This window comes from Novosphingobium sp. (assembly GCF_041905565.1).
GTDB lineage: Bacteria > Pseudomonadota > Alphaproteobacteria > Sphingomonadales > Sphingomonadaceae > Novosphingobium.
In genome coordinates, this window is record NZ_JAYRKX010000001.1 from 111308 (window position 1) to 223508 (window position 112201).

General features: G+C 67.0%; 103 protein-coding genes and 2 tRNA genes (2 of these 105 cut by a window edge). 55 read left to right on the forward strand and 50 right to left on the reverse strand.

Annotated elements, in window-relative coordinates; genetic code table 11:
* The 5 genes from dnaN to ACE3N9_RS00570 all read right to left on the reverse strand — a co-directional run.
* Positions 1-767, reverse strand: the 5' portion of a protein-coding gene (dnaN, locus tag ACE3N9_RS00550) for a DNA polymerase III subunit beta (RefSeq protein WP_374279798.1). The gene continues 352 nt to the left of window position 1, outside the view; 767 of the gene's 1119 nt are visible here — the first part of the coding sequence; the start codon lies at positions 765-767; its stop codon lies off the left edge, out of view.
* 156 nt (positions 768-923) lie between these two features.
* Positions 924-1463 (reverse strand): hypothetical protein, encoded by a 540-nt coding sequence (locus tag ACE3N9_RS00555; protein WP_374279800.1) that lies wholly within the window; start codon positions 1461-1463, stop codon positions 924-926.
* A gap of 88 nt (positions 1464-1551) precedes the next feature.
* Positions 1552-2304 (reverse strand): 3-oxoacyl-[acyl-carrier-protein] reductase, encoded by a 753-nt coding sequence (gene fabG, locus ACE3N9_RS00560; RefSeq protein ID WP_374280318.1) that lies wholly within the window; start codon positions 2302-2304, stop codon positions 1552-1554.
* Between the two features lie 15 nt (positions 2305-2319).
* Positions 2320-3255, reverse strand: coding sequence for an ACP S-malonyltransferase (gene fabD, locus ACE3N9_RS00565; protein WP_374279802.1), 936 nt, complete (start codon positions 3253-3255; stop codon positions 2320-2322).
* A gap of 27 nt (positions 3256-3282) precedes the next feature.
* The gene (locus ACE3N9_RS00570; protein ID WP_374279804.1) at positions 3283-4107 is read right to left on the reverse strand and encodes an LD-carboxypeptidase; all 825 of its coding nucleotides are present in this window, start codon (positions 4105-4107) and stop codon (positions 3283-3285) included.
* A gap of 53 nt (positions 4108-4160) precedes the next feature.
* Between ACE3N9_RS00570 and murC the strand changes: the two genes are divergently transcribed.
* Together murC and ACE3N9_RS00580 are read left to right on the forward strand one after the other, a co-directional pair.
* The gene (murC, locus tag ACE3N9_RS00575; protein ID WP_374279806.1) at positions 4161-5567 is read left to right on the forward strand and encodes a UDP-N-acetylmuramate--L-alanine ligase; all 1407 of its coding nucleotides are present in this window, start codon (positions 4161-4163) and stop codon (positions 5565-5567) included.
* A 123-nt stretch (positions 5568-5690) separates the two neighbouring features.
* Positions 5691-7772 (forward strand): PQQ-dependent dehydrogenase, methanol/ethanol family, encoded by a 2082-nt coding sequence (locus tag ACE3N9_RS00580; RefSeq protein WP_374279808.1) that lies wholly within the window; start codon positions 5691-5693, stop codon positions 7770-7772.
* Positions 7773-7794: 22 nt separating this feature from the next.
* Here the strand turns inward: ACE3N9_RS00580 and ACE3N9_RS00585 are convergent, their stop codons facing one another.
* Together ACE3N9_RS00585 and ACE3N9_RS00590 are read right to left on the reverse strand one after the other, a co-directional pair.
* Complete coding sequence (locus tag ACE3N9_RS00585) at positions 7795-8322, reverse strand: N-acetyltransferase family protein (protein ID WP_374279810.1); 528 nt, start codon at positions 8320-8322, stop codon at positions 7795-7797.
* A gap of 94 nt (positions 8323-8416) precedes the next feature.
* Positions 8417-9343 carry a DUF808 domain-containing protein gene (locus ACE3N9_RS00590; protein WP_374279812.1) on the reverse strand — a complete coding sequence of 309 codons (927 nt, stop codon included), beginning with the start codon at positions 9341-9343 and terminating at the stop codon, positions 8417-8419.
* Positions 9344-9541: 198 nt separating this feature from the next.
* Between ACE3N9_RS00590 and rpsF the strand changes: the two genes are divergently transcribed.
* From rpsF to ACE3N9_RS00610, 4 genes are all read left to right on the forward strand, one after another.
* On the forward strand, positions 9542-9904 hold the full coding sequence (gene rpsF / locus ACE3N9_RS00595) for a 30S ribosomal protein S6 (protein WP_374279814.1): 363 nt from the start codon (positions 9542-9544) through the stop codon (positions 9902-9904).
* A gap of 3 nt (positions 9905-9907) precedes the next feature.
* Positions 9908-10132 (forward strand): 30S ribosomal protein S18, encoded by a 225-nt coding sequence (gene rpsR / locus ACE3N9_RS00600; protein ID WP_088309634.1) that lies wholly within the window; start codon positions 9908-9910, stop codon positions 10130-10132.
* Positions 10133-10146: 14 nt separating this feature from the next.
* Positions 10147-10743: a 50S ribosomal protein L9 gene (gene rplI / locus ACE3N9_RS00605; protein ID WP_374279817.1), complete on the forward strand. Its 597-nt coding sequence runs from the start codon at positions 10147-10149 to the stop codon at positions 10741-10743.
* 141 nt (positions 10744-10884) lie between these two features.
* Positions 10885-12318 carry an AMP nucleosidase gene (locus ACE3N9_RS00610; RefSeq protein WP_374279819.1) on the forward strand — a complete coding sequence of 478 codons (1434 nt, stop codon included), beginning with the start codon at positions 10885-10887 and terminating at the stop codon, positions 12316-12318.
* A gap of 46 nt (positions 12319-12364) precedes the next feature.
* Here the strand turns inward: ACE3N9_RS00610 and ACE3N9_RS00615 are convergent, their stop codons facing one another.
* The 6 genes from ACE3N9_RS00615 to trmD all read right to left on the reverse strand — a co-directional run bounded on the left by ACE3N9_RS00615 (position 12365) and on the right by trmD (position 19677).
* A complete protein-coding gene (locus tag ACE3N9_RS00615) occupies positions 12365-14173 on the reverse strand; it encodes a M2 family metallopeptidase (RefSeq protein ID WP_374279821.1) in 1809 nt (602 codons plus the stop codon).
* 95 nt (positions 14174-14268) lie between these two features.
* A complete protein-coding gene (locus tag ACE3N9_RS00620) occupies positions 14269-15021 on the reverse strand; it encodes an alpha/beta fold hydrolase (protein WP_374279823.1) in 753 nt (250 codons plus the stop codon).
* A gap of 8 nt (positions 15022-15029) precedes the next feature.
* The gene (locus ACE3N9_RS00625) at positions 15030-16055 is read right to left on the reverse strand and encodes an aspartate-semialdehyde dehydrogenase (RefSeq protein ID WP_374279825.1); all 1026 of its coding nucleotides are present in this window, start codon (positions 16053-16055) and stop codon (positions 15030-15032) included.
* A gap of 156 nt (positions 16056-16211) precedes the next feature.
* The gene (locus ACE3N9_RS00630; RefSeq protein ID WP_374279827.1) at positions 16212-18476 is read right to left on the reverse strand and encodes a DPP IV N-terminal domain-containing protein; all 2265 of its coding nucleotides are present in this window, start codon (positions 18474-18476) and stop codon (positions 16212-16214) included.
* An 89-nt stretch (positions 18477-18565) separates the two neighbouring features.
* Positions 18566-18934, reverse strand: a complete 369-nt coding sequence (gene rplS / locus ACE3N9_RS00635; RefSeq protein ID WP_374279829.1) for a 50S ribosomal protein L19 — start codon at positions 18932-18934, stop codon at positions 18566-18568.
* Between the two features lie 5 nt (positions 18935-18939).
* Positions 18940-19677 (reverse strand): tRNA (guanosine(37)-N1)-methyltransferase TrmD, encoded by a 738-nt coding sequence (gene trmD / locus ACE3N9_RS00640; protein ID WP_374280320.1) that lies wholly within the window; start codon positions 19675-19677, stop codon positions 18940-18942.
* 77 nt (positions 19678-19754) lie between these two features.
* Between trmD and ACE3N9_RS00645 the strand changes: the two genes are divergently transcribed.
* Positions 19755-20609, forward strand: coding sequence for a hypothetical protein (locus ACE3N9_RS00645; protein ID WP_374279831.1), 855 nt, complete (start codon positions 19755-19757; stop codon positions 20607-20609).
* A gap of 155 nt (positions 20610-20764) precedes the next feature.
* Here ACE3N9_RS00645 and ACE3N9_RS00650 read toward each other — a convergent pair whose 3' ends face one another.
* From ACE3N9_RS00650 to ACE3N9_RS00675, 6 genes are all read right to left on the reverse strand, one after another.
* Positions 20765-21091 carry a hypothetical protein gene (locus ACE3N9_RS00650; protein WP_374279833.1) on the reverse strand — a complete coding sequence of 109 codons (327 nt, stop codon included), beginning with the start codon at positions 21089-21091 and terminating at the stop codon, positions 20765-20767.
* A 17-nt stretch (positions 21092-21108) separates the two neighbouring features.
* Positions 21109-21597, reverse strand: coding sequence for a ribosome maturation factor RimM (gene rimM, locus ACE3N9_RS00655; RefSeq protein ID WP_374280322.1), 489 nt, complete (start codon positions 21595-21597; stop codon positions 21109-21111).
* Positions 21598-21624: 27 nt separating this feature from the next.
* Positions 21625-22077 (reverse strand): 30S ribosomal protein S16, encoded by a 453-nt coding sequence (gene rpsP, locus ACE3N9_RS00660; protein ID WP_374279835.1) that lies wholly within the window; start codon positions 22075-22077, stop codon positions 21625-21627.
* Between the two features lie 36 nt (positions 22078-22113).
* On the reverse strand, positions 22114-23562 hold the full coding sequence (gene ffh / locus ACE3N9_RS00665) for a signal recognition particle protein (RefSeq protein ID WP_374279837.1): 1449 nt from the start codon (positions 23560-23562) through the stop codon (positions 22114-22116).
* 86 nt (positions 23563-23648) lie between these two features.
* Positions 23649-23724 (reverse strand) — tRNA-Ala (locus tag ACE3N9_RS00670).
* A 109-nt stretch (positions 23725-23833) separates the two neighbouring features.
* A complete protein-coding gene (locus ACE3N9_RS00675; protein WP_374279839.1) occupies positions 23834-24154 on the reverse strand; it encodes an FYDLN acid domain-containing protein in 321 nt (106 codons plus the stop codon).
* 185 nt (positions 24155-24339) lie between these two features.
* Here ACE3N9_RS00675 and aroA point away from each other — a divergent pair, with 185 nt between their 5' ends.
* The 7 genes from aroA to ACE3N9_RS00710 all read left to right on the forward strand — a co-directional run bounded on the left by aroA (position 24340) and on the right by ACE3N9_RS00710 (position 30740).
* Positions 24340-25656: a 3-phosphoshikimate 1-carboxyvinyltransferase gene (gene aroA / locus ACE3N9_RS00680; RefSeq protein WP_374279841.1), complete on the forward strand. Its 1317-nt coding sequence runs from the start codon at positions 24340-24342 to the stop codon at positions 25654-25656.
* On the forward strand, positions 25653-25907 hold the full coding sequence (locus ACE3N9_RS00685; RefSeq protein ID WP_374279843.1) for a permease: 255 nt from the start codon (positions 25653-25655) through the stop codon (positions 25905-25907). Before aroA ends, ACE3N9_RS00685 begins: the two co-directional genes overlap by 4 nt.
* A complete protein-coding gene (locus ACE3N9_RS00690) occupies positions 25904-26533 on the forward strand; it encodes a d(CMP) kinase (protein WP_374279845.1) in 630 nt (209 codons plus the stop codon). The genes ACE3N9_RS00685 and ACE3N9_RS00690 overlap by 4 nt, the downstream gene beginning before the upstream one ends.
* 40 nt (positions 26534-26573) lie before the next feature.
* Positions 26574-26954, forward strand: a complete 381-nt coding sequence (locus ACE3N9_RS00695; RefSeq protein ID WP_374279847.1) for a cytochrome c — start codon at positions 26574-26576, stop codon at positions 26952-26954.
* A gap of 228 nt (positions 26955-27182) precedes the next feature.
* Entirely contained in the window at positions 27183-28886 is a 1704-nt protein-coding gene (gene rpsA / locus ACE3N9_RS00700) for a 30S ribosomal protein S1 (protein WP_374279849.1), read from the forward strand.
* A gap of 101 nt (positions 28887-28987) precedes the next feature.
* Positions 28988-29761, forward strand: a complete 774-nt coding sequence (gloB, locus tag ACE3N9_RS00705) for a hydroxyacylglutathione hydrolase (protein ID WP_374279851.1) — start codon at positions 28988-28990, stop codon at positions 29759-29761.
* 4 nt (positions 29762-29765) lie between these two features.
* Positions 29766-30740, forward strand: a complete 975-nt coding sequence (locus tag ACE3N9_RS00710; protein ID WP_374279853.1) for an NADPH:quinone oxidoreductase family protein — start codon at positions 29766-29768, stop codon at positions 30738-30740.
* Positions 30741-30874: 134 nt separating this feature from the next.
* Here the strand turns inward: ACE3N9_RS00710 and ACE3N9_RS00715 are convergent, their stop codons facing one another.
* Entirely contained in the window at positions 30875-32335 is a 1461-nt protein-coding gene (locus tag ACE3N9_RS00715; protein ID WP_374279855.1) for a glycoside hydrolase family 125 protein, read from the reverse strand.
* A 123-nt stretch (positions 32336-32458) separates the two neighbouring features.
* On the opposite strand from ACE3N9_RS00715, the gene purB reads away from it, so the two are divergent.
* From purB to ACE3N9_RS00740, 5 genes are all read left to right on the forward strand, one after another.
* Positions 32459-33772, forward strand: coding sequence for an adenylosuccinate lyase (gene purB, locus ACE3N9_RS00720; protein ID WP_374279857.1), 1314 nt, complete (start codon positions 32459-32461; stop codon positions 33770-33772).
* A gap of 88 nt (positions 33773-33860) precedes the next feature.
* Positions 33861-34178, forward strand: a complete 318-nt coding sequence (locus ACE3N9_RS00725; protein ID WP_374279859.1) for a DUF1049 domain-containing protein — start codon at positions 33861-33863, stop codon at positions 34176-34178.
* A complete protein-coding gene (pyrF, locus tag ACE3N9_RS00730) occupies positions 34175-34864 on the forward strand; it encodes an orotidine-5'-phosphate decarboxylase (RefSeq protein ID WP_374279861.1) in 690 nt (229 codons plus the stop codon). The genes ACE3N9_RS00725 and pyrF overlap by 4 nt, the downstream gene beginning before the upstream one ends.
* 61 nt (positions 34865-34925) lie before the next feature.
* Positions 34926-35672 (forward strand): SIMPL domain-containing protein, encoded by a 747-nt coding sequence (locus tag ACE3N9_RS00735; protein ID WP_374279863.1) that lies wholly within the window; start codon positions 34926-34928, stop codon positions 35670-35672.
* A gap of 26 nt (positions 35673-35698) precedes the next feature.
* Positions 35699-36340 (forward strand): phosphoribosylanthranilate isomerase, encoded by a 642-nt coding sequence (locus tag ACE3N9_RS00740; RefSeq protein ID WP_374279865.1) that lies wholly within the window; start codon positions 35699-35701, stop codon positions 36338-36340.
* Between the two features lie 55 nt (positions 36341-36395).
* On the opposite strand, the gene ACE3N9_RS00745 is transcribed toward ACE3N9_RS00740, so the two are convergent.
* Positions 36396-36860: an outer membrane beta-barrel protein gene (locus ACE3N9_RS00745; protein ID WP_374279867.1), complete on the reverse strand. Its 465-nt coding sequence runs from the start codon at positions 36858-36860 to the stop codon at positions 36396-36398.
* Positions 36861-37091: 231 nt separating this feature from the next.
* Between ACE3N9_RS00745 and trpB the strand changes: the two genes are divergently transcribed.
* From trpB to ACE3N9_RS00765, 4 genes are read left to right on the forward strand one after another with little or no spacing between them, the layout of a single operon-like run.
* Positions 37092-38312, forward strand: coding sequence for a tryptophan synthase subunit beta (trpB, locus tag ACE3N9_RS00750; protein ID WP_374279869.1), 1221 nt, complete (start codon positions 37092-37094; stop codon positions 38310-38312).
* A complete protein-coding gene (gene trpA, locus ACE3N9_RS00755; protein ID WP_374279872.1) occupies positions 38309-39103 on the forward strand; it encodes a tryptophan synthase subunit alpha in 795 nt (264 codons plus the stop codon). Before trpB ends, trpA begins: the two co-directional genes overlap by 4 nt.
* On the forward strand, positions 39100-39948 hold the full coding sequence (gene accD / locus ACE3N9_RS00760; protein ID WP_374279874.1) for an acetyl-CoA carboxylase, carboxyltransferase subunit beta: 849 nt from the start codon (positions 39100-39102) through the stop codon (positions 39946-39948). Before trpA ends, accD begins: the two co-directional genes overlap by 4 nt.
* Positions 39949-39954: 6 nt before the next feature.
* The gene (locus tag ACE3N9_RS00765) at positions 39955-41262 is read left to right on the forward strand and encodes a folylpolyglutamate synthase/dihydrofolate synthase family protein (protein ID WP_374279876.1); all 1308 of its coding nucleotides are present in this window, start codon (positions 39955-39957) and stop codon (positions 41260-41262) included.
* Here the strand turns inward: ACE3N9_RS00765 and ACE3N9_RS00770 are convergent.
* Positions 41259-42638: an MFS transporter gene (locus ACE3N9_RS00770; RefSeq protein WP_374279878.1), complete on the reverse strand. Its 1380-nt coding sequence runs from the start codon at positions 42636-42638 to the stop codon at positions 41259-41261. The two genes, ACE3N9_RS00765 and ACE3N9_RS00770, sit on opposite strands and share 4 nt — an antisense overlap.
* A 75-nt stretch (positions 42639-42713) precedes the next feature.
* Between ACE3N9_RS00770 and ACE3N9_RS00775 the strand changes: the two genes are divergently transcribed.
* Genes ACE3N9_RS00775 through rsmD form a run of 3 tightly spaced genes read left to right on the forward strand, consistent with a single transcriptional unit; the run spans position 42714 to position 45560 of the window.
* Positions 42714-43874: an aromatic ring-hydroxylating dioxygenase subunit alpha gene (locus ACE3N9_RS00775; RefSeq protein WP_374279880.1), complete on the forward strand. Its 1161-nt coding sequence runs from the start codon at positions 42714-42716 to the stop codon at positions 43872-43874.
* Positions 43875-43905: 31 nt separating this feature from the next.
* A complete protein-coding gene (locus ACE3N9_RS00780; protein ID WP_374279882.1) occupies positions 43906-44988 on the forward strand; it encodes a pseudouridine synthase in 1083 nt (360 codons plus the stop codon).
* A complete protein-coding gene (gene rsmD / locus ACE3N9_RS00785) occupies positions 44985-45560 on the forward strand; it encodes a 16S rRNA (guanine(966)-N(2))-methyltransferase RsmD (protein ID WP_374279884.1) in 576 nt (191 codons plus the stop codon). Before ACE3N9_RS00780 ends, rsmD begins: the two co-directional genes overlap by 4 nt.
* On the opposite strand, the gene ACE3N9_RS00790 is transcribed toward rsmD, so the two are convergent.
* Complete coding sequence (locus tag ACE3N9_RS00790) at positions 45511-46776, reverse strand: MFS transporter (protein ID WP_374279886.1); 1266 nt, start codon at positions 46774-46776, stop codon at positions 45511-45513. The genes rsmD and ACE3N9_RS00790 overlap by 50 nt on opposite strands.
* A gap of 117 nt (positions 46777-46893) precedes the next feature.
* Between ACE3N9_RS00790 and ACE3N9_RS00795 the strand changes: the two genes are divergently transcribed.
* Both ACE3N9_RS00795 and ACE3N9_RS00800 read left to right on the forward strand, forming a co-directional pair.
* Positions 46894-49167, forward strand: a complete 2274-nt coding sequence (locus ACE3N9_RS00795; RefSeq protein ID WP_374280324.1) for an ATP-dependent helicase — start codon at positions 46894-46896, stop codon at positions 49165-49167.
* Between the two features lie 232 nt (positions 49168-49399).
* Entirely contained in the window at positions 49400-52960 is a 3561-nt protein-coding gene (locus tag ACE3N9_RS00800; protein WP_374279888.1) for an autotransporter domain-containing protein, read from the forward strand.
* A gap of 178 nt (positions 52961-53138) precedes the next feature.
* Here the strand turns inward: ACE3N9_RS00800 and ACE3N9_RS00805 are convergent, their stop codons facing one another.
* Complete coding sequence (locus ACE3N9_RS00805) at positions 53139-54554, reverse strand: DEAD/DEAH box helicase (protein WP_374279890.1); 1416 nt, start codon at positions 54552-54554, stop codon at positions 53139-53141.
* A gap of 128 nt (positions 54555-54682) precedes the next feature.
* Positions 54683-55084 carry a hypothetical protein gene (locus ACE3N9_RS00810; protein ID WP_374279891.1) on the reverse strand — a complete coding sequence of 134 codons (402 nt, stop codon included), beginning with the start codon at positions 55082-55084 and terminating at the stop codon, positions 54683-54685.
* 287 nt (positions 55085-55371) lie between these two features.
* On the opposite strand from ACE3N9_RS00810, the gene ACE3N9_RS00815 reads away from it, so the two are divergent.
* Positions 55372-56823, forward strand: a complete 1452-nt coding sequence (locus ACE3N9_RS00815) for an FAD-binding oxidoreductase (RefSeq protein WP_374279893.1) — start codon at positions 55372-55374, stop codon at positions 56821-56823.
* Between the two features lie 47 nt (positions 56824-56870).
* Complete coding sequence (locus ACE3N9_RS00820; RefSeq protein ID WP_374280326.1) at positions 56871-57668, forward strand: SapC family protein; 798 nt, start codon at positions 56871-56873, stop codon at positions 57666-57668.
* 217 nt (positions 57669-57885) lie between these two features.
* Here the strand turns inward: ACE3N9_RS00820 and ACE3N9_RS00825 are convergent, their stop codons facing one another.
* Positions 57886-58842: an N-formylglutamate amidohydrolase gene (locus ACE3N9_RS00825; RefSeq protein WP_374279895.1), complete on the reverse strand. Its 957-nt coding sequence runs from the start codon at positions 58840-58842 to the stop codon at positions 57886-57888.
* A 147-nt stretch (positions 58843-58989) separates the two neighbouring features.
* Here ACE3N9_RS00825 and cpdR point away from each other — a divergent pair, with 147 nt between their 5' ends.
* Both cpdR and ACE3N9_RS00835 read left to right on the forward strand, forming a co-directional pair.
* Positions 58990-59364 carry a cell cycle two-component system response regulator CpdR gene (cpdR, locus tag ACE3N9_RS00830; RefSeq protein WP_374279897.1) on the forward strand — a complete coding sequence of 125 codons (375 nt, stop codon included), beginning with the start codon at positions 58990-58992 and terminating at the stop codon, positions 59362-59364.
* A gap of 84 nt (positions 59365-59448) precedes the next feature.
* Positions 59449-59523: transfer RNA gene (locus ACE3N9_RS00835), tRNA-Val, on the forward strand.
* 65 nt (positions 59524-59588) lie between these two features.
* Here ACE3N9_RS00835 and ACE3N9_RS00840 read toward each other — a convergent pair.
* Positions 59589-60356: a crotonase/enoyl-CoA hydratase family protein gene (locus ACE3N9_RS00840; protein ID WP_374279899.1), complete on the reverse strand. Its 768-nt coding sequence runs from the start codon at positions 60354-60356 to the stop codon at positions 59589-59591.
* A 150-nt stretch (positions 60357-60506) separates the two neighbouring features.
* On the opposite strand from ACE3N9_RS00840, the gene ACE3N9_RS00845 reads away from it, so the two are divergent.
* From ACE3N9_RS00845 to ACE3N9_RS00855, 3 genes are all read left to right on the forward strand, one after another.
* Positions 60507-61730, forward strand: coding sequence for an NADP-dependent isocitrate dehydrogenase (locus ACE3N9_RS00845; protein ID WP_374279901.1), 1224 nt, complete (start codon positions 60507-60509; stop codon positions 61728-61730).
* Positions 61731-61834: 104 nt separating this feature from the next.
* A complete protein-coding gene (locus ACE3N9_RS00850; RefSeq protein WP_374279903.1) occupies positions 61835-63616 on the forward strand; it encodes a cation:proton antiporter in 1782 nt (593 codons plus the stop codon).
* An 87-nt stretch (positions 63617-63703) separates the two neighbouring features.
* Entirely contained in the window at positions 63704-64558 is an 855-nt protein-coding gene (locus ACE3N9_RS00855) for a carbonic anhydrase (protein WP_374279905.1), read from the forward strand.
* A 9-nt stretch (positions 64559-64567) separates the two neighbouring features.
* Here ACE3N9_RS00855 and alaS read toward each other — a convergent pair whose 3' ends face one another.
* Positions 64568-67219, reverse strand: coding sequence for an alanine--tRNA ligase (gene alaS, locus ACE3N9_RS00860; RefSeq protein ID WP_374279907.1), 2652 nt, complete (start codon positions 67217-67219; stop codon positions 64568-64570).
* A gap of 69 nt (positions 67220-67288) precedes the next feature.
* On the reverse strand, positions 67289-68107 hold the full coding sequence (locus ACE3N9_RS00865) for a trans-aconitate 2-methyltransferase (protein ID WP_374279909.1): 819 nt from the start codon (positions 68105-68107) through the stop codon (positions 67289-67291).
* A gap of 160 nt (positions 68108-68267) precedes the next feature.
* Here ACE3N9_RS00865 and ACE3N9_RS00870 point away from each other — a divergent pair, with 160 nt between their 5' ends.
* Positions 68268-70331, forward strand: coding sequence for an elongation factor G (locus tag ACE3N9_RS00870; protein ID WP_374279911.1), 2064 nt, complete (start codon positions 68268-68270; stop codon positions 70329-70331).
* Here ACE3N9_RS00870 and ACE3N9_RS00875 read toward each other — a convergent pair.
* Together ACE3N9_RS00875 and recA are read right to left on the reverse strand one after the other, a co-directional pair.
* Entirely contained in the window at positions 70328-71146 is an 819-nt protein-coding gene (locus ACE3N9_RS00875; RefSeq protein WP_374279913.1) for an agmatinase family protein, read from the reverse strand. The two genes, ACE3N9_RS00870 and ACE3N9_RS00875, sit on opposite strands and share 4 nt — an antisense overlap.
* Before the next feature lie 179 nt (positions 71147-71325).
* Positions 71326-72393: a recombinase RecA gene (gene recA, locus ACE3N9_RS00880; protein WP_374279915.1), complete on the reverse strand. Its 1068-nt coding sequence runs from the start codon at positions 72391-72393 to the stop codon at positions 71326-71328.
* A gap of 201 nt (positions 72394-72594) precedes the next feature.
* Between recA and ACE3N9_RS00885 the strand changes: the two genes are divergently transcribed.
* Positions 72595-73332 (forward strand): hypothetical protein, encoded by a 738-nt coding sequence (locus ACE3N9_RS00885; protein WP_374279917.1) that lies wholly within the window; start codon positions 72595-72597, stop codon positions 73330-73332.
* A gap of 6 nt (positions 73333-73338) precedes the next feature.
* Here the strand turns inward: ACE3N9_RS00885 and ACE3N9_RS00890 are convergent, their stop codons facing one another.
* The 5 genes from ACE3N9_RS00890 to dapA form a co-directional block, all read right to left on the reverse strand.
* Entirely contained in the window at positions 73339-75759 is a 2421-nt protein-coding gene (locus ACE3N9_RS00890; RefSeq protein ID WP_374279919.1) for a response regulator, read from the reverse strand.
* On the reverse strand, positions 75756-76337 hold the full coding sequence (locus ACE3N9_RS00895) for a DUF2062 domain-containing protein (RefSeq protein WP_374279921.1): 582 nt from the start codon (positions 76335-76337) through the stop codon (positions 75756-75758). Before ACE3N9_RS00895 ends, ACE3N9_RS00890 begins: the two co-directional genes overlap by 4 nt.
* Positions 76334-76816 (reverse strand): SsrA-binding protein SmpB, encoded by a 483-nt coding sequence (smpB, locus tag ACE3N9_RS00900; protein ID WP_374279923.1) that lies wholly within the window; start codon positions 76814-76816, stop codon positions 76334-76336. The genes ACE3N9_RS00895 and smpB overlap by 4 nt, the downstream gene beginning before the upstream one ends.
* Before the next feature lie 85 nt (positions 76817-76901).
* Positions 76902-78326, reverse strand: coding sequence for a methyl-accepting chemotaxis protein (locus ACE3N9_RS00905; RefSeq protein WP_374279925.1), 1425 nt, complete (start codon positions 78324-78326; stop codon positions 76902-76904).
* 80 nt (positions 78327-78406) lie between these two features.
* Positions 78407-79288, reverse strand: coding sequence for a 4-hydroxy-tetrahydrodipicolinate synthase (dapA, locus tag ACE3N9_RS00910; RefSeq protein ID WP_374280328.1), 882 nt, complete (start codon positions 79286-79288; stop codon positions 78407-78409).
* A gap of 76 nt (positions 79289-79364) precedes the next feature.
* On the opposite strand from dapA, the gene ACE3N9_RS00915 reads away from it, so the two are divergent.
* Genes ACE3N9_RS00915 through ACE3N9_RS00930 form a run of 4 tightly spaced genes read left to right on the forward strand, consistent with a single transcriptional unit; the run spans position 79365 to position 82214 of the window.
* Entirely contained in the window at positions 79365-81341 is a 1977-nt protein-coding gene (locus ACE3N9_RS00915; protein ID WP_374279927.1) for a lytic transglycosylase domain-containing protein, read from the forward strand.
* Positions 81338-81826 carry a GreA/GreB family elongation factor gene (locus ACE3N9_RS00920; RefSeq protein WP_374279929.1) on the forward strand — a complete coding sequence of 163 codons (489 nt, stop codon included), beginning with the start codon at positions 81338-81340 and terminating at the stop codon, positions 81824-81826. Before ACE3N9_RS00915 ends, ACE3N9_RS00920 begins: the two co-directional genes overlap by 4 nt.
* A gap of 2 nt (positions 81827-81828) precedes the next feature.
* Positions 81829-82008, forward strand: coding sequence for a DUF4169 family protein (locus tag ACE3N9_RS00925; protein ID WP_374279931.1), 180 nt, complete (start codon positions 81829-81831; stop codon positions 82006-82008).
* Positions 82008-82214, forward strand: a complete 207-nt coding sequence (locus tag ACE3N9_RS00930) for a hypothetical protein (protein WP_374279933.1) — start codon at positions 82008-82010, stop codon at positions 82212-82214. Before ACE3N9_RS00925 ends, ACE3N9_RS00930 begins: the two co-directional genes overlap by 1 nt.
* On the opposite strand, the gene ACE3N9_RS00935 is transcribed toward ACE3N9_RS00930, so the two are convergent.
* A complete protein-coding gene (locus ACE3N9_RS00935; protein ID WP_374279935.1) occupies positions 82211-83620 on the reverse strand; it encodes a glutamate-cysteine ligase family protein in 1410 nt (469 codons plus the stop codon). The two genes, ACE3N9_RS00930 and ACE3N9_RS00935, sit on opposite strands and share 4 nt — an antisense overlap.
* Before the next feature lie 140 nt (positions 83621-83760).
* Between ACE3N9_RS00935 and ACE3N9_RS00940 the strand changes: the two genes are divergently transcribed.
* From ACE3N9_RS00940 to ACE3N9_RS00955, 4 genes are all read left to right on the forward strand, one after another.
* Positions 83761-84219, forward strand: coding sequence for a hypothetical protein (locus ACE3N9_RS00940; protein WP_374280330.1), 459 nt, complete (start codon positions 83761-83763; stop codon positions 84217-84219).
* A gap of 35 nt (positions 84220-84254) precedes the next feature.
* Complete coding sequence (rlmN, locus tag ACE3N9_RS00945; RefSeq protein WP_374279937.1) at positions 84255-85523, forward strand: 23S rRNA (adenine(2503)-C(2))-methyltransferase RlmN; 1269 nt, start codon at positions 84255-84257, stop codon at positions 85521-85523.
* Between the two features lie 83 nt (positions 85524-85606).
* Complete coding sequence (locus ACE3N9_RS00950) at positions 85607-85972, forward strand: glycine zipper 2TM domain-containing protein (RefSeq protein WP_374279939.1); 366 nt, start codon at positions 85607-85609, stop codon at positions 85970-85972.
* A gap of 89 nt (positions 85973-86061) precedes the next feature.
* Positions 86062-86358, forward strand: coding sequence for a hypothetical protein (locus ACE3N9_RS00955; protein WP_374279940.1), 297 nt, complete (start codon positions 86062-86064; stop codon positions 86356-86358).
* 7 nt (positions 86359-86365) lie between these two features.
* On the opposite strand, the gene ACE3N9_RS00960 is transcribed toward ACE3N9_RS00955, so the two are convergent.
* Positions 86366-87202, reverse strand: coding sequence for a PhzF family phenazine biosynthesis protein (locus ACE3N9_RS00960; RefSeq protein ID WP_374279942.1), 837 nt, complete (start codon positions 87200-87202; stop codon positions 86366-86368).
* Positions 87203-87389: 187 nt separating this feature from the next.
* On the opposite strand from ACE3N9_RS00960, the gene ACE3N9_RS00965 reads away from it, so the two are divergent.
* The 3 genes from ACE3N9_RS00965 to ACE3N9_RS00975 are packed head-to-tail and all read left to right on the forward strand — an operon-like array spanning position 87390 to position 89161.
* A complete protein-coding gene (locus ACE3N9_RS00965) occupies positions 87390-87758 on the forward strand; it encodes a glycine zipper 2TM domain-containing protein (RefSeq protein WP_374279944.1) in 369 nt (122 codons plus the stop codon).
* Positions 87759-87800: 42 nt separating this feature from the next.
* A complete protein-coding gene (locus ACE3N9_RS00970) occupies positions 87801-88553 on the forward strand; it encodes an SDR family oxidoreductase (protein WP_374279946.1) in 753 nt (250 codons plus the stop codon).
* Positions 88550-89161, forward strand: a complete 612-nt coding sequence (locus tag ACE3N9_RS00975; RefSeq protein ID WP_374279948.1) for a TMEM165/GDT1 family protein — start codon at positions 88550-88552, stop codon at positions 89159-89161. The genes ACE3N9_RS00970 and ACE3N9_RS00975 overlap by 4 nt, the downstream gene beginning before the upstream one ends.
* 699 nt (positions 89162-89860) lie before the next feature.
* Here the strand turns inward: ACE3N9_RS00975 and ACE3N9_RS00980 are convergent.
* Positions 89861-91930 (reverse strand): S46 family peptidase, encoded by a 2070-nt coding sequence (locus tag ACE3N9_RS00980; protein ID WP_374279950.1) that lies wholly within the window; start codon positions 91928-91930, stop codon positions 89861-89863.
* Positions 91931-92065: 135 nt separating this feature from the next.
* Between ACE3N9_RS00980 and ACE3N9_RS00985 the strand changes: the two genes are divergently transcribed.
* Positions 92066-93331: a class I SAM-dependent methyltransferase gene (locus ACE3N9_RS00985; protein ID WP_374279952.1), complete on the forward strand. Its 1266-nt coding sequence runs from the start codon at positions 92066-92068 to the stop codon at positions 93329-93331.
* A 65-nt stretch (positions 93332-93396) separates the two neighbouring features.
* Positions 93397-94620 carry an argininosuccinate synthase gene (locus tag ACE3N9_RS00990; protein WP_374279954.1) on the forward strand — a complete coding sequence of 408 codons (1224 nt, stop codon included), beginning with the start codon at positions 93397-93399 and terminating at the stop codon, positions 94618-94620.
* Positions 94621-95369: 749 nt separating this feature from the next.
* On the opposite strand, the gene ACE3N9_RS00995 is transcribed toward ACE3N9_RS00990, so the two are convergent.
* Genes ACE3N9_RS00995 through ACE3N9_RS01025 form a run of 7 tightly spaced genes read right to left on the reverse strand, consistent with a single transcriptional unit; the run spans position 95370 to position 103448 of the window.
* Positions 95370-96623: a class I SAM-dependent RNA methyltransferase gene (locus ACE3N9_RS00995; RefSeq protein WP_374279956.1), complete on the reverse strand. Its 1254-nt coding sequence runs from the start codon at positions 96621-96623 to the stop codon at positions 95370-95372.
* A complete protein-coding gene (locus ACE3N9_RS01000; protein WP_374279958.1) occupies positions 96620-98023 on the reverse strand; it encodes an NAD(P)H-hydrate dehydratase in 1404 nt (467 codons plus the stop codon). The genes ACE3N9_RS00995 and ACE3N9_RS01000 overlap by 4 nt, the downstream gene beginning before the upstream one ends.
* Positions 98007-98366 (reverse strand): hypothetical protein, encoded by a 360-nt coding sequence (locus tag ACE3N9_RS01005; protein ID WP_374279960.1) that lies wholly within the window; start codon positions 98364-98366, stop codon positions 98007-98009. The genes ACE3N9_RS01000 and ACE3N9_RS01005 overlap by 17 nt, the downstream gene beginning before the upstream one ends.
* A 6-nt stretch (positions 98367-98372) precedes the next feature.
* Positions 98373-100220, reverse strand: a complete 1848-nt coding sequence (gene ilvD, locus ACE3N9_RS01010; RefSeq protein ID WP_374279962.1) for a dihydroxy-acid dehydratase — start codon at positions 100218-100220, stop codon at positions 98373-98375.
* Positions 100221-100277: 57 nt separating this feature from the next.
* Positions 100278-101012, reverse strand: coding sequence for an N-formylglutamate amidohydrolase (locus ACE3N9_RS01015; protein WP_374279964.1), 735 nt, complete (start codon positions 101010-101012; stop codon positions 100278-100280).
* Positions 101009-101824 carry a 4-(cytidine 5'-diphospho)-2-C-methyl-D-erythritol kinase gene (locus ACE3N9_RS01020; RefSeq protein WP_374279966.1) on the reverse strand — a complete coding sequence of 272 codons (816 nt, stop codon included), beginning with the start codon at positions 101822-101824 and terminating at the stop codon, positions 101009-101011. The genes ACE3N9_RS01015 and ACE3N9_RS01020 overlap by 4 nt, the downstream gene beginning before the upstream one ends.
* Complete coding sequence (locus tag ACE3N9_RS01025) at positions 101799-103448, reverse strand: electron transfer flavoprotein-ubiquinone oxidoreductase (RefSeq protein ID WP_374279968.1); 1650 nt, start codon at positions 103446-103448, stop codon at positions 101799-101801. The genes ACE3N9_RS01020 and ACE3N9_RS01025 overlap by 26 nt, the downstream gene beginning before the upstream one ends.
* Before the next feature lie 123 nt (positions 103449-103571).
* Between ACE3N9_RS01025 and ACE3N9_RS01030 the strand changes: the two genes are divergently transcribed.
* The 5 genes from ACE3N9_RS01030 to ACE3N9_RS01050 are packed head-to-tail and all read left to right on the forward strand — an operon-like array spanning position 103572 to position 108723.
* Complete coding sequence (locus tag ACE3N9_RS01030; RefSeq protein WP_374279970.1) at positions 103572-104291, forward strand: hypothetical protein; 720 nt, start codon at positions 103572-103574, stop codon at positions 104289-104291.
* A gap of 34 nt (positions 104292-104325) precedes the next feature.
* Complete coding sequence (locus ACE3N9_RS01035; RefSeq protein WP_374280332.1) at positions 104326-106086, forward strand: lytic transglycosylase domain-containing protein; 1761 nt, start codon at positions 104326-104328, stop codon at positions 106084-106086.
* Entirely contained in the window at positions 106076-106615 is a 540-nt protein-coding gene (gene moaB / locus ACE3N9_RS01040; RefSeq protein ID WP_374279972.1) for a molybdenum cofactor biosynthesis protein B, read from the forward strand. Before ACE3N9_RS01035 ends, moaB begins: the two co-directional genes overlap by 11 nt.
* Positions 106616-106617: 2 nt before the next feature.
* Entirely contained in the window at positions 106618-107601 is a 984-nt protein-coding gene (locus tag ACE3N9_RS01045) for an SMP-30/gluconolactonase/LRE family protein (protein WP_374279974.1), read from the forward strand.
* Between the two features lie 42 nt (positions 107602-107643).
* Entirely contained in the window at positions 107644-108723 is a 1080-nt protein-coding gene (locus ACE3N9_RS01050) for a PA0069 family radical SAM protein (protein ID WP_374279976.1), read from the forward strand.
* Here the strand turns inward: ACE3N9_RS01050 and ACE3N9_RS01055 are convergent.
* The 4 genes in view from ACE3N9_RS01055 to dnaE are tightly spaced (at most 28 nt apart) and all read right to left on the reverse strand, a layout consistent with a single transcriptional unit that may run on beyond the window.
* On the reverse strand, positions 108720-109418 hold the full coding sequence (locus ACE3N9_RS01055; RefSeq protein WP_374279978.1) for a LuxR C-terminal-related transcriptional regulator: 699 nt from the start codon (positions 109416-109418) through the stop codon (positions 108720-108722). The two genes, ACE3N9_RS01050 and ACE3N9_RS01055, sit on opposite strands and share 4 nt — an antisense overlap.
* The gene (locus ACE3N9_RS01060) at positions 109408-109815 is read right to left on the reverse strand and encodes a DUF1330 domain-containing protein (protein ID WP_374279980.1); all 408 of its coding nucleotides are present in this window, start codon (positions 109813-109815) and stop codon (positions 109408-109410) included. The genes ACE3N9_RS01055 and ACE3N9_RS01060 overlap by 11 nt, the downstream gene beginning before the upstream one ends.
* Positions 109816-109817: 2 nt before the next feature.
* Positions 109818-111410, reverse strand: coding sequence for a long-chain fatty acid--CoA ligase (locus tag ACE3N9_RS01065; RefSeq protein WP_374279982.1), 1593 nt, complete (start codon positions 111408-111410; stop codon positions 109818-109820).
* 28 nt (positions 111411-111438) lie between these two features.
* Positions 111439-112201 carry the final stretch of a DNA polymerase III subunit alpha gene (dnaE, locus tag ACE3N9_RS01070; RefSeq protein ID WP_374279984.1) on the reverse strand. The gene runs 2708 nt beyond the window's last position, so 763 of the gene's 3471 nt are visible here — the last part of the coding sequence; its start codon lies beyond the right edge, outside the window — the gene reads right to left on this strand; it ends in the stop codon at positions 111439-111441.

Sequence of the window (112201 nt, forward strand, 5' to 3'; positions counted from 1 at the left end):
GTGGGAATGACGCGGCTGTAATCGGGGAAAGTGCCGTCGATCAGCTTGCTGGTCAGCACCACGCCGTTGTTGCCGCCCAGGGTGAAGCGGATCTTGCTGGCCGACAGGTCGATCAGCACGTTCGAATCGAGCGCTTCTTCCAGCAGCTTGCGCAGTTCGGCGACGCATTTGCGCGGCACGATCACGTCAGGCATCCCCGCCGCGCCTTCGGGCCGGGCTATGGTGTAGCGCGCCAGGCGGTGGCCATCGGTGGCGGCGGCCTTCAGGTCATCGTCGGTGACGTGGAAGAAGATACCGTTGAGGTAATAGCGCGTTTCCTCGGTGCTGATCGCGAACCGCGTGCGGTCGATGATCTGCGCCAGGGTCGCGGCGGGCAGCTCGAAGCTGGTCGGCAGGTCGCCTTCGACGATCACCGGGAAATCGTCACGCGGCAGAGTCGGCAGGCTGAAGCGGCTGCGCCCGGCCTTCACCGCCATGCGGTTGTCGGCGGTTTCCAGGCTGACCTGGCTGCCATCGGGCAGCTTGCGGGCGATGTCGAACAACAGGTGCGCCGAAACGGTGATCGCGCCGGGGCTTTCCACCGCGACCGCGCCCATGGTTTCCACCACTTGCAGGTCAAGGTCAGTCGCCATCACTTTGAGCGTGCCATCCCCCGAGGCTTCGATCAGCACGTTCGAGAGGATCGGAATGGTGTTGCGCCGTTCAACGACGGACTGGACGTGCGACAGGCACTTGAGCAGCGTCGCGCGTTCGATGGTGGCCTTCATGGTCGTAACGTGTCCCCTGCGGAACGCAGCCGACCGGAATCGGCGCCGCGCCTTCGTTTCGGACTGTCTTTCTTAGCGCCGGGCCTGCCAGCGGCAAGGCTGACAGGCCCGAAACAGGGCGAAACTGGGGATAAATCCGCAGGTTTTCCCGCGAGATTACTTGCCCGGCATTCCGGCGCGGTACGCGCGGCTGGTCGCCTCGAGCCAGGCCCCGGCAACGTGCCAGGCATCGGTGTCGAGCGCATCGACATTCACGCCCTTGGCCTTGAGCGCGACCATCATGCGCGTCACGTCGGCATCGCTCAGCGTCTCGAAGCTGGGATTGGCCCGCCCGGCGCCGACATTCATGATCGCGCCCAGCGTGGCCGGATCAATTCCGCGCGCCGAAACTTCGGGCGCCAGCCCCGCGCTGGTCAGCTGCCAGGTGGCCATTTCGATATAGGCATCGAGCCGCGCCTTGCCGACCTTGGTCTGCTTGGCGCAGGTCAGCGCCAGGTTGGCGAGTTGTTCGGCGGCTTGATCGCTGATTTCCGCGTCTTCCGCCGCGCCGGGCAGCATCGGCTTGACCACTTCGGCCGAAAGCCCGGCCGGCGCCTGCTTGAGCGGGCAGGCAGCCTGCTTGGGCGTCCACCGCGAAGCCGCCGGGGCGGCGGCCACACAGGCCATGGCAATCAGGATCAGCGAAACACGGCGCATCAAATTCCCCCTTTGGTGTCTTGATGCGCCGGGCTTGCCAGCCCGCCGTGCGCTTGCCCTTGTAACAACGCGACAGCGGGAAAAAGTATCAGGAAATCATCGCCATGCCGCCATTGACGTGGAGCGTCTGGCCGGTGACGTAACCGGCCTCGCGGCTGGCGAGATAGGCGACGGCGGCACCGATATCCTCGCCCTCGCCCATCCGGCCCATCGGGATCCGGGCGTTGAGCGCTTCCTTCTGGCCATCGGGCAGCACATCGGTCATCGCGGTGCGGATGAAGCCGGGGGCGACGCAGTTCACAGTGATCCCGCGGCTTGCCACTTCCTGGCCCAGCGACTTCGACATGCCGACCAGGCCCGCCTTGGCCGCTGCATAGTTGACCTGGCCCGGATTGCCGGTGGCGCCGACCACGCTGGTGATGGTGATGATCCGCCCGTGGCGGGCCTTCATCATCGGCTTGCAGGCCGCGCGCATCAGGCGGAAGGCGGCTTCAAGATTGACCTTGATCACCGCGTCCCACTCCTCGTCCTTCATCCGCATGGCGAGGTTGTCGCGCGTGATCCCGGCATTGTTGACCAGGATGTCGAGCTTGCCCAGCGTATCGACCGCGGCGGGCACCAGGTGCTCGACCTGTTCGGTGTTCGACAGGTCGCAGGTGATCTCGACGTGGTCGTGGCCGTAAGTGTCGTTCAATTCCTCGCGGAAGGCGCGCAGCTTGGCCGGGTTGGTCCCCGACAGCGCCAGCCGCGCCCCCTGCCGCGCCAGCGCGTGGCTGATCGCCGAGCCGATCCCGCCGGCAGCGCCGGTGACAAGGGCGGTCATTCCCGTAAGGTCGAACAGACGGTTTTCCATGGCTCAGAGCTCCTTGATCAGCGCTTCGATGTCGGCCATGCCGATCACGCTGGTAACGGTGACATCGGCAACGGTGCGGCCGATCATCGGACCGACGACCTTGCCGCCCAGTTCGACGAAGCTGTCCACGCCCGCCGCCTGCATCGCCATCACGCTTTCGCGCCAGCGCACCCGGCCGCAGACCTGTTCGACCAGCAACCGCTGCACTTCGGCTGGATCGGTGACCATCGCGGCGGTGACATTGGCGAACAGCGGAACCGACAGCGGCCCCGGCGGGGTCTTGCCCAGCGCTTCGGCCATGGCATCGGCAGCCGGCTGCATCAGCGGGCAATGGAACGGGGCGGACACCGGCAGGGCCACGCCGCGCTTGATCCCGTGGTCCTTGACCAGGGCAATCGCGCGCTCGATCGCGCCCTTGTGGCCCGACAGCACAACCTGGGTGGGGTCGTTGTCATTGGCCACGGTGCAGACCTCACCCTCGGCGGCGGCATCGGCCAGGGCCTGGGCCTTGTCGATATCGGCGCCCAGCAGCGCACACATCGCGCCGACGCCAACCGGCACGGCGGCCTGCATCGACTGGCCGCGCAGCTTGAGCAGACGGGCCGTATCGGCCAGGCTGAAGGCCCCGGCGGCGCACAGCGCGGTATATTCGCCCAGGCTGTGCCCGGCGACGAACTGTGCCTTGTCGGCCAGCACGATCCCGCCTTCCTGTTCCAGCACGCGCAGCACCGCGATGGCATTGGCCATGATCGCCGGCTGGGCATTCTCGGTCAGCGTCAGCGCATCGTCCGGGCCATCGCGCATGATCGCCGACAGCTTCTGGCCCAGCGCATCGTCCACTTCCTCGAACACTGCGCGGGCGGCGGCGCTGGCCTGGGCCAGTTCCACGCCCATGCCCACCTTCTGGCTGCCCTGACCCGGAAAAACGAATGCGCGCATAGCTGACATCTCCTTTGCGCCGCGCGGTTATTGCCCCGGCGCGGCTCCCGCAAGTCCGAACGGCACGATCTTGTTGGCAACGTCGTGCCCGATATCCGCCGTGCCCAGGAACGGGATCGCGTGGCGCTGGCACCAGTGGCGAGCGATGGCCTCGATCTCGTGGCCGAACGGCACGTCGTTTTCCGGCACGTCGCTGACCCGGCCCAGCCGCAGTCCCGCCACTCCGCCGAGGTGCGCGGTGACATGAAAGAACAGGCGGTCCACACCGTAGTGATACTCGGCCACTTCCTCGACCATGACGACATGACCCGACAGGCCCGGCATCAGCGGGGTGCCGCACAGCATGGCCAATGTCATCAGGTTGAAGGCCGCGCGCGGGCGGCCATCGCCGCTGGGTTCGATCCCCGCGCGTTCGCCCGCCAGGAACCCCAGAGTGCGGCGCACGGCCCCCTCGCCCCCGGCGCGGCGGATGTCGGTGGGCATCGGCGCGTGGACCGGGCGGCCGATCCGCGCGCGGTACAGTCCGCCGAGCAAGGTGCCGGCATCGGAATAGCCGAGGAACTGCTTGTCCTGCGCGGCGTGATCGAACCGGGCTATCGCGTCCTGCGCCACCCGCGCCGCGCCATAGCCGCCGCGCGCGAACCACACCGCGTCGAACGTGGCATCGTTGGCGCATTCGACCAGCGCGGCGATCCGCTGCGCGTCGCTGCCCGCGAAATGGCCTTCGGTGAAGAAGCACTGCGGGTGGAAATGCAGTTCCACCCCCGGATAGTCCGCCGCCAGCGCCAGCACGCGCGCCGCATCCTCCTCGGTCAGCGGGCGGGACGGGGCACAGATGGCAATACGGCGCATAGGCCTTCCTAACCCGGTTGCGCTGGCGCGCAAGGCCGCATACCGGAGGCAGGATGAGCGAACTGACCCAGCACCCGTGGTTTTTCTGTGGCATTGGCGGATCGGGCATGTTGCCCCTGGCCCTGATCCTGAAGGGCAAGGGCGCAGCGGTGTCCGGATCCGACCGCAGCCGCGACCAGGGCCGGACGCCGGAAAAGTTCGCCTGGCTGGAAAGCCTGGGCTTCACCCTGCTCCCGCAGGACGGCAGCGGCATCACCTCAGCCGATCAGGTGCTGGTGGCGAGCGCAGCGGTGGAAGATACCGTGCCGGAGATGGTCCGCGCGCGCGAACTCGGCTGCGCGCGGCTGAGCCGGGCCGAACTGCTCGCCCGGCTGTTCAATGCCGATCCGTGCGGGATCGCGATTGGCGGGACCAGCGGCAAGAGCACGGTGACCGGGATGACCGGCTGGATCATGACCCAGGCCGGGCGCGATCCGACGATCATGAACGGCGCGGTGATGAAGAACTTCGTCAGTGCCGACGCCCCCTTCGCCAGCGCGCGAGTCGGCCAGGGCGGCGTGTTCGTGTCCGAAGTCGATGAAAGCGACGGCTCGATCGCGCTCTACCGGCCCAAGGTGGCGGTGCTGCTCAACGTCAGCCTCGACCACAAGTCGATGGATGAACTGCGCGCCCTGTTCAGCGATTTCCTGGGCATGTCTGACATTTGCGTGGTCAACCTCGACGATCCCGAAGCCGCGGCGCTGATGCCCGAATTCACCCCGCACGTGACCTATGGCGTGACCAATCACGAGGCGCAGATCGGGGTGTTCGCCGATACGATCATGGAAGGGCCGCTGTTGATTTCCGCCACCGTGATCGACCGCCGCGATGGCTATGCCCATCCGCTGGTGCTGGACGTGCCGGGCCGTCACAACCTGTCGAACGCTCTGGCCGCGATTGCCGCTGCTTGCGCCGCCGGGGTGCCGGTGCGCGAGGCGGTCGACGCGCTGTCGACCTTCAAGGGGCTGGCCCGCCGGTTCGACGTGGTCGGCACCAGCGCATCGGGGATCACGGTCATCGACGATTTCGGCCACAACCCGGAAAAGTGCGCCGCTACGCTTGCCACGCTGAAAGCCCATCCGGGCCGGGTGATCGCGCTGTTCCAGCCGCACGGTTATGGTCCGCTGCGCCAGATGGGCCGCGAGTTGGCGCAGGTGTTTGCGCGGATGCTTGGCCCGGACGATGTCACGATCCTGTGCGATCCGGTCTATTTCGGCGGCACGGTTGACCGCAGCGAGGGCAGCGAACGGATCGTCAAGCTGATCGCCGAGGGCGGCGGCCATGCCGAATACGTTCCCGCGCGCGATGCCTGCGCGGCCCGGATCGCGCAGCTCGCCCGCCCGGGTGACCGCGTGGTGGTGATGGGCGCGCGTGACGACACGCTGAGCCAGTTTGCGCGGGACCTGCTGGCGCGGGTGTAACGCCCGCCCTGCATTTTTAGACCACGGTATGAATTTGGTTGCATCACCGCCCCGCGCGTTCCTATAGCTGCGTCTCGAAAAGCCGGGACGCATGGCGCGATCTCCGACGCGATCGAGGACAGGATGCGACCCGTACCACAGCTTCGCCCCCGCCATATCCCGCTGCTTGCCCTGCGTGCCGCCCCCCTGGTCCTGGCCCTCGCCGTACTGGGATCGTGCAGCCGCCCCGCCCCATGGTCGGCGCAGGAAGCCTCGGCCGATAACTGGCTGCATTACGGCGGCTCGGTTTCGGAAAACCACTTCAGCGCGCTGGACGAAATCAACGCGGGCAACGTGGCCGACCTCAAGCTGCGCTGGTTCCTGGACCTCGACACTTTCCCCAGCGTCAATTCAGCGCCGCTGGCGGTGGACGGGATACTCTATTTCTCGGCCGGCTTTTCGGTGATCCACGCGGTCGATGCCCAGACCGGCAAGCTCTTGTGGAAATACGATCCCGAAGTCCACAAGGTGGCGGGATCGAAGCTGCGGATCGGCTGGGGTGTGCGTGGCATCGCCTTTCGCGACGGGCAGGTGTTTACCGGCACGCTCGACGGGCGGCTGCTCGCGATCGACGCGAAGACCGGCAAGCTGAACTGGAGCACGCAGACCACCGAGCCGGATGATGCGCGCTATATCTCGGGCCCGCCCTATGTCTTCGGCAATACCGTGGTGATCGGCCACGGCGGGGCCGATTACGGCGCAACGCGCGGCTATGTGACCGCTTACGACACCCGCACCGGGCAGCAGAAGTGGCGCTTCTTCACCGTGCCGGGCGATCCGGCCAAGGGGTTCGAGAACGAGGCCATGAAGATGGCCGCGAAAACCTGGACCGGCGAATGGTGGAAATACGGCGGCGGCGGCACGGTGTGGCACGCCATGGCCTATGACCCGCAGTTCAACCGGATCTACCTTGGCACCGGCAACGGCTCGCCGTGGAACCAGCGCATCCGCAGCCCGCAAGGCGGCGACAACCTGTTCCTGTCCGCGATCGTCGCGCTGGATGCCGATACGGGCGCCTATGCCTGGCATTACCAGACCAATCCCGGCGAAACCTGGGACTACAACAGCACGATGGACATCGAGTTGGCGACTCTGCCGGTCGATGGCAAGCCCACCCCGGTGATCCTGCACGCGCCCAAGAACGGGTTCTTCTATGTGCTCGATCGCCGCAACGGCAAATTCATCTCGGCCGAAAAGATCGTCCCGGTCAACTGGGCCAGCCATATCGACAAGGCCACCGGCCGTCCGGTCGAAACGGCCGAGGCGCGCTATCCCGGCGGCAAAACCCAGGTGATCTGGCCCGGCCCGATCGGCGGGCACAATGTCGCGGCAATGTCGTTCAGCCCGCAGACGGGCCTGGCCTATATCCCGATCACCCATGCGGCGCGGGCCTTTGTCGATCCGGCGGGCGACCTGCGCCAGTGGAAGTCCAAGGGCAACCGGATCTACGATACCGGCACCGGCAACGCCCCGCCCGAGGTCAAGCTGCCACAGGGATGGAGCGCGCTGCTCGCCTGGAACCCGGAGACGCAGAAGGAAGCCTGGCGCGTCCCCCTGCCCGGCCTGGTCCAGGGCGGCACGCTGGCCACCGCCGGCGGGCTGGTGTTCCAGGGCAACGTGCTCGGCAAGGTGGTTGCCTATGACGCGAAGAACGGCAAGCCGCTGTGGAATTTCGACGCGCAAGTCGGGATTCAGGCGCAGCCGATCACCTACCGGGCGGGCGGCAAGCAGATGGTGACGATCATCGCCGGCTGGCGCGGCACCGGCTATGGCGGCGGGCCGACCTGGGAATACCGCCAGCAGCCGCGCCGCGTGCTGACTTTCGCGCTCGATGGCCAGGCAGCCCTGCCCGCGCCGCAGCGTACCGAATTGCCGCTGGTCGATGCCCCGGGTTTTACGGTCGATCCCGCCAAGGCCAAGGTCGGGCAGGAGGTCTATGGCACCCGCTGCATGATCTGCCACGGCCCGGCCCTGCGCGCCAGCGGCGCGGCGCCCGATCTGCGCCGCTCGCCCATCCCGCCCTCGCGCGAAGCGCTGGTGGCGGTGCTGCGCGAAGGCGTGCTGCGCCCGGCGGGCATGCCCAGCTTCGAAGACCTGAGCGACGCCCAGATCAACGGGCTGCAACACTACGTGGTGCAACAATCGCGCGCGGCGGCGAGCAAGTAGCTCGCCGCCCGCACGGGGCCGGTCAGCGCAGCAGCTTTTCCAGCATCACCAGGGTGGGATCGCCCTCCACGCCGTGGGGGGTGAAGCCCTTTTCACGCTCCAGCTCGATCGCGGCATGGTTTTCGCGGTCCTCGATCGCGATCACCCGGCGCAGCCCGCGCTTGCGTGCCGCTTCGGCCAGCACGTCGAGCAAGGCCCAGCCCACCCCCTTGCCGCGCCAGTTCTGGCAGACCGAAATGGCCACTTCGCCCGTGTCGAGCGGATTGTCGCAGGCCAGCATGGCATGGCCGACCAGGGTATCGCTCGCCTCGTCGAACGCCACGAAGCTCTCAGTGCGGAAGTGGTCAACCTCGATCATCGGCACCAGTTGTTCGTGGGTCAGGTGCTTGTGCGCGGTCAGGAAGCGGAAGCGGCGGTCCTCGTCGCTGACCCGGTCGAAGAACTCGGCCAGCAGCGGCTCATCCTCGGCGCAGACCGGACGCACGGCGATCACCGCGCCGCTGCGGGTGCGCAGTTCCTGGACTTCGGGGGCAAGATCTTCGGCAAGCATTGCTCGGCTCCTTTTGCAATGCAGCATCCGTTAGCACTTGCAGCACAAACGGCATTGACCTGGAGCAAGGTTCGCCGGAATTTTCGCGGGGCGCCTAATGCGCCTTCCGCTTCAGCACCTTGTGCAGCAGCAGCGCGATGGCCGCGCCCAGCCCCAGCCCGACCAGCGCCGAGGACACGGCATAGGCCAGCCAGCCAGCCGCGCCGCCGGCCGCTTCTGCGGCGTGCTGGACGCCGTGGGCCAGGTCCGATGGCCAGTGCCAGCCCAGCTCGTGCGTGCCGTGCAGCAGGATCCCGCCGCCGACCCACAGCATCGCCGCCGTGCCCAGCGGCGAAAGCACCGCCAGCACCTTGGGCATGGCATTGACCAGCATTTCGCCCAGCTTCTGGTTCGCCGCGCCCGGCTTTTTCGCCAGGTGCAGGCCGATATCGTCCAGCTTCACGATCAGCGCGACTGCGCCGTAGACCACGATGGTGATCACCACCCCGACCAGCGCCAGGATCAGCGCGCGGCTGACCAGCGGCTCGGTGGCAACTTCGGCCAGGGCAATAGCCATGATTTCCGCCGACAGGATCAGGTCGGTCCGCACCGCGCCGGACACCCGCTCGCGCTCGAATTCGGTCAGGTCGGTGATTGCATCGCCCAGCACTTCGCCGTGATGATCGCCGCCCAGCTTTTCCAGCACCTTTTCCGCGCCTTCATAGCACAGGAACAAGCCGCCGATCATCAGCAGCGGGGTCATCGCCCAGGGCGCGAACTGGCTGATCGCCAGGGCGGCGGGCAGCAGGATCAGCAGCTTGTTGCGCAGCGATCCCTTCACGATCTGCCAGATGATCGGCAATTCGCGGTCGGGCGTGAAGGCGGTCAGGTAGCCCGGCGTGACCGCGGCATCATCGACCACCACCCCGGCAGCCTTGGATCCCGCCTTGGCAGCCGCCGCGCCCAGGTCATCGACCGAGGCGGCCGCCACCTTGGCAATCATCGCCACATCGTCGAGCAGCGCAACAAGTCCGGAAGGCATGGTAAGGCAGTCCTCATCAAGGCAGACCAGCCTGTTGCCAAGACCGGGCGCGCGCCGCAAGGCTTGCATTGCCCGCATAATCGGTTAAAGGCGCGCCCTTCCCCGGGTGCGAATCCGTGGGGAAACGAAGAAAGCCGGAGGGGCCCCGCAATGGTGCGGATCAGCCAGCGATCGGTTAGAGAGATAAAGGAAGCTGCCGTGGCTCTATATGAGCACGTGTTCCTGGCACGCCAGGACCTCAGCCAGGCGCAGGTCGATGCGCTGGCCGCCACCGCGACGGAAATCGTCGAAGCCAACAATGGCAAGGTGACCAAGACCGAGACCTGGGGCCTGAAGAACCTGGCCTACAAGATCAAGCGCAACCGCAAGGCGCACTTCGTGCTGCTCAACATCGAAGCGCCCGCCGGCACCGTTGCCGAACTGGAACGCCAGACCGCGATCAACGAAGACGTGATCCGCTGGCTGACCGTGCGCGTCGACGAGCTGGAAACCGGCCCGTCGGTGCAGATGCGCAAGCAGGACCGCGAGCGCAGCAAGCGCCGCGAACGCGAGGAGTTCTAAGAGATGGCCCGCGCATTTTTCCGCCGCCGCAAGAGCTGCCCCTTCTCGGGCAAGAACGCTCCCAAGATCGATTACAAGGACACGCGCCTGCTCCAGAACTACATGTCTGAGCGTGGCAAGATCGTGCCGAGCCGCATCACCGCCGTTTCTGCCAAGAAGCAGCGTGAACTGGGCCAGGCGATCAAGCGTGCCCGTCACCTGGGCCTCCTGCCCTACCTCGTGAAGTAAGGGGAGACAGGACCATGCAGATCATCCTGCTCGAACGCATCGAAAAGCTGGGCACCATCGGCGATGTCGTGACCGTCAAGGACGGCTACGCACGCAACTTCCTGCTGCCCAACAAGAAGGCGCTGCGCGCCAACGATGCCAACCGCAAGGTTTTCGAAGCCAACCGCTCGAAGATCGAAGCCGACAACGCCGCCCGCCGTGCCGATGCCGAAAAGCATTCGGAAAACGTCGAAGGCAAGTCGGTCGTCCTGATCCGCGCCTCGTCGAACGCCGGCCAGCTCTATGGTTCGGTCTCGGTGCGTGACATCGCCGACGCGCTGAACGCCGAAGGCGCCGACGTGTCGAAGTCGATGATCGTGCTCGAACGCCCGATCAAGACCATCGGCGTGTTCGACGTGAAGGTCGCGCTGCATCCGGAAGTGGCCGTGACCGTCAAGGTCAACGTCGCCCGCTCGCCGGACGAAGCCGAGCAGCAGGCTGCCGGCGTCGACGTGATCGCGGCGATGTTCGAAGACGACGCAGCTGAAGCGGCCGCCGCCGCCGGTGAATTCGAAGCCGGCAACGGCGAAGACATCGAAGCGGAAGCTCCGGCCGCCGAAGGCGACGCCTGAGCCTCATCAGCTTGAGCCAAACGTTGAGGGGGTGCTTCGGCGCCCCCTTTTCGTTTGTACCGCAGGGGCCAATGCTGGCTGCCCGACCACAGATTGTTCCGCGTCATTGAAATTTCATGCAAGTTCCGCTAGGAGCCTGCGATGGAAAGAACAGAAAACGTCATCGCGGAATTGGTCCGCCTTTATGAAACCGCCGTCTCCACCCTGCGCCGCGACATTGCCGCATTCGCCCAGGACGGCACTCTCCCGCCCCCCGATCGCCGCGCCAGCCGGGCCTGGAACTATCCGGAAGTGCGCCTGCGTTACAGCGGTGTCGAAACCCGCCCGGACCTGGCCCGCGCCTTTGGCCGGCTGGGCCACGCCGGCACTTTCGCCACCACGGTGACCCGCCCGGCGCTGTTCGCCGATTACCTGACCGAACAGCTGGGCCTGCTGGAAGACGACTACGCGATCGAGATCGAGGTTGGCCCTTCGGCCCAGGAAATCCCCTTTCCCTATGTGATCGACGCCAGCAGCGGTCTCGGCACGATCAGCCCGCTCGAACTGTCGAAGCATTTCCCCGCCACCGAGCTGGCGATGATCGGTGACGAGTTGGCCGATGGCATCGCGGTGGAAACTGACGACGATGCCACCCCGCTGTCGCTGTTCGACGGGCTGCGCACCGATTTCAGCCTGGCGCGGCTGGCGCACTATACCGGCACCGCGCCGGAACATTTCCAGCGCTTCATCCTGTTCACCAACTATCACCGCTATGTCGATGAATTCGTGGACTGGGCGGCGCAGCAGCTGGGCAAGGACGATTTCACCATGCTGTCGGGCGCCGGCGGCCTGCTGATCGACCAGCCGACCGACAATGCCCGTGATATCCTGTCGGACACGGCCTGGCGGCGGCACCAGATGCCGGCCTATCACCTGGTCCGCCCGGACCGCTCGGGAATCACGCTGGTCAACATCGGCGTCGGCCCCAGCAATGCCAAGACGATCTGCGATCACCTCGCGGTGCTGCGCCCCGAAGCCTGGCTGATGATCGGCCACTGCGGGGGCCTGCGCGATACCCAGCGGATCGGCGACTATGTGCTGGCCCACGCCTATCTGCGCGACGATCACGTGCTGGATGCGGTGCTGCCGCCGGAAATTCCGATCCCCGCGATTGCCGAAGTGCAGATCGCGCTCGCCCGCGCGGCGGAAATGGTCAGCGGCGATATCGGCGCGAACCTGAAGAAGCGGATGCGCACTGGCACGGTCGCCACCACCGACGACCGCAACTGGGAGCTGCGTTATACCCATTCCGCGCAGCGCCTGTCGCTCAGCCGCGCGATCGGGATCGACATGGAAAGCGCGACCATCGCCGCGCAGGGCTATCGCTTCCGCGTGCCTTACGGGACGCTGCTGTGCGTTTCGGACAAGCCGCTGCACGGCGAATTGAAGCTGCCCGGCCAGGCCAACCGCTTCTACGAGGAAGCGATTGCCGCGCACCTGCAGATCGGCACCACGACCTGCGAATTGCTACGCGCCGAAGGGGCCCGCCTGCACAGCCGCAAGCTGCGCGCGTTCAAGGAACCGCCGTTCCGGTGAGGGATCAGCGGGGCGAAGGAAAAGCCCTTCGCCCCGCCCTCATCCCTTACCAGCCGGGCTTCTGCCCCTTGTTCTGCTGGTCGAGCCACTTCTTGAGCGGCGCGAAATAGGCCATCATCGCCTTGCCGCTGATCTCGCGGCTGCCGGTGAAGGCATGCAGCGCATCCGGCCAGGGCTTGCTCGCGCCCATTTCCAGCATCGCGTTGAACTTCTTGCCCACGTCCTTGTTGCCATAGAAGCTGCAGCGATGCAGCGGGCCCTTCCACCCGGCCTGCTTGCACGCGGCTTCGTAGAACTGGAACTGCAGGATCCGCGCCAGGAAATAGCGGGTATAGGGCACCATCGCCGGGATGTGATACTTCGCCCCGGCATCGAACGCGTCCGCGCCGCGCGGCCCCGGCGGAATGATGCCCTGGTAGTTCAGGCGCATGTCGGTCCACGACTTGCCATAGTCGGCAGGCTTGATCTCGCCCGAGAACACCTGCCAGCGCCAGCGGTCGATCAGCAGGCCGAACGGCAGGAACGCCACCTTGTCCATCGCCTGGCGCAGCAGCAGCCCGGTGTCCTTGTCGGCCGAAGGCACCTTGGCGCGGTCAAGCAGGCCGATCTGCACCAGGTATTCCGGCGTGATCGACAGCGCGACGGTATCGCCGATCGCTTCATGGAAGCCGTCGTTCGCGCCGTCGAGGTAATAGGCCGGCTGCTTGTTGTAGGCGCGCTGGTAGAAGTTGTGGCCCAGCTCGTGGTGGATCGTGGTGAAATCGTCGCCGTTCACCTTGATGCACATCTTGATCCGCAGGTCATCGACGTTGTCGAGGTTCCAGGCCGAGGCATGGCACACCACTTCGCGGTCCTGCGGCTTCACGAATTGCGAGCGTTCCCAGAAGGTCTTGGGCAGTGGCGCGAGGCCAAGCGAGGTGAAGAACCCTTCCCCGCCCTTGACCATCCTGAGCGGATCATAACCCTTTTCCTTGAGCAGGTCGGTGGTGTCGAAGCCCAGGTCGCCAGCGCCAGCGGGAGCAACCACGTCATAGATGTTGCCCCATTCCTGCGCCCACATGTTGCCCAGCAGGTCGGCGCGGATCGGGCCGGTCTTGCCTTGCACCGCGTCGCCATACTTCTGGTTCAGCTTCATCCGGACATAGGTGTGCAGCGAATCGTAGAGCGGCTTGACCTCGGCCCACAGCTTCTCGGTCAGCGCGGCGAACTGTTCGGGCGGCATGTCATAGTTCGAGCGCCACAGCGCGCCGGTATCGGCATAACCCAGTTCCTGCGCCCCGGCATTGGCGGCGGCGACCAGCCTGGCGTAATCGTCCTTCATCGGCTTGCCGACATTGTCGTGCCAGGAAAGCCACATTTCCTTCAGTTCGTCCGGGTTGCGATTGGTGCCCATCGCCGCTTCGATGTCGCTGCCGTTGATCGGCGCCCCGCGCAGCGTGCCCTTGCCCTTGCCGTAGACACCTTGAAGCTTGGCGTTGAGCGTGGCCACTTCCTCGGCCGCGCCGGGCTTGGTCGCGGCGGGCAGGACGATCAGCGTACGCATCCGCGCCAGCTTGCGCGTGGTGTCATAGTCCAGCCCCGGCGTGCCGGCGTGCTTCGCCGCCTCGATCGCGGTCTTGACGTTGAATTCGGTCGCGGCTGCCCCGGCGCGCGCGGTCAGCGCTTCGGTGTCCTGGTTGATGTAGGTCTGATAGACCCATTCGGCCTGCCCGCCTTCGATCCCCAGCCGGGCATATTCAGCCTCGGCCTTGGTCACGAAATCCTTGGCGGCCTGCTGCGGGTTGGCGGCATCGGCCATGGCCGGCGCGGCCGTGAGCGCCGCGGACAGCGCGGCGAGCGAAACCAGTCTTTTCATTGTCTTGTCCCCTTGGGAATACTCCGACCCGAAGGCCGATGGGACAAGGCTGGCCATGGGCGCGCGCGCCGTCAAGCGCGGATCGGCAGAAGGCTTCAGTCGATCAGAAAGTCGCGAATCGCCAGCCCCAACTCGGGCTTGGCAACGCAGCTCATGTGGGTGCCGGGCACGGTCGCCAGCGTGGCATTGGGCAGCGCGGCCTGGAGCAAGTCGGGCGAGCCGTTGTCGCGGTCCTGATCGCCGTTGACCACCAAAGTCGGCATGGTGATCGCCGCCAGCTGTTCGGGCGCGGTATCGCTGAACGTCTGCAGCAGCAGCCGCGCGGCCACCCGGTCCACCTTCATCGTCTTCATGAACGACACCGCCGGAAAGGCAGGATCGCCATGCTTGACGCTGCCGAACCGGTCGATCGCGTCGATGAAGAAGGCGCCGCGCCCGGTCCAGCCGGCCAGCCCTTCCAGCCCCATCCCACCCAGCACCAGCTTGCGTGGGCGCAAGCCCCGGATCACCGCCCGGACTGAAGTGCGCGCGCCGAGCGAAAACCCGCACAGGTCATAGTCCGACAGCGCCAGGTCCGCGACCACGGCGGCAAGGTCGAGCGCCAGCACATCGTCGGGATAGGCGACTGCGTCGTGCGGCGCCTCGCTCTGCCCGTGGGCGCGCAGATCGGGCATGATCACGTCGAACCCGGCTTCGGCCAGCACCTGGGCGTGGCCGAACTTGATCCAGTTCATCTCTGCGCTGGAAAACAACCCATGCAGCAGCACCAGCGGCCGCCCCGCACCCATGCGGTGCACCGCCAGCCGCGTGCCGAGGTGGCCGGGCACCATGCTGGTCACGGGCTGCATTACGCGGTTCAACCCTTCTTGAGGTGCCGGCGGCCGAGCAGTTCGGCGATCTGCACCGCGTTGAGCGCCGCGCCCTTGCGCAGGTTGTCGGACACGCACCACAGCGTCAGGCCGTTATCGACCGTGGGATCCTCGCGCACGCGCGAGACGAAGGTCGCGCCATCGCCGACGCATTCGACCGGGGTGACGTATCCACCGTCCTCGCGCTTGTCGACCAGCATCACGCCGGGCGCTTCGCGCAGCAGGTCCTGGGCCTGTTCGGCTGAAATCTCGTCCTCGAATTCCAGGTTGATCGCCTCGCTGTGGCCGACGAACACCGGCACGCGCACGCAGGTCGCCACCACCTTAATCCTGGACCCCATGATCTTCTTGGTTTCGACCACCATCTTCCATTCTTCCTTGGTCGAACCATCATCCAGGAAGCTATCGATGTGGGGGATGACGTTGAAAGCGATCTGCTTGGTGAACTTCACCGGATCGGCGCTGTCCCCGACGAAGATGTTGCGGCTCTGCTCGAACAGCTCGTCCATGCCCTGCTTGCCCGCGCCGCTGACCGACTGGTAGGTCGCGACCACCACGCGCTTGATCTTCGCCGCATCGTGCAGCGGCTTTAGCGCCACGACCATCTGCGCGGTCGAGCAGTTGGGATTGGCGATGATGTTCTTCGCCTTGTAGCCGTCGATCGCCTCGGGGTTCACTTCCGGCACGATCAGCGGCACGTCCGGGTCCATGCGATAGAAGCTGCTGTTGTCGATCACCACGCAGCCGGCCGCCGCCGCCTTGGGGCCATAGGTTTTCGCCACGTCCGAACCGGCCGAAAACAGCGCGATGTCCCAGCCGGTGAAATCGAAATGCTCGATATTGCGGACCTTGAGCATCCGCCCGGTTTCGCCAAACTCGATCTCGTCCCCGGTCGAGCGCGAGCTGGCGAGTGCCGCCACCTCGTCGCAGGGGAACTCGCGCTCGGCCAGAACGTTGAGCATTTCGCGCCCGACATTGCCGGTCGCGCCAACCACCACCACCCGGTAACCCATCGTCGTTCTCCGCCAGAGGCTGCTCGCCTCGATTCAATAAAAATCCAATCGTCACCCCGGACTTGCTCCGGGGTCCAGCTTTGGACCTGTCCCTGCGCCAAGAGAACAAGCGGGACCCCGGGTCAAGCCCGGGGTGACGCAATGGGAGAGATCATCTTACTTCGGCGGCGTCACCCCGTGGCGTTCGAGGAAGCCGAAGATGGTCTCCCACAGGTGCTTGCCCACCTTGGGGCCGGACACGCGGTGGGTGAAGCCGGGGTAGAGCATCATTTCGAACGGCACCGCCTCGGCCTGCATTCGCGCGATCAGGGCCGAACTGTTCTCGAACACCACGTTGTCATCGGCCATGCCGTGAATGATCAGCAGCGGGTCCTTGATTTTGCCCGCGTCGGGCAGCGCGCTACTTTTCGTATAGGCAGCGCCGTCGGCCTGGGGCGTCCCCATGTAGCGTTCGGTGTAGTGGGTGTCGTATAGTTCCCAGCGCGTCACCGGCGCACCGGCGATGGCTGCGGCATAGAGCCCCTGATCGGCCTGGAGCATCTTGATCGACATGTAGCCGCCATAGGACCAGCCATAAGTCGCGATCTTGGCCGGATCGACGAAGGGCAGGCCCTTAAGATACAGCGCCCCGGCCTTCTGGTCCTCGACCTCTATCCCGCCCATCGCGCGGTAGAGGTGGCTGGCGAATTCGACCCCGCGATGCTCGCTGCCGCGGTTGTCGATCGCGAAATAGATATAGCCCTTGTCGACGATCGCCTGTTCCAGCGCCCCGCCCCAGGCGCGGGTCACGGTCTGCGCGGTGGGGCCGCCATAGTGCTGGAAGAACACCGGATAGCGCTTGCCCGGCTGCATGTCCGGCACGATCATCTTCCAGTGCAGCTCGGTCCCGTCCGCCGCCTTGATCGTGCCGAACTGCGGCGCGCGGTGGCTGGCGAGGTAGGGCGCATAGGGATGATCGCCCGCCAGCCGGTTCTCCTCGACCCAGGCGAGCCGCTTGCCCTTGGCATCGGCAACATAGACCTGCGGCGGCTGGCTGGGCGAGCTGCGGCTGACCAGCAGGGTCTGCCCGCCCCTGTCCATGCTCGCGTCGTAATTCCACCCCGCCTCGCCCAGCGCCTGCACCTTGTCCGGGTGGGCCAGGTCCAGCGCATAGAGCTGCATCGCCAGCGGATCATCGCGAGTGGCCAGGAAGAACAGCTTGCCCTTGGCCTCGTCCACCCCGACCAGCTTCGAGACCACCCACGGCCCCTTGGTCAGCTGCTGCCACTGGCTTTCGGGATAGTTGCTGGGGCGATAGCGATAGAGGTGCCCGAACCCGTCGCGCTCGGACCACCAGATCATGCTGCCGTCCTTCAGCATGCGGTAATTGTCGGACAGGTTGATCCAGCTGCGCGGCGCGGCCTGTTCGCTGAACAGCATCCGCGAGGCGCCACTCGCCGGATCGACGCTGAGCAGGTCAAGCCGGGTCTGCGCGCGGTTCTGGCGCTGGACATAGAGCGCCTTGCCATCGGGCGCCCAGTTGACCCGGGCAAGGTAGATGTCCTTGTCCGCCCCCAGATCGACCTGGACGCGGCCCGACCCGTCGGGCTTCATCACATGGAGCGAGACGTCCGAATTGGCCGATCCGGCCACCGGATAGCGCTGCTGGAACGTGCGGGTGCCGTCCGCGCCAATCGCCGCGCGGGTGACCACGCCGACGGGGGCATCGTCGAACCGCTGCACCGCGATGCGGCTGTCGTCAGGCGCCCACCAATAGCCAGTGAAGCGGGCCATTTCCTCTTGCGCGACGAATTCCGCCTCGCCCCAGTGGACCGTCTCGGCGGCTTCCGGCGGGGTGATCGGCGCGGTCTCGCCGCCCAGCTTGCCCACGTAGAACTGCCGGTCGCGCACGAACGAGACGTAGCCGCCCTTGGGGCTGAGCGCGGGGTTGAGCTCGTCCGCCTGCGAAGCAGTCAGCTTGCGGACCGACCCGTCGAGCCCGGCGAGGAACAGGTCGCCGTCCAGCGGCACCAGGATCGCCTTGCCGTCGGCCGCCCAATCATAGCTGACGATGCCTTTCAGATCGCCGATCCGCTGGCGTTCGCGCTGCATCTTCTCGGCCTCGGACAGGTCCTTGCCCGAACCGAGCTTGAGGCTGTCGACCAGCATCGACCATTTCCCACTCGTCCGGTCGAAGCCCCACAGGTCATAGCGCTCACGGTCGTCGGCGCGGCTGCGCAGCATCGTCAGGTAACGGCCATCGGGCGAAAGCTTCACCCCGCGCGGCACCGCCCCGTTCAGGCTGGGGCTGGCAAAGACGCGCTCCAGGCTGAGCGGCTGTCCCTCGGCGGGTTGCGCCGCGCTCACCCGTGCCTCCTGGGCGTGGAGCGCGGGCGACAGGGCAAGCAGCGGCAGGGCCAGGAAATAACGCGACAGGTGCATGGCAACATGATGGTCCCGAACAGGAAAAGGGCGCCCCGGCGATGGCCGGGACGCCCTTTCTAGTTCACTCGACGCGAAGCGCTAGGGGCTTAGCCCTCGTTACGCACGTCGCGGCGTTCCGCGATGCGCGCGCGCTTGCCGGTGCGGCCGCGCAGATAGTAGAGCTTCGCACGACGCACCACGCCCTTGCGGACGACGGTGATCGAATCGATGTTCGGCGAGTAGAGCGGGAACACGCGCTCCACGCCTTCACCGAAGCTCATCTTGCGGACGGTGAAGTTGGAATTGATGCCCTTGTTCGCACGCGCGATGCACACGCCTTCGTAGGCCTGGACACGGCTGCGTTCGCCTTCGATCACCTTCACGCCGACGCGGACGGTGTCACCGGGGCGGAATTCCGGAATTTCCTTGGCGGCCTTGGCGATTTCCTCGGCCTCGATCTGCTGGATCAGGTTCATGAACCCTAGTCCTTCTTCTTTTGCCGCGCGCCAGAGGCAGGCTGGTCCCGAGCGTCACTGTGACGCTCCCAAAGGTCCGGCCTGCGTAACCGTGTGTCGATCTCGGACTGTGACTTGCGCCACGCCGCGATCTTCGCATGATCCCCCGATCGCAGCACTTCAGGGATCGTGCGCCCTTCCCACTCGGTGGGTCGGGTATAGTGCGGATACTCGAGGAGGCCGTTCTCGAACGATTCCTCGGTCCCGCTGGAAGGGGCGCCCATTACGCCGGGAAGCAGCCGAATGCAAGCGTCTAACAGCATGATTGCCGCCGGTTCCCCGCCGGACAGGACAATGTCGCCGACCGACACTTCCTCGACCGCCCGGCCCTCGAAAATCCGTTCGTCGAACCCTTCGAAGCGCCCGCACAGCACGATCACGCCCGGCCCCGCCGCCAACTCGCGCACACGGGCCTGGGTCAGCGGCTTCCCGCGCGGGGTCATGGCGAGGATCGGCGCCTCGGGATTGAGCGTGCGGGCATGGTCGATCGCCTTGGCCAGCACGTCGACGCGCAGTACCATGCCCGCGCCGCCACCGGCCGGCGTGTCGTCCACGGTGCGGTGCTTGTCGATCGCGAAATCGCGGATCTGGACGGCGTCCAGCGCCCACTTCCCCTCGTCCCGCGCGCGGCCGGCCAGGCTGATTCCCAGGGGGCCAGGGAACATTTCGGGGTAGAGCGTCAGGACGGTGGCGTGAAAGGTCATCGCCGCCGCCTTTTCCAGATTGACGCGCAACAGGCAAATGCAGACTTGAGCTTGCCCCGCACCGGGGCCAGTCTGGCATGATGAAGCTTGCCCTGCTGCCCGCCCTTGCCGCGCTGATCTCCGCCGTTCCCGCCTTGGCCGAGGAAATCGGCGAATGCCGATTCGACCGCGACACGCTGACCTTTGCCGGCACGCCGGTGGAACAGGCCGGCTGCCTGCTGCGCAAGGTCAAGCTGCTGGGCGAAAAGGAGGTGCAGCCCCTCCCCCCGGTGATCCGCAAGTTGCTGGAAAGCGAAACGGCGCCCACGGCGGCGATGAAGGAAGCCGCGCTGGCGGCCTTTCCGCAGCCGTACCAGGACTATGCCCGGCAATATGCCGATGCGCCGATCAGCCAGACCGAAGCCGGGTTGCCCGCGCGCTATTTCGTGATCCACGATACCAGCGACCCGTTCTACAAGGACGCGCCCTTTCCCAAGCGGCTCGACACGGACCTTCGGGTCAACAGTTTCACCAGCTACATGGACGGCACTTTCGCCAAATCGCCGGTGGCGCACATCTTCCTCAACCGGGTCGGGCAGATCTGGGCGGGCCACGAATTTCAGGAAGGCTGGCGCGCGACCAAGCTGGAAAGCCGGGTGATTGGCCCCGCCGCGCGCGGACGCTTCGTCCATATCGAAACGGTCCAGCCGCGCCGGTTCCTGCCGGGCGCGACCAACCGGGGCTTTACCCAGGGGCCAAAGCCGGGGTTCAGCAAGGCGCAGTACCGGATGCTCGCCGCGCTCTACGTCTACACCAGCGCGCGCGCCGGGCAGTGGCTGATCCCGGGGTTCCACGCCACGGTCGACGCCGGCATCCCCGATGCCCACGACGATCCGCAGAATTTCGAGCTTAAGCAGTTCGCCAGGGAACTGGAAAAGCTGGTGAAGGACTAGTCGTTCCAACCCCGGAACAGTCGTCACCCCTGACTTGATCCGGGGGCCAGCTTTGTTTTGCGGCCTCACGCGCCGCGATCACTCCGCGAGCGAGAAGCTGGATCCCGGGTCAAGCCCGGGATGACGGGATTGGATCGCAAATCGCGTGGAGCGAGCTAGTCGAACAGGTCCGGCCTGATCGGTTGGGCCTGCTTGCGCCGACCGATCCACAGCGCCACCGGCAGGCCGACCAGCAGGGCCATCAGCAACGCCAGAACCAGCACGGCCACGGTCGGCACCACCGGCCCGACGCCGCCGTCATTGCCCGACAGGATCGAGGCGATCGGCAAGATCACCGGCACCAATCCCGCAGCGGCCGCCGCTACCACGCTGCGGCGGCGCAGCGACCAGCCCGGCTGGCGGATCGCCAGAATGCCCGCCATTCCCGCCGCAATCGCGGCCGGAATGGCGATGAAGAACACCAGGATCAGCAGGAATGCCATAGTGACAGCCTAGCCGCTCAGTCCTCGGCCGCAAAGGCGGCGGTGATGACCAGGCGCTCGGCGCTCCATTCGGGCACAGCATTGTCGCGCATCGGCACCATGAAGCGCTTGCCCGGCTTGCCGTCTTCCCCGGCGGGGCGCTGGATTTCCAGCACGTCGCCCGCGCCGAAATTGTCGACCGCGACACAGGTGCCCAATGGCTCGCCCGTATCGGACACGGCGGGCAGGCCGATCAGGTCGGCGTGGTAGTATTCGCCCGCGCCCAGCGGCGGCAGCGCGCCCCGCGGGACGGTGAGCGCGGTGCCGCGCAGCTTTTCCGCCGCCGTGCGGTCGGTCACTTCGGCAAAGCGGGCAATCGCCCCGCCCTTGCCGTCGTCGCGCAGCTTGGTCAGCGTCAGGCTGGAATCGTTGAAGGCGCGGAACCGCCGGAGCGATTCCACGCCTTCACCGAACAGCTTGAGCCGAACCTCGCCCGTCACCCCATGCGCGCCGGAGACGGCGGCCATGGTGACGGGGCGGTCCGCAGCCAAGGCTTAGCCTTCAGCCTGGGCTTCGCCGGCTTCGGCAGCCGGAGCTTCCTCGACTGCAGCTTCTTCAGCGGCCGGAGCGGCAGCTTCTTCAGCAGCAGCCTTGGCGGCTTCTTCGGCTTCAGCCAGCTTGGCGGCCTTGTCTTCAGCGCGGTCCTTGGCCTTCTGGCCCGGTTCACCCTTCTTCGGGTTCACGGTCGCGGCGCGTTCCTTGATCCCGGCCTTGTCGAGCATACGGGCGACGCGATCGGTCGGCTGGGCGCCAACGCCGATCCAGTAACGCACGCGGTCTTCGACCAGGCGCACGCGGTTGTCATCGTCCTTGGCCAGCAGCGGGTTATAGGTGCCGACCTGTTCCAGGTACTTGCCGTCGCGCGGGGCGCGGCTGTTGGAAACGACGATCTTGTAGTACGGACGCTTCTTCGAACCGCCGCGCGAAAGACGCATGGAAACAGACATTTGAACTACCTTTCTATCAAATCGAAATAACTGAAATCACTTCTTGAGCAGGTCCCCGATGTTGCCGGGCAGCGATCCGCCCCCCAGCCCCGGCAAGCCGCCACCCTGGCCACCGCCCAGCCCCGGCATGGCCGCACCCAGCCCGCCCTTGCCGAACAGCTTGGCCAGGCCGCCGAGGCCACCCATCTTCTTGATCTGCTTCATCGCGCGCTCCATTTCCTGGTGCATCTTGATGAGCTTGTTGACGTCCTGAACCTGCACGCCCGAACCGTTGGCAATGCGAATCTTGCGCTTGGCGTTGAGCAGGTCCGGCTTGGCGCGTTCCTTGGGGGTCATCGACCCGATGATCGCGTCCATGCGCAGCAGCACCCGGTCATCCATGCCTGACTGCTGCATCGCCGCCTTGGCCTTCTTCATCCCCGGCAGCATGCCCGCCAGCGCGCCAAGCCCGCCCATCGACTGCATCTGGCGCAGCTGGGTGCGCAGGTCGTTCATGTCGAACTGACCCTTGGCCATGCGCTCGGCCATGCGCTCGGCTTCTTCCTGCTCGATCGCCTGGGCCGCCTTTTCGACGATCGAGACGATGTCGCCCATGCCGAGGATGCGGCTGGCGACGCGGGCCGGCTGGAACACTTCCAGCGCATCGAGCTTTTCGCCGGTGCCCGCGAACTTGATCGGCTTGCCGGTGACGTGGCGCATCGACAGCGCCGCGCCGCCGCGCGCATCGCCGTCCATCCGGGTCAGGATGACGCCGGTCAGATCAACCTGGCCGGTAAAGGCCTGAGCGACGTTGACCGCGTCCTGACCGGTCAGCGAATCGACCACCAGCAGCGTTTCGCGCGGAGAAGTGGTCGCCGCGACCGCCTTCATCTCGTCCATCAACTGCTGATCGACGTGGAGCCGGCCCGCGGTGTCGAGCAACAGCACGTCCACCGCCTGCAGCTTGGCCGCCTGCATCGCGCGGGCGGCAATATCGACCGGCATCTGGCCCGGGACGATCGGCAGGGTCGCAACCTCGACCTGCTCGCCCAGCACCTTCAATTGTTCCTGCGCCGCCGGGCGATTGACGTCGAGCGACGCCATCATCACCTTCTTGCCCTGCTTTTCCTTGAGCAGCTTGGCCAGCTTGGCGGTGCTGGTGGTCTTGCCCGAACCCTGCAGGCCGACCATCATGATCACCACCGGCGGGGTGGCGGCCAGATCCAGTCCGGGCACTTCGGTGCCGCCCAGCATGTCGACCAGGGCATCATTAACGACCTTGACCACCTGCTGGCCGGGGGTGACCGACTTCAGGACTTCAACGCCAACGGCCTTTTCGGTGACATCGTCGATGAAGCGGCGGACCACCGGCAGCGCGACGTCGGCTTCGAGCAGCGCGATTCGCACTTCGCGCATCGCATCGCGGACGTCCTGTTCCTTGAGCGCGCCACGGCCCCGCAGTCGGTCGAAGACATTGCCCAACCGGTCTGACAGTGCGTCGAACATTCGCTCACGTACTCCACATCAACGCGAAAAAAGCCGGTGGGCGAAACCTCGCCGACCAGCTTGCCGCTAGAACTCTGTTTGGTGAATGGTGGAGCCTAGCGGGATCGAACCGCTGACCTCCTGCATGCCATGCAGGCGCTCTCCCAGCTGAGCTAAGGCCCCGTACCATTCATCCGACCGGCTCTGGAAACCCGGTCAATGCCCCCGGTGTCTCGCCGGGAGGCCGCCCCTCTAGTGGCGGCCTTCCAGCTTGGCAAGAGGGTTTTTTACCTCAAACGTCGTCGGTGTCGCCATCGCCGTCGATACCGACGCCCAGGTCGTCATCGCCGCCCAGATCAACGTCGTTATCCGGCGAATCGCCGTCCTCGTCGATGTCCAGATCGGCATCGGCCAGATCGACATCAGCGCCTTCTTCGACCTTGTCCTTCTGGATTTCCTCGTAGGGAATCGGCTGCTTCGACTTGAGCACCGGCTCGGCATGCCAGGCATAGCCGCATTCGATGCAGGTGATCGGGTCGTCCTTGCCCAGATCGTAGAAGCGGGTGCCGCACTTCGGGCAGCCGTGCTTGGCGCCCCATTCAGGCTTGACCATACAATTCCTCACTTGCGCCGCCCGGGCGGGCCGCGAATTTGGCTTAATACGTATTGGGAGGCTGATGCGCCAGTCCCAGCGCGGGGCGCGCCTTGCCATAGCCCGCGCCCGCTGTCAAAAGCCGCGCGCATTTCCCGCCCCTTGTTGCGAAAGCCCGCCTCTTGTCCTCTGCCGATCCTGCCCAGATGCGCCCCCGCCGCTTCCTGCCCAGCGCCCCGCTGAAGGGCCGGATCCGTGTGCCTGGCGACAAGTCGATCAGCCACCGCTCGATCATGCTGGGCGCGCTGGCGGTGGGCGAAACGCGGGTCACCGGGCTGCTCGAAGGGGAAGACGTGCTCTCCACCGCCGCCGCGATGCGGGCGATGGGCGCGCAGGTTGAGCGGCTGGGCGAAGGCAGCTGGTCGGTCCACGGGGTCGGCGTCGGCGCCCTGCTCCAGCCGCAGGCCGCGCTCGACATGGGCAATTCGGGCACGTCCACCCGCCTGCTGATGGGGCTGGTCGCCAGCCACCCGATCACCGCCAGCTTCATCGGCGATGCCAGCCTGTCGAAGCGCCCGATGGGCCGGGTGATCGAACCGCTGAGCCGCATGGGCGCGCAGTTCACCGCCAGCCCGGGCGACCGGCTGCCGCTGATGCTGCGCGGCGCCCAGCCCGCCGTGCCGATCGAATACCGCCTGCCGGTAGCCAGCGCCCAGGTAAAGAGCGCGGTGCTGCTGGCCGGGCTGAACACGCCAGGCCTGACCACGGTGATCGAACCCATCCCCACCCGCGACCATTCCGAACGGATGCTGCGAGGCTTCGGCGCGGAACTGGACGTGGAGATTGAGGCAGATGGCACCCGCGTGATCCGCATTCGCGGCGAAGCGGAACTGAAGCCGCAGGTGATCGACGTGCCGGGCGATCCCTCGTCCGCCGCGTTCTTCATCGTCGCCGCTCTGGTAGTGCCGGGCAGCGAGCTGCTGATCGAGAACGTCGGGCTGAACCCCACCCGCGCCGGGCTGGTCGAAGTGCTGCAACAGATGGGCGGCGACATCACCCTGCTGAACGCGCGCGAGGTGGGCGGCGAGCCGGTGGCCGACCTGCTGGTGAAACATTCCGCACTGCGCGGCATCGCGGTCGATCCCGCCATCGCCCCCAGCATGATCGACGAATTCCCCGCGCTGTTCGTCGCCGCTGCCCTTGCCGAAGGAACCACCGTGACCACCGGCCTCGACGAGCTGCGCGTCAAGGAAAGCGACCGTCTGGCGGTGATGGCCGCCGCGCTGTCCGCCGCCGGCGCGCGGGTGAGCGAGCAGGAAGACGGCCTGACGATCGAGGGCACCGGCGGCGAACCGCTGCCCGGCACTTCCGGCGCGATCGCCACGCATCTCGACCACCGCATCGCCATGGCGATGACGGTTGGGGGTCTGGCCAGCAAGGCCGGGGTCGAAGTGGACGACACGCGCCCCATCGCCACCAGCTTCCCGGTGTTCGAAGCCATGCTCGACGGGCTGGCGGGATGAACGAGACCTTTGCCAATGCCTGCGGATTCGTGGGCATGGCCTGCATCATCTTTGCCTATGGCTACGCCACTCATGCCCGGCAGCCCAATCCGTTCGTCCAGCACGGGGTAAATCTGGCGGGCGCGGCGCTGCTGACGGTGTCGCTGCTGGTCAACACCAACCTGGCCTCGCTGACGCTGGAAGGGTTCTGGGCAGCGATTGCCATCTGGGGCCTGGCCAAGGCGTTTCGCGAACGCAGGAGCAAGTCATGATCATCGCCGTCGACGGCCCGACCGCATCGGGCAAGGGTACCCTGGCCAAGGCGCTGGCCGCGCATTTCGGCTTGCCGCATCTCGATACTGGCCTGCTCTACCGCGCGGTCGGGCGGCAGGTCAGCCTGAACGGCGGCAATCCCGACGATCCGGCCGACGCCCTGGCCGCCTGCGCCTTTCCCGACAGCCTGCTGGACGATCCCGAGCTGCGCAGCGAGGCCAGCGGCGGCCTGGCCAGCCGGGTCTCGGTCCATCCAGACGTGCGCCATGCGCTGTATGAGCGCCAGCGCGGCTTTGCCCTGCAACCGGGCGGTGCGGTGCTGGACGGGCGCGACATCGGCACCGTGATCGCGCCCGAGGCTGATGCCAAGCTGTTTGTCATCGCCAGCGTTTCCGCCCGGGCGGAACGCCGCTTCAAGGAAATGCAGGCCAGCGGACGCGCCGTCGCCCTGGCCGAGATCGCCGCCGATCTTGAGGCGCGCGACCTGCGCGACCGCACCCGCGCCGAAGCTCCGCTGGTAGCGGCAAACGACGCAGTGCTGCTCGACACCAGCGATCTGGGCAAGGACGAGGCGATTGCCGCCGCGATCCGGATCGTCAGCGAACAGGCCGCCGCCCGGCGCTGAAGCGTTGCGGCCGGGGCGGCCGGGCTGCTAGGGACCGGGCATGACCCGTCCCCTGCTGCTCGCCGCGCTGACCATCGCCCTTGCCCTGCCCGCCGCGGTTGATGCCGGGCCGCGTCCGGCGAAAAGCAAGGCGGCCGCTGCCGCTGCGGCGCGGGTCAAGCGCGGGCAGACCTTTGCCGAGCAGCGCTGCGCCGCCTGCCACGGGGTCACCCGCAACAGCTCCTCGCCCAATCCCGAAAGCCCGACGTTCGAGGACATCGCCAACCGCCCCGGGCTGACCAGCACCACGCTGCGCCAGTTCCTGCGCGATTCGCACAACTTTCCCGAAGCGATGGACTTTGCGGTGGAGCGCGAGCGAATCCGCGAGTTGGCGGACTATATCGTCACCCTGCGCCGGGCGGACTACAAGCCAACGATCTGAGCGCCCGTCCCGGCGCGGCCCGGCGGGCATTTTCCTTGCTTTTGCGCCCCCCTTCCCCTAGGGGCCGCCGGTCCGTGCGGGGGTCTGCCCTCATGCGGATGCTGCGGATGGCATGGGGCCGCCGCGGCGGTTCGGCCCTTTTGGCCCGCCTCGGCAATAGTGCCTGGGTGGAGGAAAGACCGGCGGAAACAACCGCCTGGCCGGGAAAAACGTTGAAGGAAACCAGCAATGGCTACCAATCCCACGCGCGACCAGTTTGCCGCGCTGCTTGATGAATCGCTCGGCGGCGCCGATGCGGGCGGCTTCGAAGGCCGCGTCGTCAAGGGCACCATCACCGCCATCGAAAACGACAAGGCCGTCATCGACGTTGGCCTGAAGAGCGAAGGCCGCGTGGCCCTCAAGGAATTCGCGATGGCCGGCCAGCCCCACGGGCTCAAGGTTGGCGATGAAGTCGAAGTCTATGTCGACCGCGTCGAAAATTCCGAAGGCGAAGCGATGCTGTCGCGCGACCGCGCGCGCCGCGAAGCCGCCTGGGACAAGCTCGAAAACGAATTTGGCGAAGGCAAGCGCGTCGAAGGCGTGATCTTCGGCCGCGTCAAGGGCGGCTTCACCGTCGACCTCGACGGCGCCGTGGCCTTCCTGCCCGGCTCGCAGGTTGACATCCGCCCCGTGCGCGACGTGCAGCCGCTGATGGACGTGCCGCAGCCGTTCCAGATCCTCAAGATGGATCGCCGCCGCGGCAACATCGTCGTCTCGCGCCGTGCGGTGCTGGAAGAAACCCGCGCCGAACAGCGCAGCGGCCTGATCCAGAACCTGTCGGAAGGCCAGATCATCGACGGCGTCGTCAAGAACATCACCGATTACGGTGCGTTCGTTGACCTCGGCGGCATCGACGGCCTGCTCCACGTCACCGACATGAGCTACAAGCGGGTCAACCACCCGAACGAAGTCATCAACATCGGTGACACCGTCAAGGTCCAGATCATCCGCATCAACCAGGACACCCAGCGCATCAGCCTGGGCATGAAGCAGCTGGAAAGCGATCCGTGGGAAGGCGTCGCCGCCAAGTACCCGGTCGGCGCGAAGCTGCGCGGCACCGTCACCAACATCACCGAATACGGCGCCTTCGTCGAACTGGAAGCGGGCATCGAAGGCCTGGTCCACGTTTCGGAAATGTCCTGGACCAAGAAGAACGTCCACCCTGGCAAGATCGTTTCGACGAGCCAGGAAGTCGACGTCATGGTGCTGGAAGTCGACAGCGACAAGCGCCGCATCAGCCTGGGCCTCAAGCAGGCTCAGCAGAACCCCTGGGAGGCCTTCGCCGAGAAGCACCCGGTTGGTTCGCAGGTCGAAGGCGAAGTCAAGAACGCGACCGAATTCGGTCTGTTCATCGGCCTCAATGGCGACGTGGACGGCATGGTCCACATGTCGGACATCGCCTGGGGCATCTCGGGCGAGGACGCGCTGGCGCTGCACCGCAAGGGCGAGCAGGTTTCGGCCATCGTGCTTGACGTCGATGTCGACAAGGAACGCATCAGCCTCGGCATGAAGCAGCTCGAAAAGGGCGCTCCGGCGGCCGGCGGCGTTGCCGCGACGGGCTCGCTGCGCAAGAACGAAGTCGTCACCGTCACCGTGCTCGAAGTGCGCGACGGCGGCCTTGAAGTGCAGGCCGGCGAAGATGGGGCCACCGGCTTCATCAAGCGTTCGGACCTGGGCCGCGACCGCGACGAACAGCGCCCCGACCGCTTCCAGGTCGGCCAGAAGCTGGACGCCATGGTCATCGGCTTCGATCGTTCGAAGAAGCCGAACTTCTCGGTCAAGGCCCGCCAGCTGGCCGAAGAAAAGGAAGCCGTGGAACAGTACGGCTCGTCGGATGCCGGCGCTTCGCTGGGCGACATCCTCGGCGCCGCGCTGAAGGCGAAGAAGGACTAAGTCCAACTTCCCGCCATCAGGCAGACAAAGGCCCGTCCGGAGTGATCCGGGCGGGCTTTTGCTTTGCGCGCGACGCGCTAAGGTGGGCGCAGGAGAGTCCCATGCTTGAAGTCCACCAGTTCCCCTGCCTGTCCGACAACTACGGCTACCTGCTGCACGATCCCGTCAGCGGCGAGACCGTGTGCATCGACACCCCCGATGCCCAGGCCTACCTGCGCGAAGCCGCGCACAAGGAATGGCAGATCACCCAGATCTGGAACACCCACTGGCACCCCGATCATGCCGGCGGGAACGAGGCGATCAAGGCAGCCACCGGCTGCACGGTGACCGCATCTACCGTGGATGCGCCGCGCACCCCGGCGGTCGACCGCACGGTCGGCCAGGGCGACAAGGTGTCGATCGGCGCCTTCGATTTCACTGTGATCGACGTCGGCGGGCATACCAATGGCCACATCGCGCTGCACTGCGCGGCGGCCGACATGGCCTTTGTCGGCGATGCGCTGTTCGCGCTGGGCTGCGGGCGGATGTTCGAAGGCACGCCCGACCAGTTCTGGGCCAGCCTGTGCCGGCTCAAGGCGCTGCCGCCTTCGACCATGCTCTACTGCGCGCACGAATATACCGCCAGCAACGCCCGCTTCGCGCTGCATGCCGACCCGGACAATGCCAAGCTGCGCGACTATGCCGCGCACATTGACCGGAACCGCGCCGCCGGGATGCCCACGGTTCCGACCACGCTGAGCCGCGAACTGGTGACGAACCCGTTCCTGCGCGCCGACGATCCCGACATGCAGGCGCGCTGGGCCGATCGCGGGGCGGTTATCGGCGATCCGGTCGCCACCTTTGCCGCGCTGCGCACCGCCAAGGACACCTTCTGAACCGATGCAGGCCCTGATTGTCAGCCACCTTTCGCCCGACCTGTCGGGCGTGGCCCTGCTCGATCTGCCCATGCCGCAGCGCGCGCCCGGGCAAGTGCTGGTGCGCGTCCACGCCACCTCGCTCAACTTTCCCGACCTGCTGATGACCAGGGGCGAATACCAGTTCAAGCCCGAGCCGCCGTTCGTGCTGGGGCTTGAACTGGCCGGCGAAGTGGTCGAGGCGGACGCAGGCAGCCCGCTCCCCGTCGGCACGCGGGTGATGGGCGGCAGCAAGGGCGGCTGCATGGCGCAATATGCCGCGCTCGATCCATCGGCGCTGCGCCCGATTCCCGATGGCATCGACTATCCCACCGCCGCCGCGCTCGGCGCGGCCTATGGCACGGCCTATACCGCGCTGGTCGAGATCGGCGGGCTGAAGGCCGGGGACTGGGTGCTGGTCCACGGCGCCACCGGCGGCGTCGGCCTGGCGGCGGCGGACCTGGCCAAGGCGCTGGGCGCGAAAGTGATCGCCACCACCGGCTCCCCCGCCAAGCTGGAAGCGCTGAAGGCCGCCTGCAACCCCGACGCCGCAATCCTCGCCGAAGGCCGCTTTCGCGAGGCGGTGGCAGAGATCACCGGCGGGCGCCTGTGCGATCTGGTCTATGATCCGGTCGGCGGCGACATTTTCGATGAAAGCACCCGCTGCGTCGCCTTTGGCGGCAAGCTGCTGGTGATCGGCTTTGCCGGCGGGCGGATTGCCGACGTGTCGACCAATATCCCGCTGATCAAGGGCTTCTCGATCGTCGGCGTGCGCGCGGGCGAATATGCCCGGCGCTTTCCCGAACGCGGCAAGGCCCTGCGCGAGGCGATGCTGGCGCTGGCCGCATCGGGCCAGCTCCACCCCCACATCGACCGCATCTTGCCGCTGGAGCGCTGGCGCGAGGCCTTCGACGCCATGGCCGCGCGGCAGATCGTGGGCAAGGTGGTACTGGTGCCCTAGGGCTGCCGTTTACGATTTACCGTCACCCCGGGCTTGACCCGGGGTCCAGCTTTTCCTTGGCAGCGCGTCGGATAAAAAAAGGCAGCTGGACCCCGGATCAAGTCCGGGGTGACGGGTCTGTTGGGGATGCCCCCTCACCCCTCCCCGAAATCCAGCGCCAGCAGGTGCGGGCGCTCGTTCGCCAGCTTGACCACCAGTTCCCCGAACAGTCCGTTGACCCAAGCGAACCATGCGCGGGTGTACTTCGCCGGATCATTGGCATCAAAACTTTCGTGCATGAAGCCGGTGCCCGCGTGGGTCGCCCGCAGCACGCGCAGGCAATCGGCAATCACCGCCTCGTCATCGCTCGACAGCGCGCGCAGCACGATCGACATCGGCCAGACCTGCCCTTCGCCAATGTGGGGCCCGCCGATCCCTTCCGCCGCGCGGCCGCGGAAGAACCACGGGTTCGCCTCGCTCCACACGGCATCGGCAGTGGTGCGCCACAGCGGGTAATCGGACGGCAGGCAGCGCAGATAGGCCAGACCCAGCAGGCTGGGGACATTGGCATCGTCCATGAACAGGTGGTTGCCGAAGCCATCGGTTTCATAGGCGAAGACCTGCCGCCCATCGGGCAGCTGCATCACGCCGTGCTTGAACACTGCGGCTTCGACTTCGGCCGCGAGCGCGGCGGCGTCCTGCGCCAGCGCATCGTCTTTCAGCACGGCATGGGCCAGCGCGGCGAGTTCGCGCAGGGTCGCCACCGCGAACAGGTTGCCCGGAATGTTGCAGGGGTAGGTGCAGGCATCGTCCGATGGGCGAAAGGCGGAATGGATCAGCCCGGTCTTGCGGGTCGGCACGCCGATCCCGGCCAGCGTGGTTTCAGTCGGCTGGGTGGACTGGCGCTGGAACCGGTAGGGACCGGGACCGGCCAGCCGCTGCTGTTCGCGAAAGGTCGCCACGATCAGCCGCGCGGCACTGGCCCAGGTGGCATCGAAGGGTTCGGTATCCCCGCTCGCTCGCCAGTAATCGTGCGCCAGGCGCAGGACATAGCACAGCGAATCGACCTCCCATTTGCGTTCGGCCACGCCCGGCTTCATCTCGGTCCGGTCGCTGCGCGCCCAGTGCAGCCCGGCCCGGTCGTCCAGATCGCGCAGGAAGGCATTGGCATAGGGATCGGCCAGCACGCAGCGCGCGTGGCGGCGGATCAGCCCGCGATAGAGCCGGCGCAGGCCGTCATCATGGCGGGCCAGGTGCAGATAGGGCCGCAATTGCGCCGCGCTGTCGCGCAGCCACAGCGCCGGAATATCGCCGGTGATGACGAAGGCATCGTCGTGGCCCTCGTGCTCGCCCAGGAACACCGTGGTATCGAGCGTGTTCGGAAAGCAGTTGCCGAACAGCCAGGCCAGCTCGGGATCGCGGATCAGGCCGGTCACGCGGTCGATCTCGCGCTCGACCACCTTGGAAACGAAGCGGCGCTCGGCCACGGGCGGGCGGTTGGACTGGAACATCGACACATCCTGGCTGGCCTGGGCCGCGCGCAGCCGCCCCGGCACCAGCAGCAAGGCGCTGCCCGCGGCAAGGAACGAACGGCGACTGGCGGCGGATCGGGACACTGGCCGCAGGGTGGCGGGATTGGCGGATCGTGGCAAGTCCTGCACCGGTTGGCCTCCACCGCCCCTTGCCTTCACGCCGCGCGCGCCCTAGCGGCAGCCGCGTAGCCACGAAGGAGTCGAACCATGGTCCCCCGTTATGCCCGCCCCGCGATGGTCGCCATCTGGGAGGCGGAAGCCCGCTACAAGATCTGGTTCGAGATCGAAGCCCACGCCACGCAGAAGCTGGGCGAACTGGGCGTGGTCCCCCCCAGTGGCGCCAAGGCGCTGTGGGACTGGTGGGCGACGAACCCCAGCATCGACGTTGCCGCGATCGACGCGATCGAGGCGGTGACCAAGCACGACGTGATCGCTTTCCTCGATTGGGTGGCCCAGCAGGTTGGCCCCGAAGCGCGCTTCATGCACCAGGGCATGACCAGCTCGGACGTCCTCGACACCACACTGGCGGTGCAGCTGGCCCGCGCCAGCGACCTGCTGCTGGAAGACCTTGACGCGCTGCTCGCCGCGATCAAGCGCCGCGCGCTGGAACACAAGTACACCCCGACCATCGGCCGCAGCCATGGCATCCATGCCGAACCCACCACTTTCGGCAAGAAGCTGGCCGAAGCCTATGCCGAATTCAGCCGCTGCAAGGTGCGCCTGCTGGCCGCCCGCGCCGAAGTGGCGACCTGCGCGATTTCGGGCGCGGTCGGCACCTTCGCCAATATCGACCCGTCGGTCGAAGAATACGTCGCCGGGCAGCTTGGCCTCGCGGTTGAACCCGTTTCGACCCAGGTGATCCCGCGCGATCGCCACGCGATGTTCTTTGCCACGCTGGGCGTGATCGCCAGCAGCATCGAACGCCTGGCGGTGGAAGTGCGCCACCTGCAGCGCACCGAAGTGCTGGAAGCGGAAGAATACTTCTCGCCCGGGCAAAAGGGCAGCTCGGCCATGCCGCACAAGCGCAACCCGGTGCTGACCGAGAACCTGACCGGCCTGGCCCGCATGGTCCGCTCGGCCGTGACTCCGGCGCTGGAGAACGTCGCCCTGTGGCACGAGCGCGACATCAGCCACTCCTCGGTCGAACGCTTCATCGGGCCGGATGCGACCATCACGCTCGACTTCGCACTGGCCCGGCTGACCTCGGTGGTCGACAAGCTGGTCGTCTATCCTGAGCGGATGCAGAAGAACCTCGACAAGATGGGCGGCCTGGTCCACTCGCAGCGCGTCCTGCTGGCGCTGACCCAGGCGGGGCTTGAGCGCGATGCCGCCTACCGCCTGGTCCAGCGTAACGCGATGAAGGTGTGGGAAAGCGACGGTCAGCTCAGCCTGCTCGAACTGCTCAAGGCCGATCCCGAAGTCAGCGCGGTGATGAGCGCGGCGGACCTCGCGGAGAAGTTCAACCTCGACTACCACTTCAAGGCGATCGACACGATCTTCGCCCGGGTGTTCGGCGAGTAAGCCGGCGTCTGGGGCGCGCTTGCGCCCCTTTCGCTTCGCGCCTAGCATCGCCGGGCAAGGGACTGATCGGGATGGAGGTTGAACGACCATGCGGGTGATCCGGACGATCGTGTGGGTGCTGCTGGGCGTCGCCCTGCTGCTGTTCTCGCTCAACAACTGGAACGACGTCGAAGTGAAGATCTGGGAGGGGCTGATCCTCCAGACCAAGCTGCCCGCCCTTGTCGTCGTCTCGTTCCTGATCGGACTGCTGCCGATGTGGCTGCTGCACAAGGGCGCGCGCTGGCGGCTCAACCGGCGAATCGCCAACCTTGAAAACACGGTGCGGGCAACTACCGCCACCCAGCCCGCCGCCGTCGCCACCACCACCCAGCTTGACGCCGCCGCACAGGAGAATCCCCCGGCATGAACACCAATCCGATCTACCTCGCGCTTGATTTCCCCCGGCTGGAAACCGCCGAAGCGGTGGCGCGCAAGGTTGCGGGGCATATCGGCGGGCTGAAGCTGGGGCTCGAATTCTTCTGCGCCCACGGCCACCACGGGGTGCACGAAATTGCCAAGATCGGCCTGCCGATCTTTCTTGACCTGAAGCTGCACGACATTCCCAACACCGTGGCCGGGGCGATGCAGGCGATCCATGTGTTGCAGCCGTCGATTGTCACCGTCCACGCCGGCGGCGGCCGCGCGATGATGGAAGATGCCAAGGCGGCGGCGGGTGAGCATTGCAAGGTGGTCGGCGTGACGCTGCTGACCAGCCTCGACGAAAGCGACATGGCTGCGACCGGGATTGGCGGCTCCGCGCACGATCAGGTCATGCGGCTGGCCGACCTCGCCCATTCCTCGGGCCTGGATGGAATCGTCTGTTCCGGGCACGAAGTGGCCTCGGTCCATTCGCAGTGGAAGGACGGCTTCTTCGTCGTTCCCGGACTGCGCCCCGCCGATCCGCACGGCAAGGGCAGCCACGGCGACCAGAAGCGCACCGTCACCCCGCGCCAGGCGCGCGATGCCGGGGCCAGCGTGCTGGTGATCGGTCGCCCGATCGCCCGCGCCGAAGACCCTGTTGCCGCCGCCCGCGCGATCGAAGGAACGCTCTAGGTTCAGCCCCGCGAAAGCCGGGCACGGGCATGTGCGGTTCATGATGCGAAGGAGTATCGCCATGAAATCGCTTAGATTTGCCCTGACCCCGCTGGCCCTTGCCCTGGCCCTGCCGGGTGCCGCCATGGCCCAAAACGCCCAGTCCGGCCCGGTCCTTGCCGCCGGCAGCACCGTGCTGACCGTGATCGGCGAAGGCCGCACTGCCCGCGCGCCGGACCTGGCCATGTTCAGCGCCGGGGTGACCAGCCAGGCCCCCACCGCCGGCGCGGCGATGAGCGCCAATGCCGTGCAGATGACCAAGGTGATCGCCGCGCTGAAAGCCGCCGGGATCGCGGACAAGGACGTCCAGACCAGCCAGATCTCGCTCAGCCCGGTCTATGCCGAACAGCCGGTCGGCCCCAATGGCATCGCGCGTGCGCCGCGCATCGCCGGCTACCAGGCGACCAACACGGTCAGCGTCAAGCAGCGCGATTTGAAGCAGTTCGGCAAGGTGCTCGACACGCTGGTCGCGTCCGGCGCGAACGAAGTGAACGGCCCCAGCTTCCAGCTCGACAATCCCGATTCCGCGCTGGACGAAGCGCGCGTGGCCGCGATCAAGTCCGCGCGCGCCCGCGCCGAGCTTTACGCCAAAGCCGCAGGCCTGCGCGTGGTCCGGATGCTGACGATCACCGAAAGCGGCGGTTATGCCCCGCAGCCCAAGTTCGCCTTTGCCGAAGCGCGCATGGCCGATGGCATGCCCACCCCGGTCGCGGCGGGGCAGGTCGAACTGGCCGCCAGCGTCACCGTGCAGTTCGAACTGGCGCCCTGAGCGCGGCCACGCTAACCGGCGGGGGTATGACTGCCCCCGCCATCAAGCTTTGCGGCCTGACCACGCCCGAAACGCTCGACGCCGCGATTGCCGCGCGCGCCGATCATTTCGGGCTGATGTTCTATCCGAACAGTCCGCGTTACGCCTCGCTCGACGTCGCGCGCGCGCTGGGCCAGCGCGCTGCCGGACGGATTGGCCGGGTCGGCGTGTTCGTCGATGCCGATGACGCGCAGATTGCGGAAGCAGTCGCCGCCGCCGGGCTCGACACGCTGCAACTGCACGGCAGCGAAAGCCCCGAGCGGGTCGCGCAGCTGCGCCAGCATCACGGCCTGCCGGCGTGGAAGGTGCTGTCGGTCGCCACCGCCGAAGACGTGGCCAGGGCGCGCGCCTATGTCGGCGCGGCCGATCTGGTGCTGTTCGACGCCAAGACGCCCAAGGGCGCTTTGCAGGGCGGCATGGGTCTGAAGTTCGACTGGTCGCTGCTATCGGCGTGGAAGGCCGCCTGCCCCTGGGGCCTCGCCGGGGGGCTTTCGCCCGACAACGTCGCCGAAGCCGTGCGGCTGACCGGCGCGCCGCTGGTCGACACCTCGTCCGGGATCGAAACCGCGCCGGGGATGAAGGACCCGGCAAAGATCGCCGCCTTCTGCGCGGCAGCGCGATCAGCATAGGAAAAGGGGCGACCCGTTGCCGGGCCGCCCCTTCGCTCGGTGGCTGGTTGTTCGATCAGAACTTCACGCCCAGGCCCGCGACCACGGCGTTGCCGTCCTGGCGGTTCTGGTCGAGGAAGAAGTGGCGATATTCGACCTTGGCATAGAGGTTGTTGCCAAAGCCTTGCTCATAGCCCGCGCCGAGGTGGACGGAATCGTTGTTGCAGCCCGAGCAGGTCTCGGTGGTGTAGCCCGAGGCGGCGTAGAGCTTGCCCGTTTCGCCCACCTTGGTGCCGAGGCGGCCGGTGAAGCCCCAGGCAACCTTGGTGCCGCTGTCGGCGATCTTGTCGGCCGACACTTCGGCACCGGCGAACAAGGTCTGGCCGAGGTCGAAATCGTAGCCCGCAGCGACGCCATAGGTGTCCTGCGTGTAGCCATCGGTCCAGAACACGCCGCCGCGCGCTTCGACGCGGGCTTCGTTCGCCATGGCCGGGGTCGCGGTGGCCGCAATGGCGAGCAGCGGGAGAAGAACCTTACGCATAATCAAACTCCTTGGATATTCAGCCCTGTGACAGGGACGAGGCGGCAGGTAGGTCGCCCTTCCTGTCGCTTCGATGAATTCATTGTTCAGAAATTCCGTCAGAATTTCCATTTGTTGCATGTTAGCAACAGATATTGATAACATCTGATAGTTAAATTACGTTCAGCCGTGGCAGCAAAAGCCCGCAAAGGCTGGACTTCCGCGGCTGATAATGCCAAGCGCCAGCGCGTCATGACCGTCCAAACCCCCGCGCCGAACACTTTTCGCAACCAGCCCGACGATCGCGGCCATTTTGGCCAGTTCGGAGGCCGGTACGTCGCCGAAACGCTGATGCCGCTGATCCTGGACCTTGAGCGCGAATATACCGCCGCCAAGGCCGATCCCGCGTTCCACGCCCAGTTCGACGACCTCCTGGAACACTATGTCGGGCGCCCCAGCCCGCTCTATTTCGCCCCGCGCCTGACCGAGGAGCTGGGCGGCGCGCAGATCTGGTTCAAGCGCGACGAGCTGAACCACACCGGCGCGCACAAGATCAACAACTGCATCGGCCAGATCCTGCTGGCGATGCGGATGGGCAAGACCCGGATCATCGCGGAAACCGGCGCGGGCCAGCACGGGGTGGCCACCGCCACCGTCTGCGCGCGTTTCGGCCTGCCCTGCGTGATCTTCATGGGCGCGACCGACGTGGCCCGCCAGGCCCCCAACGTGTTCCGCATGAAGCTGCTGGGCGCAGAAGTGCGCCCGGTCACCGCCGGGGCCGCCACGCTGAAGGACGCGATGAACGAGGCGCTGCGCGACTGGGTCGCCAATGTCCACGACACTTTCTACATCATCGGCACAGCCGCCGGCCCGCACCCCTACCCGGAACTGGTCCGCGATTTCCAGAGCGTGATCGGCAAGGAAGCCCGCGCCCAGATGCTGGCCCGCACTGGCCGCCTGCCCGACTTGCTGGTCGCCGCGATCGGCGGGGGCAGCAACGCGATCGGGCTGTTCCACCCGTTCCTGGACGATCCCTCGGTCAGGATGATGGGCGTCGAAGCGGCGGGCTACGGCCTCGACAAGGAACACGCTGCCAGCCTTGCGGGCGGGCGCCCGGGCATCCTCCACGGCAACAAGACTTACCTGCTGCAGGACGAGGACGGCCAGATCACCGAAGGCCACTCGATCAGCGCCGGGCTGGACTATCCGGGGATTGGCCCGGAACACGCATGGCTGCGCGACATTGGCCGGGTCGATTACACCAGCGTCACCGACGACGAGGCACTGGACGCCTTCCAGCTGCTCTGCCGCACCGAAGGGATCATCCCCGCGCTGGAGCCGAGCCACGCCATTGCTGCGGTCAAGAAGATCGCGCCGACCATGCCCAAGGACAGCATCATCCTGCTCAACCTGTGCGGGCGCGGCGATAAGGACATCTTCTCGGTCGCCGAACACTTGGGGGTGACGCTGTGAGCCGCTTCGAACGCGCCTTTGCCAAGGGCCCGGCCCTGGTCTGCTTCGTCACCGGCGGTGATCCGACGCCCGATGCGACGCCCGCGATCCTCGACGCGCTGGTCGAAGGCGGGGCCGACGTGATCGAGCTGGGCATGCCCTTCACCGATCCGATGGCCGATGGCCCGGCGATCCAGAACGCCAACCTGCGCGCGCTGGGCACCGGCACCACCACGGCGGACATCTTCCGCATCGCCGCTGATTTCCGTGCCCGCCACGCCGATGTGCCGCTGGTGCTGATGGGCTATGCCAACCCGATGACCATCCGCGGGTCCGAATGGTTCGCCGCCGAATGCGCCAAGGCCGGGGTCGACGGGGTGATCTGTGTCGACATCCCGCCCGAGGAAGACCCCGAGCTTGGCCCGGCCCTGCGCGCGGCGGGCGTCAGCCTGATCCGCCTGGCCACCCCAACCACCGATGCGGCGCGGCTGCCGGCGGTGCTCGAAGGCTCGTCAGGCTTCCTCTATTACGTCTCGGTTGCCGGGATCACCGGCATGCAGCAGGCAGCCCAAACCTCGATCGAGGATGCGGTGGCGCGGCTCAAGGAGCACGCGACGATTCCCGTCGCGGTCGGCTTTGGCGTGCGCACGCCGGAACAGGCCGGGGCGATTGCCCGTGTCGCGGACGGCGTGGTGGTCGGCTCGGCGCTGGTCGATCTGGTCGGTCTGCACGGCGCGCGTGCCGCCGGACCTGTGCGCGAATTGACCAAGGCGCTTGCCGATGCCGTCCATTGCGCTAGGGAAACGGCATGAGCTGGCTCGATCGTGTTCGCAAGGCGCTGCCGTTTCAGGACAAGCGCGACACCCCTGACAACCTGTGGATCAAGTGCCCTTCGTGCAGCGAAATGCTGTTCACCAAGGAGTACGAGGATAACCAGAACGTCTGCCCGCGCTGCGACCATCATGGCCGCATCGGTGCCGACGCGCGCTTCGCGCAGTTGCTCGACGCCGGCTTTGAAGTGCTTCCCACCCCCAAGGTGAAGGAAGACCCGCTGAAGTTCCGCGACAGCAAGAAGTATCCCGAACGGCTCAAGGCCGCCCGCGCCGCCAATCCGCATCCCGATGCGCTGACCAACGCGGTGGGCAGGATCGATGGCCACAAGGCGGTGCTGGGCGTGCAGGACTTTGCCTTCATGGGCGGGTCGATGGGCATGGCGGTGGGCGCGGCCTTCGTTGCCGGGGTGGACCGGGCGATCAAGGAAAAGTGCGCTTACGTGATCTGCACCGCCGCCGGCGGTGCGCGGATGCAGGAAGGCATTCTCAGCCTGATGCAGATGCCCAAGACCACGGTCGCGGTGCGCCGGCTTGGCCGCGCCGGGCTACCCTATGTCGTGGTGCTGACCGATCCGACCACCGGCGGGGTCACTGCCAGCTATGCCATGCTGGGCGATGTCCAGATTGCCGAACCGGGCTGCCTGATCGGCTTTGCCGGCCAGCGCGTGATCCAGGACACGATTCGCGAAAAGCTGCCCGAAGGATTCCAGCGCGCCGAATACCTGCTTGAACACGGCATGGTCGACATGGTGGTCCACCGCCGCGAGCTGAAGGCCACGCTGGCGCAGGTGCTGGACTTCCTGGGCGCCGCCAAGGCGGCCTGAGCCGCCGTGAAGGACTTCGCGATCTCGGACAATCCGCGCGTCCAGGCCCAGCTGGACCGGCTGGGCGCGCTCAGCCTGCCGCAGGGGCGGATCGGGCTGGACGTGATCCATGCGCTGCTGGAGCGCCTCGGCAACCCCCAGCGCGCCCTGCCCCCGGTGTTCCACGTTGCGGGCACCAACGGCAAGGGCAGCACCTGCGCCTACCTGCGCGCCATGCTGGAAGCACAGGGACTGGTGGTGCACGCCGCGACCAAGCCGCACCTGGTACGCTACAACGAACGCATCCGCGTGGCCGGCCAGTTGATCGACGACGAGTTGCTGGCCGACCTGCTGAAGGAAGTGCTGGACAAGGGCGAGGACCTCGCCCCCAGCTTCTTCGAAGTGACCACGGCGGCCACGTTCCTGGCGTTTCACCGCATTCCGGCTGACGCCTGCGTGATCGAGGTGGGTCTGGGCGGCCGGTTCGATGCGACCAACGTGCTCGACCACCAGGCCGCCTGCGGCATCGCCAGCCTCGGGATCGACCACGAGGGCTTCCTGCTTACCCCCGAACAGGGCGTGCCGCAGGACCCGCTGTGCCGCATCGCCTTTGAAAAGGCCGGGATCGCGCGCCCCGGCGTGCCGCTGGTGACCCAGGCCTACCGCGACGACATGACCCGCACCGTGATCGAACACGCCATGCGGGTCGGCGCCCGCACCGCGATCCGCGGGCTGGACTGGGACGCGGCGATCGACGCCGGGATCGCTTACCGTGACCGGCAGGGCGAGCTGACCCTGCCCCTCCCCACGCTGGCCGGCACCCACCAGGCCGACAACGCCGCGCTGGCGGTGGCCATGCTGCGCCACCAGTCGCAAGTGACCGTCACGCCCGAGGCGATGGCGGCCGGCATCCGCGCGGCGCGCTGGCCGGCACGGCTGCAACTGCTGGGCCAGGGCCCGCTCACCGAACTGGCGCCGGGCCGCAAGGTCTGGCTCGACGGCGGGCACAATGTCGATGCGGGCCTCGCCATCGCCCGCCATTTCGCCGACGCGCCGCCCTTCCACCTGATTACCGGCATGTTGGCGAGCAAGGACCCGGCCGCGATCGTCGCCCCGCTAAAAGGCAAGTTGCTGAGTGTCTCAGTCGTCCCCGCGCCGGGCCACGATGCCCACAGCCCGGCCGATATTGCTGCCCATGCCGACCGACCGGTCACGGCCTTCCCCGATGTCGCCGCCGCGCTGCGCGCACTGCCGGGCGCAGGCGACGTGCTGATCGCAGGGTCGCTTTACCTCGCGGGCGAGGTCTTGCGGCTCAACGCAGAATTTCCCGACTAGGCTTTCGCTTCGACGCTGTCATCCTCGGTGCTCGGCTGGCGGACGGTCTGGGCGATATGGCCCTTGTGCCACAGCAGCCACAGCAGGATCATGCCGGGGATCGCGGCGAGCACGGTGAAGCCCCAGAACAGCGTCCAGCCGAGTTCCTTGGCGATCACCCCGGCAGGCGTCGCCAGCCAGGTCCGCCCGAAAGCCGCGAAGGATGACAGCAGCGCGAACTGGGTGGCGGTATAGGCCAGGCTCGACAGCCCCGACAGGTAGGTGGCGAACACCGTCAAGCCGATCCCGCTGGTCAGGTTCTCGGTCCCGATCGCGGCAACCAGCATCCAGTAGTTGTGCCCGGTGACCGACAGCAGCATGAACATCACGTTCGAGAACATCATCATCAGGCCAGAAAGCAGCAGCGCCCGGCCCATGCCCAGCCACAGGATGAACGGCGCGCCCAGCGCCGAACCCAGGATCAGCGCGCCAAAGCCCCACAGCTTGTTCGCCGAAACATAATCGAGGTCGGAAAAACCCAGGTCGACGATCATCGGCGCCAGCATGGTCTGCCCCATCGCGTCGCCAACCTTGTAGATCAGCACGAAGCCCAGGATCAGGAACGCGCCGTGGCGGCCGAGGAATTCGCGGAACGGGTTGAGCACCGTTTCGCTCAGCCACTGCCGCGCGCTCATCCCCGATGCGCCCGCGAAGCGGTCGACATAGCGCCCCGGCCCGGCGATCAACGCGCCGACAATCGCGGGCAAGATGCAGAACGCGGTCAGCCCGTAACCCGTGGCCCAGCCCAGCCCCAGTCCTTCGCTGGAGGCGAGGAACACCGTGCCCGCCCCGGCAATCAGGTTGCCGGTGCGATAGCCGAACTGGTTGGTGGCCGTGCCGTGGGCGAACTCCTCGTCCTCCAGGATCTCGATGCGGTATGCGTCGATCACGATGTCCTGTGTCGCCGAAAGGAACGCGGTGACCACCGCCCAGAACATGAAGCCGCCCAGCTGCCCCGGCTGCGGATTGCTGGCGCCCAGCTGCCAGACCGAGACGAACAGCAGCGCCTGGATGAAGAACAGCCAGCCCCGCCGCTGGCCGAACGTGCGGGTCAGCACCGGCAGCGGCAGCTTGTCGACCAGCGGCGCCCACAGGAACTTGATCGTATAGGGCGTGCCCAGCGCCACGGCGAAGCCGATGGTCGCCGTGTCGATCCCCACCTTGGCCAACCAGAAGGTCATGGTCGCGACCAGCAGGGTCAGCGGAAAGCCGCTGGAAATGCCCAGCAGGAAGGTGATCATCGGGTTCTTGCGCAAGTAGGGCCGGAAGGACCGGATCCGCGTGGCAACCAGTGCCAGGCCGATCAGCACCGCCACGAAGATGATAAACCGGGACAATTCAACCGACATTGCGCGCCCTCACGTGAACTTTGCGCGCGAAACTAGCGCCGAATTGGGGTAATGATAGCCCTCATGGCGACGGCTTCCACACTCCCGGGCACCAGCCCGACCCCCGGCCAGCATGCGCTGGCCCTGGCAATTGCGCAGGGCCAGGCCCGCATGGCAAGCGAGGTGGCCACGGTGCCCGCCGCGGTCTACACCGATCCGGCCCACTGGCAGCGCGAGCAGGCGCTGCTGTGGCGCAAGGCGCCGCAGGTGCTGTGCCCATCGGCGCTGCTGCCCCAGCCGAACATGGCCGTGCCGCATGATGCCACCGGGCGCCCGCTGCTGATCACCCGCGACGGCGAGGGGCAGGCCCACGTGTTCCTCAACGTCTGCCGCCATCGCGGCACCCGGTTGGTCGAGGGTCAAGAGGCACAATGCGCCAAGCGGATGGTCTGCCCCTACCACGCCTGGACCTTTGCGATGGACGGGCGGCTGCTCGCCCTGCCCCGCCCCGAAACCTTCCCCGGACTGGACAAGGGCGATCACGGCCTGGTCGAACTGCCCAGCTGCGAGGCCGGCGGGCTGATCTGGTATGCCCCGCAAGGTGAGGCCGATTTCAGCCACGCTCGCACGCTGGGCGCGGATTTCGATGCTTTTGCCATGGGCCGGCTACACCTGTTCCGCCGCCAGACGCACGATGTGCCGGCCAACTGGAAGCTGATCATGGACGCGTTCCTGGAAAGCTACCACGTTGCCCGGCTGCACGCGGCCACCATCGGTCCGTTCTTCAAGGACGGGGTGACCAGCGGCGACCAGATCGGCCCGCACCAGCGCAGCCTGGTCGGCCGCGCGGCCGAACTGGAAGGGCTGGACCTGACCGACATGGCCACGCTGCGCCGGCTGGGCACCTTTGCCTATCAGCTGTTCCCCGGCACCGTGCTGGTGATCAGTCCGGACTATATCAACGTCATGGCGCTGTGGCCGCAGTCGCACGAGCGCACCCTGGTCGAGGATTTCATGCTGATCCCCGAGGAGCCGCAGACTGACAAGGCGCGTGACCACTGGGAACGCAGCTGGAAGCTGCTCGACGGCGGGGTCTTCGCCAGCGAGGACTTCCGCGCCGCGGCGCTCGGCCAGCAGGGCCTCGCCAGCGGAGCGGTCGAGCATGTCACGCTCGGCACGCTGGAAGCAGGCGTTCGCCGCTTCCACGAAATCTGCCACGAACAGATGGCCCTGGCCGAGGGGTGACGCGGCGGCCCTTCTGGCGTAAGGGCGCCCCATGACTTCTCCCGAGAAAGACCGCCAGGGCGACCGTATCGCCAAGCTGCTTGCCCGCGCCGGCATCGCCAGCCGCCGCGAGGTGGAGCGGATGATTGCCGATGGACGGGTCAAGATCGGCGAGGAGGTGGTGACCACCCCCAACACCGTCCTGACCAGCCTGAAAGGCGTCAGCGTTGACGGCAAGCCGGTGAAGGCCGCCGATGCAACCCGCCTGTTCGTGTTCCACAAGCCATCCGGCCTGATCACGGCTGAGCGCGATCCCGCCGGGCGGCCGACGATCTATACCGCGCTGCGCAACGCCCTGCCCGAAAACGTCGGCCGGGTCATGCCGATCGGCCGGCTTGACTTCAACACCGAGGGCCTGCTGCTCCTGACCAACGATGGCGAGCTGAAGCGGGCGATGGAACTGCCCAGCACCGGCCTGCCCCGCACTTACCGCGCCCGCACCTTTGGCGATATCAGCCAGGCTCAGCTCGAAGAACTGATCGAGGGCGTCGAGATCGACGGGATTCGCTATGGCAAGATCGACGCCAACATGGAGCGCCGCACCGGGCGCAACCAGTGGATCGAAGTGACGATCACCGAAGGCAAGAACCGCGAAGTGCGGCGCGTGCTGGAATACCTGGGGCTGGAAGTCAGCCGCCTGCTTCGCACCCGTTATGGCCCGTTCGAATTGCTCGACCTGCCGCGCGGCCAGGCCGTTGAAGTGCGCCAGGCTGATGTGGAACGCTTCCGCAAGGCCTTGACCGGCGGGACGGCACAATCGGTCGAACTGTCCGCCCCTCAGCAGGCCCGCGCCCGGATCGCCCGCAGCGCCCCGCGCCGCGACGAGGCCGCGCGCGCTGCCCCGGCCCGGCCCAACAGCGCCAAGGCCGCCCCCGCGCGCGCCGATGGCCGCAAGCCAGACGGACGCAAACCCGAGGGTCGTAAACCCGAGGGTCGCAAGCCCGAGGGTCGCAAGCCCGAGGGTCGCAAGCCCGATGGTCTGCGCGCAGCGCCCGGCAAGTCGGCACCGCGCAAATCTGGCCCGAATGGCGGCGCGCGCAAACCCGGTCCGCGCGGCGGAGCCCCTAAACGATGAGCCTGCGGATCATTGCCGGGCAGTGGCGCGGGCGCAAGTTGCAGGCACCGCAGGGCGAAACCACCCGCCCCACCGCCGACCGCACCCGCGAAACGCTGTTCTCGATGCTGCTGTCGCGGCTCGGCACCTTCGATGGGCTGACGGCGGCCGACCTGTTTGCCGGTTCGGGCGCGCTGGGGCTGGAAGCTCTGTCGCGCGGCGCGGCCAGCTGCGTCTTTGTCGAGCAGGACCCGCCCGCGATCCGCGCGCTGCGCGCCAACATTGCCGCCCTGCGCGCCGCCAGCGAATGCGACGTGCGCGCCGGATCGGTGCTGGCGCTGGGCCCGGTCAAGGCCCCGCTGGATCTTGTGCTGCTCGATCCGCCCTATCACTCGGGCGCGGGCAGCGTTGCGCTCGACAAGCTGCGACGGCTCGGCTGGATTGGCGAGCAGACCTGGGTAAGCCTCGAAACCGCGCACGACGAGGAACCCAAGGTGAAGGGCTTTGTCGTCGATGCCGACCGAAAGGTCGGCAAGGCGCGGCTTACGCTGCTGCGTCTGGCGCCTTCGCCAGCGCAATCCCCAGCAGACTGAGCAATCCCGCCAGCGACAGCAGCAAGCCCGCCTGCGCCCCGTGGCCCCAGGCGGCCATCTGCTGCGCAGCCAGCGGCGTCAGCGCCCCGCCGACGATCCCGCCAACGTTGAACGCCAGCGAAATCCCCGAATAGCGCACCGTCACCGGAAACAGCGTCGGCAGCCAGCTGCCCAGCGGGCCATAGACCAGCCCCATCACGAACAGCGCGGCCGACAGGGTCACGAACACGGTCCACAGCGAGCCCGATTGCAGGCCCGGGCCGAACACCGCGCCCAGCGCAATGCAGGCCAGCATCCCTTGCCTGAGCACGCGGGCCGAGCCGATCCGGTCCGCCCGCATCACCGCGAACAGGATGCCCGCCGCGAAAAAGCAGTTGGCCCCCAGTTGCACTCCCAGGAACGTCTCGCGGCTGTAGCCGAGCGAAGTGGTCCCCTGCGCCAAGGCATAGGCGGTCGACAGGTAGAACACCGCAAAGCAGGCCACGGCCCCCGCCGTTCCCGCCAGCACCGCGCCCGCATGGCGGCTGACCAGCAGGGCAAAGGGCACCGGCGGCGGCGCCTTGTGGGCCAGCGCTTCGCGAAAGGCCGGGGTTTCGGCAATCCGCAGCCGCACCCACAGCCCCAGTCCGACCAGGAAAGCGCTGGCCAGGAACGGGATGCGCCAGCCCCAGGCCTTGAAATCGGCATCCGACAGGACCAGCCCCAGCAGCAGGAACAGCCCGTTCGCCGCCAGGAACCCCAGCGGCGCACCGAATTGCGGAGCGGACCCGAACCGCGCCTCCCAGCCCTTGGGCGCATATTCCACCGCCAGCAGCGCCGCCCCGCCCCATTCGCCGCCCAGGCCAAACCCCTGGCCAAAGCGAAGCACGCACAGCAGCAGCGGCGCCACCCAGCCGGCCATGGCATAGGTCGGCAGGAAGGCGATCAGCAGGGTCGACAGGCCCATCAGCATTAGCGAGGCAACGAGCGTTGACTTGCGTCCAATCCGGTCGCCGAAGTGGCCAAAGGCGATCGCCCCCAGCGGCCGGGCCAGGAACGCCAGGCCAAAGCTCATGAACGAAAGCATGGTCTGCGCCGCCGCGCTTTCCGCCGGGAAGAACAGCGGGCCGAACACCAGCGCGGCGGCCGTGGCATAGACGTAGAAGTCATAGAATTCGACTGCCGTCCCGGTCAGGGCGGCGGTCAGGATGCGGGCGTGCTGGCGGATCGGATGCATGGCCAAGCTGACTTGCCGCTTGTCCCCGCCCTGTCAATCCCGCAGCCCTTGCGCTGGGGCCCCGTGTTCCCTAGTTGTTCGCACGTGTCCCAGCTTTCCGAATCCTCGTCCGGTCTCATGGCCGACCCCTTGCTCGACGGTCTGAACGCGCCGCAGCGCGAAGCCGTGCTTGCCACCGAAGGGCCGGTGCTGATGCTGGCCGGGGCCGGCACCGGCAAGACCGCGGCGCTGACCGCGCGGCTGGCCCACCTGATCCGCACCCGCCGCGCCTGGCCGAGCGAGATCCTCTGCGTCACGTTCACCAACAAGGCGGCGCGCGAAATGCGCGAACGCGTCGGCCAGCTGGTCGGCCCGGCGGTGGAAGGGATGCCGTGGCTTGGCACGTTCCATTCGATCGCCGCCAAACTGCTGCGCCGCCATGCCGAACTGGTCGGGCTGCAATCGAACTACACGATCATCGATACCGACGACCAGCTGCGCCTGCTCAAGCAGCTGATCCAGGCCGAAGGGCTGGACGAAAAGCGCTGGCCCGCCCGCCAGCTTGCCCAGTGCATCGACCGCTGGAAGAACAAGGGGCTGAACCCGCAGGACATCGATGCCGCCGAAAGCGAAAGCTATGCCAATGGCCGGGGGCAGAAGTTCTACCAGCTCTACCAGGACCGGCTGCGCGCGCTGAACGCCTGCGATTTCGGCGATCTGCTGCTGCACATGCTGAACGTGCTGCGCCAGCACCGCGATGTGCTGGAACATTACCAGCAGCGCTTCAAATACGTCATGGTCGACGAATACCAGGACACCAACCAGGTCCAGTACCTGTGGCTGCGCCTGCTGGCCCAGGGCCGCAAGAACATCTGCGTGGTGGGTGACGACGACCAGTCGATCTATTCGTGGCGCGGGGCCGAAGTGGCCAATATCCTGCGCTTCGAACAGGATTTTCCGGGCGCCAAGGTGATCCGGCTCGAACAGAACTATCGCTCCACCCCGGACATCCTTGCCGCCGCATCGGGCCTGATCGACGCCAACAGCCAGCGGCTCGGCAAGACGCTGTGGACCGAACGGAACGGCGGCGACAAGGTCCGCGTGATCGGCGTGTGGGACGCGCCCGAGGAGGCCCGCCGGGTCGGCGACGAGATCGAGCGGCTGGAACGCGAGGGCGCCCCGCTCAGCCAGGTCGCGATCCTGGTGCGCGCGCAGTACCAGACCCGCGAATTCGAAGACCGGTTCATCGCGATCGGCCTGTCCTACAAGATCATCGGCGGCTTCCGCTTCTATGAACGCGCGGAAATCCGCGATGCCCTCGCCTATCTGCGGCTGATCGCGCAGCCGAGCGACGACCTGGCGTTTGAGCGGATCTACAACACCCCCAAACGCGGCCTGGGCGACAAGACGCTGGAAAAGTTGCACCGCCACGCCCGCGCGCGCGGCGTGCCGCTGAGCCTGGCGGCAGTCGAGATCACCGATACCGACGAGTTGCCGGCCCGCGCCCGCAACACCTTGTTCGCCTTGATGCGCGACGTGGCGCGCTGGCGGGATCTGGCGAAGACCACCGCCCCGGCAGAGCTGGTGCGCATCCTGCTCGACGAAAGCGGCTACACCGCCGCGCTCCAGGCGGAAAAAACCGCCGAAAGCGCCGGGCGACTGGAAAACCTCTCGGAACTTGCCCGCGCGATGGAGGAATACGAGACGCTGGGCGATTTCCTCGAACACGTCAGCCTGGTGATGGACAACGACCGCGCCGACGATGCCGACAAGGTCACGATCATGACCATCCACGCCGCCAAGGGGTTGGAATTCGACAACGTGTTCCTCGTCGGCTGGGAGGAAGGCGTGTTCCCCAGCCAGCGCGCGCTGGATGAAGGCGGCCTTGCCAGCCTCGAGGAGGAACGCCGCCTCGCCTATGTCGCGATCACCCGCGCGCGGCGGCGCTGTACCATCCTGCACGCGTCGAACCGCCGCATTTACGGCCAGTGGACCAGTTCGATCCCCAGCCGCTTCATCGCCGAGTTGCCCGAAGCGCATGTCGAGCAGGAAAGCACCCTGTCCGGCGGCGCCTCGCTGTGGCGCGCACAGTGGAGCGAGCGCGACGATCCCTTCGCCCACGTCGCCCGTGACCGGCCGGACAAGGTTTCCGCGCGCGGCCCCGGCTGGCAGCGCGCTGCCGCCAGCGCCTATGACCCCGCCCCGCGCCGCCTGCCCGAAGCAACCCGCAGCGCCGCCAGCTTTGCCGCCAAACCCCGCCGCGACATCGCGGTGGGCGTGCGCGTGTTCCACGACAAGTTTGGCTATGGCCTGGTCACCGCCCAGGAAGGCAACAAGCTGGAGATCGATTTCGACACCGCTGGGCCGAAACGGGTGATCGACAGCTTCGTCAAGCTGGCCGATTCTGCCTGAACGCGCTGCTCGGGCTATCCAGCCCCGCCCGCATTTACCATTCCGCGCATCGGATTGGGTGCATTTGTTGCCCCCAAACGCCCCGTATCATTCAATTATTTCGTAAAACCGGCGCATGCCGCGCCGGTAATTACGCTTTCGCGCGATTCTCAACTTATTAATAATGAATTAATCAAAACACCTTGTTTCGGATAAAAGTTAAGGCAAAATTATCCGATCAAGGGAGTTGTTCATGCACAATCAAAACCGTTCGCGGACCGCCGGCCGCACCCGCCTGCTCGTCACCAGCGCGATTGCCCTGACCGCCGTTTCCCAGCCTGCCCTGGCCAACGACGTCGGCCTGATCGATGCAGTTGCCCCCGAAGCGCACGGCGCCGGGCTGACCAGCTTGGTGCTGCCCGAGCCGCAGCTGTCCGCCGTGCTTGAAGCGGTCGCCCCCGAAGCGCAGGCGCCCAACCTGGTCCAGGTCGGCGCGCCCGACCCGTCGATCCTCATCGCCAGCCCCGGGACCACCGTGACTTCGCGCGAAGCCGGCGTGACCGGCGTTGGCCAGATGATCGTCGATTCGGGCGGCGGGTTCATCGGCCTGTGCACCGGCACCCTGATCAACCCGCGCACGGTGATCCTGGCTGCGCACTGCGTGAACACTCGCCCCGCCACCGCCTATGGCGCGAATTCCGGCGGCACCGGGATCGCCTTTGGCTTCGAAGCCTACACCCGCGCCAATGCCCCTGGCGAAACCGACGAGCTGGTGCGCTGGCTGCGCGGCGGCACGGGCGGTGCCGGCCAGTTCCAGACCAACACGGCCCAGTCGTTCTACAATGCCAACTTCGTGGCCTATAACCCCTACTCGCTCGAACCGGAGGCGCGCAGCTTCCTCTATGGCGACGTGGCGATGGCCACGCTGGACACGCCGGCCGCCAATGTGCCGACCTGGGCGCTGCTGTTCTCGCCGCTCCCGAACCCCGGCTCGATCACCGCGGGCGGCACCGGCTACAACGTGAAGATTGCTGGTTACGGCGGGATCGGCACCGGCACGGCCGGGCAGACCGGCGGATCGGACTTCCGCCGCCGCGCGGCCGAAAACATGATCGGCGCGCTGACCGATCTTGAAACCTTCGAAGGCTTCCTGTTCGGCGGCGCCCCCAACGGGCTGAAGCAGAACCTGTACTTCATGGACTTCGACGATCCGCGCCGCGGCGTGAGCGGCGCAAGCCCGTTTGATTTCAACGCCTTCCGCGACAACGCCCGCTTCAACGGCACCACCCCGACCGAAGGGATCACTGCCCCGGGCGATTCGGGCGGCCCGCTGATCGTGCAGAACTTTGCCAAGCAGGTCGTCGCCGGTGTGCTATCGGGCGGCTATTCGCGCTTCTTCAACGGCCAGCTTCCCTACAGCTACGGCGCGGTCAGCTTCTACCAGCCGCTTTATCTCTATTGGGACTGGATCGCGGCCAACAACCCCTACCACTACGTCAGCGCCAAGGCGGGCGACGGTTCGTGGACCGATCCCAGCCGCTGGGTGACGACGCTGGATCCGGCCTACAACATCCTGTCGGGCGGATCGCTGGTCAACGGGCTTCCGACTGTCGCTGGTGAACAGAAGAACGGCACTTCGGGCGATTACGGCCAGATCTGCTTCCAGACCACCGGACTGAGCGACTGCTTCGATACCGCCACCGGGGTCGAAACGATCACTGGCGGGCCGATCGGGACGGCATCGAACAATGCCGGCAACGCGACGATCAGGTCGATCACCGATGGCCAGGGCGTTTCGGATGCCGGGTTCAGCGAAGTCGTGCTGGAATCGCAGCAGAGCGCGCTGGCCACGGCTGTCCTGCCAGCCGCCACGCTGGCCAATGGCCTGCCCGGCGCGACCAACTTCGTACCGAACAACGTCGATCCCGTCCGCACCACCGGCACGGCCGGCCAGTACTATGACGTGACGCTTTCGGCGGCGGGGACCACCACCCTGTCCGGTGCGAACGTCACCATCGACCGGCTGACCATCGGCACGGCCGCCGCCGGGCTGAACATCGCCAGCGGCGCTTCGCTGACCACCCTGATGGGTACCAACCAGTTCGCCGGCACGGTCACCGTGAACGGCACGCTGACCTCGGTCGGCGATTACAGCCTGCTGGGCGGCGCCTTGCTGGGTTCGGGCCGGATCAACGCACCGTTCCTGACCAGCGTGCTGGGCCAGTTCGCCCCCGGTACCACCAGCACCACCGGCACCCTGACCGTTGGCGGCAACCTGGTGATGGCCTCGGGCACGAACTACTTCGTGAACCTGGCCGGCGCGGGCGTATCTGACCGCATCGCGGTGGTGGCCAATGGCTCGAGCATCGGTGCGGCCAACCTTGGCGGTTCGCTGGCGATTTCGCCGGCCGCGGGCAGCACGGTGCGCTATGCCGATGTCTACACTGTCCTGACTGCGGCGGGCGGCGTGACCGGCACCTTCACCAACCCCGGTTCGCTCAGCGCGATCCTGCGGCCGACGGTGCTCTATTCGACCAATGCCGTGCAACTGCGGATCGATGCGGCCTCCTATGCCAGCGTGATCGACACCACCTCGCCGGTCCAGCGCGCCTATGCCGCGCTGCTCGATGCCAACCGCGGGTCGGGCAAGATCCCCGACATCTACGGCGTGCTCGACATGCAGGATGCCGGCACCATCCGCACCACCCTCGATGCCCTCGCGCCGCGCAGCGAAACCCTGCGTTCGGCCCTGGCGACGATGACGATCGACAACAATTCCCGCCTGATCCGCCAGCGCCTTGCCGCGCTGGGTCCGAACGGCGGCAACGGTGGCACCATCGCCTATTACGGGCGTCCGGCCCAGACCGCCTCGCTGATCCAGAACCGGATGCGCGGCAATCTGGGGATGCCGGCCGTCGGCGCCCTGGCCGGTTACGCGGCGGATAACGGCGGCCCGGCGACCACCGAAGACGGCAAGCTGCCCGAAACGATGAGCGCGTTCTTCGCCGGGGGTTACCTCGATGGCGAAAGCCGCCCGATGCAGTTCGCCCGCCCGGCCTCGGGCAATGACCAGTTCGATGGCTGGTACATCGCGGCCGGTATCGAAGCCGAGCTGAGCGACAACGGCCAGTTCGGTCTGGCGCTGTCCTACACCGACGTCGATGGCCAGACCGCCGGGGCGCCTGGCGGGGCCAGCGGTTCGCTGATCCAGGCCACGCTCTATTCGAAGTACAACTGGGGCAAGGTTTCGCTCAGCACGCAGACTTCGGTGGGCAAGTTCCATTCGAAGACCAGCCGGCCGGGCAACCTGCCGGGTGCCAGCTTCACCCTGCGGTCAAGCGACGATGCGCTGACCCTGGCTTCGGAACTGAAGCTGGGCCTGAACATGGGCACCGCCAGCTTCGACATCGTTCCGAACGCCGCAGTGCGCAGCAGCTGGGTCGATTTCGGCCGCTCGCTGGAAACCGGCGGGCCGACCGCGATGGTGTTCGACCGCCCGGACTTCCGCAGCATCCAGGGCCGGCTTGGCCTGGATCTGGCGGGCAAGGGCAAGATCCGCCCGTTCGTGAGCGCCAGCTTCGTCCACGATTTCCGCACCAATCCCTACCTGTACAACGGCACCTTCGCGGGCGCGCTGCCCGGCCCGATGGTGACTTACAACCTCGCTGGGCAGGACCGGAACTGGGCCGAAGTTTCGGGTGGGCTGAGCATCGACACCGGCCGCATTGGCCTGTCGCTGAGCGCGGATACCACCATCGGCCGCGACGATGTGAAGAACCAGGCCTATCGCGCCGCGATCAGCCTGCGCTTCTGATCCCGCCATCCCGGCACAACGACGGGCCTGCCCCTTTGGGGCGGGCCCGTTCCTGTTTGGACACGGCGCGCGCTGCGCCTTTCGGTGTGCTGATGTCAGAACAAGGCCGTGAGCCACGCCGACAGCCCGCCAGGCCAAAGGCCCGGCGGAACGGCATTATGCTCAGGTTTGCTGGGGTCTAGAGCGCCGAGATATTGAGGAAGCCGGGAACGGGACCGTTCCACTCACCCGGCTGGCTCGGCGGTTCGCGATCTTCACGCGGAGCCCGGCGCGGCGCATCGGAACGCGCCTCGCGGCGCGGCGCACGATCTTCACGCGCGGGGCGGTCCTCACGCACGGCACGGTCCTCACGGGCGGGCCGGTCCTCGCGGCGCGGCTTGTCGGCGCGGCGGCTGCGTTCTTCACGCGGCGCACGTTCATCGCGGGGGGCGCGTTCTTCGCGCGGTTCGCGGCGGGGGCGTTCGGCCCGGTCGTCCAGCTTCACTTCGAAGACCGGAATGGTCATCTTGGTCAGCTTTTCGACGTTCTCGATCGCTTCGGCATCTTCCGGAGCGACCAGGGTAAAGGCCCGGCCGGTTGCCCCGGCGCGGCCGGTGCGGCCGATGCGGTGGACGTAATCGTCCGGGTGCCAAGGCGTGTCGAAGTTGAACACGTGGCTGACGCCCTTGATGTCCAGCCCGCGCGCGGCAACGTCGCTGCACACCAGGATGTTGACATGCCCATCCTTGAACCGCTGCAATTCGGCCAGCCGCGCCGGCTGGTCCATGTCGCCGTGGATTTCGCCGCTGGCAAAGCCGTGGCTGCGCAGGCTCTTGTTCAGCTCGCGCACGGTGGTCTTGCGGTTGCAGAAGATCATCGCGGTGGCGACATCATCGGTCTTGAGCAGGTGGCGCAGCACCTCGCGCTTGACGCGCGAGCTGGCGACCGGGACCTTGTGCTGGGCGATGTTGGTGTTGGTCGAGGCCGGACGGGCGACTTCGATCGACTTGGGATTGCTCAGGAACTTGTCCGCCAGCTTCTTGATCGGCGGCGGCATGGTCGCGCTGAACAGCAGGGTCTGGCGGGTGGTCGGCAGCTTGGAACAGATCGTCTCGATATCGGGGATGAACCCCATGTCGAGCATGCGGTCCGCCTCGTCGATCACCAGCAGGTCGCAGCCGGTCAGCAGGATCTTGCCGCGTTCGAACAGGTCCATCAGGCGCCCCGGGGTGGCGATCAGCACGTCCACGCCCTCGTTCAGCGCCTTGACCTGGTCACCCATCTGCACGCCGCCGATCAGCAGCGCCATCTTGAGGTCGTGGTTGACGCCGTAAGCCTCGAAATTCTCGGCCACCTGGGCGGCCAGTTCGCGGGTGGGCTCGAGGATCAGGCTGCGCGGCATCATCGCGCGGCGGCGGCCGTGCGCCAGGATGTCGATCATCGGCAGCACGAAGCTGGCGGTCTTGCCGGTCCCGGTCTGGGCGATGGCGATCAGATCGCGCATCATCAGCACCTGCGGGATGGCCTGGGCCTGGATCGGGGTAGGCGTGTCGTACCCCTTGGCCTGGACGGCCTGGACAAGTTCGGGAGAGAGGCCGAGATCGGCAAAAGGCATAGGCTTGCTGCGCTGCTTCCGGGAGTTATGCGGCGGATCACCTCTGGATGACCGCTCCGTGCAAGGCATGCCTCGCGCGAATGCCCGGCCCCTAGGCTATCTGGGACCGAAAAGTCAAGAAAACCGGATCAGTCGTCCACTTCGATCAGCTGCTTGTAGCCGCTGACCTTGCACTTGGCCCCGCTGCGCGCCAGCAATTCGTCGCGTCCGGTGCAGACCATGCCATCGGCATTGCGCGCCACCAGGAAGCCCGAATAGAAATCCCGTCCCTGGCAATTCTTGTCGAGCGTGGCGCGGACCACCCGGTTGTCGCGCAGCAGCAGCAGCAACCGGTTCTTCGCGGCGGGCGAAACCCCGGCGATTGCGGACAGCGGCAGGCATTTGCCCATCTTGCGTTCGATGATGCGGCTGCCACCGCCGAAATCGCCCTCTTCGAACATGGCGGGCGGCATCATCGGCATCGGCGCGGGACGCGGGCCGATGCGGATGGTGACGCGCTGCTCGATCCGCACCTGCTCAGCCTCGGGCATGGGCAGTGGCATTGCACTTGGCAGGCTCATTCCGCCGGGACGCAAACCGCTGCCAAGCGGGCCGGCCGACATGCCCAGCCCGGCGCGCGGCGCAGGCGCGTGTCCTTCGGCCGCCGCCACTGCGGCAACGGCCGGGACAAACAGCGCCAGTGGCGCAAGCAAGTGCAAGGCTGGGTGCATCGCCCCCGATCAATACCCCTCGTCGTTGAACGACCGCTTAACCTGCCTGAGCGGCGATCCGCAAGGGGCTGGCCCCGATGTGCCCGCCTGTGCCATAGCCGCTGGCCATGACTGCCCCGTTTAGCGCCTTCCTGGACGAAGCCGCCGCGCTGCTTGGCCCGCGCGGGCTGACCCGCGATGCCGATCTACTGGCACCCTGGCTGACCGACTGGCGCGGCCGGTTCACCGGCGCGGCGCTCGCCCTTGCCTCGCCGGCCAGCACTGCTGAAGTGGCCGCGCTGGTGCGGCTGTGCCGGGCGCACGGCGTGGGAATCGTGCCGCAGGGCGGCAACAGCGGCATGTCGGGCGGAGCCACGCCGGACGGCAGCGGCACGGCCATATTGCTCTCGCTCAGGCGCATGAACGCGATCCGCGCGATTGACCCGGCGGCCCGCCAGGCCACCTGCGAGGCCGGCGTGGTGCTGCAAGTGCTGCACGAAGCGGCCGAGGCGCAGGGCCTGCGCTTTCCCCTTACCCTGGGCGGCAAGGGTTCGGCCACGGTCGGCGGGCTGGTTTCAACCAATGCCGGCGGCACGCAGGTGCTGCGCCACGGCTCGATGCGGGCGCTGGTCATGGGGCTGGAAGCCGTGCTGCCGGATGGCACGGTCTATTCGGCGCTGACCCCGCTGAAGAAGGACAACCGCGGGTTCGATCTCAAGCAGCTGTTCATCGGCAGCGAAGGGACGCTGGGGATCGTCACCGCCGCCACCCTGCGGCTGGTGCCGCAAGTGGCCGAGCGGGTGGTGATCTGGGCCGGCGTGCCCTCGATCACCGCCGCGCGCGCGTTGCTGCTGCACTGCGAGGCGGCGGCCGGCGACGCGCTGGAAGGCTTCGAAGTGCTGCCGCAAAGCTGCCTTGAAGCGGTGCTGGGCCACGTTCCCACTGCCCGCGCGCCTCTGGCCGATCCGCACGCCTGGCACGCGCTGATCGAGGTCGTCGCCGATGCGGTGGGCGCAGCCTCCCTGCGCGAGCGTGCCGAAGCGATGATCGCCGCCGCTTTCGAAGCCGGGCTGGTTGCCGATGCGACGCTGGCCGCCAGCGAAGCCCAGGCCGAGGCGATGTGGCTGATTCGCGAAAGCGTGGCCCCGGCCGAACGCGCCAAGGGGCCAGCGATGCAGCACGACATCTCGGTTCCCGTCGAGCGGATGCCCGCGTTCCTCGACATGGCCGTGCCGACGATCGAGGCCGAATTTCCCGGCACCCACGCGGTCGGCTTCGGTCACTTGGGCGATGGCAACATCCATTTCCACGTCATCGCCCCGCCCGGCGCAGTGCGCGCCGAATGGGAAGCGCGCGAGGGCAAGGCGATCAGCCGCCGGGTCCATGATCTGGTCAGCGAATGGCACGGTTCGATCAGCGCGGAACACGGCATCGGCCAGCTCAAGCGCGACGAGCTGGAACGGCTGGGCGATCCGGCCGCGCTGGCGCTGATGCGCGCGGTCAAGGCGGCGCTCGATCCTGGGGAATTGCTCAATCCCGGCAAGCTGGTCGCTCTTGCGCCAAGCCCCGCCAAGCCTTAAAGCCGCGCCTTTCGCGAACATATCGCCTTATGTCTGGAGAGAAATTCATGGCCAGCGCGCCGCAAGCCGCCAACCTGCCGCTGTTCTACAAGGATCTGATGCCGCTCAACAGCCGCGATCACGCCACCTGGAAGAGCCGCACCACCGATCACGCCACCTGGCTGGTTGGCCAGCACGCCGTGCCGCTGACGGCCGAGGAATTCGTCCACGCCAGCCGCCACTACCCAATCGTGTTCTCGGCCAGCGACCAGCCGGTGCCGCTGGCGCTGATGGGCCTGAACGAAGGCGTGAACACCTTCGTCGACGATCAGGGCACCCTGCTCCAGCAGGCTTACGTCCCGGCCTATGTCCGCCGCTATCCGTTCATGCTGGCCAAGCTTGCGCCCGACAGCGAAGACCTGTCGCTGTGCTTCGACCCGACCAGCGACCTCTTGGGCGAATACGCCGAAGGCAATGCCCTGTTCGATGGCGACCAGCCGTCGGAACAGTGCAAGGCGACCCTGGATTTCTGCCGCAACTTCGAGGAAGCCGGCTTCCGCACCCAGGCCTTCGTCGATGAACTGGTCAAGCACAACCTGCTGATGGACGGCGAAGTGTCGATCCAGCAGGCCGGGTTCGAACAGCCGTTCGTCTATCGCGGCTTCAAGATGATCGACCAGGAAAAGCTGCGCGACGTGCGCGGTGATGTGCTGCGCAGCCTCAACCAGAACGGCATGCTGGCGCTGATCTTCGCCCACCTGTTCTCGCTTGACCTGATGACCGAAGTGTTCGCGCGCCAGGTCCAGCAGGGCAAAGGCCCGATCACGGTCGACGAAGCCAACGCCGCGGTCGCCAACGCGAACTGAGCTCCCCTCCCCCCGCGAAGCGCCCGCCCCGGCGGGTGAATTCGTATGCGCAGCCCCGGCCATTGGTCGGGGCTTGCCACATCCGGGGCACGGGTATATCCTTTCAGTGATTTTGCCGGGCTTCCCTCATGGTCCGGTCGAATCAGGTGCACTTCGTGCACCTCCTCCCTGAACCTTGGCCACCTCGTGCGACTTGCACGAGGTGGTTTTTTTACGGCTATTCCGCCGCTTGTGCCCAGCGCCGGCCCTGGGCCAGCCGGCCCAGCTCGGCCACTTCGCCGGCCAGCCGCCGGACCAGCCCGCACAGCAATTCGGCCATCGCCTCCAGCCCCTCGCCCGGTTCGGCCAGGCGGTAATCCAGATAGCTCGACCGGTCGATTTCCAGCTGGATCGCGTGCATCCCGTCATGCGGGCGGGCGTGGCGTTCCAGCACATAGCCGCCGGCATAGGGCCGGTTGTGCGCCGCCCCGCGCCGCGCTTCGCTGAAATAGCCAAAGCAGCTGCCGATCAGGCTGCCGCCGCAGGTTTGCCCGAACCGGTCGCCCAGCACGAATTCCGGCGCCGGCAGGCCGCCGCGCAGCCCCAGCGGCGGCATCGAATGGAGGTCCACCAGCAGCGCCGCCCCCCAGCGGTCGCGCAGTCCGGCCAGCGTTTCGGCCAGGCAGGCGTGATAGGGTTCGTGGATCCCGCCGATCCGCGCGGCCAGGTCCTCCTCGTCATGGCGGCGCTTCCACAGCTCGCCCAGCCCCGGCAGGCGGCGCGGAATCAGGCCCAGCCCGCTGCGCGCACGCAGCCCCGGGGTGTAACTGCCGACGCTGTCCGGCTTGCCGCGCGCGAACATGTCCCAGTCGACATCCTCGATCGCGCGGTTGAGATCGATCATCGCGCGGGGCGCATGAGCCACCAGCAGCGCGGCTCCGGTTGCGCGGGCCACGCGCTCTCCCAGCAAGTCGACATAGCGGTCTTCCAGCTTGAGCGAGGCCGAGCCCGGATGGCGCATCCGTTCCAGCAGGCTGCCGGGATAGGCCCGCCCGGCGTGGGGCACCGCGATCAGCACCGGCACCGCCGAAGGTTCGCTGCGCGCGAGCGAAAAGGCTGGCGTTCCTGGGCTGCCGGGGATCGTCCCGCCGCCGATCCGCGGCGAATCGTCAGGGGCGGAAGAGCGCTCGTCCATCGGCCAAGGCTGCCGCCTTCGGGCCCCTGTGTCAAAGCGGGCCGGAGGGGAATTGGCACAAGAATGTTAACCGAGTTCGTTGTACAAGACTTGGCGCGTGGCGGACTAGTCAAAATGCCCCGCCCGAATCGCGATGGAAGGCCCCCGATGATCCGAATCCTGCTCGCCGAAGACGAAGAAGCCATGCGCACCTACCTGGCGCGGGCGCTCGAAAATGCGGGCTACGACGTGGTGGCGGTGGACCGGGGCACCCATGCCCTGCCCCTGCTGCAGGAACAGCATTTCGACCTGCTGCTGTCGGACATCGTCATGCCCGAGATGGACGGGATCGAATTGGCCCAGCATTGCGCCGAAGTCAGCCCCAAGACCAAGGTGATGTTCATCACCGGCTTTGCGGCGGTCACGCTCAAGGCCAGCCGCGAAGCGCCGGAGGCCAAGGTGCTGTCCAAGCCCTTCCATCTGCGCGATCTGGTGCTGGAAGTGGAACGTATTTTCGGCCAGCAGCAACTAGCGTTGATCTGACCCCTTGCATCGGGGCGAAAGCCCCGCTAGAGGCGCACCCCTGCCCGGGGCGACGGCTTCGGGCAGAACCAACCGAATGGTGTCGGGCGTATAGCTCAGTGGTAGAGCACTATGTTGACATCGTAGGGGTCGCAAGTTCAATCCTTGCTACGCCCACCATTCGCTGAAACGAGAAAGGCCCCGGATTTCCGGGGCCTTTTCCGTTTTCAGCCTGGCGGCAGGGCTTACTTGCCCTGCCAGTTCGGCTTGCGCTTTTCGGCAAAGGCAGCTGCGCCTTCGCGGGCGTCTTCGCTGGCGAAGACCGGCATCACGATCGCGGCCTGCTTCTGCCACATTTCAGCATCGCTCCAGGTGTGCGATTCGCGGATCACCTTCTTCGAGGCGATCAGCGCCAGCGGGCCGTTTTCAGCGACGGCACGGGCGAGCGTCTTGGCGCCTTCCAGCGCCGGGCCATCGACGATGCGGTTGACGAAGCCCAGTTCATAGGCGCGCTTGGCATCGATGAAATCGCCGGTCAGCGCCAGTTCCATCGCGATGCGCGGCGGGATCTGGCGCGGCAGCTTGATCAGCCCGCCAGCGGCAGCCGCCAGGCTGCGCTTGGCTTCGGGGATGCCGAACTTGGCGCCGGCATTGGCCACGATCAGGTCGCAGCTCATCGCCAGTTCCATGCCGCCGGCCAGGGCATAGCCGTCGATCGCGGCGATCACCGGCTTGTTCGGGGTCCATTCGGTCATCCCGCCAAAGCCGCGCCCTTCGATGCTGGGGCGTTCGCCGCGCAGGAAGCCCTTGAGGTCCATACCCGAACAGAAGGTGCCGCCAGCCCCGGTCAGGATCGCGCAGCGCAGGTCATTTTCGGCATCCAGCCGGTCCAGCGCGGCGGCGATGCCTTCGGCCTGGGCCTTGTTCATCGCGTTCTTCGCTTCGGGGCGATTCATCGTGATGATCAGGACGCCGTCATCGACTTCGGTCAGCACTTCGGGAGCTTCGCTCATCTCTAAGATCCTCTTCTGGGACAGGTTTAATCGGTTGGTTAAATGGGTAGGACGCAATGGCACGCGCTGTCCAGCCCGAACTTGCGCAACTTCGCGCCTCTGCTAAGGGGGCGCTGCGAAATTCATCCCCAGGAAGAGAGACACCCACCGATGGCCAAGATCAAGGTGCAGAACCCCGTCGTCGAAATGGACGGCGATGAAATGACCCGCATCATCTGGCAGTGGATCCGCGAACGGCTGATCCTGCCCTACCTCGACATCGACCTGAAGTATTATGACTTGTCGGTCGAAAAGCGCGATGAAACCAACGACCAGATCACGGTCGACGCCGCCAACGCCACCAAGCAGTATGGCGTCGCGGTCAAGTGCGCCACGATCACCCCGGACGAAGCCCGCGTCACGGAATTCAACCTCAAGAAGATGTGGAAGTCGCCCAACGGCACGATCCGCAACATCCTGGGCGGCGTGGTGTTCCGCGAACCGATCGTGATGCAGAACGTCCCCCGCCTTATCCCGGGCTGGACCGATCCGATCGTGGTCGGCCGACATGCCTTTGGTGACCAGTACAAGGCCACCGACACCCTGATCCCCGGCCCCGGCACGCTGCGCCTGGTGTTCGATGGTGACAACGGCGAAACCATCGACCTCGAAGTGTTCAAGTTCCCCAGCTCGGGCGTCGCCATGGCGATGTACAACCTGGACGATTCGATTCGCGATTTCGCCCGCGCCAGCCTGAACTATGGCCTGGGCCTGGGTTGGCCGGTCTACCTGTCGACCAAGAACACCATCCTCAAGGCCTATGACGGCCGCTTCAAGGATCTGTTCCAGGAAGTCTACGAAACCGAAGGCTTCAAGGAAAAGTTCGAAGCCGCCGGCATCGTCTACGAACACCGCCTGATCGACGACATGGTCGCCTCGGCGCTGAAGTGGTCGGGCAAGTTCGTCTGGGCCTGCAAGAACTATGACGGCGACGTGCAGTCGGACCAGGTTGCCCAGGGCTTCGGCAGCCTTGGCCTGATGACCTCGGTGCTGATGACCCCCGATGGCCAGACGATCGAAGCGGAAGCCGCCCACGGCACCGTGACCCGTCACTACCGCCAGCACCAGCAGGGCAAGCAGACCTCGACCAACCCGATCGCGTCGATCTTCGCGTGGACGCGCGGCCTGATCTATCGCGGCAAGTTCGACGGCACCCCCGATGTGGTGAAGTTCGCCGAAACGCTGGAAAAGGTCTGCATCGACACCGTGGAAAGCGGCAAGATGACCAAGGACCTCGCGATCCTGATCGGTCCGGACCAGCCCTGGCTGACCACCGAAGGCTTCTTCGAGGCGATCGTGCAGAACCTCGAAACCGAAATGGCCAAGTGGGGCTGATTCAGCCTGACTGACACGAATTGGGGCGGCACCGGCAACGGCGCCGCCCTTTTTCGTATGGGGTGGCGTGACAAGGGCCCCCACCCTCCCCTAAGTCTCACCGTATGGCCGGTCCCGTTTCCTTCGATCCTTCCTCTGCCCTCGGTGACGCACTCGTGATCCTGGGGGCCGCGGGGATCGTGATTCCGCTGTTCGCCCGGCTGCGCATCACCCCGGTGATCGGGTTCATCCTGGTCGGGCTGGTGGTCGGGCCTTATGGCCTGGGGCGGCTGGTGTTCGACCATCCGTGGCTTGAATATGTCACAATTTCCGATCCCGAGGGGCTGAAACCCTTCGCCGAATTCGGGATCATCCTGCTCCTGTTCGAAATCGGGCTGGAACTGTCGTTCAACCGCCTGTGGGCGATGCGGCGACAGGTGTTTGGCGGCGGGGCGATGGAATTGCTGGTCGCGGGCAGCCTGATCGCCTTTGCGCTCAGCCTGATGGGCCAGCCGCTGGGCGGGGCAATGGGCCTGGGCCTGGCGCTGGCGATGTCCTCCACTGCGCTGGTCCTGCCGATCACCGGCACGCAAAGCCCGGTCGGCAAGGCCGCGCTGGCGACCCTGCTGTTCGAGGACATCGCCCTGGTTCCGGCGATCTTCCTGCTGGGCGCGCTGGCCCCGCACGCCGGAAGCGACAGTTGGTCGGCGCTTGGCCGCACGCTGGCGCTTGGCACCCTGGTGGTGGCACTGCTGCTCGTGCTGGGCCGCCTGCTGCTGCCGCGCCTGTTTGCGCAGGCCGCCCGCACGAAGAGTCCGGAACTGTTCATGGCCGCCAGCCTGCTGGTGGTAATCGTCGCCGCGCTGGCCACCGGCGCGGTGGGCCTGTCGCCGCTGATGGGCGCGCTGCTGGCGGGCCTGCTGATCGCCGAGACGGACTACCATACCGAAGTCGAAGCCTTCACCGCCCCGTTCAAGGGGCTGGCGCTGGGCGTGTTCCTGCTGACCGTGGGGATGAGCATCGACCTGCGCGTGGTCTGGGACAGCCTGTGGACCGTGCTGGCGGCAACCCTGGCGGTGCTGGTGCTGAAGGCCGTGGTCACCGCCTTTGCCCTGCGCCTGATGGGCGCGCGCGCCGGAACCGCGACCGAGGCCGGGATCCTGCTGGCCAGTCCTTCGGAAACCACGCTGATCGTGCTGGCCGCCGCCAGCGCCGCAGCGCTGATCCAGCCGGGCACCGCCCAGTTCTGGCAGATCGTGACTGCATTGGGCCTGACCGTGACGCCGATCCTGGCCTGGCTGGGGCGGCGGGTCGGACGCTCGGTCGACCAGGAAGCGGCCAGGCGCCAATCGGACGACGAACTCGATCCGGCGGACAGCCGCGCAATCATCGTCGGTTGCGGGCGCGTCGGGCGGTTGGTGGCCGATATGCTGGAAACCCATGGCAAGCCCTACCTGATGATCGATGCCGATGCCGATCAGGTCCGCGATGCAACCAGGCGCGGGCACAATGCGCGCTTTGGCGATGCGGCGAGAAGCGGCACCTTGTCACGGCTGGGCGTGGAACAGGCCAGCGCCGTGATCCTGACCATGGACGAACCGGTCGGCGCGCAGCGGCTGGTGCGCAAGCTGCGCGAACAATACCCAGAGCTGCCGATCATCGCCCGCGCCCGCGACGTCAGCCACGCCGCCGCGCTGTACCGCGCCGGCGCGACGCATGCCGTGCCTGAAACGCTCGAATCATCGTTGCAGCTGTCCGAAGCGGTGCTGGTTGACCTGGGCGTGCCGATGGGGCCGGTCATCGCCAGCATCCACGAAAAACGTGACGAGTTCCGGGCAAGGATCATGAAAGAGGGCGAGTTGGACGAGATGCCCCGCCTGAAAAGCGCAAGCCTTAGGGATCACTAGGCAACCTTGCGGATGGCGGTGTTCGAGGCGGCTTAGGCGGCAGCCCTTATGCGCGGGCGCAGATACCCGCTGCAACAAGGATCCGCCATGATCACCACGGCCCGCTTCGCCAGCCTGATCGCCGCCCCGCTGGCGCTGTGTGCGTCAGCGCTGCTCGCTTCGCCGCATACCCCCGCTGCCAAGGGCAAATCCCCGGCCGAACATGTCGGGGAAAAGACCCCCGCCCACGCCGCAGGCCAAGCACACGCCGCCGGGCCAGTCCACTGGACCTATTCCGGCGCGACCGGGCCGGACAGCTGGGGCGACCTCGCCGATGGCTTCAGCCAGTGCAAGACCGGGCACATGCAATCCCCGATCGACCTCGGCGCATCCGACATCCAGGGCCAGATCAACGTTCGCACCGCGTACCGCCCCGGGGCGATGAGCGTGCTGAACAATGGCCACACCATCCAGGTCAACTTCCCCGAAGGCTCGATCCTGTCGAGCGGCATTGCCCGCTACAAGCTGGTCCAGGTGCATTTCCACACGCCGTCCGAAGAAACGATCTATGGCGTGCCTTATCCGATGGTCGCGCACTTCGTGCATGCCGACCATGCCGGCAACCTGGCCGTGCTGGGCGTGCTGTTCGAGGAAGGCGCCCACAATCCCGAACTGGACAAAATCATCAAGGCCGCGCCGCGCAGCGAAGCCGCCGCGCGGCTGGTCGCTGGCGTCACGCTGGACCCGGCGCGGCTGCTGCCGTCCGAGCTGGCGGTTTGGCGCTATGACGGATCGCTGACCACGCCGCCGTGCAGCGAAGGCGTGCGCTGGCATGTGGCGATGCAGCCGGTTGCGGCCAGCGCCGCGCAGATCGCCGCGATCCACGCCATCATCGGCGACAATGCCCGGCCGATCCAGCCGCGCCACGGGCGCTTGCTGGTCGGCGGGACAGGCGGGCAGTAAGCCGGCGGCTCAGCCCGCCAGCACTGCCCGCACAGCGGCGATCGCCTCGGCCGCCTTGCTGCCGTCGGGGCCGCCGCCCTGGGCCATGTCGGGACGGCCGCCGCCGCCCTTGCCGCCCAGCGCTTCAACCCCGGCGCGAACCAGGTCGACCGCGCTGACGCGCCCGATCATATCCTCGGTCACCGCCGCGGCAATGCTGGCCTTGCCGTCGTTCACCGCGACAATCGCGGCCACGCCGCTGCCCATGCGCTGCTTGGCCTGGTCGAGCAGCCCGCGCAGTTCCTTGGGATCGAGCCCGTCAAGCACCTGGCCCGAGAACTTCACCCCGCCGACTTCCTCGTCAGCCGCCTGGGCCGCAGCGCCGCCGCCGCCGCCAAGGGCCAGCGCCTTCTTGGCCTCGGCCAATTCGCGTTCCAGCTTGCGGCGTTCCTCGACCAGCGCGGCAACGCGGGCCGAAACATCGTCTGGCGTGGTCTTGAGCAGGCTGGCCACGCCCTTCAGCGTGTCCTCGCGCGCGGTCAGCCACTGGCGCGCGCCTTCGCCGGTCAGCGCCTCGATCCGGCGCACGCCGGAACTGACCGCGCTTTCCGAAACGATGCGGAACACCCCGATATCGCCGAGCGCCCGCACGTGGGTCCCGCCGCACAGTTCGACCGAGTAATTGCGGCCCGCAGCGCTGCGACCCATGCTCAGCACGCGCACTTCATCGCCATACTTTTCGCCGAACAGCGCCATGGCCCCAGCCTCGATCGCGTCATCCGGGCTCATCAACCGGGTGACGACCGGATCGTTGGCGCGCACTTCGGCGTTCACTTCGGCCTCGATCGCGGCAATGTCCTCGGCGCTCAGCGCAGCGGGGTGCGAGAAGTCGAACCGGAGGCGGTCAGCCGCGACCAGCGAACCCTTCTGGGTGACATGCGCGCCCAGCCGACTGCGCAGTGCGGCGTGCAGCAGGTGGGTGGCCGAATGGTTGGCGCGGATCGCGTCGCGGCGGACCACGTCGATGTCGAGCTTGACCACATCGCCCACTTTGATCGTGCCGGCCTGAACCTGCGCGTTGTGGGCATGCAGGCGGCCCAGCGGCTTGGCCGTATCGCTGACCGCCAGGGTCAGCCCGTCAGCCCCGGTGATGGTCCCGGCATCGCCGCTCTGGCCGCCGCTTTCGCCATAGAACGGAGTCTGGTTGACGATCACGGTGACCGCTTCGCCAGCCCCGGCGCTGTCCACTTCCTTGCCGCCCTGGACCAGCGCGACGACCTGCGCCTCGCCGGTGTTGGCCGTATAGCCCGTGAATTCGGTCGCGCCGACGCGTTCGGCAATGTCGAACCACACTTCGCTGTCAGCCGCTTCGCCGCTGCCCTTCCACGCGGCACGCGCGGCGGCCTTCTGCTGGGCCATGGCGGCGTCGAAGCCGTCCTTGTCCACCGCAATGCCCCGGGCGCGCAGCGCGTCCTCGGTCAGGTCATAGGGGAAGCCGTAGGTGTCGTAGAGCTTGAACGCGATCTCACCGGGCAGCGAGGAACCCTCGCCCAGCCCTTCGGTCGCTTCGTCCAGCAGCTTCAGGCCATTGGCCAGCGTGCGGCGGAACTGCACTTCCTCGCGTAGCAGAGTTTCCTCGATCAGCGGCTGGGCCCGGCCGAGTTCCGGATAGGCCGCGCCCATTTCCGCGACCAGCGCGGGCACCAGGCGGTGCATCAGCGGGTCCTTCGCGCCCAACAGGTGGGCATGGCGCATCGCGCGGCGCATGATCCGGCGCAGCACATAGCCGCGCCCTTCGTTGCTGGGCAGCACGCCATCGGCCAGCAGGAAGCTGGTGGAGCGCAGGTGATCGGCGATCACGCGGTGGCTGGCCTGGGTTTCCCCTTCGGCCTTCACGCCGGTGAGGTTAACCGATGCGGCGATCAGCGCCTTGAAGGTGTCGGTATCGTAATTGTCATGCTGGCCCTGCAGCACGGCGGCGATGCGTTCCAGCCCCATGCCGGTATCGATGCTGGGCTTGGGCAGGTCGGCGACGATTTCCCCGGCGGCCTGCTCGAACTGCATGAACACCAGGTTCCAGATTTCGATGAAGCGGTCGCCGTCTTCCTCTGCCGAACCCGGAGGGCCGCCCCAGATGTGGTCGCCGTGATCGAAGAAGATTTCGCTGCACGGACCGCACGGGCCATCATCGCCCATTGCCCAGAAGTTGTCCTTGGTAGCGATGCGGATGATCCGGTCTTCCGGCAGGCCGGCGATCTTCTTCCACAGCTCGAACGCTTCGTCATCGGTGTGATAGACGGTGGCGAGCAGCTTGTCCTTGGGCAGGCCCCATTCGCGGGTCAGCAGGGTCCAGGCGTGGGTGATCGCCTGTTCCTTGAAATAGTCCCCGAAGCTGAAATTCCCCAGCATTTCGAAGAAGGTGTGGTGCCGGGCGGTATAGCCGACATTGTCCAGGTCGTTGTGCTTGCCCCCGGCGCGGACGCACTTCTGCGATGAAGTGGCGCGCGGCACGCTGCGCGTTTCCAGCCCGGTGAAGACGTTCTTGAACGGGACCATGCCCGCGTTGGTGAACATCAGCGTCGGATCGTTGTAGGGCACCAGCGGCGCGCTTTGCACCACATCGTGCCCGTTCGAGCCGAAGTAATCGAGGAAGGAGCGGCGGATTTCGTTCGTCGACGTCATAACGTGCCGCCGATACGGCAGGCCGCTCATCGCGGCAAGGCCGAAGCGCCGATTTCCGTGATCTGCCCTCTACCCTTTTCGCGCCGAAACCAGCCAGGCAGCCGCACCAAAGGCGATCAGGTTGCCGCTGCGGTGTTCTTCCAGCCAATTGGTGATCCGCGCCACAGCCTCGGCGAGCTCCTCGCCCTCAAGCGAACGTAGCATTGCGGCGGCGGGACCGATCCGCTTGAAGAAGTCCAGCGCCTCGGCCACCGGATCGTTGCCGGTGCTCGCGACATAGGCAAAATCGACCGGATCGCAGGCCACCGCCTGCCAGCCCGCGCCTTCCAGAATCGCTTCGACGTGGGCCGGATCGGCAAAGGCGAACGGCCCCGGCGCGCGCGGATCGGCGGCTGGCGGCAGGCGCAGCAATTGCGCCAGATCGCTGGCCCAGGGGTTTTCCAGCGGACTGCGAAAGCACGAAAACAGCAGCTGCGCGCCCGGCGCGGCCTGGTCATAAAGGTTGGCGAAAGCGGCGACCGGATCGTCGAAGAACATCACCCCGTGGCGCGAAATCAGCAGGTCCGGGGCGAACCCCGGCTCGCGCCAGCTGGCGGCGTCCGCTTCGACGAAGCTGGCGTTGCCCAAGAGGTCGCCCCGCCCGCGTGCCGCCGCGACCAGTTCGGCCGAGACATCGACTCCGATCACCCGGGCGTGGGGCCGCGCCCGCGCCACGGCCAGGGTCAGTTCCCCGGCGCCGCAGCCCACATCCAGCACGGCCTTGCCAGCGCAATCGCGGATTCGCTCCAGCAGCCGCTGGGTCAGCCCCGAAAAGCTGCGATCGGTCAGGTGATAATTTTCCGCCCAGGTGCGTCCGACCTGGGCCTGCCAATCCGTGCGTGTGGTCATGCTGCGCAGGCTAGGCCGACTGCCATTGCCCGACAAGCAACATTCACGGTGAAATTTTCACTTGCGACTCGCTGCTTGCAGGCAGACGCTTCGCCCCATTGCAGTGCGCGTCCGGCGCACGATCCGCGCCCGGCGCGCCTTCACGAACAGGAGGCGGAAGATGGGCCTTACCCAAAACGGAACCACACCCGGTGCGGCATTTACCCGTGCCGTCGCGCTCGTCGGCCCGGCCGGCACGGGAAAGACCAGCCTGGCCGAGGCGCTGCTGTTCGCCAGCGGCGCGATCACCCGGCAAGGCACGGTCGAGGCCGGCACCACGGTGGGCGATGCCAGCCCCGAAGCCCGCGCGCGCGGCGGCTCCACCGAAGTGAACCTGATGCACTTCGACTACATGGGCGACAGCTTTGCCCTGATCGACACCCCGGGCGGCGCAGGGTTTGCCGCCGATGGCCTGGCCGCGCTGCAATCGAGCGACCTGGCGCTGGTGGTGATCGACCCCGCGCCGGAACGGGCGGGCCTGGCCGAACCGTTCCTGCGCCAGCTTGACGAGTTGGGCGTGCCGCACGTCATCTTCATCAACAAGATCGAACACGCCCGCGCCGGCGCGGTGCGCGAAGTGGTGGCCGAATTGCAACCGATGAGTCGCGAGCCGCTGGCCCTGCGCCAGATCCCGATCCGCGAGGGCGAGCAGGTGACCGGCTATGTCGATCTCGCGCTGGAGCGCGCCTATCGCTATCGTCCCGGCAAGGAGAGCGAACAGGTCGAAATCCCCGGCGCGCTGCTGGAACGCGAACAGGAAGACCGCGCTCATCTGCTCGAAACGCTGGCCGATTTCGACGATGCGCTGATGGAAGCGCTGCTGATGGACGAAGTGCCCGACCAGCAGCTCGTCCTGGCCGATCTTGCCGCCGATACCCAGGCCAACAAGGTGGTACCGGTAGTGCTTGGTTCGGCGCTGTCGGACGGCGGGGTCCACCGCCTGCTCAAGCTGCTGCGCCACGAAGTGCCTTCGCCGGGCCGCGCCGCGGCGCGGATGGGCCTGCGCGAAGGCGGGGCGCTGCACGTGTTCAAGGTTGCCAACGGCGGAGCGATGGGCCGCCTCGCGCTTGGCCGCGTGCTTGGTGCCCGGCTGGCCGAAGGCGACGAACTGGTGGTTGGTTCCGCGCCCGAGCGCGCCGGATCGCTGTTCCTTGTCCAGGGCGACAAGACCGCCAAGCAAAGCGCCGCGCGCCCAGGCGACGTGGTGGCGGTCGCCAAGCTGGAGAACATCCGCCCCGGCATGATGCTGGGCAACAAGGGCGCGCGCTGCGCCGAGCCGGTCGCGATCAGCTATCCCCAGCGCAACGCGGCAGCGGCAATCACCACCCGCGACCGCAAGGACGACGTCAAGCTTTCCACCGCGCTTCACCGCCTGTGCGAGGAAGACCCGGCGCTGGAATGGCAGCAGGACGAAGCGAGCCACGAAACAATCCTGCGTGGGATCAACGATGATCACCTCGCCGTAGTAATCGCGCGGCTGCAACGCCGCTACGGGGTGGCGGTGGATAGCCATGCCCCGCGCATCGCCTACCGGGAATCGATCCGCAAAGGCGCGAACCAGCGCGGGCGGCACAAGAAGCAGAGCGGCGGGCACGGCCAATACGGCGACTGCGTGATCGAGATTCGCCCGCTGGAGCGCGGCGCCGGCTTCCTGTTCGAGGACAAGATCACCGGCGGGGCGATCCCCCGGCAGTACATCCCCGCTGTGGAAGCCGGGGTAAAGTACGCGATGGAGCGCGGTCCGCTGGGTTTCCCGGTGGTCGATGTCGCGGTGACGCTGCTCGACGGCTCGTTCCACGCGGTCGACTCGTCAGAACTGGCCTTCCGCATCGCCGGGCGCATGGCGATGGGCGAAGCGCTCGCTCAGGCCGCACCCTACCTGCTTGAGCCCGTAGTCCGCGTGGCGGTGGATACGCCGGCCGGAACCGGATCGAAGGCAGGCTCGGTGCTATCCGCGCGGCGCGGCCATATTGTCGGCCTTTCGCCGCATCCGAACTGGGCGCGATGGGAACGCGTCGAAGCCGAATTGCCCGAAAGCGCGCTGCACGGCCTCGATGCGGAATTGCGTTCGCTAAGCCAGGGATTGGCCAGCTTCACTGCCGAGTTCGATCACCTGGCCGAACTGGCAGGCAAGCATGCCGACGATGTGGTCCGGACCCAGGCGGCGCGGTTGGCCGCGGCCTAGGGTAAGCCGCAGCTGCCGTTCCGCGTGATCAGCGCGGCCAACTCGCGCAGCAGCTTGGCCGCCACGATCGCGGTCCGTTCGTGCTGGTCGAAGCGCGGGTTGTATTCGACAATGTCGGCACCGACGATCCGGCCGGTCTGGCGGCGCAAAACCGCCAGGACCTCGCGCACCGTCAGTCCGCCCGGTTCGGGGTGCGACACGCCCGGCGCTTCGGACGGGTCGATCCCGTCAAGGTCGATGCTGATGTAGAGCGGCCCCGGCAACACCGGCGCCCGGTCGGGCGCGAATTCTGCCATCGGCAGGATTTCCACCCCGAAGCGCTCGGCCTGTTCGCGGCAATGGCGATTGAGCGTGCGGATCCCGACCTGGACCAGACGGCTGGCCAGGCCCGCCTCCATGATCCGTGCGAAGGGCGATGCGTGGCTGCGCGGGTTGCCGTCGAACAATTCATAGAGATCTGGATGCGCGTCGAAATGCAGGATCGTCAGCGGCCCATGCGCCGCGTGGACCGCCTGGACAACCGGATGGGTCATGGCGTGATCCCCGCCCAGCACCAACGGCACCGCGCCCGAGGCGATGCTCTCGCTTACGGCGGCACGGATCAGCGCATCATCCTCGGCGCGTTCGAACAGTTGCAGGTCGCCCCGGTCGCGCAGTTCGAAGTCCTGCCCGATTTCCATCCCGTTTTCGCAGGCAAGGTTGCCGCGGTCCGACCACAAGGCCGCGCGGATCGCTGTTGGGGCCAGGGCAGCCCCGCGCTCGAACGAGGAATTGGCGTCGCTGGGCAGGCCGATCAGTTCGATCAACGGGCGCAAGTGAGTGCTCCATCAGGCGTGATGCTGCCCCCCATAACAGAAACCGGCGCGGTGCTCGCATGAAACACCGCGCCGGTCCTGTGGTAGGGAGACATGGCCCTGGGGTACGGGGACGGGCCATGCCTCCTTCTCAACCCCGGCGCTGCGGCGGGCGGGCCGCGGCCGGAATTCTTCGAAGATCAGATATCGTCGTCCGCGTCCGGGCCGCTCATCATCTCTTCGGCAAGACCATCGGTCTGGCTGCGGATCGCAGCCTCCAGCCGGTCGCAAACTTCACGATTGTCCTTGAGGAACTGCTTCGCGTTCTCGCGCCCCTGGCCGATCCGGATCGAATCGTAGGAGAACCACGCGCCGCTCTTCTCGACGATGCCGGCCTTGACCCCGAGATCGAGGATTTCGCCGATCTTGGAAATGCCTTCGCCGTACATGATATCGAATTCGACCTGCTTGAACGGCGGGGCAACCTTGTTCTTGACCACCTTCACGCGGGTCGCGTTGCCGACGATTTCGTCACGGTCCTTGATCTGCCCGGTGCGGCGGATGTCGAGCCGGACCGAGGCGTAGAACTTGAGCGCGTTGCCGCCGGTGGTGGTTTCCGGATTGCCGTACATCACACCGATCTTCATGCGCAGCTGGTTGATGAAGATCACCATGCAGCGCGAGCGGCTGATCGAACCGGTCAGCTTGCGCAGGGACTGGCTCATCAGGCGGGCCTGCAGGCCAACGTGGCTGTCGCCCATTTCGCCTTCGATTTCGGCCCGGGGCACCAGCGCGGCGACCGAATCAACCACCAGCACGTCGATCGCGTTCGAGCGCACCAGCGTGTCGGTGATTTCCAGCGCCTGTTCACCCGTGTCGGGCTGCGAGACAATGAGTTCGTCGATGTTGACGCCCAGCTTCTTGGCATAGACCGGGTCGAGCGCGTGTTCGGCGTCGATGAAGGCCGCGGTCCCGCCGTTCTTCTGTGCTTCGGCGATGACATGCAGCGCCAGCGTGGTCTTGCCCGAGCTTTCCGGCCCGTAAACTTCGATCACGCGGCCACGCGGCAGGCCGCCCACGCCCAGCGCGATATCGAGTCCGAGGCTGCCGGTCGAAATTGCTTCGACCTGCATCGTTTCCTTCGAGCCCAGCTTCATTGCCGAGCCCTTGCCAAACGCGCGGTCGATCTGCGCCAGCGCAGCTTCCAGCGCCTTCTGACGATCCATGTTGTCCTTGCCTTCCTGAATCAGCTTGAGTTGAGCAGCCATTGTTCGTCCCCTTGCCTAACCAGCCGACCCGGAAGGTCAACTTGCGACTCGTGTACCGCGTTTGTTCCATGAGAACAAGAGGGGAACTGGAACATTTTTCGAACACTTATAAATCATTGATATTATGATCTTTAACCCCAATGATTCGAACTGTCTTGCGGAACATTGCGTTTTTTCCGGGGCCTTCTAGGTTCACCGCCAATGGAACTTCTCGCGCCCGCGCATTTCGCCCCTGACCTGTTCATCCCGCGATACTCCCCACGCGTCTGCGGCGCATGGACGCTGGATGTGATCGGGATGGGGTTCATGCCCGGCTACTGGTCAGGGCCGAGCCTCGTCGCGATTGTGGCGGCGCTCCACCGCCAGGGTGCGACCTGGATGTCGATCACGCCGCTTGAACTGGAAAGCCAGGGGATCGGCGTGCGGCTGGCCCATGGCCACGTGTTGATCTGCGGCCTGGGCCTGGGCTGGGCCGCAGCCGCCTGCGCGATGCGCGATGCGGTGCGTGCGGTGACCGTGATCGAATTTGACCCGGATGTGATCGAACTGCACCGCGAGTTGGACCTGTTTGCCCAGCTGCCCCCGGCCGAGCGGGCCAAACTGCGAGTCGTGCAGGGCGATGCGCTGACCTGGCAGCCGGATGGCGAGCCGATCGACTTCCTGATGCCGGACATCTGGCTGCCGCTGATCGACGATGTCCGGCTTGATCAGGTGCGGCAGATGCAAGCCAACGTCGCGGCGGGCGCGATCCATTTCTGGGGCCAGGAACTGGTCATCGCCCGCGCCGCGATCGCGGCCGGACGGACCATCGACGCTGCGGGAATCGCCGCAACCGTGGCCGAATGGGGCTTGCCGCTGGTCGGCCCCGAGTTGCCGGACTATGCCGACTGGACCCTGGCGGCGGCGCGCCGGCACTTGCCCGAACTGGCAGCTGCCTGAGCCCCGCTACCCCTTCGCTCCGGCCAGCACTGCGCCGACCTTGTCGCTGATCTGCTGGACGCTGAACGGCTTGGGCAGGAAGTGGACATCGGCGATGTCGATTTCCTTGCGGAGCTGTTCCTCGGCATAGCCGGACATGAACAACACCGGCAGGTCAGGGCGCAGCTGGCGGATCGCGCGGATCATGGTCGGGCCGTCCATCGCCGGCATGACCACGTCGGAGACGACCAGATCGAACTGAGCCCCGCCCTCGACGATCTCAAGACCCTCGTCGCCATCGCTGGCCACGGTCACGGTATAGCCCGCGCGGGTCAACGCGCGTTCGGCGACGGCGCGGACCATGTCCTCATCCTCGACCAGCAGGACGCGGCCGCCGCCGGACCATTCGGTCCGCACTTCGGCCTTGGCGGCCTGCGCGGCGCGTTCCTCGGGCAAGGCGTGGTGGACCGGCAGGTAGACGGAGAAGGTCGTGCCGCGGTTCACTTCACTGTCGGCAAAGATGAATCCGCCCGATTGCTTGACGATGCCATAGACTGTCGAGAGGCCAAGCCCGGTGCCCTTGCCCTGTTCCTTGGTGGTGAAGAACGGTTCGAAAATCTTGCCGAGATGATCGGGGGCAATGCCGGTGCCGGTATCCTGCACCACCAGCGCGGTATATTCGCCCAGCGGCATGATCCCGCCCTGCATCGCGCGCACTTCAGCCGGGCCGATCTTGCGCGTGGCCAGCGTTACCCGTCCCCCGCCCTCGCCCCGGGCAAGGATGGCATCGCGGGCATTGACCGCCAGGTTGACGATGACCTGTTCAAGCTGGGTCGGATCGGCGCGGACCGGCCCCAGATTACGGTCGTGGGTGACGACCAACTGGATCTTTTCCCCGATCAGACGCTTTAGCAGGTGCGACACGTCCGAGACGACATCGGGCAGTTGCAGCACTTCAGGGCGCAGGGTCTGCTGGCGGCTGAAGGCGAGCAGCTGGCGGGTCAGGCTGGCGGCGCGGTTCGAATTAGCGCGGATCTGCTGGATGTCGTCATAGTCGCTGTCGCCGGGGGTATGGCGCAGCAGCATGAGGTCGCAAGTGCCAAGGATCGCGGTCAGCACGTTGTTGAAATCGTGCGCGACGCCGCCAGCAAGCTGACCGACCGCCTGCATCTTGGTGGCCTGGGCGACCTGGCGCTTGAGCCGGGTTTCCTCGGTGCTGTCGGTCAGGCCAAGCAGCACCGCCGCCTCGCCAAGACCGCGCACGCCGGCCAGGCTGAGCGAGACCGGATCTTCGGGCTGGTGACGCAGCCGCACCGCGATGTCACCGCTGGCCGCCGGTCCCTGGGCAAAGCGCCGAATCGCGTCGGACAGCGGCCCCTTGTCTTCCTGCACCACCAGGTCGGTGGGATAGACCGGCGCGCCGTCGGCCTCGCGCCCGGCGGCGCGCAGGAAGGCCGGATTGGCGAACAGCAGGCGTCCGTCGCGGTCGGCCATGGCCAGCCCCAGCGGCAATTGCCCGAGCAGCGCTTCGAGGTGCGGCACGGCCCCGCTGCCGCCATCGCCGCCCCCGCTGCCCAGCCCGACGCCCTGGTCCACCAGCAGCATCAGTGAAGGCGCGTTGCCATAGTCGGGATCGCCGGCATCGGGATCGGTCACCGGCAAGTAATACATCGTCAGCGCGCCGCCGCGCTGCCCGTCGCGCGCCCAGCTGATCCGGTCACGCTCGTCCTGGCGCAGCAGATCGACGAACGGCTGGCCGGTCAGCAGCATGGCCGCATCGCCGCAGGCGCGCAGGGCAAAGGCGGCGCTGTGGGCGCGGATCGTGCCATCCGGATCGACGATCGCGGCGGCAATGCCGGCCTGGGCCAGCGCCTTGCCCAGCTTGCCATCCAGATGCGGCACCAGCGCGGCGACTGGATCGGCCTCGGCCAAGGGCTCGATCGTCCAGACCAGGTAATCTTCGCCCCGCCCGGCGCGACGGACGGCGGCCTGCCAGCGGCCCGCCGGTCCCTCGACCAGGTCCGCCAGGCCCGAACCATCGCGCCACGCCGCGCGCCCCGCCTTGGCCAGACGTTCAAGCGAGGCGTTGTCCACCGGCAGGCGCGGCGGCGCATTGCCGGTGCCGAACCAGGCTTCATAGCGCGGATTGGCGCAGACCAGGCGCCCCGCCCGGTCGATGATCGCCACCGCGATGTCGGGCCGGTCGATTGCGGCGACCGTGACCGACCAGTCGGGCACGGCGAATTCGATCTCGCGCTCAACCTCACGCGGGCGCGAGAGAAACCAGGCGCAACCGCCCAGCGCCAGCACGCCGGCGCCGAACCCGCCGGTCAGCAAGGGATTGCCGCTGACCAGTCCGACCAGCGCCACGCTGACCAGCAGCGCCGCGCCCAGGATCAGGCGCTCGCCCCCGCCGGTCCGGGCGGAAACGGCGGATGGCCCGCTCATTCGGAGGCTTGATCCGCGCCCAGCCGGTCGGCGCGTATCCGTTCGTTGGCGATCCGACGCTTGTGGCGCACCCACCAGGTCCAGCCGATTGCGGAAACAAGATAGCCGATCGCCGCGGCCACGGTGGATATGATGAACAGCCCGATCAGCAGCGCGGGCGCTGCATCGGACAGCAGCCAGCCGGTCCATTCGCGCAGCTTCGCGCCGTGCTCGTACAGGGCGTAGAACGTCGTCAGATCGGCATGATAGCCCAGCCAGTTGCCGATGCGGATTGCCCCGATCATGATCAACGGCGTGGTGGCAGGATTGGACAGGAAGGTCATCAGTGCCGCAAGCGGGATATTGCCCCGGCTGGGCACGCACATCAACGCCGCGCCAACGATCTGGATGCCCGGGATCAGCGCGAAAATGCCCACCAGCAACCCCACCGCAACCCCGCGCGGGACCGAGCGGCGGGTGAAGCGCCACAGCTCGTGCCGGCGGGCCAGCGGGCCGGTGAAGCGATTGTGTTCAAGGTCCTCGCGCTTGGGCATGTTGGCCTGCGCCCAGCGGACAATGCGGGGACCGATACCAGTCATTTGTATTCCCGCATGATGCGCTGCTGGTCACGCTTCCAGTCGCGTTCCTTGATGGTCGCGCGCTTGTCGGCCACATTCTTGCCCTTGGCCAGCGCCAGTTCCACCTTGGCCCTGCCCCGGCTGTTGAAATAGATGCTCAAGGGCACGAGCGTCATGCCCTTGCGTTCGACCGCGCCAGTGAACCGGTCGATTTCGCGTTCGTGCAGCAGCAGTTTGCGCGGGCGCTTGGGTTCATGGTTGAAACGGTTGCCATGGCTGAATTCCGGCACGTTGGAATTGATCAGCCAGACCTCGCCGTTCTTCACTTCGGCATAGCTTTCCGCGATCGAGCCTTCGCCGAAGCGCAGGCTCTTCACCTCGGTGCCGGTCAGCGCGATGCCAGCCTCGGTCGTGTCCTCGATGTGATAGTCGAACCGCGCCCGCCGGTTCTCGGCGACGATCTTCTTCTTGTCGAACTGGACGTGGGTGGGACGAGCCATGGTCTGGCCGCATGTAGGGCCGCTTGGTTAAAATTGAAATGGCCGAATACCGGCATTGGATAAAGTTTGTCGTGTGCGCGGGGCGTCAAGCCGCACGCGCGCGCTGCATCGGCACCGGGGCCGCGCCGGTACGGAACCGGCCGACCAGCTCGGACAGTGCCGCCGCTTCGGCAGCCAGGCTGCGCGCGGCGGCGCTGGACTGTTCGACCATGGCGGCATTCTGCTGCGTGTTCCGGTCCATTTCGGCCACGGTGCCGTTGACCTGCGCAAGGTTGAGCGCCTGGTTTTCGCTGGCCTGGCGAATGTCGGCGATATGACGGCTGACATCGGCCACCCGCTCGACGATGCGGGTCAGGGTTTCGCTGGTTTCCTCGACCAGCGCCACCCCTTCGCCAACCTTGTCCGCACTGGACACGATCAGTTGCTTGATGTCGCCAGCCGCATCGGCACTTCGCTGGGCGAGCGCGCGCACTTCGGTGGCAACCACCGCAAAGCCCTTGCCCGCATCGCCCGCGCGCGCCGCTTCGACCCCGGCATTGAGCGCGAGGAGATTGGTCTGGAAGGCGATGCCGTCGATCAGTTCGATGATCTTGGTAACCTCGTTCGACGAACGCTCGATCGCCTGCATCGCCGCCAGCGCGGATTCGACCACGCGCTGCCCCTCGGTCACTTCGATCTGGGTGCGGCCGACTGCCGAATCGACTTCGCCGGTGCCCCGGGCGCTGGCCTGGACGGATTGGTTGACCTCGCGGATCGACGCTGCCGCTTCTTCCAGCGACCCGGCCTGGCGTTCGGTCCGCACGCCAAGGTCACTGGCCGCGCAGCTGATTTCCTCGGCCGCGACCCGCACCGTGGAGGCCGTCCGCGCCACGCTGGCCAGGCTGTTCTCCAGTCCGGCCGCGGCGGTGTTGAAATCGTCCTGCAATTGCGCAAACCGGCTGGAAACCCCCGAAAGGCGGCAGGTGAGATCGCCTTCCGCCAGCTTTGCCAACCCAGTGCCAAAGCTGCCGATCACTTCCTCGTCGGTGGCCTGCTGGTAGACCGAAACCGAGATTTCGATGTCCAGCAGAATCGCCTTGACCAGCGCGGCAACGTCGCGCGCCAGCTGGCGGCGGCTGCTGAACCGGCGCCGTTCGATCAGGGCGGCGATCAGGTCTTGCGCGACCAGCGAATAGCCCGCGACATACCAGCGCGGCTCAAGCCCGATCCGCGCATGGACGCGGCCGATGGCTTCGACCCTGCGCAGGTAAGCCTCGTCGAAATGCCCATCGGCAATGACGTTCCAGTGGCTGGCCTGGGCATCCTTGGCGCGATTGACGTGGCTATCGCCGTCAAAGAACCGCGCCGTTTCGGGATTGGCCCTGATCTGGGCATAGAAGCGATCGAGCGCCGGCCCCATGGCGCGGACGATGATCGGCTTCATCGCCTGCATCCTCGCGCGGTCGCCGTCGTCGAAGCCAATGAACTTCAGCCGATCGGCGACACCTGCCCGAGTGGATCCATTGATCATGCGCTAGCCCCTCGTATGGTTTAGGGGCTGTTAGATTTTTCCGCGTTGAGGAACCGTATGCCGGACCCTCGGAACTCTCCCTAGACCAGGCCCGCATGCTCCAGCGCCGCGTCAACGGCCTTGCGCGCTTCGGCGCTGCAGGGAACCAGCGGCAGGCGCAGCTCCTCGCCGATCCAGTCGTGCACCCGGCTCAGCGCATACTTGACCGGCCCCGGCGAGGCATCGTCAAACATGGCGTAGTGCAGCGGATAAAGCTTGTCGTTCAGCTCGCGCGCCTTTTCCAGGTTGTTTTCGGCGCAGGCCTGCTGGAATTCGGCGCACAGGCGCGGCGCGACATTGGCGGTCACCGAAATGCACCCCACCCCGCCTGCGGCGTTGAACGGCAGCGCCAGTTCATCGTCGCCGCACAGCATGCACCAGTCGCGCGAAATGCCCATGCGGTGATCGGTCACCCGCGACAGGTCGCCGCTGGCGTCCTTGATCGCGATGAAGGTGTCGGGATAGCGCCGCACCAGTTCGATCACGGTTTCAGGCTTGAGGTCGGTAACCGTCCGGCCGGGCACGTTGTACAGCACGATCGGCAGATCAGTGTTTTCCGCCAGGAAGCTGAAATGGGCGATCAGCCCTTCCTGGCTGGGGCGGTTGTAATAGGGCGCAACACACAGCCCCGCCTTGGCTCCGCTCTTCTTCGAGAAGTTGAGGTGCAGGCGCGCGTTCATCGTGTCGTTCGATCCGCACCCGGCGATGATCGGCACCCGGCCGGCGGCCTGTTCGATGCACACTTCGATCACGCGATGGTGTTCGGCGTTGGACAGGGTGCTGGCCTCGCCCGTGGTGCCGCAGGGAACCAGCGCCGACGAACCGTTCTCGATCTGCCAGTCGACCAGGCGGCGGAAGGCCTTCTCGTCAAACGCCCCGTCGCGGAAAGGAGTCACCAGAGCCGGAATTGAACCGGAGAACATGGACATGACCTTTGCTAATGCCCCATAGACAGGGCGTTCATTTCATTCAGCGCCTGATAAGGAGCCTTTGCCAACAATGTCCAGCATGTTGCGCACCACAATTGCTATCCCGCTGCTTACGCTGGCTTTGTTACCCGGCTGCGCCCGCGCCCAGGACGCCGCCGCCGACGGCAGCGAGTGGGACCACGCGCGCGCGGTGCTGCTGGGCAAGCCGCCGGGCGACATGGTCCAGGGTGTGGCGCGCTGGAAAATGCTGACCGCTTCGGACCGGTTCAGCTTTGGCGACTATGCCAATTATCTGCTCAGCTACCCCGGTTTTCCGGAAGAAGCCAAGCTGCGCGTCTGGGCCGAAAGTGCCTTGGCGCGCGAAACGGTGGAACCGGCACGGATCGCCGCCTTCTTCGATCGCTATGCCCCCGTCACCAATACGGCGCGCGCCAATTATGCCGTCGCGCTCTATGCGTTGGGCCGCCGGGAAGCTGCACAGACCGCGCTGAACGCCTGGCGCGGCGGCGCGATGAGCGACGCGGCCGAAGCCGCACTGTTCGCCCGGCTTGCCCCCACGCTGACGCTGGCCGATCACGATGCGCGGATGGACTCACTGCTGTGGGCCGGGGCCACGGCCCAGGCCGAACGGCAGATCGCCTATGTCTCGCCCGGTGCGCGGCTGGGTTTTCTGGCGCGGCTGGGCATGGCAAACGGTACCGATCCGTCGGCGGCCGGGATTGCCCCCGCGGCCGATGCCCTGCGCGATCCCGGCTATATCTATTCTCGCTCGCGCTATCTGCGCAGTTCGGGGCAGATCAACGCTGCGACCTATCTGCACGCCACGCGTGGCGTTCTGGCGCGCCCGCCGCTCGACGTGCGCAAGTGGATTGCCGAATTGCTGTCGGTTGCGCGCAAGAGCGAAGCGGCCAGCACGGTGCGGATCGCGGCGATGATCGACGATGCCTTTGCCCCCGGCACCGATGTGTCGCGGCAAAGTTTCCAGATCCGCGATGACTACACCTCGCTGATGTGGCTGGGCGGCACCATGGCGCTTAGCGGCCTGGGCCGGGGCGAACAGGCCGCCCCGCTGTTCTGGCGCTATGGCGCGGCGGCGCGGACGCCGCAGACGCGGTCCAAGGGGTTCTACTGGGCCGGACGGGCCATGGCCAAGACCGGCAACATGGCCGAGGCGAACCGCTATTTCGAAATGGCGGCGGTCTATCCCGATCAGTTCTACGGCATGCTTGCGCTGGAACGGCTGGGCCGCCCGCTGCCCCCGCTCGATTCTGTGCCGGCCGCCGCGCCGACCAAGGCCGAGCGGGACGAATTCAACGCCCTGTCGCTGACCCGCGCAGTGCGCGAAGTGGCGCGGGAAAGCGATTGGCCGACCGCGGTGCGCTTCTTCCGCGAAATCGCCGACCAGGCCGAAAGCGAGAGCGATCACGTCCTCGTCACCGATCTGGCCCGCGAATTGGGGCGGCGCGACCTGGGCGTGATTCTGGGCCAGGCGGCGCATGTCGACGGCCACGGGATCTATCGCCGCACCAGCTTCCCGCTGATCCCGATCCCGCAGGGCGCGAACTGGACCATGATCCACGCGATCAGCCGCCAGGAAAGCCAGTTCGCGATGAACGCGGTCAGCCATGCCGGCGCGCGCGGGCTGATGCAGCTGATGCCGGGAACGGCGCGGGCCGAAGCGGCCAAGGTCGGCCTGGAATGGAACCTGGGCGCGCTGACGCAGGATGCAGGCTACAACCTGACCCTGGGCAACAGCTACATCACCTGGCTGCTGGACTATTACAGCGGCAGCTGGCCGCTGGCGATTGCCGCTTACAATGCGGGGCCGGGCAACGTGAACAAGTGGCTGCGCAACCTGGGCGATCCACGCAATGGCTCGATCGAATGGGTTGACTGGATCGAGAAGATCCCGCTGTCCGAAACCCGCGGCTATGTGCAGCGGGTGACCGAGAACGTCGTGGTCTATGAAGCGATGCATCCCAACAAGGCGCGCTTCCGGGGCCCCAACCCCTTGAGCCAGGTGCTGGGCAAGCGGACCCCGGGATGAGCCAGGAAGGACCGCCGATCACCCCGACTGGCATGGCCGCGCTGCGCGCGCGCTACGACCACCTGCTGGGCACCGAACGGCCGCAGATCGTCGAGATCGTCAGCTGGGCCGCCGGTAACGGTGACCGCAGCGAGAATGGCGACTACCTCTATGGCCGCAAGCGCATGCGCGAGATCGACCGCGAGCTGGCGTTCCTCGCCCGGCGGATGAAGGCCTGCCGGGTGGTCGATCCGGCCCGTCAGCAGGATCGCGGCCGCGCCTGGTTCGGCGCGCAGGTGACCATTGCCGACGAGTACGACAACCAGCGCACCGTCACCATGGTTGGCGATGACGAGCAGGATGCCGGGGCCGGCCTGATCGGCTGGAGCGCGCCAATGGCCCGCGCCCTGCGCGGCGCAGCGGTGGGCGACCTGCGCCGCGTCCGCCTGCCGGGCGGCGAAAAGGAGTGGGAAGTGATCGCCATCAGCTATCCCGAGGCGGCGTGAGCATGGCCGAGATCGTCAACCTGCGCATGGTCCGCAAGGCCCGCCAGCGCACCGAAGCACAGCAGCAGGCTGCACAGAACCGGGCGAAGTTCGGCCAGACCAAGGCCGCGCGCGATCAGGACCGCCGCGAGGCCGAACGCGCCGAGCGCGAGCTTGACGGCCACCGGCGCGAGGACAGCTGATGCGTACGACTTATGATGGCGCGACAGTGCGGCTCTACCACCTTGACGGCGGCCCCGAGGGCGGCGCGGCCACAACCCTGATGTACGGCCCGCTGACCGAAGCACTGCATCTGGCCGCGCAGCAGCCGGAAGAAGTGCAGGACGGCCTGTTCATTGCCACGGATAACGATGTGGTGGCCTACCTCGACCTGATCGGCGAGGACTAGACCGGCCACTCATGCACCGGCATGCCGCTGCGCTGGTGTTCGAGGTAGTCGGCGGTCAGCCGGAACAAGTCGCCATGGCGCTGGTAATGCGCCAGTTGCCACGCCGCGCCGTTGCGCCTGCTGGCGATGCGCTGTTCGATCACGTCCAGGTAGCGGTCGATCGCTCCGGCCGCGACGCCCAGGTCCTCCAGCCCGGCGCGGGCCACGGGCAGCAGCTGGGCCAGCACTTGCCGCACCGGGCGGCGCTCCCCGCCCGGCCAGTCCAACGCTGCACCGATTCCATGGCGCGCGGCGGCATAGAAATTTGCCCGGGCCGCTGCGAAGGGTAGCGTGGGCGCGGCCTTGGCCAGCTGGTGCGCCGCGCCGTAAAAGAAGGCGGCATTGGCCAACATGTCGCGCACCGTGGGGCCGGCGGGCATGACCCGCTGCTCGATCCGCAGGTGCGGTGTTTCATCGCGATCGAAGCCCACCAGCAGCCGGTTCCACCGCCAGATCGTGCCATTATGCAACCGCAAGTGAGCCAGCCGTTCGGGCGGATCATCCTGGCACAGCGGCAGCAGCGCGGGATAGTCGGCGAGATTTTCGGCAAACAGCGCGGTGGGATCAGCCCCCGGATAGCCGGTGCCGAAGGTTACCCGGCGGTGCGCCTGCTCGCGCCCGCCCAGCGCCTGCTCGAACAAGGCAATCCGGGTTTCGTGCCACAGCGCCCGGCCGAACAGGAACGGCGAATTGGCCGACAGCGCCAGCAGCAGCCCGCTCAGCACGATGGAGGCATCCAGCGCGCGGCCAAGCTGCGCGGCGGGGACCTGCCAGTGCAGCTGGAAGCTGGTGGTCGCCGCTTCCAGCATGACATCGACGTGGCGCGAAACCAGCGCCGGCACGCCGGGCTCGGCCGGGGTAATCTCGATCTCCACCGGGCGGCCGCCGCGCGCCTTCATCACTTCGCGGTTGAGCGCGACATAGCGGTTGCTGGGGGTCATGTTGGCCAGGCACAGGTCGCCGTCGCGCAGCGTCGGCAGGGTGCCGATCGCCACCGCGGTATCGACGTCCTGGTGCGCCACGGCCACGCAGCGCGCCCAGGTGCTGGCCAGTTCCTCCTCCATCGCCGCCAGCCCATTGCCTGCCAGTGGCTGGGGCGTGCCGTTGATCTCGATGTTGAAGCGCGACAGTTCGGCCACGACCAGCGGATCGCCGACATGGGCCAGGAAGCTCTGGTTGTGGGGCGCCGGGGCCATGCCGCGATCGATCAGCCAGGCTTCCAGCTCGAACCCGGCGACCGGGCCTGCTTCGGAAAAGCGCCCTTCCCGCCACAGCCGCGCGGCAAGCTCGGTCTCCTCGGCCAGCCGCTGCCCGAACCGGGCAAAGTCGGCCGGGGCAAAGCTGGTGGCGGCAATCTCCTGGCCCAAGCTGCGCTCCCTTCCCTTGCGCGGTGCTTTGCGGCAAAGGGGCCGCGATGCCCCGCCTGCGCGCCACCCGATCCCATGCCTATGCCCGCCGGGCGGCCAGTGCCTTGAACTGGATCAAGTTTGCCTTGCCGGCGGGGGTCATGGCGCTGGCCATGCCGCTCGCGGCGCGCGACAGCCTGGGGATGTTCGGCAACTGGGGCGCGTTCCGCGATCCGCAGGTGCCGCGCTGCTATGCCCTGGCCAAGGCCGCGCCCAGCACCCTGCAACGCGATTTCCAGCCCTATGCCGATGTCGCCTTCTGGCCGCGCCAGAACGTGCGCGGGCAGGTCCATTTCCGCCTCTCGCGCAAGTTGCAACCGGGCGCGCCGATCAACCTGTCGATCGGCGGGCAGCGCATTGCCCTGGTCGGCGGCGGCGGCGATGCCTGGGCAGCGGACCAGCGCGGCGACGCGGCGATTGTCGCGGCGATGCGCTCGGCCAGCGAAATGACCGTCAGCGGGCGCGGCGCCGATGGGCGCGGCTTTTCCAACACCTGGGACCTGAAGGGCGCGGCCACCGCGGTCGACGCCGCCATGGTCGGCTGCGCGGGGCTGCGCTAGCTTTTTGCCGGTTTGCGGCCTATATGCGCCGCCTTATGTCCGACACCGCCCTGATGCAGATCCCCGGGAACATAGACCCGGTCCCCACCCCGCGCGACATCACGCCGCGCGAAGATGGCCGCGTTGACCTGCTTGGCCTGCCGCGCCAGCGGATTGCCGAGTTGTTCGCCGAAGCCGGGCTGGATGCCAAGGCAGCCAAGCTGCGCGCCAAGCAGGTCTACCACTGGCTCTACCACCGCGGCGTGACCGATTTCGAAGCGATGACCGACATCGCCAAGACCATGCGGCCCTGGCTGACGCAGCGCTTCGTGATCGGGCGCCCCGAAGTGGTCCTGTCGCAGCATTCCAGCGACGGCACCCGCAAGTGGCTGCTGCGCACCGCCGATGGCCACGAATTCGAAATGGTGTTCATCCCCGATGCGGATCGCGGCACGCTGTGCGTGTCGAGCCAGGTCGGCTGCACGCTCAACTGCCGGTTCTGCCACACTGGCACCATGCGGCTGGTGCGCAACCTGACCCCGGGCGAAATCGTCGGCCAGGTCATGCTGGCGCGCGATGCGCTGGGCGAATGGCCCAAGAGCGCCAATGACACGCGCCTCGCCACCATGGCGGGGCTGGACGAGGACGAGGACGAAGGCTCCTACGGCGCCGATGGCCGCCTGCTGACCAACATCGTGATGATGGGCATGGGTGAACCGCTGTACAATTTCGACAATGTCCGCGATGCGCTCAAGCTGGTGATGGACGGCGATGGCCTCGCGCTGTCAAAGCGCCGCATCACCCTGTCGACCAGCGGGGTCGTGCCAATGATGGCCAAGTGCGGCGAGGAAATCGGCGTCAACCTGGCGGTCTCGCTTCACGCCGTCAGCAAGGAAGTGCGCGACGAGATCGTCCCGATCAACCGCAAGTACGGGCTGGAAGAACTGCTCCAGGCCTGCGCCGACTATCCCGGCGCGTCGAACGCCCGGCGCATCACGTTCGAATACGTGATGCTCAAGGACAAGAACGACAGAGACGAGGACGCGCGTGAACTGGTGCGGCTGCTGAAGCACTACAAGCTGCCCGCCAAGGTCAACCTGATCCCGTTCAACCCCTGGCCCGGCGCGATCTATGAATGCTCCACCCCCGAACGGGTCCGGCGCTTTTCCGAAATCGTGTTCGAAGCCGGGATCAGCGCCCCGGTGCGCACCCCCCGCGGGCGCGACATCGATGCCGCTTGCGGCCAGCTCAAGACCACCGCGCAAAAGCTCAGCCGGGCCGAACTGGACCGGCTGGCAGAGGAAAAGCAGGCCGCGCTAGGCTGATCCGGCCCGGCGCGGCGGTGCTTGATCCGCCGCGCAATCGGCGTAAGCTTGCCCCCGTGGTCGCGCATGCTGGGACGGGTAACATGAACCACCGATCGATCCTGCTTGCCGCCGTGGCCTGCGCCATGGCCTTGCCTCCTGCCACGGCCTTTGCCAAGCCCCCGCCCTGGGCACCGGCCCACGGTTATCGTGCCAAGACCGGCAGCATCGTTTATCGCACCACCGATAACGGTGTGCGCTATTGGAAGGGCAACGACGGGCGCTATTACTGCCGCCGCTCGGATGGCACGGTCGGCCTGCTCGCCGGTGCGGCGCTGGGCGCGCTGATCGGCCGGGCGATCGACACCAAGGGCGAACGCGCCACCGGGACGATCCTGGGCGCCGCCGCCGGTGCGCTGGTCGGCAACGAGTTGGCCAAGGGCCCGACCCGCTGTGACCGCAGGGGCTGAACGCCCTCTAGCCACGCGAAATGGTGGGTCGATTACCTGCTGTTAGGCATTTTCTCCCTAGGGAACGGCCAACAGGAGGTGCGAAAGCAATGAAGCGTTCGATTCTCGTTCCGGGCATGGCTGGGCTGGCCGCGGTGCTGGCGCTGGGTGGCTGTTCGGGCAAGGGCAAGGAAGAAGCTGGCCAGGCCGCGGCGGCATCGACCAAGCCCAATCCGTGGAGCAGCGATTCGGCGCTGGAAGCGGCCAAGGCCGCCGAGGACGCCAAGGGCAAGAAGAAGCCTGCGGCCAAGCCCGAGGCCAAGTCTTCCCCCAACCCCTGGGCAAGCGACGCGGTCCTTGAGGCCGCCGATGCCGAGAAGAACGCCAAGGACAAGAAGAAGAAGTAGCCGCGCGCTAAAACGCCGGCAGGGCAGCCCCCGCTGCGATGGTATCGACCCGGCCGCCGATCCACACGGCGCCGTCCTCGTCGATCCGGCAGTGGACCCGCCCATCGGCGCCCACCCGTTGCCCCTGCCCGGCGATGTAGCCATCCTGCGCCAAACCGGCGGCGAACAGGTGACAGGCCGCCCCGGCGTTGAAGCTGCCCGTCACCGGATCTTCGCAGACACTGCCCTGCGCATTGGCAAAGAACGCGCGCAGTTCCCAATCAACGCCGCCTTCCCCCGGACCGGCGAGGCCGATGTCGGTGCCCGGCGGCGCCTTGGCCGCCGGCTCGGCAGCCAGCACATCCGCGGCAGAGCGCAGCCGCAGCATCTGCCAGCGCGGCCCATTGGCGACGTGCACCGCCTCGACCACGGCGGCCGGGTCAGCACCGGTCACCCGCAGCGCCTCGGCCAGGTCCGCCGCGTCGAGCGGGCCGGTGCGGACCAGCGGCGGCGCCTTGAACGCTAGCAGCTCGCCTTCCTGGCGCACTTCGATCAGCCCGACCCCGCACTGCTGCATGATCGTGCCAGCCCGGCGCGGCACACCGCCCGCGCGCAGCCAGGCGTGGGCCGTGCCCAGGGTCGGATGCCCGGCAAAGGGCAGTTCGCCAGCCGGGTAAAAGATCCGCACGCGGTAATCGGCGGCGGGATCGGTCGGCGGCAACAGGAAGGTCGTTTCGGAAAAGCCCAGCCAGCGCGTCAGGCGCAGCATCGCCGCCTCGTCCAGCCCCTCCGCGCCGTGGACCACCCCCAGCGGATTGCCGGCAAAGGCGCGCGCGCCGAACACGTCGATCAGGTCTAGCTGCATGGGATGATTCTCCTTGGCCGACATGGCTAGCGGGATCGGTTCGTCGCGCAAGGGCGCGCGGCTGGTCGCAGTTGCGGGGCGATTGATCCCGCGTCGCAACGCTTCACCGCGCCGTTCATCTGCGGTTGGGGAGCGCTGCGCAGACTGGTCGCACTTGTTCAATCCATCAAGGAACCAGGAGACAGCCATGAAGAAGACTGTCCTTGCCGTGTTGATCGCGGCCAGTGCCCTCCCCGCCATCCCTGCTGCGGCCGATCCGCCGCGCTGGGCCCCGGCGCACGGCTATCGCGGCCACCACGGCCATGACCGCTTCGACGACGACCGCCGCTATTACCGCACCGACAACGGCATCCGTTACTGGCGCGGCGACAATGGCCGGTACTACTGCCGCCGCTCGGACGGCACGGTTGGCCTGCTGATCGGCGGCGTTGCCGGTGCGCTGGTCGGCCGGTCGATCGACACCCGGGGCGACCGCGCCCCCGGAACGATCCTGGGCGCCGCCGCCGGCGCGCTGATCGGCAACGAAATCGCCAAGGGCGGTGCCCGCTGCCGCTAAGCGCTTGACGAATTCGGGACATCGCCCGCATGGACATGGGCGATGTCCCGTCCCGCAGTCCTCATCACCGGCGGCGCCAAGCGCATTGGCGCGGCCCTGACCCGCGCCTTTGCCGATGCCGGCTGGCACGTGGTGATCCACGTTGGTCACTCCCCCCAGACCGGGGCTGAATTGGCAGCCACCCTCCCCTCAGCCGAAACCGTGCAATGCGACCTGCTGGACGGGGACGTTGCCTTGGCGATGATCGACCAGCTGGCCGAACGGCTGGACGACTGGCGGATGCTGGTGAACTGCGCCGCCGTGTTCCAGCCCGACACCGCCCAGGCGATCGACCCGGCGATCTTTGCCGAGGCGATGACAGTCAACGCCGAAACCCCCACCCGGATGAGCCAGCGATTCCTGGCCCGCGCCCGCGCCCGGGGCGGGCGGCGGATGATACAGTTCCTCGATATGAAACTGCTAAACCCCAATCCCGATTTCTTCTCCTACACCATGGCCAAGCACGCCTTTGCTGCGGGCGTGAAGATGCTGGCCATGGCCCAGGACCGGGCCGAGGACCGGGTCTATGGCCTGGCCCCGGGCGCGATGCTGCCCAGCTTCGACCAGGCCGAGCACGAGCACGAGACCAGCGGGCGGATGAACCTGCTGCGGCGGCTGACGATGCCCGGCGAACTGGCCGATGCCGCGCTGTGGCTGAGCGAAGGCTGGCTGGCCAGCGGCGAAACCCTGTACATCGATTCCGGGCAACATCTGCTGGCCCAGCCGCGCGATGTGCTCTACCTCGCCCGGCAATGATTTCCTCCATAGCCCCCCAGCTCGCCAGCGTCTTCTTCGCCTCAACCGCCGTAGTCGCCCTTGCCGAAATCGGCGACAAGACCATGCTGCTCGCCATCGTGCTGGCCGCCCGGCTGCGCGCGCCGTGGCAGATCCTGGCCGGGATCTTCGTGGCGACCATCGCCAACCATGCGCTGGCGGCGCTGGTCGGGCAGGAAGTGGCCGGGCTGGTCGATGCGCCGTGGTTCCGCACCGTCGTGGCGCTGGGCTTCATCGCCATGGCCGCCTGGACCCTGGTTCCCGACAAGCTGGACGATGACGAGGAAGGCTTCCGCCATCGCGGCGGTCCGTTCCTGACCACGCTGATCAGCTTCTTCGTGGTCGAGATGGGCGACAAGACCCAGATCGCCACGATTGCGCTGGGCGCGCAGTATCAGGACGTATTGGTGGTCGCCGCCGGGACCACGCTGGGGATGATGCTGGCCAATGGCCCGGCCGTGTTCCTGGGCGAGGAGCTGGTCAAGCGCGTGTCGCTGAAAGCCACGCGCATCGCTGCCGCACTGCTGTTCCTGGTGCTGGGGCTGTGGCAGCTGGCGCAGATCTTCGGCTGTGTAAGGGGACAAGAGTGACCGGGTTGCGGGGATAACCGGGATTTTCCGGCATTGTGCGGTCCTGATCGTCCGATTTCGGCCATTTCTTGTCCCTTGTGGGGCTGCGCGGCGCGCGCATTCAGTGTCTAGAGTCATGGGGCATTTAGACGGTCGGCGGACAAGATCAGCCGGAGTGCACCCCAAAAGCGGAAATCTGTTCTCAGGCGGCGGAAATCGGCCTCTTTCACCCTTCTCATGGGGTGATGAGAGGTCGATTTGACACCGTTAAGTGGGACGAACTGGGGCACTTAGCGTGCCCACTTCGCAAAAGCGGCAAAACCATCATGAAAGTCGCAGAATTGCGCCTTCTCATGCGCTCCGATGCTACCATCGCCAGGATAGCGATCAGCGGGGTAACTGGGACAGAATTTCAGGCCGGTCAAAGTGGGTCTGGCTCCTGCAGCCAGCAGCATGAGCACCATTCGGCATCGCACTCGAGTAGCGGCAACTTGAACCGCTGGTCCCGAGGAAGAAGCAGCCCGTCGAGCGACCTAGATGCCCCGCAGCATGCCTTCACCCGCGCGGAAAAACGGACGTTAGAGCAGTGCTCGGACCAAAGGTGCTCTGAGCCGTCAAACACGGCATCGCGAACCAATCCCGTCACGACCATCCGCAGGCTGGCTGGGCTGACCCGCCCCCTCCCCCACTGGGGAGGGAGCGGTGCCGCAAGGCCCGGGCCTACTTGCCCTTGCCGCCCTTGCCGCCGGCCAGTTCCTTGACCAACGCCGGGGCCGGATAGATCGACTTCAGCGCTTCCTGCACGACGGCGGCGCTGACCACCACGGTGCGGTTGACGTCCTGCTCGTAGCCATAGTTGCCGCCGAGCGAGTGGATGTTGCCGTCAAACGCCGCACCGATCACCGAGCCATCCTTGGCGATCACGGGCGAACCCGAATTGCCGCCGATGATGTCATTGGTGGTGACGAAGTCATAGGGCGTGCTCTTGGCAATCTTCGCCTCGTTGGCGGCGAAAGCCTTGGCCAGGTTGAACGGCTCGTTCCCGGTGGCCCGGTCGAACGCGCCGCCCAGGGTGGTCACCGGGGCAACGTCCACCCCGCGCTCCTTCCAGCCCGCGACCTTGCCGTAGCTGATCCGCAGGGTGAAAGTGGCGTCGGGATACTGGGTGTCGCCATAGGCGGCAAAGCGCGCCTGGGTCAGCTGGGCCCCGGCAGCGGCCAGCGGGCCGGTGTAGCGTTCGTCGACCAGCTTCTTCAGCTCGCGCTCGCGCGGGTCGATCTTGCGGGCATACTGGATCAGCGGATCGTCCGAAGCCTCGATCGCGGCCTTGCCGCCTTCCCACAGCGCCTTGCGGAATGCCGGGTCGGCCAGCTTGCTGCCCGCCACCAGCCGCGCGGCCAGCCCTTCGGGCGATTCCTTGCCCAGGATCAGACGGGTGTCGGCATCGTCCGCGCCCAGGTATTCGCGCGCCTTGGAAAAGCTCCAACCCAGCTGAAGCTGTTCCAGCCAGGGATAGACCGGGCGTTCATCCAGCAGCTGCTTTTCAGTCAGCGGCAGGCTGGAATCGGTGTAGCCCGGCAGGCGCTCGGCATTGGGCTTGCCGCGTTCCTCGGCGGCGCGGACCAGCGTTTCGGCATAGTCGTAGAGCTGGCTCATCGGCACGACGAAGCGATAGGGCAGATAGACCTCGCGGTAGGCGCCGACCGCCTGCTTCACATCGCCCCACGGATCACCGATCGCGGCGTTGCCGGCGCTCTTGGCCTTGAGATCGGCTTCGGCGGCAGCCAGCCGCGCGGTGAAGGCCGGGCTGTTCAGCGCCTGCTGGCGGCCGATATAGACTTTCAGGCTGTTCTCGATCCCGAACAGGGTATCGGCGCCTTCGCGCTTCTTTGCCTCGCTTTGCTCCATCGCCGCAATCAGGCGGCCGCGCAGTTCCGAATAGATCGCCAGCGTGATCGGCAGCGAAACCTCGCGCTGGAAGGCTAGCTGGTCGGTGGTGAACAGGCGCTGGGTCGAGCCCGGATTGCCGACCACAAAGGTCGCTTCGCCCGGCTGCGGCGCGCGCGGGTTCCACTTGAGGTGGCTGGCGACCTTGACCGGCTTGCCATCCTCGTAAGCGCGCAGGAACGAGGCATCGAGCGCATAGCGCGGATAGTTGAAGTTGTCCGGATCCCCGCCGAAGAAGGCGGCCTGGAATTCCGGCGCCCAGACCAGTCGCACGTCGGAATACTTGCGATACTGGTACAGCTTGTACTGCCCACCGCCGAACAGCGTCACCACCTGGCAGCGGGTCAGCTTGGTATCGGTGCAGCCCTGCTTTTCCAGATCGGCAATGGCGGCATCGCGCGCCTTGACCAGCGCCTGCCCGGTGGCAGTGCCGATCGCACCCTTGATCGAGCCGGTGACGTCGGTGATCGCGGTGACCACTTCGGCCTGCTGGCCAGGGCACTTGCGCTCCTTGGTCCGGTCGTCGGCAACGAAGCCATTGGCAACCAGGTCATTTTCGGCGGTTGAAAGGTCCTGCGCACAGGACACGATGCAGTGGTGGTTGGTCAGGATCAGGCCTTCGGGCGAAACGAAGCTGGCCGAGCAGCCGCCGGTCAGCCGCACGGCAGCGCCGCGCACCTTGTCGAGCCAGACCTGGTCGGGCGACCAGCCGTAATCCTTCTGCATCCGCGCGGCGGGGAAGCCGTCAAAGGTCCACATTCCTTCATCGGCAAAGGCGGCCGAAGGGGCGGCAAGCGGGGTGGCGATCAGTGCGCTGGTCAGCAGCAGTCGACGCAAGGTCATGGAAACTCCCGGAGAGCAAATTTCTGGATGCCGCGTTGTGTGCCGTCAGGCCGCGCAATTGGCAAGGCGAATGGCAGGTCCAGCGGCGCTGATTCCACCTTGTCAGGCCGCCAATGCGGCGTAGTCTCTCTGGCCATGTGGCTGCTTGACAAGATGCTCAGAGCCCTGGTCCGAGAAGGCCGCCTGGTGGTGACCGACCATGATGGCTCGACCCGCGAATACGGCGATCCTGCCGCCGATCCCGTCCGCATCCGCTTTACCGACAAGGGCGCCGCGTTCCACGTCGCCCGCGATCCGCGCGTCGGCGCTGGCGAGGCTTACATGGACGGGCGGCTGGTGGTCGAACCGCCGCACGACATCCGCGACATGGTGCTGCTGGTCATGCGCAACGCCAACCGTCCCGGCGGCAATCTCAAGCCGCCCAGCACGGTGAAACGCGCGGTGGACTGGCTGGCCGCCCGCGCCGACCAGGTCAACCTGCGCGGCAAGGCCAGCGCCAACGTGGTCCACCACTATGACCTGACCCGCCAGTTCTACGAATTGTTCCTGGATGAAGACCGCCAATACACCATGGCCTATTTTCGCGATCCGGCCAATTCGCTGGAACGCGCGCAGGTTGACAAGAAAGCACTGATCGCGGCCAAGCTGCGGCTGCAGCCCGGCATGCGGGTGCTCGACATCGGCTGCGGCTGGGGCGGCCTTGCGCTCTACCTCAACCGCCATTTCGGCTGCGAGGTGCTGGGCGTCAGCCTTGCCCCCGACCAGGTGAAATTTGCGCAGGAACGGGCCGAGGCGGCGGGCGTGGCGGGCAAGGTAAAGTTCCAGCTGATCGACTACCGCGATGTTACCGGCACGTTCGACCGGATCACCAGTGTGGGCATGATCGAACACGTCGGCGCGCCGCATTTCGGCGAGTATTTCGCCAAGACGAACGAGCTGCTCGACAATGACGGGATCATGCTGACCCACACCATCGGCCGCACCGGCCCGCCGGGCACGACCGACAAGTGGACCCGCAAGTACATCTTCCCCGGCGGCTACATCCCGGCGATGAGCGAGCTGGTCAGCGCGCTGGAACGCAATCGCTGGGAGATCGCGGACATCGAAGTGCTGCGCTACCACTATGCCCACACCCTGGCCGAATGGTATCGCCGCACTTGCCTGCACGAGGCCGAGATCACCGCGCTGTATGACGCACGGCTGTTTCGCATGTGGGAGTTCTACCTGGCCGGCGCGGAGCAAAGCTTCCGCCACGGCGGCATGGTCAACTTTCACATCCAGAGCGTGAAGCGCCGCAGCGCCGTGCCAATGACCCGCGACTACATCAGCGAGGAGGCAGCGCGCCTCTGCGCGCTGGATTCCGCTCCGCGATGGCATCTGGAGCCTGCCGCCGCCGAGTAGCGGTTGCGCCCCTCGCCCCCGCCTGTTAGGCGCCGCCGCGCGTGTTTTGAGCGGGAGTCGCCCGAATGTCCGATATCAAGAAAGTCGTCCTCGCCTATTCCGGGGGTCTCGACACCTCCGTGATCCTCAAGTGGCTGCAGGTCACCTATGGCTGCGAAGTGGTGACTTTCACCGCCGATCTTGGCCAGGGCGAGGAACTGGAACCGGCGCGCGCCAAGGCCAAGCTGATGGGCGTGCCCGATAAGGACATCTACATCGACGACCTGCGCGAGGAATTCGTGCGCGACTTCGTCTTCCCGATGATGCGCGCCAATGCCCGCTACGAAGGCGATTACCTGCTCGGCACCAGCATCGCCCGCCCGCTGATTTCCAAGCGCCTGATCGAGATCGCCCGCGAAACCGGCGCCGATGCGATCGCCCACGGCGCGACCGGCAAGGGTAACGACCAGGTCCGCTTCGAACTGTCGGCCTATGCCCTCGCCCCGGAGATCAAGGTGATCGCGCCGTGGCGCGAATGGGACCTGACCAGCCGCACCGCGCTGATCGCATGGGCCGAACAGCACCAGATCCCGGTGCCGACCGACAAGCGCGGCGAAAGCCCGTTCTCGACCGACGCGAACCTGCTGCACACTTCGTCCGAGGGCAAAGTGCTGGAAGATCCGTGGGAAGAAACCCCGGACTACGTTTATTCGCGCACCGACCACCCGGAAAACGCGCCCGACCAGCCGGAATACATCACCATCGACTTCGAACGGGGCGATGGCGTGGCGCTGAACGGCGTGGCGATGAGCCCGGCAACCCTGCTGACCGAGCTGAACGCGCTGGGCAAGAAGCACGGCATCGGCCGGCTCGACCTGGTCGAAAACCGCTTCGTCGGCATGAAGAGCCGCGGCATGTACGAGACCCCGGGCGGCGAAATCTATGCCCGCGCGCACCGCGGCATCGAACAGATCACGCTGGATCGCGGCGCGGCGCACCTCAAGGACGAGCTGATGCCCAAGTATGCCGAGCTGATCTACAACGGCTTCTGGTTCGCGCCAGAGCGCGAGATGCTCCAGGCCGCGATCGATCACAGCCAGGCGCGCGTCAACGGCACGGTGCGGCTCAAGCTGTACAAGGGTCTGGCCCAGGTCGTCGGCCGCAAGAGCCCCGACAGCCTCTATTCCGAACGCCACGTGACGTTCGAGGACGACGCCGGCGCCTACGACCAGAAGGACGCGGCAGGCTTCATCAAGCTCAACGCGCTGCGCCTGCGCCTGCTGGCCACGCGCGATCGCCGTAACTTCTGACCCGGATGAAAGAAAATCGCGGCGTTTGACGGCGTCTTCCGATTCTGTCCACCGCAAGACCCGACTTATCCACCGCCAAATGGGGCGCCTGTGGATAATTCGGCCTGCGCGCGCTTGCCAGACTCGGGCAACAGGCGCAGCCTCACTTCATCGAGACGGTGCAATCAAACTTGAAGTTTCGGTGGGAAACCATTGAAATGGATATGTAAAATGAAACCGCCAAGATGCTGGCAGCAAGGCCCGCAGCAGTATCGGAAAACACGCCTCAGGATGGCTTCAGCCTGAATCTGGCGAACCGCAGATGCAGCGAATGGCATGGTGCCAGTTGGTCACAAGGCAGTGGCCAGGACCGGATCAAGGGTAAGCAGCGTTTCGGCGCAGCGAAACGGAAATCCGGGACGGCAACCGCGATGTGGTCACGGAACCGCCAGGCGGAGGAAACGGATCCCCGATCCGCAACCCCCGCCTGACGGGACCGGACGCCGGAAACGGTGGCCGGGCGATGAAAGCCGGTTTCTCTTGTGGAAACCACCGCTCAAGTCGGCTTGCCCGATGCGACGAGCATCACGACGTGGTCCTCCTCGGAGGCAATAGCACTCACGGTGCGATGGCATGCGAGGTGCTCAGGTAGCGTCACAGCGGCAAGGTCGTCAAACGCGGTAGCAGCGATCGCCCAAACCGCCCGAAAGCCTGGAAGGCGTAGCGTGGGGCTGGCGGCAACGCCGGCCCCATTTGCATTGCAGTTGCCGTTAGCCTTCACGCACGAACAGGCTGGCCAGTTCGACATGGGTCGACCAGCGGAACTGGCCGACCGGGCGCAGTTCCTTCAGCACGTAGCCGGCATCGATCAGCAGTGCGGCGTCGCGCGCCCAGCTGGACGGGTTGCAACTGATGTAGACCACGCGGGGAACCGTGCTGTCGGCCAGCCGCTCCACCTGCTCGCGCGCGCCGGCACGCGGCGGGTCCAGCACCACGGCGGCAAAGCGGTTCAGTTCGTCAGGCAGCAACGGATTGCGGAACAGGTCGCGGTGCAGACTGTGGACCGGCAGGCCGGTGCGGCCGGCAGCGGCCTTGCAGGCTAGGTGCGCATCGCGCGCGGCTTCCACCGCCAGCACCCTGGTCTGCGGCCCGGCCAGCGCGAACGCGAAAGTGCCCAGCCCCGCGAACAGATCGGCCACGCTGGCTACGTCGCCCAGCCAGTCGCGCGCCGCGCCGACCAGCGCCTGCTCGCCATCCAGGGTGGCCTGAAGGAACGATCCGGGCGGGAACGGCACCGCCACCGTGCCCAGCGTCACCGTCGCCGGTTCCGGCTCCCACACGGTTTCGGGGCCATAGCCTGCATCCATGGTCAGCCGCGCCAGCGCGTGTTCGCGGGCGAAGTCCAGCAGCGCCTCGGTCGCGGCCAGGCCTTCGTAGCTCAGCCCCTTGATCCCCAGGTCCAGCCCCTGATCGATCCACGTCAACTCGATGTCGGCGGCCAGTTTGGCATGGGCATGCTTGCCCTTCGCCTTGCCGCCCTTCTGCGCTTGCCCCTGCCCCATATTGATCAGCAGCTTGCGCAAAGGCTGCAGGATGGTGACCATTTCGGGCAGCAGCACCGGGCACTCGCCCAGTTCGACCAGCCGGTGCGAGCGCGCCTCGCGAAAGCCGATCACCACCCGCCCCTGCGAACTTTCGGCCCGCAGGCTGGCGCGGCGTCGACTGCCCGGCGGCGAAAGGTGCGGTGGCAGGATCGCTTCGGCGCCCAGTTCCTGCGAGGTTGAGGCGTTGGCCACCCGCGCTTCGACGAACTGGGCCAGGCTTTCCTCGTCCAGTTGCTGCAACTGACACCCGCCGCAGCGGCCGAAGTGGCGGCACGGCGGCGTGACATGGTGCGGGCCGGGTTCGAGCGTCCCGTCCTCGTGCAGCAGGTCGCCCGGGGCCGCGCCCCAGGCAAAGCGGCCGGAAGCGGTGATCCCGTCACCCTTGGCGGCAATTCGAATGATTTTTTCTGGCTGGCTCACAGGCAGGCGGCGTAGGCGCTCTGCACCGCTGCCGCAAGCTGCCCGGCGGAAAAGCCCGATGCGCAGCGCCGCGCCGCCGCGCCGTGCAGCCACACCCCCTGGCACGCGGCGACGAAAGGATCGGCCCCAGTGGCCAACCGGCTGGCAATCGCCCCGGCCAGGACGTCGCCCGTGCCTGCCGTGGACAGCCAACTGGACGCACGCGGAGCCATGGCCAAGCGGCCATCGGGCGCGGCGATTACCGTGTCAGGCCCCTTGGCCACCACCACCATGCCGCTGCGCTGCGCAAGGGTTCGCACCCGGTCCGGCCTAGTCCCGCCTCCGGTGCAGTCAAAGGCGCGTTCCAGCGCCTGCAATTCGCCTTCGTGCGGAGTGGCGATCAGCGGCGCCGAGCGCTCTGCCAGCAAGCGCGGGGCGAGCAGCACCAGCGCATCGGCATCCAGCACGACGGGGAACGGCTCGGCCAGCGCCAAGGTCAGCCGCTCGCGCGCAACGCCGTCGCGGCCAAGGCCGGGGCCGACCAGCAATGCGTTGTAGCGCGGATCGGCCAGGGCATCGGCCAGCGTTGCGCCATCAACCACCAGATCGGCCGGAGCGCCCGGCACCGACAGGTCCGTCAGCAGCCGGACATAGCCCGCCCCCGCCCCTTGCGCCGCGCGCGCAGCCAGCAGGGCCGCACCGGGCATCGCCCCGCCGACCACGCCAAGCAGCCCGCGCCGGTACTTGTGGCTGTCCGCCGCCGGCGCGGCCAGCGCGGGCCGCGTGACCAGTTGCGCCGCGCCCGCGACAGCGTCCACGCCGATCGGCACCAGCCGCACCCCGCCCATCGCGGCGCAGCCGGGCATCAGGAAATGCGCGGGCTTCCATGCCCCCAACGCCACGGTCAGCTGCCAATCCGGCAGGTCGGGATTGAGCGCCGCGCCGCTGTCGCTGTCGATCCCGCTCGGCACGTCAATGGCAATGCGCATGGCGTGGCTGTCGGCCAGGCGGCGCAGCAGCGCAGCATCACCATCGTCCAGCGGCCGAGCGAGGCCGCTGCCGAACAGGCAATCGACCAGCACCTCGCCGACAGGGGCCTCGTTCGGGGCCAGCACTTCGCCGTGGTAAAGCGCGCGCGCTGTTCGGGCCGCAGCGGTGCGCGGCTCGCAGGCGGCAACCACGCAGACCGTGCCGCCGCGCTCGCGCAGCGCCTCGGCAATGACATAGCCGTCGCCGCCGTTGTTGCCGGGCCCGCACAGCACAGTCACGCGGCGGCGGCCAGCCACGCGCCAGACCCATTCGGCCGCACCGCGTCCGGCAATCTGCATCAGTTGGTCGACCGAGGTGCCGCGCTCGATCAGCGCCTGTTCCGCCGCGCGCATCTGCGCCACGGTCAGGATCTGGCTATCGGGGCGTGGCATTCGCCGGAGCCTGCACGGGCACGACATAACGGTCCTGCCCAAGGATCACTTCATAGCGATCCCCCTTGCGCGCCGATTGGGTCACGTCCGCGCCATCGGCGGCGAGCAGGTTCTGCCCGTCGGCGCTGGCCTCAAGCCGGTGGAAGGCGCCGTCGGGATGGCGGATCACGAAGGTCTGCCGCCCGTCCAGCATCACCCGTTCCAGGCGGCAGTCGGTCTTGAATTCCTTCGCCCCGGCCAGCGCGCAATAGATCGGCTCGCCGTCCTGTTCTGCCCCCGCGCCCGTCTGCTGACAGGCGGCGAGCAGCAGCGACAGGGCAAGCAGGCAGGCCGGGTGCCGCACTGCCGCTCAGCCCCGCTTGAGCTGCGAAATGTCGCGCACCGCGCCGCGCGCGGCGCTGGTGGTCATCGCGGCATAGGCCTGCAGCGCGACCGACACCTTGCGCGGACGTTCCTTCTCTGGCTGCCAGCCCTTGGCATCCTGCGCCGCGCGGCGGCGGGTGAGTTCATCGTCGCTGACCATCAGGTTGATGGTGCGGCCAGGAATGTCGATCTCGATCCGGTCGCCAGTTTCGACCAAGCCGATCGCCCCGCCCTCGGCCGCTTCGGGCGAGGCATGGCCGATCGACAGGCCCGAAGTGCCGCCCGAAAAGCGCCCGTCGGTCAGCAGCGCGCAGGCCTTGCCCAGCCCTTTCGACTTCAGGTAGCTGGTCGGATAGAGCATTTCCTGCATGCCCGGCCCGCCCTTGGGTCCTTCATAGCGGATCACCACCACGTCGCCGGCTTCGACCTGGCCGGTGAGGATCGCGGTAACGGCTGCGTCCTGGCTTTCATAGACCTTGGCCGGGCCGGCGAATTTCAGGATGCTTTCGTCGACCCCGGCGGTCTTCACGATGCAGCCTTCCAACGCGATGTTGCCATAGAGCACCGCCAGCCCGCCATCCTGGCTGAAAGCGTGCTCCTTGCTGCGGATCACGCCGGTTTCGCGGTCCATGTCGAGCTCGTCCCAGCGGCGGTTCTGGCTGAAGGCAACCTGGGTCGGCACGCCGCCCGGCGCGGCCTTGAAGAAGGTCTGCACCGCCGGATCGTTGGTCCGCTTGATGTCCCACTGGTTGAGCGCATCGCCCAGCGTGCGGCTGTGGACGGTGGGCAATTCGGTATGGAGCAGCCCGGCACGGTCCAGCTCGCCCAGGATCGCCGGGATCCCGCCGGCGCGGTGGACGTCCTCCATGTGAACGTCGTTCTTGGCCGGGGCGACCTTGGACAGGCAGGGCACCTTGCGGCTCAGCCGGTCGATGTCCTTCATAGTGAAATCGACCCCGGCTTCCTGCGCCGCGGCAAGCAGGTGCAGCACAGTGTTGGTCGACCCGCCCATCGCGATGTCGAGGCTCATCGCGTTTTCGAACGCGGCGAAATTGGCGATCGAGCGCGGCAGGACGCGGGCATCGTCCTGTTCGTAATAACGGCGGCACAGTTCGACCGCGAGGCGCCCGGCCTGCAGGAACAGTTCCTTGCGGTCGGCGTGGGTGGCAAGCTGCGACCCGTTGCCGGGCAGCGAAAGGCCCAGTGCCTCGGTCAGGCAATTCATCGAATTGGCCGTGAACATGCCGCTGCACGAACCGCAGGTCGGGCAGGCATTGCGTTCGATTTCCTGCACTTCCTCGTCAGAATAGCTGTCGTCGGCGGCGGCGATCATCGCGTCGATCAGGTCGAGCGCGACTTCCTTGCCGTCCAGCACGACCTTGCCGGCTTCCATCGGCCCGCCCGAGACGAACACCACCGGGATATTGATCCGCATCGCCGCCATCAGCATGCCCGGCGTGATCTTGTCGCAGTTGGAAATGCACACCATCGCGTCGGCGCAGTGGGCATTGACCATGTATTCGACGCTGTCGGCGATCAGGTCGCGGCTGGGCAGCGAATAGAGCATACCATCGTGGCCCATCGCGATGCCATCATCGACCGCTATGGTATTGAATTCCTTGGCAACTCCGCCCGAAGCCTCGATCTCGCGGGCGACCATCTGGCCCAGGTCCTTGAGGTGGACGTGACCCGGCACGAACTGGGTGAAGCTGTTGACCACCGCGATGATCGGCTTGCCGAAATCGCTGTCCTTCATCCCCGTGGCGCGCCAAAGGCCGCGCGCGCCGGCCATGTTGCGGCCATGGGTGGAAGTGCGGGAACGGTAAGCGGGCATGGGGAACTCCGGACAGAATCTTGCGCCAACGGGGCGCTTGGCCTTGCCCCTACACCCCTAATCCCCCAGCTTCAACGCCACTTCATTGCAAATCCGCGCCAGCCGGGCCGCCCATTCGGCTTGGCCGGCGGCATGGCCGATCTGGTCCTGGCGGATCTCGATCCCCAGGTAGGGCCGCCCTTCCGCTTCGGCATGGCGGTTCATCGTTTCGTTGAGCAGGTGGCCCGAATAGGGCTGCTGATCGCCCACCACCAGTCCTTCGGCCGCAAGCAGCGGAATCGCGAGGCGCGCGGCGCGTTCGTCGTGGTTGTAAAGCACGCCAACCTGCCACGGACGGGCCTGCTCGGGATGCGTCGCCAACTGCGGGGTGAAGCTGTGAAGCGAGACGATCAGCGCCGGAGGCGTCTCGTCCAGCACGGCGGACAGCGCCTCGTGGTAGGGGTGATAGAACCGGTCGAGCCGGGCGAGGTGCGCCGAATGATCGAGCATGTTGCCCGCAATGGCGTGGCCATCGCTGGCAATCGGGAACACGGCGGGGCCGTGCATCTCGCGGTTGAAGTCGCACACCAGGCGGCTGACATTGCCCTGAAACGCAGCAATCCCGGGTTGAGCGGCCATCAATTCGCCAATTTCGCGCACGCCGATGTCGACCGCGATGTGCTGGTTCAGCAAGGCGGGATCGATGCCCAGGTCGATGTCGTCCGGAACCTGGTTGCTGGCATGATCCGAGACGACCAGGATGCCCCCGAACCGGGGGGTGCCGACCAGCCGCCAGGCTTCGTGTTCCTTCACCGCAAGGCTCCCGCCAGTTGCCACCACTGCGCCGGCAGGCTCGCGCGCGCCGCATCGCGCCGGGCCGGATCGTCATACAGCGCAAAACAGGTCGCGCCCGAACCGCTCATCCGCACCAGCCAGGCGCCGGTCTGGCGCAGCGCGGCCAGGACATCGGCAATCTGAGGGCACAGCGCGATGGCGGGGGCTTCCAGATCGTTGCGGCCGGTCCGGGCGATTTCGCCCGCGCTGCCACTCGGCATGGCGCCGCGGTCCAGTCCGTCCCAGGCCTTGAACACCGGCCCGGTGGCGAGCGGCAGGCGCGGGTTGACCAGCAGGACCGGCGTTCCGGCCAGATCGTTTTCTACCGGCTCCAGCTCGGTCCCGGTGCCGCGCCCCAGGCAGGCCTGGCTGCGCACGCAGGCTGGCACATCTGCACCCAGGGCAGCGGCGCGCTCGTGCCAGTCATCCGGCAGGCCGCATTCGCGTTCGACCAGGCGGAACAGCGCGCCCGCATCGGCCGAGCCGCCGCCCAGGCCAGCGGCGACCGGCAGGTTCTTTTCCAGAGTGACCGCCCAGGGCTGCGGCCGGGGCAGCGCGGCCAGCGCCTGCATCACGATATTGCCAGCCGGATCATCCAGTTGCGCGCCGAACTCACCAAGCTGGATCAGCTCGTCGCGCGGCGCGGCCACGGCGCTGAGGCCATCGCCGGCATCGACGAAAGCGAACAGGGTTTCCAACTCGTGATAGCCATCCTCGCGCCGCCTGCGGACATGCAGCGCGAGGTTGATCTTGGCGTAGGCGGTCTCACATATTGGGGTAGTTGGGCCCACCGCCGCCCTCCGGCGTCACCCAGGTGATGTTCTGGGTGGCGTCCTTGATGTCGCAGGTCTTGCAGTGCACGCAGTTCTGCGCGTTGATCTGCAGGCGCGGGTTGCCTTCCTCGACGCCGAGGAATTCATAGACCCCCGCCGGGCAATAGCGCGCTTCCGGCCCGGCAAAGAGCTTGAGGTTGACTTCAACCGGGACCGCCGGGTCCTTGAGCTGCAGGTGGCAGGGCTGGTCTTCCTCGTGGTTGGTGAAGGACAGCGCCACGCTCGACAGGCGGTCGAAGCTGAACACCCCGTCGGGCTTGGGATAATTGATCGGCTGGTACAGGTCCGCGCGGCCAATCGCCTCGCAGTCGCGGTGGTGCTTCATCGGCCCCGCCAGACCGAACCCGAACAGGGTGCGCAGCCACATGTCCATGCCGGCGAACATCGTGCCAAGCCCGCCGCCCCACTTGGCGACCATCGGTTCGGCGTTCTGGACCAGCTTGAGTTCCTTGGCGATCCAGCTTTCGCGCACGGCGGCGTCATATTCGCTCATCGAATCGGCTTCGCGGCCCGAGGCGATCGCGGCAGCGGCGGCTTCGGCGGCGAGCATACCGCTCTTCATCGCGGTGTGGCTGCCCTTGATCCGGGGCACGTTGACGAAGCCGGCCGAGCAGCCGATCAGCGCGCCGCCCGGGAAATCGAGCCGGGGCACCGACTGCCAGCCGCCTTCGTTGATCGCGCGCGCACCATAGGACACGCGGCGCCCGCCTTCGAGGATCGCCTTGATCGCCGGGTGCTGCTTCCAGCGCTGGAATTCCTCGAACGGGTAGACGTAGGGGTTCTTGTAATCGAGCGCGGTCACGAAGCCGAGCGCGACCTGGTTGTTCGCCTGGTGGTAAAGGAACCCGCCGCCCCAGCTTTCGCTTTCCGACAGTGGCCAGCCCTGGGTGTGGATCACCCGGCCCGGCACGTGCTTGTCGGGATCGATGTCCCACAGCTCCTTGATGCCGATGCCGTAAACCTGCGGCTGGCAATCGGCTTCGAGGTCAAACCGCGCCTTGACCTGCTTGGTCAGGTGGCCGCGCGCCCCTTCGGCGAAGAAGGTGTACTTGGCGTGCAGTTCCATGCCGGGCTGGTAATCGCCCTTCTGGCTGCCGTCCTTGGCTATGCCCATGTCCTGCGTGGCCACGCCCTTGACCGAGCCATCGTCGTTATAAAGGACTTCGCTGGCGGGGAAGCCGGGGAAGATTTCGACGCCCAGTTCCTCGGCCTTGCTGGCCAGCCAGCGGCACAGGTTGCCCAGGCTGCCGGTATAGTTGCCGTCGTTCGACATGAACGGGGGCATCGGCCAGTGCGGGATCGGCAGGTGCTTGCCCTTGGTCAGCACCCAGTGCCAGTTGTCGGTAACCGGGGTTTCGGCCATCGGGCAGCCATCGGTCCGCCAGTCCGGCAGCAGCTCGTCCAGCGCCTTGGGATCGACCACCGCACCCGACAGGATGTGGGCGCCCACTTCGGACCCTTTTTCCAGGATGCAGACCGAAAGATCGGCATTTACCTGCTTCAGCCTGATCGCCGCCGCCAAGCCGGCGGGGCCGCCGCCGACGATGACGACGTCATAGGGCATCGATTCGCGTTCGCTCATGGCCTTGTCCCGTCCCTGTGCATTCGTAGTCAAACTTCGCAATCGAGCCTTGATTGCTGCGTTGCGGCAGGTCAAGACCGCAATGTGACTTTGCACGGACAAACTGCGCCCCGCGCGCCCCTGATGCCCGGCGATCTGGCCGCGGCAATCGGCTGGTGGCGCGATGCGGGGGTGGACCTGCACTTCACCGACGAGCCGCGCGACTGGCTGGAGCGGCCCGATGCCGCCGCCAAGTCCGGCCCCGCACCCGTCGCCGCGCCGCCTCCGCCGCCCGAACCGGAACCCGAACGGATCGGCGGAGATCCCGCCGAGCTGCCCGCCACCCTGCCCGAATTCACGACATGGTGGCTGACCGAACCCTCGCTCGACCATGGCATGACCGAGCGCCGCGTGCCGCCGCGCGGACCGGCCAAGGCGCCGCTGATGGTGCTGGTCGAGCAGCCCGATTCGAATGACGAGGCCGAGCTGCTGTCCGGGCCGCAGGGCCAGGTGCTGAATGCAATCCTGGGCGCGCTGGGGATGGACCCGGCGCAGGTCTATGTCGCCGCCTGCCTGCCGCGCCACACCCCCCTGCCCGATTGGCCTGCGCTGGCCGCCGCCGGGCTGGGCCAGGTGCTGGCCCACCACATCGCACTCGCCGCGCCGCAGCGACTGCTGCTGCTGGGCAGCAACATCTCGTCGCTGCTTGGCCACGATCCGGCGAAAAGTGCCGATCCTTTGACGCATTTTAACCACGGCGGCGCTATATGGTCGGCATTGACCGCGCCGGGACTGGACATTCTGGGGGCGCGACCACGTGGCAAGGCCCGGCTGTGGCAGGCCTTGCTCGACTGGACGGGGTAGACGTTTGAACGTGACCAAGCTTGCGCAGGCAAGGATGGCGGCAGTGCTGCTGGCAGGGGCAATTGCCGCGCTGCCGGGGCTGGCCCATGCCAATGCCGCGGCGGTGGACTATTTCCGCGGCCGCGCCGATCGCAGCGCGGTGCCCGCGCTGCTCAGCCAGGACGAACGCGCCTATTACAAGGACCTGTTCGCCGCGATCGACAAGGGTGACTGGACCAGGGTCCAGGCGATGTTCGCGCAAAAGCCGGACGGCCCGCTGCACGCGGTCGCCAAGGCCGAATACTATCTTGCGCCGGGTTCGCCCAAGATCGAACTCGACGCGTTGAACCAGTGGCTGGCAACCGGCGTCGGCCTGCCCCAAGCCGAACAGATTTCCGCGCTGGCGGTCAAGCGCGGAGCCACGGTGCTGCCGCCGCTGCCCAGCGCCAATGCGCTGGCCACCCTGCCCAGCCGACCCAAGCGGATCCGCCCGCGCGATACCAACGATGGCACCATGCCCGGCGCGGTATCCGCCGGCATCCTCGCCAAGATCAAGGCCGATGATCCGGCCGGGGCCAAGGCGCTGCTCGACGGGATCGACAGCCAGCTTTCGCAGGCGACCCGGGCCGAATGGCGCGCCAAGGTGGCGTGGAGCTTCTATATCGAGAATGACGATGCCAGCGCCTATGCCGCCGCCCAGGGCGTGGCCGATGGCGCCGGGCCGTGGGTGGCCGAAGGCTGGTGGACCGCTGGCCTTGCCGCCTGGCGGCTGAACGACTGTGCCGGCGCCGCCGATGCCTTTGCCAAGGCCGCCGCCGGATCCGAGAATGCCGAGCTGACCGCTGCCGCCTGGTATTGGCAAAGCCGCGCCCACGTGCGCTGCCGCCAGCCGGACAAGGCTGCCGCGCCGCTGCGCCTGGCCGCGCGGATGGACGAGACGCTCTATGGCATGCTCGCGCTGGAACAGCTGGGGCTGAAAGTGCCCGAAACCCACCAGGCCCCCGATTTTACCCAGGCCGATTGGCAGCGCCTGCGCGACGTGCCGACCGTGCGGGCCGCCGCCGCGCTGGCCGAAGTGGGCCAGGATGGCCGCGCCGATGAAGTGCTGCGCTATCAGGCGCGGATCGGCGGGGCGGACCAATACCAGCCGCTCACCCGCCTCGCCCGCGACCTGGGCCTGCCTGGCACCCAGCTGTGGATGGCCTACAACGCCCCGCGCGGCGGCAAGGCGGAACCCGCCGCCCGCTTCCCCACGCCCAAGTGGACTCCGGCAACCGGCTGGCGGGTCGATCCCGCGCTGGTCTATGCCCATGCGCTGCAGGAATCAGTGTTCCGCACCAGTGTCACCAGCCCGGCCGGGGCCAAGGGGCTGATGCAGATCATGCCTGCCGCCGCGCGCGACCACGCCGCCAGTCTTGGCGTGTCCGGCACGCCCTCGGATCTTGCCAAGCCAACGATCAACCTCGCCTTCGGGCAGCAGCACTTGCAGATGCTCAAGGATTCGAGCGGCACCCAGGGCCTGCTGCCCAAGGTGATGGCCGCTTACAACGCCGGGCTGGCCCCGGTGACCCGCTGGAACAGCGAAATCCGCGACCAGGGCGATCCGCTGCTCTGGATCGAAAGCATCCCCTATTGGGAAACGCGCGGTTACGTGAACATCGTGATGCGCAATTACTGGATGTACGAGCGGCAGGCCGGCGGCCCTTCGGAAAGCCGGCTGGCGCTGGTCCAGGGGCTGTGGCCGACCTTTCCGGGACTGACCGGATCGCAGGCCGTGCGGATGAGCCCGAACGGCGTGGTGCTGCGTGGCCGTTGATCCGGCCCGTCCGTTCAAACCCGTCAACATCGCGGTCCTGACCGTTTCCGATACCCGCACGCTGGACTCCGACACCAGCGGCGCACTGCTGGCCGAACGCGTGCTTGCCGCCGGGCACCGCCTGGTGGTCCGCGCGATCGAGCGTGATGACGCCGCCCAGATCGCCAGCCGCCTGCGCGGCTGGATCGACGATCCGGCGATCGACTGCGTGATCACCACCGGCGGCACGGGCCTGACCGGGCGCGACGTGACGCCCGAGGCGCTCGACCTCGTCCGCCAGTCGCACGGCGGCAAGACGATCCCCGGCTTTGGCGAGTTGTTCCGCTGGATCAGCTTCCAGTCGATCGGCACCAGCACCGTGCAAAGCCGGGCCGAAGCGATCGTTGCCAATGGCACTTATGTCTTCGCGCTTCCCGGCTCGAACGGTGCGGTGAAGGATGGCTGGGACCGGATCCTGGCCGAACAGCTCGACAGCCGGAACAGACCCTGTAACTTCGTCGAACTGATGCCCCGACTCAAAGAGGTGTGACGATGCGAACGGACCGGCGCGCGATGCTGTTGGGGCTTGGCGCGGGTCTGCTTGCCCCGCCGCTCCAGGCCCGGCCCCGCGCCGCTCTGCCGCGCCTCACCTCAGCCGATTTCCGCCTTGTCGTTGACCGGATCGACAGCCCCGAAGGGATCGCGGCGCTGCCCGGCGGCGGCGCGGTGTTTTCCACCAACGGCGCGGCGATCGGCCTGTGGCGCCCCGGCGCGGGCACCAGCCTGCTGGGCAAGCCCGGGGGGACCGGCGGCGTCGCGGTCGACCGGGAAGGCCGGGCGCTGCTCGCCAGCGTCGGGCTGCTCCACAACCAGCCCGGCCCGCTGCGCCGGATCGACCTGACCACCGGGGCGAGCGAAGTGCTGGTCGCCGAACTCGAAGGGCGCGAACTGGTCGCGTCCAACTGCCCCGCGGCGGCGCGCGACGGCGTGGTCTATTGCAGCCACAGCGGGTGGACGATCGGCAATATCGGCACCACCAAGGCCGAAGGGTTCATCTATGCCTGCTGGCCCGATGGCCGCGCGGCAGTGGTCGCGCGCGGCCTGCGCGGCGCGAACGGGCTGTGCCTGTCGCCGGACGAGCGCCGCCTCTACTGCGCGCTCACCGCCGAAGGCAGGGTTATGAGCTGGCGGCGGCGCCCGGACGGGACGCTCGATCAGCCGCGCTACGAAGGACCGGCGCTGGGCATGGTCAAGGACGATCAGCCCGCCAGCGAAATCCGTGCCCTGCCCCAGGCCGAACGCAGCCGCACCGGATACTGCGACGGGCTGGCTTTCGATGCGCGCGGCAACCTGTGGGTGACCCTGCCCTTCGCCAACCGGATCGTCGCGATCACCCCGGTCGGGCGGCTGGTCGAAGTGGTCAGCGACCCCGCCGGAACCATGATCGACATGCCCACCAACCTGGCCTTCAGCCGCGACGAGGTGCTGATCGTCGCGCGCGGGTCGAGCCGGATTGTCGGGGCCAGGCTGGGCTAGATCGTCCTTGCGGTTTTGTTCTTTGTATGTTCTATTGCCGAAATGCCCTTCCTGCCCCCGATCCATGGCCGCGGCGCGCAGTCTGCCGCGGTGCCGCAGCGCTTCGGCCTTGCCGCGCGCGAGGCGGACGGCGACTGGCTGGACGCGCGCGAAGAGATTGACGGTCCCGGGCCAAAGCTGCGCACCACGGTGATCGAGGAGCACCCGCGCAGCATCGTCAGCTACAACCAGTCGCCCGACATCCCGTTCGACCGCTCGATCAATGCCTATCGCGGCTGCGAGCATGGTTGCAGCTATTGCTATGCCCGCCCCAGCCATGCCTTCCACGACCTCTCGCCGGGGCTGGACTTCGAAACCAGGCTGTTCGCCAAGCCGCAAGCCGCGCACCTGCTGCGCGAGACGCTGGCCCGGCCCGGCTACCGCCCCGCCCCCATCGCGATGGGCACCAACACCGATCCCTACCAGCCGATCGAGGGGCGTTACCGGATCACCCGGCAGGTGCTGGAAGTCTGCCTTGAAACCCGCCACCCGGTGACGATCACCACCAAGAGCGCGCGGGTGCTGCGCGATCTGGACCTGCTGGCCGAGCTGGCGCGGCAAAACCTGACGGCGGTGGCGCTATCCGTCACCAGCCTCGACCCGCGCCTGTCCGGCCTGCTCGAACCACGCGCCAGCGCCCCGGCCAAGCGGCTCGACGCGCTGGCCAAGCTGGCCGAGGCGGGCGTTCCGGCCCATGTCTCGGTCGCGCCGATCATTCCGGCGATCACCGACCAGTTCATTGAAGGCATCCTGGAGGAGGCCGCCGCGCGCGGGGTGCAAAGCGCCAGCTGGATCATGCTGCGCCTGCCGCATGAGGTCGCGCCGCTGTTTCGCGAATGGCTGGCGGTCCACTATCCCGACCGCGCGGCCAAGGTCATGGCCATCGTTCAGTCGGTGCGCGAGGGGCGCGACAACGACCCCGGCTTCTTCACCCGGATGAAGCCGAGCGGGGTCTGGGCCGACCTGCTGCGCACCCGCTTCCGCCTGGCAGTCAAGCGGCTGGGACTGAACCGCGAACAACCGGTGCTGGACTGCACCCGGTTCGAACGACCCGGCCCGGCCGGGCAACTGCGCCTGCTTTAGGGCGCGGTGCGGAAGGTCAGACGATAAGGCACGGCCGGCTGTCCGCCCAGCCCCTTGAAATTCTGCCAGCGCGCGCGGTTGAACCACACCTCGTACTGCCGGCCCGACTGGGCGCGGCATTGCAGCGTGAAAGTGCGGCGGTCCGCGCTTTGCACCGGCAAGCGGGCGCACTGCGGAAAGCTGGCCGGATCGGTCTGAACGAAGGAAAAGCTGTTCGCCTGCATCGGCTGGTCGAAAGTCACCGACAGGGTGAACGGCCCGGCGGGTACTGCCGCGCCCTCGGCCGGAGCGGTGGCGAGCACGCGCGGCGGCTGGGCGGCGGGACCGGCCAGCAACCAGGCCAGCGCGGCAAAGGCAATAGCGGACATGACGGCAACTCCTGCAAGGACCGCGCGGCGATTGACGCGGCGGGGGGCGGCATGCCCGGCACCTGACGCCGCCGCATCCCCTGAAAATCCGGCCCGAATTTCCTGTAGCCCGCTTTCCGCCGCGAGCAGGCGCCGCGCCGCCTCGCGGCTGGAGGTCACACCCAGTTTGCGCCGCGCCTCGCGCAGCCGCTCGCCCACCGCATGGGCGGATATGCCCAGCGCGGCCGCCGCGCTCTTGGTATCGTGACCCTGCCCCAGCAGGCGCAGCGCCGCGCGTTCGGCATCGGTCAGGCGGGCAAGCGGATCCGGCGCGCCGTCAGCCAGCAAAGCGCAGCAGCCGGCTGTCCGCGACGGCGGCGGTGCGGTGGGGCACCACGTCGCGGACATATTCCTCGTTCTTGACCATCGCCATGAAAGCCGCGCTATTGGGATAGCCCATGACGAAACCTTCGTCCCATTCGCCGTCGGGGCCGGTCACGGTGCATTCCAGCGGCGCTTCCCAGACCATCGCCGCGCCGTCATTCGCGACCACGCGCTGGAACCCTTCCTTGTAGATCGCATAGGCTTCGCGCCCGGTCAGGCCCTGGCCATGCAGGGGATGGCCCTTGGGATAGTCGGCCAGATCGCGAAACTTGATCAGGTTCAGCATGTGAATCGGCGTGTCACGCGGCAGGTCCTTGAAGCGCTGCCAGTTGTCGCGATCCGGGTCGATGTAGGCGGTCATGCTCAGGCGTCCGCCAGCTTGTAGTCGCGGAACTGGTCGCGCAGGTCCTTCTTGCTGATCTTGCCGGTCCCGGTGTGGGGGATTTCATCGACGAATTCGACCGCGTCGGGCAGCCACCACTTGGCCACCTTGGTGCCCAGAAAGTCGCGGATCTCGTCGGCGCTGGCCTCTGCCCCGGGCTTCTTGACCACGACCAGGATCGGGCGTTCGTCCCACTTGGGATGGGCAATGCCGATCGCGGCGGCTTCGGCCACGGCGGGATGCGCCACGGCGGCATTTTCCAGCTCGACCGAGCTGATCCATTCCCCGCCGCTCTTGATCACGTCCTTGGTCCGGTCGGTCAGTTGCAGGGTGCCGTCGGGGTGGATCACCGCGACGTCGCCGGTATCGAACCATTGGTCGGGGCCAATCGCGGCGTCCTTGTCGGCCTTGAAATAGCGCTGGATCACCCACGGCCCGCGCACTTGCAGCGCCCCGCTGGTCTTGCCGTCGCGCGGCAGTTCCACATCGGGATCGTCCAGGCTGACGCAGCGCAGTTCGACGCCGAACGGCACGCGGCCCTGCATCTGCTTGATCGACACCTGGTCATCGAACGGCAAATCGTCCCAGTCCCAGGTCTTGGCGCCGGTGGTGCCGATCGGGCTGGTTTCGGTCATGCCCCAGGCGTGGGCGATGTTGACCCCGGCCTTCATCAGCCGCTCGATCATGAAGCGCGGCGCGGCGCTGCCGCCGATGATCGCGTGGCGCAGGCTGGGGATTTCGGCCCCGGTCGCGTCCATGTGGCCGAACATGCCGAGCCACACGGTCGGCACCCCGGCGGTGTGAGTCACCTTTTCGCGGTTCATCAACTCGCACAGCACGGCCGGATCGTTGACCGCCGAGAAGACGAATTTCACGCCGGCCGCCGCCCCGCCCCACGGCAGGCCCCAGCTGGCGGCATGGAACATCGGCACCACCGGCAGCATGACCGAGCGCGCGTCGAAATCGAAGATCGCCGGCTGAAGGCTGGTGATCGCGTGGAGCATGGTGGAACGGTGCTGGTACAGCACGCCCTTGGGATTGCCGGTGGTGCCGCTGGTATAGCACAGCATGCAGGGATCGCGCTCGTCCCCGGTGGCCCATTCGGTCTGGCCGTCCTCGGCGCCGATCCAGGCTTCGAATTCGCCGTTGTCGAAACAGATGTAGTGGCGGATCGTCGTCCACTTCGACTTCATCCGTTCGACCACCCCGGCCCACATGCTGTCATAGAGCAGCACCTGATCCTCGGCATGGTTCGCGATGTATTCCAGCTGGTCGTCGAACAGCCGCGGGTTGATGGTGTGCAGCACCCCGCCCACGCCGACCGCGCCGTACCAGCTGATCAGGTGGTGATGGTGGTTCATCGCCAGGGTGGCGATCCGGTCGCCCTTGCCCACGCCCAGCTTGCGCAGCGCCTGGGTCATCTTCAGCGCGTCGCGCCGGATGCCGGCCCAGGTGGTGCGCGTCTCGCTGCCATCGGCCCAACGGGTCAGCAACTCGCGCGCGCCATGTTCGCGCGCGGCATGATCGATGATGCGCGTGACCCGAAGATCCCAGTCCTGCATCGCTCCCAGCATTGATGTCCTCTCCTGACGATTCTTGTTGTTAGGCGACGAGCCGCAGGTGTCCTGCCCCCCGCCGCGCGGTCAGCGACACATTGGCAAGTCCTTCAACACTTGCCAAGCGTTCCGCAAGTTCGCCGTCAAGATGGAAGTCGCGGCCCAGCCGGACCAGCGGTTCCTGCCCGGTGCCGGTGCGCAGCCGAGCCAGCACTTCGCCCCGCCCCTCGCCGTCGCGGTGGAGCAGCATGGCCAGTTCCGGCAGCACATCGGGGCGCAGGATGTCGAGCTTCAGCACCATGCTCGAGGCGCTTTTCACCTCGCTCAGCGGGCGGGCACCGCGCACGGTGACGCGCGGCGGCTCGTCCGGGCTGGGCGCGTCCAGTTCGACGTTGAGCAGCACGCAGGTCCCCTCGCGCGCCCATTGCACCATCGGTTCGACCAGCGTTTCCTCGAAACAGCTGGCCGAGAACTGGCCCGACGAATCCGAGAATTCCGCCACGACGAAATCGTTGCCGCGCTTGGTCTTGCGCTTCTGCACGCCTTCCACCATCGCCGACATCACCGCGCCCAGCCGCCCGCCGCCGGGCACGCCGGTTTCCATCAGGCTGGCATAGGGCCGCGCGCCGTTGGCGCTGGCCACGGCGCGCCACTGTTCCACCGGATGGGCGGCAAAATAGAAGCCGAAGTTCTCGCGCTCCTTGGCCATCTGTTCGGACCGGCTCCAGGCCGGGCAATCGGCCAGGCGCAGCGCCTGCGCGGCGTGATCATCCCCGCCGAACAGCCCGTGCTGGCCGGAATTGCGGGTC

What these genes read in the sequence shown, in the direction of transcription:
- ACE3N9_RS00625 (WP_374279825.1), bottom strand. Translation starts at nt 16,055, where the DNA reads ATGGGTTACCGGGTGGTGGTGGTTGGCGCGACCGGCAATGTCGGGCGC.
- ACE3N9_RS00960 (WP_374279942.1), bottom strand. Translation starts at nt 87,202, where the DNA reads ATGCAGCTAGACCTGATCGACGTGTTCGGCGCGCGCGCCTTTGCCGGC.
- rplI (WP_374279817.1), top strand. Translation starts at nt 10,147, where the DNA reads ATGCAGATCATCCTGCTCGAACGCATCGAAAAGCTGGGCACCATCGGC.
- ACE3N9_RS00940 (WP_374280330.1), top strand. Translation starts at nt 83,761, where the DNA reads ATGGCGCTGGCCATGCCGCTCGCGGCGCGCGACAGCCTGGGGATGTTC.
- rsmD (WP_374279884.1), top strand. Translation starts at nt 44,985, where the DNA reads ATGAGCCTGCGGATCATTGCCGGGCAGTGGCGCGGGCGCAAGTTGCAG.
- ACE3N9_RS01035 (WP_374280332.1), top strand. Translation starts at nt 104,326, where the DNA reads ATGGCGGCAGTGCTGCTGGCAGGGGCAATTGCCGCGCTGCCGGGGCTG.
- dapA (WP_374280328.1), bottom strand. Translation starts at nt 79,288, where the DNA reads ATGTTCTCCGGTTCAATTCCGGCTCTGGTGACTCCTTTCCGCGACGGG.
- ACE3N9_RS00735 (WP_374279863.1), top strand. Translation starts at nt 34,926, where the DNA reads ATGAAATCGCTTAGATTTGCCCTGACCCCGCTGGCCCTTGCCCTGGCC.
- ACE3N9_RS00805 (WP_374279890.1), bottom strand. Translation starts at nt 54,554, where the DNA reads ATGCCTTTTGCCGATCTCGGCCTCTCTCCCGAACTTGTCCAGGCCGTC.
- ACE3N9_RS00620 (WP_374279823.1), bottom strand. Translation starts at nt 15,021, where the DNA reads ATGCAGCCCGTGACCAGCATGGTGCCCGGCCACCTCGGCACGCGGCTG.
- ACE3N9_RS00740 (WP_374279865.1), top strand. Translation starts at nt 35,699, where the DNA reads ATGACTGCCCCCGCCATCAAGCTTTGCGGCCTGACCACGCCCGAAACG.
- ACE3N9_RS00815 (WP_374279893.1), top strand. Translation starts at nt 55,372, where the DNA reads ATGACTGCCCCGTTTAGCGCCTTCCTGGACGAAGCCGCCGCGCTGCTT.
- ACE3N9_RS00965 (WP_374279944.1), top strand. Translation starts at nt 87,390, where the DNA reads ATGAAGAAGACTGTCCTTGCCGTGTTGATCGCGGCCAGTGCCCTCCCC.
- ACE3N9_RS00820 (WP_374280326.1), top strand. Translation starts at nt 56,871, where the DNA reads ATGGCCAGCGCGCCGCAAGCCGCCAACCTGCCGCTGTTCTACAAGGAT.
- rpsR (WP_088309634.1), top strand. Translation starts at nt 9,908, where the DNA reads ATGGCCCGCGCATTTTTCCGCCGCCGCAAGAGCTGCCCCTTCTCGGGC.
- ACE3N9_RS00970 (WP_374279946.1), top strand. Translation starts at nt 87,801, where the DNA reads ATGTCCCGTCCCGCAGTCCTCATCACCGGCGGCGCCAAGCGCATTGGC.
- ACE3N9_RS01065 (WP_374279982.1), bottom strand. Translation starts at nt 111,410, where the DNA reads ATGCTGGGAGCGATGCAGGACTGGGATCTTCGGGTCACGCGCATCATC.
- ACE3N9_RS00955 (WP_374279940.1), top strand. Translation starts at nt 86,062, where the DNA reads ATGAAGCGTTCGATTCTCGTTCCGGGCATGGCTGGGCTGGCCGCGGTG.
- ACE3N9_RS00810 (WP_374279891.1), bottom strand. Translation starts at nt 55,084, where the DNA reads ATGCCCGAGGCTGAGCAGGTGCGGATCGAGCAGCGCGTCACCATCCGC.
- cpdR (WP_374279897.1), top strand. Translation starts at nt 58,990, where the DNA reads ATGATCCGAATCCTGCTCGCCGAAGACGAAGAAGCCATGCGCACCTAC.
- ACE3N9_RS01045 (WP_374279974.1), top strand. Translation starts at nt 106,618, where the DNA reads ATGCGAACGGACCGGCGCGCGATGCTGTTGGGGCTTGGCGCGGGTCTG.
- rplS (WP_374279829.1), bottom strand. Translation starts at nt 18,934, where the DNA reads ATGAACCTGATCCAGCAGATCGAGGCCGAGGAAATCGCCAAGGCCGCC.
- alaS (WP_374279907.1), bottom strand. Translation starts at nt 67,219, where the DNA reads ATGACGTCGACGAACGAAATCCGCCGCTCCTTCCTCGATTACTTCGGC.
- ACE3N9_RS00950 (WP_374279939.1), top strand. Translation starts at nt 85,607, where the DNA reads ATGAACCACCGATCGATCCTGCTTGCCGCCGTGGCCTGCGCCATGGCC.
- ACE3N9_RS00865 (WP_374279909.1), bottom strand. Translation starts at nt 68,107, where the DNA reads ATGACCACACGCACGGATTGGCAGGCCCAGGTCGGACGCACCTGGGCG.
- ACE3N9_RS00845 (WP_374279901.1), top strand. Translation starts at nt 60,507, where the DNA reads ATGGCCAAGATCAAGGTGCAGAACCCCGTCGTCGAAATGGACGGCGAT.
- ACE3N9_RS00590 (WP_374279812.1), bottom strand. Translation starts at nt 9,343, where the DNA reads ATGCCTTCCGGACTTGTTGCGCTGCTCGACGATGTGGCGATGATTGCC.
- ACE3N9_RS01000 (WP_374279958.1), bottom strand. Translation starts at nt 98,023, where the DNA reads ATGCCACGCCCCGATAGCCAGATCCTGACCGTGGCGCAGATGCGCGCG.
- ACE3N9_RS00920 (WP_374279929.1), top strand. Translation starts at nt 81,338, where the DNA reads ATGAGCCAGGAAGGACCGCCGATCACCCCGACTGGCATGGCCGCGCTG.
- ACE3N9_RS00675 (WP_374279839.1), bottom strand. Translation starts at nt 24,154, where the DNA reads ATGGTCAAGCCTGAATGGGGCGCCAAGCACGGCTGCCCGAAGTGCGGC.
- ACE3N9_RS01060 (WP_374279980.1), bottom strand. Translation starts at nt 109,815, where the DNA reads ATGACCGCCTACATCGACCCGGATCGCGACAACTGGCAGCGCTTCAAG.
- ACE3N9_RS00650 (WP_374279833.1), bottom strand. Translation starts at nt 21,091, where the DNA reads ATGGCATTCCTGCTGATCCTGGTGTTCTTCATCGCCATTCCGGCCGCG.
- purB (WP_374279857.1), top strand. Translation starts at nt 32,459, where the DNA reads ATGGTCCCCCGTTATGCCCGCCCCGCGATGGTCGCCATCTGGGAGGCG.
- ACE3N9_RS00980 (WP_374279950.1), bottom strand. Translation starts at nt 91,930, where the DNA reads ATGACCTTGCGTCGACTGCTGCTGACCAGCGCACTGATCGCCACCCCG.
- ACE3N9_RS00915 (WP_374279927.1), top strand. Translation starts at nt 79,365, where the DNA reads ATGTCCAGCATGTTGCGCACCACAATTGCTATCCCGCTGCTTACGCTG.
- ACE3N9_RS01050 (WP_374279976.1), top strand. Translation starts at nt 107,644, where the DNA reads ATGCCCTTCCTGCCCCCGATCCATGGCCGCGGCGCGCAGTCTGCCGCG.
- ilvD (WP_374279962.1), bottom strand. Translation starts at nt 100,220, where the DNA reads ATGCCCGCTTACCGTTCCCGCACTTCCACCCATGGCCGCAACATGGCC.
- ACE3N9_RS00840 (WP_374279899.1), bottom strand. Translation starts at nt 60,356, where the DNA reads ATGAGCGAAGCTCCCGAAGTGCTGACCGAAGTCGATGACGGCGTCCTG.
- ACE3N9_RS00870 (WP_374279911.1), top strand. Translation starts at nt 68,268, where the DNA reads ATGGGCCTTACCCAAAACGGAACCACACCCGGTGCGGCATTTACCCGT.
- ACE3N9_RS00695 (WP_374279847.1), top strand. Translation starts at nt 26,574, where the DNA reads ATGACCCGTCCCCTGCTGCTCGCCGCGCTGACCATCGCCCTTGCCCTG.
- fabD (WP_374279802.1), bottom strand. Translation starts at nt 3,255, where the DNA reads ATGCGCGCATTCGTTTTTCCGGGTCAGGGCAGCCAGAAGGTGGGCATG.
- trpB (WP_374279869.1), top strand. Translation starts at nt 37,092, where the DNA reads ATGACCGTCCAAACCCCCGCGCCGAACACTTTTCGCAACCAGCCCGAC.
- ACE3N9_RS00825 (WP_374279895.1), bottom strand. Translation starts at nt 58,842, where the DNA reads ATGGACGAGCGCTCTTCCGCCCCTGACGATTCGCCGCGGATCGGCGGC.
- ACE3N9_RS01025 (WP_374279968.1), bottom strand. Translation starts at nt 103,448, where the DNA reads ATGAGCGAACGCGAATCGATGCCCTATGACGTCGTCATCGTCGGCGGC.
- trmD (WP_374280320.1), bottom strand. Translation starts at nt 19,677, where the DNA reads ATGACCTTTCACGCCACCGTCCTGACGCTCTACCCCGAAATGTTCCCT.
- ACE3N9_RS00990 (WP_374279954.1), top strand. Translation starts at nt 93,397, where the DNA reads ATGTCCGATATCAAGAAAGTCGTCCTCGCCTATTCCGGGGGTCTCGAC.
- ACE3N9_RS00630 (WP_374279827.1), bottom strand. Translation starts at nt 18,476, where the DNA reads ATGCACCTGTCGCGTTATTTCCTGGCCCTGCCGCTGCTTGCCCTGTCG.
- ACE3N9_RS00790 (WP_374279886.1), bottom strand. Translation starts at nt 46,776, where the DNA reads ATGCATCCGATCCGCCAGCACGCCCGCATCCTGACCGCCGCCCTGACC.
- ffh (WP_374279837.1), bottom strand. Translation starts at nt 23,562, where the DNA reads ATGTTCGACGCACTGTCAGACCGGTTGGGCAATGTCTTCGACCGACTG.
- rlmN (WP_374279937.1), top strand. Translation starts at nt 84,255, where the DNA reads ATGTCCGACACCGCCCTGATGCAGATCCCCGGGAACATAGACCCGGTC.
- ACE3N9_RS00895 (WP_374279921.1), bottom strand. Translation starts at nt 76,337, where the DNA reads ATGACTGGTATCGGTCCCCGCATTGTCCGCTGGGCGCAGGCCAACATG.
- ACE3N9_RS00685 (WP_374279843.1), top strand. Translation starts at nt 25,653, where the DNA reads ATGAACGAGACCTTTGCCAATGCCTGCGGATTCGTGGGCATGGCCTGC.
- ACE3N9_RS00710 (WP_374279853.1), top strand. Translation starts at nt 29,766, where the DNA reads ATGCAGGCCCTGATTGTCAGCCACCTTTCGCCCGACCTGTCGGGCGTG.
- ACE3N9_RS00855 (WP_374279905.1), top strand. Translation starts at nt 63,704, where the DNA reads ATGATCACCACGGCCCGCTTCGCCAGCCTGATCGCCGCCCCGCTGGCG.
- ACE3N9_RS00555 (WP_374279800.1), bottom strand. Translation starts at nt 1,463, where the DNA reads ATGCGCCGTGTTTCGCTGATCCTGATTGCCATGGCCTGTGTGGCCGCC.
- ACE3N9_RS00610 (WP_374279819.1), top strand. Translation starts at nt 10,885, where the DNA reads ATGGAAAGAACAGAAAACGTCATCGCGGAATTGGTCCGCCTTTATGAA.
- ACE3N9_RS00580 (WP_374279808.1), top strand. Translation starts at nt 5,691, where the DNA reads ATGCGACCCGTACCACAGCTTCGCCCCCGCCATATCCCGCTGCTTGCC.
- ACE3N9_RS00795 (WP_374280324.1), top strand. Translation starts at nt 46,894, where the DNA reads ATGGCCGACCCCTTGCTCGACGGTCTGAACGCGCCGCAGCGCGAAGCC.
- ACE3N9_RS00585 (WP_374279810.1), bottom strand. Translation starts at nt 8,322, where the DNA reads ATGCTTGCCGAAGATCTTGCCCCCGAAGTCCAGGAACTGCGCACCCGC.
- ACE3N9_RS01030 (WP_374279970.1), top strand. Translation starts at nt 103,572, where the DNA reads ATGCCCGGCGATCTGGCCGCGGCAATCGGCTGGTGGCGCGATGCGGGG.
- aroA (WP_374279841.1), top strand. Translation starts at nt 24,340, where the DNA reads ATGCGCCCCCGCCGCTTCCTGCCCAGCGCCCCGCTGAAGGGCCGGATC.
- ACE3N9_RS00690 (WP_374279845.1), top strand. Translation starts at nt 25,904, where the DNA reads ATGATCATCGCCGTCGACGGCCCGACCGCATCGGGCAAGGGTACCCTG.
- ACE3N9_RS00745 (WP_374279867.1), bottom strand. Translation starts at nt 36,860, where the DNA reads ATGCGTAAGGTTCTTCTCCCGCTGCTCGCCATTGCGGCCACCGCGACC.
- ACE3N9_RS00985 (WP_374279952.1), top strand. Translation starts at nt 92,066, where the DNA reads ATGTGGCTGCTTGACAAGATGCTCAGAGCCCTGGTCCGAGAAGGCCGC.
- rpsP (WP_374279835.1), bottom strand. Translation starts at nt 22,077, where the DNA reads ATGTCTGTTTCCATGCGTCTTTCGCGCGGCGGTTCGAAGAAGCGTCCG.
- ACE3N9_RS00975 (WP_374279948.1), top strand. Translation starts at nt 88,550, where the DNA reads ATGATTTCCTCCATAGCCCCCCAGCTCGCCAGCGTCTTCTTCGCCTCA.
- ACE3N9_RS00885 (WP_374279917.1), top strand. Translation starts at nt 72,595, where the DNA reads ATGGAACTTCTCGCGCCCGCGCATTTCGCCCCTGACCTGTTCATCCCG.
- ACE3N9_RS00645 (WP_374279831.1), top strand. Translation starts at nt 19,755, where the DNA reads ATGATGAAGCTTGCCCTGCTGCCCGCCCTTGCCGCGCTGATCTCCGCC.
- ACE3N9_RS00780 (WP_374279882.1), top strand. Translation starts at nt 43,906, where the DNA reads ATGACTTCTCCCGAGAAAGACCGCCAGGGCGACCGTATCGCCAAGCTG.
- ACE3N9_RS00570 (WP_374279804.1), bottom strand. Translation starts at nt 4,107, where the DNA reads ATGCGCCGTATTGCCATCTGTGCCCCGTCCCGCCCGCTGACCGAGGAG.
- recA (WP_374279915.1), bottom strand. Translation starts at nt 72,393, where the DNA reads ATGGCTGCTCAACTCAAGCTGATTCAGGAAGGCAAGGACAACATGGAT.
- ACE3N9_RS00905 (WP_374279925.1), bottom strand. Translation starts at nt 78,326, where the DNA reads ATGATCAATGGATCCACTCGGGCAGGTGTCGCCGATCGGCTGAAGTTC.
- ACE3N9_RS00775 (WP_374279880.1), top strand. Translation starts at nt 42,714, where the DNA reads ATGGCGACGGCTTCCACACTCCCGGGCACCAGCCCGACCCCCGGCCAG.
- rpsA (WP_374279849.1), top strand. Translation starts at nt 27,183, where the DNA reads ATGGCTACCAATCCCACGCGCGACCAGTTTGCCGCGCTGCTTGATGAA.
- pyrF (WP_374279861.1), top strand. Translation starts at nt 34,175, where the DNA reads ATGAACACCAATCCGATCTACCTCGCGCTTGATTTCCCCCGGCTGGAA.
- ACE3N9_RS00615 (WP_374279821.1), bottom strand. Translation starts at nt 14,173, where the DNA reads ATGAAAAGACTGGTTTCGCTCGCCGCGCTGTCCGCGGCGCTCACGGCC.
- ACE3N9_RS00925 (WP_374279931.1), top strand. Translation starts at nt 81,829, where the DNA reads ATGGCCGAGATCGTCAACCTGCGCATGGTCCGCAAGGCCCGCCAGCGC.
- smpB (WP_374279923.1), bottom strand. Translation starts at nt 76,816, where the DNA reads ATGGCTCGTCCCACCCACGTCCAGTTCGACAAGAAGAAGATCGTCGCC.
- ACE3N9_RS00800 (WP_374279888.1), top strand. Translation starts at nt 49,400, where the DNA reads ATGCACAATCAAAACCGTTCGCGGACCGCCGGCCGCACCCGCCTGCTC.
- ACE3N9_RS00850 (WP_374279903.1), top strand. Translation starts at nt 61,835, where the DNA reads ATGGCCGGTCCCGTTTCCTTCGATCCTTCCTCTGCCCTCGGTGACGCA.
- ACE3N9_RS00725 (WP_374279859.1), top strand. Translation starts at nt 33,861, where the DNA reads ATGCGGGTGATCCGGACGATCGTGTGGGTGCTGCTGGGCGTCGCCCTG.
- rimM (WP_374280322.1), bottom strand. Translation starts at nt 21,597, where the DNA reads ATGGCCGCCGTCTCCGGCGCGCATGGGGTGACGGGCGAGGTTCGGCTC.
- ACE3N9_RS00890 (WP_374279919.1), bottom strand. Translation starts at nt 75,759, where the DNA reads ATGAGCGGGCCATCCGCCGTTTCCGCCCGGACCGGCGGGGGCGAGCGC.
- murC (WP_374279806.1), top strand. Translation starts at nt 4,161, where the DNA reads ATGAGCGAACTGACCCAGCACCCGTGGTTTTTCTGTGGCATTGGCGGA.
- ACE3N9_RS00930 (WP_374279933.1), top strand. Translation starts at nt 82,008, where the DNA reads ATGCGTACGACTTATGATGGCGCGACAGTGCGGCTCTACCACCTTGAC.
- accD (WP_374279874.1), top strand. Translation starts at nt 39,100, where the DNA reads ATGAGCTGGCTCGATCGTGTTCGCAAGGCGCTGCCGTTTCAGGACAAG.
- gloB (WP_374279851.1), top strand. Translation starts at nt 28,988, where the DNA reads ATGCTTGAAGTCCACCAGTTCCCCTGCCTGTCCGACAACTACGGCTAC.